General features: G+C 71.0%; 113 protein-coding genes and 1 tRNA gene (2 of these 114 cut by a window edge). 62 read left to right on the forward strand and 52 right to left on the reverse strand.

What is annotated here, in order from left to right:
- The 3 genes in view from J5Y09_RS03715 to metC are tightly spaced (at most 5 nt apart) and all read left to right on the forward strand, a layout consistent with a single transcriptional unit that may run on beyond the window.
- On the forward strand, positions 1-113 hold the 3' portion of the coding sequence (locus J5Y09_RS03715; protein WP_209350388.1) for an alanyl-tRNA editing protein. Its footprint begins 610 nt before the window's first position; 113 of the gene's 723 nt are visible here — the last part of the coding sequence; the start codon falls outside the window, past its left edge; the stop codon is at positions 111-113.
- A 5-nt stretch (positions 114-118) separates the two neighbouring features.
- Positions 119-961 carry a sulfurtransferase gene (locus tag J5Y09_RS03720; RefSeq protein ID WP_209350389.1) on the forward strand — a complete coding sequence of 281 codons (843 nt, stop codon included), beginning with the start codon at positions 119-121 and terminating at the stop codon, positions 959-961.
- Position 962: 1 nt separating this feature from the next.
- Entirely contained in the window at positions 963-2,189 is a 1,227-nt protein-coding gene (gene metC / locus J5Y09_RS03725; protein ID WP_209350390.1) for a cystathionine beta-lyase, read from the forward strand.
- A gap of 44 nt (positions 2,190-2,233) precedes the next feature.
- On the opposite strand, the gene J5Y09_RS03730 is transcribed toward metC, so the two are convergent.
- The 3 genes from J5Y09_RS03730 to J5Y09_RS03740 form a co-directional block, all read right to left on the reverse strand.
- Positions 2,234-2,464: a YMGG-like glycine zipper-containing protein gene (locus J5Y09_RS03730; RefSeq protein WP_209350391.1), complete on the reverse strand. Its 231-nt coding sequence runs from the start codon at positions 2,462-2,464 to the stop codon at positions 2,234-2,236.
- A 17-nt stretch (positions 2,465-2,481) separates the two neighbouring features.
- Positions 2,482-2,895, reverse strand: coding sequence for a Rap1a/Tai family immunity protein (locus tag J5Y09_RS03735; RefSeq protein WP_209350392.1), 414 nt, complete (start codon positions 2,893-2,895; stop codon positions 2,482-2,484).
- A gap of 123 nt (positions 2,896-3,018) precedes the next feature.
- Positions 3,019-3,486, reverse strand: coding sequence for a Fur family transcriptional regulator (locus J5Y09_RS03740; RefSeq protein ID WP_209350393.1), 468 nt, complete (start codon positions 3,484-3,486; stop codon positions 3,019-3,021).
- Positions 3,487-3,530: 44 nt separating this feature from the next.
- Here J5Y09_RS03740 and hisI point away from each other — a divergent pair, with 44 nt between their 5' ends.
- From hisI to J5Y09_RS03780, 8 genes are all read left to right on the forward strand, one after another.
- Positions 3,531-3,950 (forward strand): phosphoribosyl-AMP cyclohydrolase, encoded by a 420-nt coding sequence (hisI, locus tag J5Y09_RS03745; RefSeq protein ID WP_209350528.1) that lies wholly within the window; start codon positions 3,531-3,533, stop codon positions 3,948-3,950.
- On the forward strand, positions 3,947-4,975 hold the full coding sequence (locus J5Y09_RS03750) for a CobW family GTP-binding protein (protein WP_209350394.1): 1,029 nt from the start codon (positions 3,947-3,949) through the stop codon (positions 4,973-4,975). Before hisI ends, J5Y09_RS03750 begins: the two co-directional genes overlap by 4 nt.
- 65 nt (positions 4,976-5,040) lie before the next feature.
- A complete protein-coding gene (locus tag J5Y09_RS03755) occupies positions 5,041-5,979 on the forward strand; it encodes a formylglycine-generating enzyme family protein (protein ID WP_209350395.1) in 939 nt (312 codons plus the stop codon).
- Positions 5,980-6,020: 41 nt separating this feature from the next.
- Complete coding sequence (locus J5Y09_RS03760; protein WP_209350396.1) at positions 6,021-6,620, forward strand: GNAT family N-acetyltransferase; 600 nt, start codon at positions 6,021-6,023, stop codon at positions 6,618-6,620.
- Entirely contained in the window at positions 6,617-7,516 is a 900-nt protein-coding gene (locus J5Y09_RS03765) for a carbon-nitrogen hydrolase family protein (protein WP_342451401.1), read from the forward strand. The genes J5Y09_RS03760 and J5Y09_RS03765 overlap by 4 nt, the downstream gene beginning before the upstream one ends.
- Positions 7,513-8,676 carry a lipid-A-disaccharide synthase gene (lpxB, locus tag J5Y09_RS03770; protein WP_209350397.1) on the forward strand — a complete coding sequence of 388 codons (1,164 nt, stop codon included), beginning with the start codon at positions 7,513-7,515 and terminating at the stop codon, positions 8,674-8,676. The genes J5Y09_RS03765 and lpxB overlap by 4 nt, the downstream gene beginning before the upstream one ends.
- Positions 8,677-8,739: 63 nt before the next feature.
- On the forward strand, positions 8,740-9,621 hold the full coding sequence (gene mmsB, locus J5Y09_RS03775) for a 3-hydroxyisobutyrate dehydrogenase (protein ID WP_209350398.1): 882 nt from the start codon (positions 8,740-8,742) through the stop codon (positions 9,619-9,621).
- A complete protein-coding gene (locus tag J5Y09_RS03780) occupies positions 9,621-10,790 on the forward strand; it encodes an iron-containing alcohol dehydrogenase (protein ID WP_209350399.1) in 1,170 nt (389 codons plus the stop codon). The genes mmsB and J5Y09_RS03780 overlap by 1 nt, the downstream gene beginning before the upstream one ends.
- A 63-nt stretch (positions 10,791-10,853) precedes the next feature.
- Here J5Y09_RS03780 and secD read toward each other — a convergent pair whose 3' ends face one another.
- On the reverse strand, positions 10,854-13,424 hold the full coding sequence (gene secD, locus J5Y09_RS03785; RefSeq protein WP_209350400.1) for a protein translocase subunit SecD: 2,571 nt from the start codon (positions 13,422-13,424) through the stop codon (positions 10,854-10,856).
- 112 nt (positions 13,425-13,536) lie between these two features.
- On the opposite strand from secD, the gene J5Y09_RS03790 reads away from it, so the two are divergent.
- The 3 genes from J5Y09_RS03790 to J5Y09_RS03800 all read left to right on the forward strand — a co-directional run bounded on the left by J5Y09_RS03790 (position 13,537) and on the right by J5Y09_RS03800 (position 16,464).
- Complete coding sequence (locus J5Y09_RS03790) at positions 13,537-14,490, forward strand: Gfo/Idh/MocA family protein (protein WP_209350401.1); 954 nt, start codon at positions 13,537-13,539, stop codon at positions 14,488-14,490.
- Between the two features lie 15 nt (positions 14,491-14,505).
- The gene (locus tag J5Y09_RS03795) at positions 14,506-15,573 is read left to right on the forward strand and encodes a ketopantoate reductase family protein (RefSeq protein ID WP_209350402.1); all 1,068 of its coding nucleotides are present in this window, start codon (positions 14,506-14,508) and stop codon (positions 15,571-15,573) included.
- Positions 15,574-15,690: 117 nt separating this feature from the next.
- Entirely contained in the window at positions 15,691-16,464 is a 774-nt protein-coding gene (locus J5Y09_RS03800) for an SDR family NAD(P)-dependent oxidoreductase (RefSeq protein WP_209350403.1), read from the forward strand.
- 6 nt (positions 16,465-16,470) lie between these two features.
- Here J5Y09_RS03800 and J5Y09_RS03805 read toward each other — a convergent pair whose 3' ends face one another.
- From J5Y09_RS03805 to J5Y09_RS03850, 10 genes are all read right to left on the reverse strand, one after another.
- Positions 16,471-17,541: an ABC transporter ATP-binding protein gene (locus J5Y09_RS03805; RefSeq protein ID WP_209350404.1), complete on the reverse strand. Its 1,071-nt coding sequence runs from the start codon at positions 17,539-17,541 to the stop codon at positions 16,471-16,473.
- A complete protein-coding gene (locus J5Y09_RS03810) occupies positions 17,538-18,524 on the reverse strand; it encodes an ABC transporter ATP-binding protein (protein WP_209350405.1) in 987 nt (328 codons plus the stop codon). The genes J5Y09_RS03805 and J5Y09_RS03810 overlap by 4 nt, the downstream gene beginning before the upstream one ends.
- Positions 18,525-18,643: 119 nt before the next feature.
- A complete protein-coding gene (locus J5Y09_RS03815) occupies positions 18,644-20,077 on the reverse strand; it encodes an amidohydrolase family protein (RefSeq protein WP_209350406.1) in 1,434 nt (477 codons plus the stop codon).
- 12 nt (positions 20,078-20,089) lie between these two features.
- Entirely contained in the window at positions 20,090-21,688 is a 1,599-nt protein-coding gene (locus tag J5Y09_RS03820; protein WP_209350407.1) for an ABC transporter substrate-binding protein, read from the reverse strand.
- Between the two features lie 17 nt (positions 21,689-21,705).
- On the reverse strand, positions 21,706-22,581 hold the full coding sequence (locus tag J5Y09_RS03825) for an ABC transporter permease (protein ID WP_209350408.1): 876 nt from the start codon (positions 22,579-22,581) through the stop codon (positions 21,706-21,708).
- Positions 22,578-23,519, reverse strand: coding sequence for an ABC transporter permease (locus J5Y09_RS03830; protein WP_209350409.1), 942 nt, complete (start codon positions 23,517-23,519; stop codon positions 22,578-22,580). Before J5Y09_RS03830 ends, J5Y09_RS03825 begins: the two co-directional genes overlap by 4 nt.
- Entirely contained in the window at positions 23,513-25,132 is a 1,620-nt protein-coding gene (locus J5Y09_RS03835; RefSeq protein ID WP_209350410.1) for an amidohydrolase, read from the reverse strand. The genes J5Y09_RS03830 and J5Y09_RS03835 overlap by 7 nt, the downstream gene beginning before the upstream one ends.
- A 100-nt stretch (positions 25,133-25,232) precedes the next feature.
- Entirely contained in the window at positions 25,233-26,108 is an 876-nt protein-coding gene (locus J5Y09_RS03840; RefSeq protein ID WP_209350411.1) for a transglutaminase family protein, read from the reverse strand.
- Entirely contained in the window at positions 26,105-28,576 is a 2,472-nt protein-coding gene (locus J5Y09_RS03845; RefSeq protein WP_209350412.1) for a circularly permuted type 2 ATP-grasp protein, read from the reverse strand. The genes J5Y09_RS03840 and J5Y09_RS03845 overlap by 4 nt, the downstream gene beginning before the upstream one ends.
- Entirely contained in the window at positions 28,569-31,943 is a 3,375-nt protein-coding gene (locus J5Y09_RS03850) for a transglutaminase family protein (protein ID WP_209350413.1), read from the reverse strand. The genes J5Y09_RS03845 and J5Y09_RS03850 overlap by 8 nt, the downstream gene beginning before the upstream one ends.
- Before the next feature lie 149 nt (positions 31,944-32,092).
- On the opposite strand from J5Y09_RS03850, the gene J5Y09_RS03855 reads away from it, so the two are divergent.
- From J5Y09_RS03855 to J5Y09_RS03865, 3 genes are read left to right on the forward strand one after another with little or no spacing between them, the layout of a single operon-like run.
- Complete coding sequence (locus J5Y09_RS03855; RefSeq protein WP_209350414.1) at positions 32,093-33,397, forward strand: ferredoxin reductase family protein; 1,305 nt, start codon at positions 32,093-32,095, stop codon at positions 33,395-33,397.
- A 54-nt stretch (positions 33,398-33,451) separates the two neighbouring features.
- A complete protein-coding gene (locus J5Y09_RS03860; RefSeq protein ID WP_209350415.1) occupies positions 33,452-35,158 on the forward strand; it encodes an N-acyl-D-amino-acid deacylase family protein in 1,707 nt (568 codons plus the stop codon).
- Positions 35,159-35,161: 3 nt separating this feature from the next.
- The gene (locus J5Y09_RS03865; RefSeq protein WP_342451402.1) at positions 35,162-36,439 is read left to right on the forward strand and encodes an NAD(P)/FAD-dependent oxidoreductase; all 1,278 of its coding nucleotides are present in this window, start codon (positions 35,162-35,164) and stop codon (positions 36,437-36,439) included.
- Here J5Y09_RS03865 and J5Y09_RS03870 read toward each other — a convergent pair.
- Positions 36,417-37,358 (reverse strand): 3-hydroxyacyl-CoA dehydrogenase NAD-binding domain-containing protein, encoded by a 942-nt coding sequence (locus J5Y09_RS03870; RefSeq protein WP_209350416.1) that lies wholly within the window; start codon positions 37,356-37,358, stop codon positions 36,417-36,419. The two genes, J5Y09_RS03865 and J5Y09_RS03870, sit on opposite strands and share 23 nt — an antisense overlap.
- A 100-nt stretch (positions 37,359-37,458) precedes the next feature.
- Here J5Y09_RS03870 and J5Y09_RS03875 point away from each other — a divergent pair, with 100 nt between their 5' ends.
- The 3 genes from J5Y09_RS03875 to J5Y09_RS03885 are packed head-to-tail and all read left to right on the forward strand — an operon-like array spanning position 37,459 to position 40,045.
- Positions 37,459-38,301: a serine hydrolase gene (locus J5Y09_RS03875; RefSeq protein WP_209350417.1), complete on the forward strand. Its 843-nt coding sequence runs from the start codon at positions 37,459-37,461 to the stop codon at positions 38,299-38,301.
- 2 nt (positions 38,302-38,303) lie between these two features.
- The gene (locus J5Y09_RS03880) at positions 38,304-39,179 is read left to right on the forward strand and encodes an HTD2 family dehydratase (protein WP_209350418.1); all 876 of its coding nucleotides are present in this window, start codon (positions 38,304-38,306) and stop codon (positions 39,177-39,179) included.
- Positions 39,176-40,045, forward strand: coding sequence for an HpcH/HpaI aldolase/citrate lyase family protein (locus J5Y09_RS03885; protein ID WP_209350419.1), 870 nt, complete (start codon positions 39,176-39,178; stop codon positions 40,043-40,045). The genes J5Y09_RS03880 and J5Y09_RS03885 overlap by 4 nt, the downstream gene beginning before the upstream one ends.
- Before the next feature lie 106 nt (positions 40,046-40,151).
- On the opposite strand, the gene J5Y09_RS03890 is transcribed toward J5Y09_RS03885, so the two are convergent.
- Positions 40,152-40,454 carry a putative quinol monooxygenase gene (locus J5Y09_RS03890; protein WP_209350420.1) on the reverse strand — a complete coding sequence of 101 codons (303 nt, stop codon included), beginning with the start codon at positions 40,452-40,454 and terminating at the stop codon, positions 40,152-40,154.
- Between the two features lie 52 nt (positions 40,455-40,506).
- Positions 40,507-41,766, reverse strand: a complete 1,260-nt coding sequence (locus J5Y09_RS03895) for a D-amino acid dehydrogenase (protein WP_209350421.1) — start codon at positions 41,764-41,766, stop codon at positions 40,507-40,509.
- 132 nt (positions 41,767-41,898) lie between these two features.
- On the opposite strand from J5Y09_RS03895, the gene J5Y09_RS03900 reads away from it, so the two are divergent.
- The gene (locus J5Y09_RS03900) at positions 41,899-42,345 is read left to right on the forward strand and encodes an Lrp/AsnC family transcriptional regulator (RefSeq protein WP_209350422.1); all 447 of its coding nucleotides are present in this window, start codon (positions 41,899-41,901) and stop codon (positions 42,343-42,345) included.
- On the opposite strand, the gene J5Y09_RS03905 is transcribed toward J5Y09_RS03900, so the two are convergent.
- Both J5Y09_RS03905 and J5Y09_RS03910 read right to left on the reverse strand, forming a co-directional pair.
- The gene (locus tag J5Y09_RS03905) at positions 42,342-42,611 is read right to left on the reverse strand and encodes a hypothetical protein (RefSeq protein WP_209350423.1); all 270 of its coding nucleotides are present in this window, start codon (positions 42,609-42,611) and stop codon (positions 42,342-42,344) included. The two genes, J5Y09_RS03900 and J5Y09_RS03905, sit on opposite strands and share 4 nt — an antisense overlap.
- Positions 42,611-43,534, reverse strand: a complete 924-nt coding sequence (locus J5Y09_RS03910; protein WP_245216795.1) for a dihydrodipicolinate synthase family protein — start codon at positions 43,532-43,534, stop codon at positions 42,611-42,613. Before J5Y09_RS03910 ends, J5Y09_RS03905 begins: the two co-directional genes overlap by 1 nt.
- 156 nt (positions 43,535-43,690) lie before the next feature.
- On the opposite strand from J5Y09_RS03910, the gene J5Y09_RS03915 reads away from it, so the two are divergent.
- The 10 genes from J5Y09_RS03915 (at position 43,691) to J5Y09_RS03955 (ending at position 53,927) form a co-directional block, all read left to right on the forward strand.
- On the forward strand, positions 43,691-44,668 hold the full coding sequence (locus J5Y09_RS03915; protein WP_209350425.1) for a Bug family tripartite tricarboxylate transporter substrate binding protein: 978 nt from the start codon (positions 43,691-43,693) through the stop codon (positions 44,666-44,668).
- The gene (locus J5Y09_RS03920; RefSeq protein WP_209350426.1) at positions 44,665-45,516 is read left to right on the forward strand and encodes an amidohydrolase family protein; all 852 of its coding nucleotides are present in this window, start codon (positions 44,665-44,667) and stop codon (positions 45,514-45,516) included. Before J5Y09_RS03915 ends, J5Y09_RS03920 begins: the two co-directional genes overlap by 4 nt.
- Before the next feature lie 14 nt (positions 45,517-45,530).
- On the forward strand, positions 45,531-46,370 hold the full coding sequence (locus J5Y09_RS03925) for an amidohydrolase family protein (protein ID WP_209350427.1): 840 nt from the start codon (positions 45,531-45,533) through the stop codon (positions 46,368-46,370).
- Positions 46,367-47,215 carry an HTD2 family dehydratase gene (locus J5Y09_RS24200; RefSeq protein WP_245216796.1) on the forward strand — a complete coding sequence of 283 codons (849 nt, stop codon included), beginning with the start codon at positions 46,367-46,369 and terminating at the stop codon, positions 47,213-47,215. Before J5Y09_RS03925 ends, J5Y09_RS24200 begins: the two co-directional genes overlap by 4 nt.
- On the forward strand, positions 47,212-48,414 hold the full coding sequence (locus tag J5Y09_RS03930; protein ID WP_342451403.1) for a CaiB/BaiF CoA transferase family protein: 1,203 nt from the start codon (positions 47,212-47,214) through the stop codon (positions 48,412-48,414). The genes J5Y09_RS24200 and J5Y09_RS03930 overlap by 4 nt, the downstream gene beginning before the upstream one ends.
- Positions 48,411-49,376 carry a Bug family tripartite tricarboxylate transporter substrate binding protein gene (locus tag J5Y09_RS03935; RefSeq protein WP_245216797.1) on the forward strand — a complete coding sequence of 322 codons (966 nt, stop codon included), beginning with the start codon at positions 48,411-48,413 and terminating at the stop codon, positions 49,374-49,376. Before J5Y09_RS03930 ends, J5Y09_RS03935 begins: the two co-directional genes overlap by 4 nt.
- 3 nt (positions 49,377-49,379) lie before the next feature.
- Entirely contained in the window at positions 49,380-50,567 is a 1,188-nt protein-coding gene (locus tag J5Y09_RS03940) for a CaiB/BaiF CoA transferase family protein (protein WP_209350429.1), read from the forward strand.
- 13 nt (positions 50,568-50,580) lie between these two features.
- Complete coding sequence (locus tag J5Y09_RS03945; protein ID WP_209350430.1) at positions 50,581-50,955, forward strand: VOC family protein; 375 nt, start codon at positions 50,581-50,583, stop codon at positions 50,953-50,955.
- Positions 50,952-52,157 carry a TIGR03862 family flavoprotein gene (locus J5Y09_RS03950; protein ID WP_209350532.1) on the forward strand — a complete coding sequence of 402 codons (1,206 nt, stop codon included), beginning with the start codon at positions 50,952-50,954 and terminating at the stop codon, positions 52,155-52,157. The genes J5Y09_RS03945 and J5Y09_RS03950 overlap by 4 nt, the downstream gene beginning before the upstream one ends.
- 81 nt (positions 52,158-52,238) lie before the next feature.
- Positions 52,239-53,927, forward strand: coding sequence for a methyl-accepting chemotaxis protein (locus J5Y09_RS03955; protein WP_209350431.1), 1,689 nt, complete (start codon positions 52,239-52,241; stop codon positions 53,925-53,927).
- A gap of 4 nt (positions 53,928-53,931) precedes the next feature.
- Here the strand turns inward: J5Y09_RS03955 and J5Y09_RS03960 are convergent, their stop codons facing one another.
- From J5Y09_RS03960 to J5Y09_RS03975, 4 genes are read right to left on the reverse strand one after another with little or no spacing between them, the layout of a single operon-like run.
- The gene (locus tag J5Y09_RS03960; protein ID WP_209350432.1) at positions 53,932-56,238 is read right to left on the reverse strand and encodes a xanthine dehydrogenase family protein molybdopterin-binding subunit; all 2,307 of its coding nucleotides are present in this window, start codon (positions 56,236-56,238) and stop codon (positions 53,932-53,934) included.
- A gap of 41 nt (positions 56,239-56,279) precedes the next feature.
- Positions 56,280-56,879, reverse strand: coding sequence for a 2-hydroxychromene-2-carboxylate isomerase (locus J5Y09_RS03965; RefSeq protein ID WP_209350433.1), 600 nt, complete (start codon positions 56,877-56,879; stop codon positions 56,280-56,282).
- A 19-nt stretch (positions 56,880-56,898) separates the two neighbouring features.
- A complete protein-coding gene (locus tag J5Y09_RS03970) occupies positions 56,899-57,780 on the reverse strand; it encodes a DMT family transporter (protein ID WP_209350434.1) in 882 nt (293 codons plus the stop codon).
- Between the two features lie 57 nt (positions 57,781-57,837).
- The gene (locus J5Y09_RS03975) at positions 57,838-59,043 is read right to left on the reverse strand and encodes an MFS transporter (RefSeq protein WP_209350435.1); all 1,206 of its coding nucleotides are present in this window, start codon (positions 59,041-59,043) and stop codon (positions 57,838-57,840) included.
- 214 nt (positions 59,044-59,257) lie between these two features.
- Here J5Y09_RS03975 and J5Y09_RS03980 point away from each other — a divergent pair, with 214 nt between their 5' ends.
- The gene (locus J5Y09_RS03980; RefSeq protein WP_209350436.1) at positions 59,258-59,995 is read left to right on the forward strand and encodes a hypothetical protein; all 738 of its coding nucleotides are present in this window, start codon (positions 59,258-59,260) and stop codon (positions 59,993-59,995) included.
- Positions 59,996-60,014: 19 nt separating this feature from the next.
- Here the strand turns inward: J5Y09_RS03980 and J5Y09_RS03985 are convergent, their stop codons facing one another.
- The 7 genes from J5Y09_RS03985 to J5Y09_RS04015 all read right to left on the reverse strand — a co-directional run bounded on the left by J5Y09_RS03985 (position 60,015) and on the right by J5Y09_RS04015 (position 68,670).
- The gene (locus tag J5Y09_RS03985; protein WP_209350437.1) at positions 60,015-61,037 is read right to left on the reverse strand and encodes a succinylglutamate desuccinylase/aspartoacylase family protein; all 1,023 of its coding nucleotides are present in this window, start codon (positions 61,035-61,037) and stop codon (positions 60,015-60,017) included.
- Positions 61,038-61,045: 8 nt separating this feature from the next.
- Entirely contained in the window at positions 61,046-62,038 is a 993-nt protein-coding gene (locus tag J5Y09_RS03990; protein WP_209350438.1) for an ABC transporter ATP-binding protein, read from the reverse strand.
- Positions 62,035-63,012, reverse strand: coding sequence for an ABC transporter ATP-binding protein (locus J5Y09_RS03995; protein WP_342451404.1), 978 nt, complete (start codon positions 63,010-63,012; stop codon positions 62,035-62,037). Before J5Y09_RS03995 ends, J5Y09_RS03990 begins: the two co-directional genes overlap by 4 nt.
- Complete coding sequence (locus tag J5Y09_RS04000; RefSeq protein WP_209350439.1) at positions 63,009-63,893, reverse strand: ABC transporter permease; 885 nt, start codon at positions 63,891-63,893, stop codon at positions 63,009-63,011. The genes J5Y09_RS03995 and J5Y09_RS04000 overlap by 4 nt, the downstream gene beginning before the upstream one ends.
- Positions 63,886-64,830: an ABC transporter permease gene (locus J5Y09_RS04005; protein WP_209350440.1), complete on the reverse strand. Its 945-nt coding sequence runs from the start codon at positions 64,828-64,830 to the stop codon at positions 63,886-63,888. Before J5Y09_RS04005 ends, J5Y09_RS04000 begins: the two co-directional genes overlap by 8 nt.
- A 4-nt stretch (positions 64,831-64,834) precedes the next feature.
- Positions 64,835-66,400 carry an ABC transporter substrate-binding protein gene (locus tag J5Y09_RS04010; protein ID WP_209350441.1) on the reverse strand — a complete coding sequence of 522 codons (1,566 nt, stop codon included), beginning with the start codon at positions 66,398-66,400 and terminating at the stop codon, positions 64,835-64,837.
- A gap of 80 nt (positions 66,401-66,480) precedes the next feature.
- Positions 66,481-68,670, reverse strand: a complete 2,190-nt coding sequence (locus tag J5Y09_RS04015) for a N,N-dimethylformamidase beta subunit family domain-containing protein (protein WP_209350442.1) — start codon at positions 68,668-68,670, stop codon at positions 66,481-66,483.
- A 118-nt stretch (positions 68,671-68,788) separates the two neighbouring features.
- On the opposite strand from J5Y09_RS04015, the gene J5Y09_RS04020 reads away from it, so the two are divergent.
- The 4 genes from J5Y09_RS04020 (at position 68,789) to J5Y09_RS04035 (ending at position 71,841) form a co-directional block, all read left to right on the forward strand.
- Positions 68,789-69,553, forward strand: a complete 765-nt coding sequence (locus J5Y09_RS04020) for a class II aldolase/adducin family protein (RefSeq protein WP_209350443.1) — start codon at positions 68,789-68,791, stop codon at positions 69,551-69,553.
- A gap of 82 nt (positions 69,554-69,635) precedes the next feature.
- Positions 69,636-70,457 (forward strand): transporter substrate-binding domain-containing protein, encoded by an 822-nt coding sequence (locus J5Y09_RS04025; protein WP_209350444.1) that lies wholly within the window; start codon positions 69,636-69,638, stop codon positions 70,455-70,457.
- A gap of 1 nt (position 70,458) precedes the next feature.
- On the forward strand, positions 70,459-71,127 hold the full coding sequence (locus J5Y09_RS04030; RefSeq protein WP_209350445.1) for an amino acid ABC transporter permease: 669 nt from the start codon (positions 70,459-70,461) through the stop codon (positions 71,125-71,127).
- 3 nt (positions 71,128-71,130) lie between these two features.
- Positions 71,131-71,841: an amino acid ABC transporter permease gene (locus tag J5Y09_RS04035; protein WP_209350446.1), complete on the forward strand. Its 711-nt coding sequence runs from the start codon at positions 71,131-71,133 to the stop codon at positions 71,839-71,841.
- Here the strand turns inward: J5Y09_RS04035 and J5Y09_RS04040 are convergent.
- Genes J5Y09_RS04040 through J5Y09_RS04055 form a run of 4 tightly spaced genes read right to left on the reverse strand, consistent with a single transcriptional unit; the run spans position 71,822 to position 75,544 of the window.
- Positions 71,822-72,745, reverse strand: a complete 924-nt coding sequence (locus J5Y09_RS04040; RefSeq protein WP_209350447.1) for a dihydrodipicolinate synthase family protein — start codon at positions 72,743-72,745, stop codon at positions 71,822-71,824. The genes J5Y09_RS04035 and J5Y09_RS04040 overlap by 20 nt on opposite strands.
- Positions 72,742-73,854 (reverse strand): NAD(P)/FAD-dependent oxidoreductase, encoded by a 1,113-nt coding sequence (locus J5Y09_RS04045; protein ID WP_209350448.1) that lies wholly within the window; start codon positions 73,852-73,854, stop codon positions 72,742-72,744. Before J5Y09_RS04045 ends, J5Y09_RS04040 begins: the two co-directional genes overlap by 4 nt.
- Positions 73,851-75,275, reverse strand: coding sequence for an FAD/NAD(P)-dependent oxidoreductase (locus tag J5Y09_RS04050; RefSeq protein WP_209350449.1), 1,425 nt, complete (start codon positions 75,273-75,275; stop codon positions 73,851-73,853). The genes J5Y09_RS04045 and J5Y09_RS04050 overlap by 4 nt, the downstream gene beginning before the upstream one ends.
- On the reverse strand, positions 75,272-75,544 hold the full coding sequence (locus J5Y09_RS04055; protein WP_209350450.1) for a (2Fe-2S)-binding protein: 273 nt from the start codon (positions 75,542-75,544) through the stop codon (positions 75,272-75,274). The genes J5Y09_RS04050 and J5Y09_RS04055 overlap by 4 nt, the downstream gene beginning before the upstream one ends.
- Positions 75,545-75,653: 109 nt before the next feature.
- Between J5Y09_RS04055 and J5Y09_RS04060 the strand changes: the two genes are divergently transcribed.
- The 21 genes from J5Y09_RS04060 (at position 75,654) to J5Y09_RS04160 (ending at position 91,118) form a co-directional block, all read left to right on the forward strand.
- Complete coding sequence (locus J5Y09_RS04060; RefSeq protein ID WP_209350451.1) at positions 75,654-76,394, forward strand: amino acid ABC transporter ATP-binding protein; 741 nt, start codon at positions 75,654-75,656, stop codon at positions 76,392-76,394.
- A gap of 30 nt (positions 76,395-76,424) precedes the next feature.
- Positions 76,425-77,249, forward strand: a complete 825-nt coding sequence (locus J5Y09_RS04065; protein ID WP_209350452.1) for a transporter substrate-binding domain-containing protein — start codon at positions 76,425-76,427, stop codon at positions 77,247-77,249.
- Between the two features lie 7 nt (positions 77,250-77,256).
- Entirely contained in the window at positions 77,257-77,931 is a 675-nt protein-coding gene (locus tag J5Y09_RS04070) for an amino acid ABC transporter permease (RefSeq protein WP_209350453.1), read from the forward strand.
- Between the two features lie 3 nt (positions 77,932-77,934).
- The gene (locus tag J5Y09_RS04075) at positions 77,935-78,624 is read left to right on the forward strand and encodes an amino acid ABC transporter permease (RefSeq protein WP_209350454.1); all 690 of its coding nucleotides are present in this window, start codon (positions 77,935-77,937) and stop codon (positions 78,622-78,624) included.
- Positions 78,625-78,635: 11 nt separating this feature from the next.
- Positions 78,636-79,559 (forward strand): DUF6282 family protein, encoded by a 924-nt coding sequence (locus tag J5Y09_RS04080; protein ID WP_209350455.1) that lies wholly within the window; start codon positions 78,636-78,638, stop codon positions 79,557-79,559.
- Positions 79,560-79,828: 269 nt separating this feature from the next.
- On the forward strand, positions 79,829-81,151 hold the full coding sequence (locus J5Y09_RS04085; RefSeq protein ID WP_209350456.1) for a tyrosine-type recombinase/integrase: 1,323 nt from the start codon (positions 79,829-79,831) through the stop codon (positions 81,149-81,151).
- 93 nt (positions 81,152-81,244) lie between these two features.
- Positions 81,245-81,496: a hypothetical protein gene (locus J5Y09_RS04090; protein ID WP_209350457.1), complete on the forward strand. Its 252-nt coding sequence runs from the start codon at positions 81,245-81,247 to the stop codon at positions 81,494-81,496.
- Positions 81,497-81,533: 37 nt separating this feature from the next.
- On the forward strand, positions 81,534-82,178 hold the full coding sequence (locus tag J5Y09_RS04095) for a hypothetical protein (protein WP_209350458.1): 645 nt from the start codon (positions 81,534-81,536) through the stop codon (positions 82,176-82,178).
- Positions 82,179-82,273: 95 nt separating this feature from the next.
- Positions 82,274-82,549 carry a hypothetical protein gene (locus tag J5Y09_RS04100; RefSeq protein WP_209350459.1) on the forward strand — a complete coding sequence of 92 codons (276 nt, stop codon included), beginning with the start codon at positions 82,274-82,276 and terminating at the stop codon, positions 82,547-82,549.
- Complete coding sequence (locus J5Y09_RS04105; protein ID WP_209350460.1) at positions 82,546-82,845, forward strand: hypothetical protein; 300 nt, start codon at positions 82,546-82,548, stop codon at positions 82,843-82,845. The genes J5Y09_RS04100 and J5Y09_RS04105 overlap by 4 nt, the downstream gene beginning before the upstream one ends.
- Complete coding sequence (locus J5Y09_RS04110) at positions 82,845-83,378, forward strand: hypothetical protein (RefSeq protein ID WP_209350461.1); 534 nt, start codon at positions 82,845-82,847, stop codon at positions 83,376-83,378. The genes J5Y09_RS04105 and J5Y09_RS04110 overlap by 1 nt, the downstream gene beginning before the upstream one ends.
- Entirely contained in the window at positions 83,375-83,971 is a 597-nt protein-coding gene (locus J5Y09_RS04115; protein WP_209350462.1) for a hypothetical protein, read from the forward strand. Before J5Y09_RS04110 ends, J5Y09_RS04115 begins: the two co-directional genes overlap by 4 nt.
- An 11-nt stretch (positions 83,972-83,982) precedes the next feature.
- On the forward strand, positions 83,983-84,357 hold the full coding sequence (locus tag J5Y09_RS04120; RefSeq protein ID WP_209350463.1) for a hypothetical protein: 375 nt from the start codon (positions 83,983-83,985) through the stop codon (positions 84,355-84,357).
- Between the two features lies 1 nt (position 84,358).
- Positions 84,359-86,119, forward strand: coding sequence for a hypothetical protein (locus J5Y09_RS04125; RefSeq protein WP_209350464.1), 1,761 nt, complete (start codon positions 84,359-84,361; stop codon positions 86,117-86,119).
- Positions 86,120-86,299: 180 nt separating this feature from the next.
- Positions 86,300-86,815, forward strand: a complete 516-nt coding sequence (locus J5Y09_RS04130; RefSeq protein ID WP_209350465.1) for a hypothetical protein — start codon at positions 86,300-86,302, stop codon at positions 86,813-86,815.
- Positions 86,812-87,060, forward strand: a complete 249-nt coding sequence (locus J5Y09_RS04135) for a hypothetical protein (protein ID WP_209350466.1) — start codon at positions 86,812-86,814, stop codon at positions 87,058-87,060. Before J5Y09_RS04130 ends, J5Y09_RS04135 begins: the two co-directional genes overlap by 4 nt.
- A gap of 77 nt (positions 87,061-87,137) precedes the next feature.
- Positions 87,138-88,172 (forward strand): DUF7146 domain-containing protein, encoded by a 1,035-nt coding sequence (locus J5Y09_RS04140; protein WP_209350467.1) that lies wholly within the window; start codon positions 87,138-87,140, stop codon positions 88,170-88,172.
- Complete coding sequence (locus J5Y09_RS04145; RefSeq protein ID WP_209350468.1) at positions 88,169-89,434, forward strand: AAA family ATPase; 1,266 nt, start codon at positions 88,169-88,171, stop codon at positions 89,432-89,434. The genes J5Y09_RS04140 and J5Y09_RS04145 overlap by 4 nt, the downstream gene beginning before the upstream one ends.
- A gap of 143 nt (positions 89,435-89,577) precedes the next feature.
- On the forward strand, positions 89,578-90,090 hold the full coding sequence (locus tag J5Y09_RS04150; RefSeq protein ID WP_209350469.1) for a DUF5681 domain-containing protein: 513 nt from the start codon (positions 89,578-89,580) through the stop codon (positions 90,088-90,090).
- Positions 90,087-90,302 carry a hypothetical protein gene (locus tag J5Y09_RS04155; RefSeq protein ID WP_209350470.1) on the forward strand — a complete coding sequence of 72 codons (216 nt, stop codon included), beginning with the start codon at positions 90,087-90,089 and terminating at the stop codon, positions 90,300-90,302. Before J5Y09_RS04150 ends, J5Y09_RS04155 begins: the two co-directional genes overlap by 4 nt.
- Positions 90,303-90,431: 129 nt before the next feature.
- Positions 90,432-91,118 (forward strand): recombinase family protein, encoded by a 687-nt coding sequence (locus J5Y09_RS04160; protein WP_209350471.1) that lies wholly within the window; start codon positions 90,432-90,434, stop codon positions 91,116-91,118.
- 107 nt (positions 91,119-91,225) lie between these two features.
- Here the strand turns inward: J5Y09_RS04160 and J5Y09_RS04165 are convergent, their stop codons facing one another.
- From J5Y09_RS04165 to ssb, 9 genes are all read right to left on the reverse strand, one after another.
- Positions 91,226-91,525, reverse strand: a complete 300-nt coding sequence (locus J5Y09_RS04165; RefSeq protein ID WP_209350472.1) for a hypothetical protein — start codon at positions 91,523-91,525, stop codon at positions 91,226-91,228.
- Between the two features lie 34 nt (positions 91,526-91,559).
- The gene (locus tag J5Y09_RS04170) at positions 91,560-91,808 is read right to left on the reverse strand and encodes a hypothetical protein (RefSeq protein WP_209350473.1); all 249 of its coding nucleotides are present in this window, start codon (positions 91,806-91,808) and stop codon (positions 91,560-91,562) included.
- A gap of 114 nt (positions 91,809-91,922) precedes the next feature.
- Entirely contained in the window at positions 91,923-92,426 is a 504-nt protein-coding gene (locus J5Y09_RS04175; protein ID WP_209350474.1) for a hypothetical protein, read from the reverse strand.
- Between the two features lie 87 nt (positions 92,427-92,513).
- Positions 92,514-92,589, reverse strand: a tRNA-Lys gene (locus tag J5Y09_RS04180).
- A 44-nt stretch (positions 92,590-92,633) separates the two neighbouring features.
- Positions 92,634-93,137 (reverse strand): peptidylprolyl isomerase, encoded by a 504-nt coding sequence (locus J5Y09_RS04185; protein WP_209350475.1) that lies wholly within the window; start codon positions 93,135-93,137, stop codon positions 92,634-92,636.
- Positions 93,138-93,147: 10 nt separating this feature from the next.
- Positions 93,148-93,705, reverse strand: a complete 558-nt coding sequence (locus tag J5Y09_RS04190; RefSeq protein ID WP_209350476.1) for a peptidylprolyl isomerase — start codon at positions 93,703-93,705, stop codon at positions 93,148-93,150.
- A gap of 14 nt (positions 93,706-93,719) precedes the next feature.
- Positions 93,720-94,229, reverse strand: a complete 510-nt coding sequence (coaD, locus tag J5Y09_RS04195) for a pantetheine-phosphate adenylyltransferase (RefSeq protein WP_209350477.1) — start codon at positions 94,227-94,229, stop codon at positions 93,720-93,722.
- On the reverse strand, positions 94,222-96,966 hold the full coding sequence (gyrA, locus tag J5Y09_RS04200) for a DNA gyrase subunit A (RefSeq protein ID WP_342451405.1): 2,745 nt from the start codon (positions 96,964-96,966) through the stop codon (positions 94,222-94,224). The genes coaD and gyrA overlap by 8 nt, the downstream gene beginning before the upstream one ends.
- Positions 96,967-97,052: 86 nt before the next feature.
- The gene (ssb, locus tag J5Y09_RS04205; RefSeq protein ID WP_209350478.1) at positions 97,053-97,586 is read right to left on the reverse strand and encodes a single-stranded DNA-binding protein; all 534 of its coding nucleotides are present in this window, start codon (positions 97,584-97,586) and stop codon (positions 97,053-97,055) included.
- Between the two features lie 141 nt (positions 97,587-97,727).
- On the opposite strand from ssb, the gene uvrA reads away from it, so the two are divergent.
- Complete coding sequence (gene uvrA, locus J5Y09_RS04210) at positions 97,728-100,592, forward strand: excinuclease ABC subunit UvrA (protein WP_209350479.1); 2,865 nt, start codon at positions 97,728-97,730, stop codon at positions 100,590-100,592.
- 6 nt (positions 100,593-100,598) lie between these two features.
- On the opposite strand, the gene J5Y09_RS04215 is transcribed toward uvrA, so the two are convergent.
- The 3 genes from J5Y09_RS04215 to J5Y09_RS04225 all read right to left on the reverse strand — a co-directional run bounded on the left by J5Y09_RS04215 (position 100,599) and on the right by J5Y09_RS04225 (position 102,613).
- Positions 100,599-101,087: a hypothetical protein gene (locus J5Y09_RS04215; protein ID WP_209350480.1), complete on the reverse strand. Its 489-nt coding sequence runs from the start codon at positions 101,085-101,087 to the stop codon at positions 100,599-100,601.
- A gap of 28 nt (positions 101,088-101,115) precedes the next feature.
- Positions 101,116-101,739, reverse strand: a complete 624-nt coding sequence (locus J5Y09_RS04220) for a hypothetical protein (RefSeq protein WP_209350481.1) — start codon at positions 101,737-101,739, stop codon at positions 101,116-101,118.
- Between the two features lie 67 nt (positions 101,740-101,806).
- Complete coding sequence (locus J5Y09_RS04225) at positions 101,807-102,613, reverse strand: squalene/phytoene synthase family protein (protein WP_342451406.1); 807 nt, start codon at positions 102,611-102,613, stop codon at positions 101,807-101,809.
- A gap of 123 nt (positions 102,614-102,736) precedes the next feature.
- On the opposite strand from J5Y09_RS04225, the gene J5Y09_RS04230 reads away from it, so the two are divergent.
- A complete protein-coding gene (locus J5Y09_RS04230) occupies positions 102,737-103,378 on the forward strand; it encodes a superoxide dismutase (RefSeq protein ID WP_209350482.1) in 642 nt (213 codons plus the stop codon).
- Between the two features lie 135 nt (positions 103,379-103,513).
- Entirely contained in the window at positions 103,514-104,056 is a 543-nt protein-coding gene (locus J5Y09_RS04235; RefSeq protein WP_209350483.1) for a hypothetical protein, read from the forward strand.
- A 49-nt stretch (positions 104,057-104,105) separates the two neighbouring features.
- Here the strand turns inward: J5Y09_RS04235 and yajC are convergent, their stop codons facing one another.
- Positions 104,106-104,465: a preprotein translocase subunit YajC gene (gene yajC / locus J5Y09_RS04240; protein ID WP_209350484.1), complete on the reverse strand. Its 360-nt coding sequence runs from the start codon at positions 104,463-104,465 to the stop codon at positions 104,106-104,108.
- A gap of 161 nt (positions 104,466-104,626) precedes the next feature.
- On the opposite strand from yajC, the gene J5Y09_RS04245 reads away from it, so the two are divergent.
- On the forward strand, positions 104,627-105,226 hold the full coding sequence (locus J5Y09_RS04245; RefSeq protein WP_209350485.1) for a hypothetical protein: 600 nt from the start codon (positions 104,627-104,629) through the stop codon (positions 105,224-105,226).
- 59 nt (positions 105,227-105,285) lie between these two features.
- Positions 105,286-106,149 (forward strand): ATP-binding protein, encoded by an 864-nt coding sequence (locus J5Y09_RS04250; RefSeq protein ID WP_209350486.1) that lies wholly within the window; start codon positions 105,286-105,288, stop codon positions 106,147-106,149.
- 12 nt (positions 106,150-106,161) lie between these two features.
- On the opposite strand, the gene serS is transcribed toward J5Y09_RS04250, so the two are convergent.
- From serS to scpB, 5 genes are all read right to left on the reverse strand, one after another.
- Positions 106,162-107,430, reverse strand: a complete 1,269-nt coding sequence (serS, locus tag J5Y09_RS04255; protein WP_209350487.1) for a serine--tRNA ligase — start codon at positions 107,428-107,430, stop codon at positions 106,162-106,164.
- Between the two features lie 12 nt (positions 107,431-107,442).
- Positions 107,443-108,195, reverse strand: coding sequence for a twin-arginine translocase subunit TatC (tatC, locus tag J5Y09_RS04260; protein WP_209350536.1), 753 nt, complete (start codon positions 108,193-108,195; stop codon positions 107,443-107,445).
- A 55-nt stretch (positions 108,196-108,250) separates the two neighbouring features.
- Positions 108,251-108,832 carry a Sec-independent protein translocase protein TatB gene (gene tatB, locus J5Y09_RS24535; protein WP_209350488.1) on the reverse strand — a complete coding sequence of 194 codons (582 nt, stop codon included), beginning with the start codon at positions 108,830-108,832 and terminating at the stop codon, positions 108,251-108,253.
- An 87-nt stretch (positions 108,833-108,919) separates the two neighbouring features.
- Positions 108,920-109,966, reverse strand: coding sequence for an ABC transporter ATP-binding protein (locus J5Y09_RS04270; protein WP_209350489.1), 1,047 nt, complete (start codon positions 109,964-109,966; stop codon positions 108,920-108,922).
- A gap of 45 nt (positions 109,967-110,011) precedes the next feature.
- A protein-coding gene (gene scpB / locus J5Y09_RS04275; protein ID WP_245216799.1) for an SMC-Scp complex subunit ScpB crosses the window boundary here: on the reverse strand, positions 110,012-110,734 show its 3' portion. Its footprint extends 51 nt past the window's final position; only the last 723 of its 774 coding nucleotides appear in the window; the start codon falls outside the window, past its right edge — the gene reads right to left on this strand; it ends in the stop codon at positions 110,012-110,014.

The raw sequence follows: 110,734 nt of genomic DNA on the forward strand, positions 1-110,734 counted from the left end.
GCGGCGGCACGCATGTGCGCGCGACGGGCGAGATCGGCCGCGTCGAGGTCGCGAAGATCGAGAACAAGGGCCGCGCGAACCGGCGCGTGTCCATCGTGCTGGTCGGGGAGTGACGCGGATGGAGATGCTGGTCTCGACGGAATGGCTCGCGGGGGAACTCGGCAAGCCGGACCTGCTGGTGTTCGACTGCTCGACCTTCCTGCCGAACGAACCGGGCAACAAGCACGACGCGTTCCGCGCCGCGCGCATTCCCGGTGCGCGGATGTTCGACATCGACGCCATCGCCGACAAGGAAACCGACCTGCCGCACATGGTGCCCACGCCGGCCGCCTTCGCGCGGATGGTGGGCGCGCTCGGGATCTCCAACGGCCATCGCATCGTCTTCTACGACCAGCACGGGCTGCGTTCCTCCCCGCGCGGCTGGTGGATGATGCGGCTGTTCGGGCATGACCGCGTGGCCGTGCTCGATGGCGGCCTGCCCGCCTGGGTGAAGGAAGGCCGCCCGACCGAAAGCGGCGAGGCCCCTGCCCCCGCGCCCGCATCCTTCGTGCCGGATTTCCGCGCCGGGATGCTCGCCGGCATCGGCGACGTGAAGCGGATCGTCGCGGATGGTTCCGCGCTGATCATCGACGCCCGCGCCAAGGGCCGCTTCGACGGCACGGCGCCGGAACCGCGCGCGGGCCTGCCTTCGGGCCACATGCCCGGCGCGGCCAATGTGCCGGTCACCGACATGGCGGGCCCGGACGGGCGGATGAAGGATCCGGCGGCGCTGCGCGCGATCTTCGCCGCGGCGGGGGCGGCGGGCGGCAAGCCCGTCGTCACATCGTGCGGATCCGGCGTCACCGCCTGCGTGCTGGCCTTCGGCCTGGTGCGCGCAGGGCTGCCGGAACCCGCCGTCTATGACGGCTCCTGGACCGAATGGGCGTCCCGCCCGGAAACCACGAAAGAGAAGAGCGCCTGAGATGCCCGACGATTCCGCCAAGACCCCGCACGGCGAGCATCGCTTCCCAGAAGGTGAGCATCGCTTCGCGACGCGCATGTCCCACGCCGGCCGCGCGGGCACGCGCGCGCATGGCTTCGTCAACCCGCCGGTGCATCGCGGATCGACGGTGCTGCACCCGGATTGCGAAAGCCGCCGGACCTTCTCGAAGGACCGCTTCAACCGGGTGATGACCTACGGCACCCAGGGCGGCCCGACGCAATACGCGCTGGAGGACGTGATCTGCGAGATCGAGGGCGGCACGCGCTGCACCCTCGTGGGCACGGGCCTCGCGGCCGTGACGGTGCCGCTGATGGCGTATCTGAAGGCCGGCGACCACTGCCTGATGCCGGACAGCGTCTATGGCCCGGCGCGCAACATCGCCAACGGGCTGCTCGCCGGCTACGGCGTCGAGACCACCTTCTACGACCCGGCGATCGACGAGGCCGGCGCCGCCGCGCTGATGCGGCCGAACACCAAGGTCATGTACACCGAGAGCCCGGGCAGCCACACCTTCGAACTGCAGGACATCCCGGCGCTGGCCCGCGTCGCGCATGCACGCGGCGCCAAGGTGCTGATGGACAACACCTGGGGCATCCATCACTTCCAGCCCTTCAAGCACGGCGTCGACGTCTCGATCCAGGCGCTGACCAAGTATGTCGGCGGGCATTCGGACGTGCTGCTCGGCTCCATCACCGTGAACAGCGAGGAAGACCACCTGATCGTCCGCGGCGCGGCGTCCCAGATGGGGCATTTCGCCGCACCGGACGATTGCTGGCTCGCGCTGCGCGGCGCGCGCACCATGCCGGTTCGCCTGCGCCAGCAGGAGGAAAGCGGGCTGGCCGTCGCGCGCTGGTTCGAAGCCCGGCCCGAGGTGCAGCGCGTGCTGCACCCCGCCCTGCCGTCGCACCCGCAGCATGCGCTGTTCAAGCGGGACTTCACCGGCGGCTGCAGCCTGTTCGGCGTGGTGTTCCAGCCGCGCTACGCGGAGGCCGACATCTTCCGCTTCATCGACAGCCTGGATTTGTTCGGCATCGGCGCATCCTGGGGCGGCTATGAAAGCCTCGCGCTGCCGACGACCGGTTTCATCACGCGCACCGCGACCAGCGCCGACCTCGGCGGCTATACGGTGCGCATCCATATCGGGCTCGAGGACGTGGCGGACCTGATCGCCGATCTCGAGCGCGGCCTGGCGACCCTGCCGCAGTAACGTCGCCGCCGGCCCGGGCATGCCGCCCGGGCCGGGGCAGGGTTTCAACGGGACTGGTTGGACCGCCCGATCGCGTAGCCCGAAGCGCCGCCGACACCGGCGCCGATCAGCGCCCCCCAGCCGGCATTGCCGGACAAGGACCCGATCGCAGCGCCGCCGAGCGCGCCGATGCCGGCGCCCGTCGCGGTCGCCCGCTGCGTGTCGGACATGCCGGCGCAGCCGGCGAGGCCGAGGCCCAGCACCAGCACGGCACCGAGGCGAATCTTCTTGGTCATGATGCGTCTCCTTCCTCTCAGCGGCGGCGGGCGGCGGGCGCCGCGCAGGGATAGGTGGCGGCGGCGAAGCGCAGCGCGCCCTCGACCGCGCGCGTCCCCGCATGCTGCGGATTCGCCGCGACCCAGGAGACGAAGCCGGAGGCCACCTGCTCCAGCGACGGCGACGGGTTCGGCATGCAGAAGGCCGGCGGGGCGGCGCGCGACCCGGTCGTGTACATCGCATGCGCCTGGCCGACGGTGACGAGCACCGCGTAGCAGACCGAGCGCGAGGCGAGCGCATTCGCGTCACCCGCCGACGGCCCGCAGGCGCGCGCCAGTTCCCCGGTGGTGAAGATCGGCGGCGCGGTTCCCTGCGCGCCCGCGGGCGTGGCCATCATTGCCACCCCCAGCGCGCCCACGCCGAGCAGGCGCGCGATCGGTCCGAAGCTCATCCCAGGTCTCCTTCCCCACGACCGCGCCGACGCGACGCGGCGGATGCGGCAAGCATCCAGGATGGCTGATGCCACATCAACCCGCGTCGCGGCATCCGCACGCCAGCGGAACGGAACGGCGCGTCACGCCGCGGCACAGCGTGCACAGACGCCTTCCACCTCGACCGTCGCTTCGGCGATGACGAAGCCGGCGCGCGCGGCCGCAGCCTCGATGGCATGCGTGACGGCGGCATCGGCGATCTCGAGCGTCGCGCCGCAGCGGCGGCAGATCAGGAACTGGTGCGGATGGTCGTGCTCATGCGCATGGCCGTGGCCCGTATCGCTGCAGCCGATATAAGCGTTGAGCCGCTCGACCTTGTGGATCAGCCCGTGCTCGAGCAGGAAGTCGAGCGCGCGATAGACGGTGGGCGGCGCGGCGCCCGGCCGGCTCGCCTTCAGCCGGTCGAGCAGCGCATAGGCACCGACCGGGGCCTCGGCCTCCAGCACCAGTTCCAGCACCTGCCGGCGCAGCGGCGTCAACTGCGCGCCGCGGCGCAGGCAGGCGGCTTCCGCCTCCGCCAGCGCCTTCTGCCGTGCCGCGCCATCCGCCATCGCCGAACCTCGATTCCGCCAGGGACGGACACTATAACATGACCATGCCGGAACACGCCCCGCCGCCGACCGAAGCCGCCATCGCCGCCTTCATCGCCGCCCTGCGCTTCGATGCCGCGGGCCTCATTCCCTGCATCGCGCAGCAGCACGACAGCGGGGAGGTGCTGATGGTCGCCTGGATGAACGCCGAGGCGGTCGCCGAGACGCTCGCGACCGGCCGGGTCTGCTACTTCTCCCGCTCCCGCAACGGGCTGTGGCGCAAGGGGGAGAGTTCCGGGCAGGTGCAGCACCTCGTCGATCTGCGCCTGGACTGCGACGGGGACACGCTGCTCGCGCTGGTGGACCAGCACGGCGTCGCCTGCCACACGGGCCGGCGTTCGTGCTTCTTCCGCGCGCTGCGCGACGACGCGCTCGCGACCATCGCCGAGCCCGCGGTGGATCCGAAGGCGCTCTACGGCGGATGACGCGGCGGAAGATCCCGGTCACGGTGCTGACCGGCTTCCTCGGTGCGGGCAAGACGACGCTTCTCAACCGCCTGCTGAAGCATCCGGCGATGACGGGCACCGCGGTGCTCATCAACGAGTTCGGCGAAGTCGGCCTCGACCATCTGCTGGTGGAGCGGCTGGACGGCGACACGGTGCTGCTCCAGGCCGGCTGCATCTGCTGCACCGTGCGCGGCGACCTGGTGCGCGCGCTGGGCGACCTCGCGCAGCGGGCCGAGGCGGGGCAGGAGATCCGCCGCGTGGTGATCGAGACGACCGGCCTCGCCGATCCCGCGCCGATCCTCCAGACGCTGATCTCCCATCCGCTGATGCTCACCGCCTATGCGCTCGATGGCGTCGTCACGCTGGTCGATGCGGTGGCCGGCGACGCGACGCTGGATACGGAAGCCGAGGCGGTGAAGCAGGCCGCGATGGCCGATCGGCTGGTGCTGACCAAGACCGACCTCGCGACCCGGGAGGCCGCCGCGGCGCTGGAAGGGCGGCTGCGGATCCTCAACCCCGTCGCGCCGGTGCTGCGCGCCATGGCGGGCGATGTGGCGCCCGAGGCGCTGCTCGGCGCCGGCCCCTTCAGCACCGAGGGCCGCATCCCGGCCGTCGCGGCATGGCTGGCGGCGGAGGAGACCGAGGCGGCGGCGCATGCGCACCGGCACGCGGATGGCATCGAGGCCTTCGCCCTCGTCTTCGATGATCCGCTGCCCTGGGACGGCCTCGCGACCTGGCTCGAGATGCTGACGGTGACGCGCGGCGACAGCCTGCTGCGCGTGAAGGGCCTGCTGAACATCGCGGGTGAAGCGCGCCCCGTCGTCGTCCATGGCGTGCAGCGCAGCTTCCATCCTCCCGCCAGGCTTGCAGGCTGGCCGCTGGACCACGACCGCAGGTCGCGCATCGTCTTCGTGACGCGCAACCTGCCGCGCGGCATCGTGGAGGATGGCCTGAACGCTTTTCTTGACGCGGCGCGACAGACCGGCATCCTCAAGCGGGGGTGAGGTGTCCGCGTCTCAAGGTCCGGGAGCGGACCTTGCCGATATCGCGTGATGTGCCGGAGTTGCCGATGCGCCGCACCCTCCTGATCCTCGCCCTGCTGCTGGGCGCCACCCCGGCCCTGGCCCAGGTGACGCCGCGCAGCATCCGGGATTGCCCAGACTGCCCCGAGATGATCCCCCTGCCGCCCGGCACCTACACGATGGGCGTGCCGCGTGGGGAGGAGGAGCGCGAGGGCGTGCCCGTGGACCTGCGCGGGCGTTCCGAGCCGCAGCGCCGGGTGACCATCGCGGCCGGCCTCGCCATGTCCCGCAACACCGTGACGCGCGCCGAATACGCCGCCTTCGTCGCCGCGACCGGCCACCCCACGACCGAGGGATGCTGGGCCTTCGTGAACACCGGCACCTCCTACGAGTACGAGGAACGTCCCGGCCTGACCTGGCGCGCGCCGGGCTTCGCGCAGGCCGACAATCATCCCGTCGTCTGCGTGAGCTGGGAGGACGCGAACGCCTACGCCGCCTGGATCTCGGCCCGTGCCGGCCGGGCGTATCGCCTGCCCTCGGAAGCCGAGTGGGAATATGCCGCCCGCGCCGGCACCACCACATCCCGCTACTGGGGCGAGGCACAGGTCGCGGCCTGCGAATTCGGCAATGTCGCCGACCTGTCGCTCGCCATGGCGCTCAATCTCGACCGTCGGCCGCAATTCACCTTCCGCTGCAACGACCGGCACGTCTTCACCGCGCCGGTCGGCTCCTTCCGCGGCAATGCCTTCGGGCTCAACGACATGCTGGGCAATGTCTGGCAATGGACCGCGGACTGCCTGAACCCGACACTGGACGGCCAGGCCGGCGACGGGGCACCGCGCGTCACGGGCGATTGCACGAGCCGCGGCATGCGCGGTGGCTCCTGGAGCCACCTGCCCTGGTACGTGCGGGCCGGCAACCGCGCCCGCGGGCAGGCCGTGGATCGCTACAGCTTCGGCGGCTTCCGGCTGGTGCGGGAGCGCTGACCCCTTCCCTGTGCCCCGGCGCGCCCCTATTGGAACGCGCCATGGACCCTGCCCCGCTCCGCTTCGAGACGCTTCGCGGCGATGGGCTGCGCGCCTGGCTGCCGCGCCTCGCCGGGCTGCGCATCGCCGTCTTCCGCGACTGGCCCTACCTCTATGACGGGGAGGAAGCCTATGAGCGGCGCTACCTCGCCGCCTATGCCGACAGCCCCGGCGCCGCGGTGATCGCCGCGATCGACGGCGATCGCGCGGTGGGCTGCGCCACCTGCCAGCCGATGCTCGAGGCGACGGACCGCATCCAGGCGACCTTCCGCAACCGCGGCCTCGATCCCGCGCGCTTCTGCTATTTCGGGGAGAGCGTGCTGCTGCGCGAGTACCGCGGCCGCGGCGCCGGCGTCCGCTTCTTCGAGTTGCGCGAGGCGCATGCGCGCAGCCTCGGCCTCGCCGCCGCAGCGTTCTGCGCCGTGACGCGCAACGACAACGACCCGCGAAAGCCGCGCGACCACGTCCCGCTCGACGCGTTCTGGCGCAAGCGCGGCTACGAACGGCGCGCAGACGTCTCCGTTGTCTTCGACTGGAAGGAAGTGGGCGACGACCGCGAGACGCCGCACGCGCTCGGCTTCTGGGTGAAGGACCCGCTGTGAGCGCACCGGAGGCGCGGCCGATCCGCCTCGGCCTGCTGCAATACGGCGTCGGCCGGCCGGCGGATGTCGCGGCCTTCGCGCGTGCGCTGGAAGCGCGGCTCGAGGAAGGCCGAGCCGGCGCGGACCTGCTCGTGCTGCCCGAATATGCTTGTGTCGAGCTTGGCGCGGGCCTTGTCGGCGGCGAAGCGACGGACGAGGCGACGGAACTCGCGGCCATGGTCGCCGCCGCGCCGGCCATTCTCGAGGCCATGCGCGACGCCGCCCGGCGCCTCGGCGTCTGGCTGCTGCCCGGCACCCTGCCCATGCGCCGCGCCGACGGCGCCGTGGTGAACCGCGCGCCCCTGATCGCGCCGGATGGTCGGATGGCGGTCCAGGACAAGCGTGCCATGACCCGCTTCGAAAGCGAGCGCTGGGGTGTCACGCGCGGGGAGGATCCGAAGGTCTTCGACACGCCCTGGGGACGGATCGGCATCTCCGTCTGCTACGACGTGGAATTCCCCAAGCATGTCCGCGTGCAGGTCCAGCAGGGGGCATGGCTCATCCTCGCACCCTCCTGCACGGACACGCTCGCCGGCTTCAACCGCGTGCGCATCGGCGCCCAGGCGCGGGCGATGGAGAACCAGTGCTACGTCGCCATCGCGCCGACCGTGGGGCTCGCGCCCTGGTCCGCGGCTCTCGACGTGAACCGTGGCCATGCGGCGGTCTTCGGCCCGGTCGATCGCGGCTTCCCGGAGGATGGCGTGCTGGCGCGGGGCGCGCTCGACCAGCCGGGCTGGGTGTTCTGCACGCTCGATCCAGCGCGGCTCGATGCCGTGCGGCGGGATGGGCAGGTGCTGAACCACCGGGACTGGCCTGCGGCGCCCTTCGCGCGGCCTACGCCTGCGGTGTTCGCGTGACGCTCGTCTACATCGTTGCGGGCGAGGCCTCTGGCGACGTGCTCGGCGCGCGCCTGATCGCCGCGCTGCGCGCGCGGCGGCCGGACCTGGAATTCGCCGCCATCGGCGGGCCGCGCATGGCCGAGCAGGGTGTCCCGAGCCTGTTTGACTATCGCGAACTCGCGCTGATGGGGCTGCTCGAGGTCCTGCCCAAGATCTTTCGTCTCAAGCGGCTGCTCACCGATGCCGCGGCGGATGTCGCGACGCGCCGGCCCGCCGTGCTCGTCACCATCGACAGCCCGGGCTTCACGCTGCGGCTGGCGGAGATGGTGAAGCCCATCGGCATTCCCATCGTTCACTACGTCGCGCCGCAGGTCTGGGCCTGGCGGCCCGGGCGCGTGATGAAGCTGCGCCGCAAGGTGGACCGCATCCTCTGCCTGCTGCCCTTCGAGCCGATCTTCTTCGAGGCCGCCGGCATCCCCGTGACCTTCGTCGGCCACCCCGTGCTGGAAAGCGGCGCGGACCAGGGCGACGCGGCGCGCTTCCGCGCGGCGCACGGGCTGACCGACGCCGACCGCCCGATCATCGTCATGCCGGGCAGCCGGCGGATGGAGGCGTCCCGCCTGCTGCCCGTCTTCGGCGCGGCCCTGCGCATCGCCGCCGCGCGCCTGCCCGGCCTGCGCCCCGTCCTGCCCGTAGCACCCATCGTGGCCGAGGCGGTGCGCGCCGCCGCGCGCGACTGGCCCGCGGCGCCCATCCTGGTCGATGGCCTGGCGGCGAAGCACGATGCCTTCGCCGCCGTCGCGGCCTCGGGCGGCGCGGGGCTGATCAAGTCGGGCACCTCCTCGCTGGAAATGGCGATGGCGGGGATCCCGCATGTGGTCGCCTATCGCGTGAACCCGATCACCGCGGCGATCGTCCGGCGCCTCGTGAAGGTGCCGCATGCCTCGCTCGTGAACCTGCTGGCCGAGCGCGAGGTGGTGCCGGAACGGCTGCAGGAGGACTGCACGCCGGAGGCGCTGGCCGAGGCGCTGCTCGCGCCCATGCTCGACCCCGCCGTCGCCGCCGCGCAGCGCGCCGGCTTCGCCGAGGCGCTGGCGCATCTGCGCGCGCCGGAGGGCCTGCCATCCCAGGCCGCGGCGGAAGCCGTCCTGCGGATGCTGGACCAGCCGGCGGCCTGACCGCCTTCCCCGCCGCGCGCGGCCGACCTACCCTCCGGGCAACGCGAAGGGAAGGAACCGCACATGGCACGCATCGGCTTCGTCGGCCTGGGCAACATGGGCGCGCCGATGGCGCGAAACCTGATCAAGGCAGGGCATGAGGTCTCGGCCTTCGACCTCGCCCCCGGCGCGATCGACGGCGTGCCCGGCGCGCGCCGCGCCGCCTCGGCGGCGGATGCCGCCCAGGGGGCCGAGGTCGTCGTCACCATGCTGCCCGCCAGCCAGCATGTGCGCGACGCCTGGCTCGGCGCCGGCGGCATGATGGCCGCCGCGGGGCCCGGCGCGCTCCTGATCGACTGTTCCACCATCGACGTGACGGCGGCGCGGGACGTCGCGGCGGCCTCGGGCGGGCGGGATTTCCTCGACGCGCCCGTCTCCGGCGGCGTGATGGGCGCCGAAGCCGGCACGCTGACCTTCATGGTCGGCGGCAGCGACGCCGCCTTCGCGCGCGCCAAGCCGGTGCTGGAGGCGATGGGCCGCACCATCGTCCATTGCGGCGGCCCCGGCGCGGGCCAGGCGGCGAAGCTTTGCAACAACATGATGCTCGCCGCGACGATGGCGGTGACCTGCGAGGCCTTCGTGCTCGCCGAGAAGCTCGGCCTGTCGCACCAGGCGCTGTTCGACGTCACGTCGAAGTCCAGCGCGCAATCCTGGGCGCTGACCACCTATTGCCCGGTCCCTGGCCCTGTGCCGGGCAGCCCGGCGAACCGCGACTACAAGCCGGGCTTCTCGGCCGCGCTGATGACGAAGGATCTCGGCCTCGCGCAGCAATCGGCGAAGGATGCGGGGGTGGCGACGCCCTTCGGCGCGCATGCGCTCGACCTCTATCGCCGCTTCCTCGAGGCCGGCGGCGGGACGAAGGATTTCTCGGGCGTGATCGAGATGATCCGCGAAGGGAAGGCGTGATGACCACGAGCTTCGTCTCCCCCCGCCTGCTGATGATCGGCGGCGGCGCCGTCGGGAAACTCGCCGAGGTGCTGGGGCAGTTCGGCCTTTCCAGGCCGCTGGTGGTGACCGACCCCTGGATGGTGTCCTCCGGCACGGTCGAGAAGGCGCTGGCCCCGCTGCGCGCCGCGGGGCTTTCGCCATCCGTGTTCAGCGAGACGGTGCCCGACCCGACCGACACGGTGATCGAGGCCGGCGTCGCCGCGATGAAGGCCGGCGACTACGACTGCCTCGTCGGCTTCGGCGGCGGCAGCCCGATGGATACGGCCAAGGCCATGGCGATCCTTGGCGCCGCGCCCGCCGGGGCAAGGATGCGCGACTTCAAGGTGCCGGCGCAGGCCAACCGCGCCGCCCTGCCCGTCATCTGCATCCCCACCACCGCGGGCACGGGCAGCGAGGCGACGCGCTTCACCGTCATCACCGACACGGAACGCGACGAGAAGATGCTCATCGCGGGGCTCGGCGCCCTGCCGCTCGCCGCCGTGGTGGATTTCGAACTGACCTTCAGCGTGCCGCCGCGCACCACGGCGGACACCGGCATCGACAGCCTGACCCACGCGCTGGAAGCCTTCGTGTCGAAGCGCGCGAACGACGAGGCCGATGAATACGCGCTGCGGGCCATGCGGCTGATCGCGCCCAACCTGCGCACGGTCTATCGCGAACCTTCGAACGCCATCGCGCGCGCGGCGATGATGAAGGGCGCGACGCTCGCCGGCATCGCCTTCAGCAATTCCTCGGTCGCGCTGGTGCACGGCATGTCGCGCCCGATCGGGGCGCATTTCCACGTGCCGCACGGGCTGTCGAACGCCATGCTGCTGCCGGCGGTCACCGAGTTCAGCCTGAACGCCGCCCTGCCCCGCTATGCGGAGGCCGCGCGCGCCATGGGGGTGGCGACCTCGGCCGAGGGCGACCAGTCCGCGGCGGCGAAGCTGCTGCAGGAACTGCGCGACCTCAACCGCGACCTCGCGGTGCCCACGCCCGCCGCCTATGGCATCGACCCGTCCAAATGGGATGGGCTGCTGGAGACGATGGCGGCGCAGGCGCTGGCGAGCGGATCGCCCGCGAACAACCCGGCGGTGCCGGATGCGGGCGAGATCGTCGCGCTCTACAGGCGCGCCTGGAACGGATAGGCGGAGGGGGCGTCGCCCCCTCCGAACCTCCCCCACCAAAGGCCGAAAGGCCTTTGGGAACCATTACCTGGGCGCGGGCTTGGCGCCGGGCGCGGCGGCCTCGTCATCGCCGCGGCGCAGCCGGTTGCGGCCGCTGTAGAGCACGATCGGCGCGGCGATGAACACCGACGAACCCGCCGAGATCACGATGCCGACGACCATCACCCAGGCGAAGCCGGCCAGGGTATCGCCGCCGAACAAGGCGAGCGGCAAGGCCGAGAGCAGCAGCGTCATCGACGTGCCGAGAGAACGGTTCATCGTCTCGTTGATCGAGCGATCGACCAGCTCGTCCAGCGGCATCGTCTTGAACTTGCGCAGGTTCTCCCGCATCCGGTCGAACACGACGACCTTGTCGTTCGCGCTGAAGCCGATGACCGTCAGGATGCCGGCGATCGTCGTCAGGTTGAACTCGATCTGGAACAGCACCATGAAGCCGATCGTCTTGGTGACGTCCAGGATCAGCGTCGTGATCGCGGCGACGCCGAACTGCCATTCGAACCTGAACCAGATGTAGAGCAGCATCGCGAGGAAGGACAGGCCGAGCGCCATCATCCCGCCGATGAACAACTCATCGGACACGCGGTTGCCGACCGCCTCCACCCGCAGGATGCGCGTCCCCGGTGCGGCCTGCTCGAGCGCCCCGCGCACGGCGTTCACCGCGCGCTGCACCGCGCCCTCGTCGCCCTGGGCGGGCAGGCGCAGCGCGAAGGTCGAAGGGTCGCCGAACTGCAGCAGCGTCGCATCGCCGAGATTGAGGCCGCCAACCGCCGCGCGAAGCGCGCCGATGTCGCCCGGCCCCGGCGTCCGCACCTCCATCTCGATGCCGCCCTTGAAGTCGATGCCCTTCTCGAGCCCCGGCCAGAAGGCGATGGCGACGGAGGCCGAGGACAGCAGCGCCGAGACGACGAGCCCGATCCGCGCGCCCTTCATGAAGGGGATATGCGTGTCGTCGGGGAAGATCCGGAACAGCGGGCGGCGCAACCGGTCGATCAGCGACAGCCCCGGCCGCTGGAAGACGGGCAGTTCCTTCGGCCGCGTCCGCCGGTACCACCATGACGCGAAGAGCCGCGTCAGCACCGTCGCCGTCCACATCTGCACGATGGTGCCGACCGCCACGGTGACCGCGAAGCCCTTCACGGGGCCCGAGCCGAAGCCGTAGAGGCAGGCCATCGCGATCAGGTTCGTCAGGTTCGAATCCAGGATAGTGCCGCTGGCCTTGGTGAAGCCCGCTTCCAGCGCGCTGATCGGACTTCGCCCGTTGCGCACCTCCTCGCGGATGCGCTCGTTGATCAGGATGTTGGCGTCGAGCGCGGTGCCGAGCGTCAGCACGATGCCGGCGATGCCGGGCAGCGTAAGCGTCGACTCGATCAGCGTCATGAACGCGAACAGCAGCACGATGTTCACGGCCAGCGCGATGTTGGCGAACCATCCGAGCAGGCCGTAGGCGAAGCCCATGTAGAGGAAGACGAACAGCGTCCCGGCCGCGAGCGCGATGGTGCCCGCCCGGATCGCATCCGCGCCGAGCTCGGGCCCGACGGTCCGTTCCTCCACCACCGTCAGCGGCGCCGGCAGCGCGCCGGCGCGCAGCAGCACCGCCAGGTCGTTGGCCGAGCGCACGGTGAAGGACCCGCTGATCTGCCCCTGGCCGCCGGTGATCGGCTCGCGGATCACCGGCGCGGTGATCACCTTCTCATCCAGCACGATCGCGAAGGGGCGCCCGACATTGGCGCGGGTGATGTCGGCGAAGCGCCGCGTCCCCACGCTGTCGAAGGTGAAGTTCACAACCCATTCGCCAGTGCGGCTGTCCTGGCCCGCGCGGGCATTGGTCAGGTTGGCGCCATCGACCTCCACGCGGCGACGGACGGCGAAGCGTTCCCCGTCCCTTTCCCCGGGCAGGAACATCACGCCCGGCGGCGCGGTCGTGGCCAGCGAGGCGGCCTCGTCCACCAGGTGGAAGGTCATGCGCGCGGTACGGCCGAGCAGGTTCTTGATGCGGTCCGGGTCCTCGACGCCGGGCAGCGTCACCAGGATGCGCTGCTGGCCCTGGCGGGCGATCAGCGCTTCCGCCACCCCCGTCTCGTCCACGCGGCGGCGGACGATCTCGATCGACTGTTCGACCGCGCCGCTGGCCTTGGCGCGCAGCCCGGCCTCGGTGAGCGTGGCCCAGACCTGTCCGTCGGCGCCGCTCGTCACCTCGATGTCGGGCACGCTCTGCCCGGTCGGCAACTGCACGGGGTTCGCCAGTTCGCGCAGGGCCGCGACGGCCGCCGGCACCTGGGCGGCATCGGTCACGCGCAGGCCCATGCGGCGGTTCGGGGCATCCGAGGCGAGGTTCACATATCGCACATTCGCGGTGCGCAGGCGCGTGCGCGCCCCATCCACCATCGAATCGAGCCGTTCCCGCACCACCGTGTTCAGGTCGACTTCCAGCAGCAGGTACGATCCGCCGCGCAGGTCGAGGCCCAGGCTCACCTGCCGCAGCGGGAACCACTCGGGGAAGACGGCGCGCGGCATAAGGTTCGGCAGGCTCACAAGGAAGCCGGCCAGGCAGACCATCAGGATCGCGACCGTCTTCCAGCGCGCGAAATGCAGCATGAGCGGGTGTGACCCCCCCTGTTTCAGGCGGCGGACAATGGCGAGGCCCCCCCGCCGATGCAACCCCGCCGCCCCGGTTTCCGGCCCGCCCGTTCCGGTCTAGGACCGCGGGATGAGCGCATCGGACGGGCGACTCGCCCTTGGCATCCTCGGCGTCGGCCATTTCGGTCGATTCCATGCCCTGAAGGCCGCGGCGAACCCGCGGATCCGCCTTGTCGGCCTGCATGACGCCGACCCCGCGCGGGCCGCTTCCGTCGCCGCCGAGGCCGGGACGGTCCCGATGGCGCCGGATGCGCTGGTCGGCGCGGCCGAGGCCGTCATCGTCGCCGCCCCCACCCGGTTTCATTTCGAACTCGCCGCGAAGGCGCTCGCGGCCGGGCGACATGTCTTCGTGGAGAAGCCGATCGCGGCGAGCCTGGCCGAGGCCGACGCGCTGATCGACGCCGCCGCCAAGGGGCGCCGGGTGCTGCAGGTCGGGCATATCGAGCGCTTTTCCGCCGCCTTCCGGGCGGTCATGGAAGCGCCCGCCGGCGGCCGCGCCCTGTCCTGGGACGCGGTGCGGGCCGCGCCCTTCCGGCCCCGCAGCCTCGACGTCTCGGTCGTGCTGGACCTGATGATCCATGACATCGACCTCGTGATCGAACTGGCGGGCGGGGAACCGGAGGCGGTCGAGGCGGTCGGCGCGGCGGTCGCCTCTACCCACCCCGATTTCGCGGTCGCACGGCTGCGCTTCGCCGGGGGGCGCGCCGCGGTGCTCACTGCCTCCCGCGTCTCGCTCGCCATGGAACGGCGCCTGCGCGTCCTCGGCACCGAGGGGGAAATGAGCGTGAACTTCCTCGAACGCTCACTGGCCGTGCTGCGCCGCGGCGGCGCGGAGCCGGTCGCGACCATGCCGGGGTCGGGCATCGACCGCGCCACCTGGACCGACCACGACAGCCTCGAAGCCGAGCAGGCCGCCTTCGTCGCCGCCTGCCTGGACGGCGCGCCCGTGCTGGTGGACGGTGCGGCGGGGCGGCGCGCGCTGAAGGTGGCACTCGCCGTGGAGGCCGCGATCCGCGGCGACTGAGGGGGAAACGCATCCATGGACAAGCCACGCATCGCCATCGTCGGCGCCGGCGCGGTCGGCGGCTATGCCGGGGCCTACATCGCCCAGGCCGGCCACGACGTGACCTTCATCGACCCCTGGCCGGAGCATGTGGAGGCGATGCGCGCGAAGGGGCTGACCATCGCGCATCTGAAGGACGTGCCGGAATTCACCGTGCCGGTGCGCGCGATCCACATCACCGAGCTGCAGTCCTTCGCCAAGGAACGCCCGGTCGACATCGCCTTCGTCTGCATGAAGTCCTACGACACGGCCTGGGCGACGACGATGATCGCGCAGTACCTCTCGCCGGGCGGCTACGTCGTCTCCCTGCAGAACTGCATCAACGAGGAAGCCATAGCCGGCATCGTCGGCTGGGGCCGGGTGCTGGGCGCCATCGCGTCGCTGATCACGGTGGAACTCACGGGGCCGGGGCTGGTGAAGCGCGCCGCGGGCAAGTCCGGCGCGTCGCACACCGTCTATCGCGTGGGCGAGCCGCATGGGCGTATCTCCCCGCGCGCCGAGTTCATCACCTCCCTTCTCGCCCTGTCGGATTCCGCCCTGACCACGTCGAACCTCTGGGGCGAACGCTGGTCGAAGCTGGTCGCGAATGTGATGGGCAACGGCATCGCCGCGGCCACGGGCCTGGTCGCGAAGGAAGCGACGGCGGACGACGCGATCCGCGCCTTCGCCGCACGGCTGGGAAGCGAGGCGATCCGCGTCGGCCAGGCGCTGGGCTACGACCTCGAGGAGATCCTGCACCTCGATGCCGAGATCATCGCCCGCGCGGGCGAGGGCGATGCCGAGGCGCGCGCGGCCTATGACGCGCAGCGGCTGGCGGATACGCAGAAGCCCGGCGGCGGCGCGCATCGCGCCTCCATGGGCCAGGACATGGTGAAGGGGCGCCGCACCGAGATCGAGTTCCTGAACGGCTTCGTCGTGGCGAAGGGCAAGGAGGTCGGGATCGAGGCGCGCGCCAACGCGGCGCTGACCGAGATCGTCAAGCGCGTGGAACGGGGTGAGGCGAAACCTTCGCCGGAGTTGATCCGGGGGCTGCGGTTGAATTGAGGGGGGAGAAGAGAACTTCTCCCCCCTTCACCCCCCTCAACCTTCTTTGAGAAAAAACGGGAGGGGGCGTGGGGGAACTTGCCCTCCGCCGCCCTTCGCCAACAAAGGGAGGACCGCATGCGCAACCCGATGGCCCTGACCGGCCGTACCGTCATCGTCACCGGCACCGGCCAGGGCATCGGCCGCGCCATCTCCGAACTCGCGCTCGAGCTCGGCGCCAACCTGGTGATGGTGGAACGCAATCCCGAGACCTTCGCCGCCGTCTCCACCGCCCTGGCCGGCGAGCGGACTCTGGCGCTGATGGGCGACGTGACGGACGAGGCCTTCTGCGCGCGCATCGTGGATGACGCCGTCGCGCGCTTCGGCGCGGTGCATGGCCTGGTGAACAATGCCGGCATCACGCGCCCGGCGATGATCGAGAAGATGACGCTGCCGCAGTGGCAGGCGGTGATCGACGTGAACCTGACGGCCTGCCACCTGATGCAGCAGGCGGTCGGGCGGCACATGATCGCGCGCGCGCGCAAGGGCGAGGCTGCGCCGGGGGCGATCGTCAACATCTCCTCCACCGCGGGCAAGCGCGGGTCGATTGGGCAGGTAAACTATTCGGCGGCGAAGGCCGGGCTCTACGGCATCACCATGACGGCGGCGCGCGAATGGGCGCGCTACGGCATCCGCGTGAACAGCGTGGGCTTCGGCACGGTGGAGACGCCGATGACGGAGACGATCCGGTCCGATCGTTTCCGGGAGCAGACGCTCGCCCGCATTCCGCTGGGCCGCGTGGCGGTGCCGGCCGAGGTGGCGCCGCTGATCTGCTTCCTGCTCTCCGACGCGGCGTCCTTCATCACGGGCCAGAACTGGCTGGAGGATGGCGGCAGCCACATGCAGCCCTGAGGCGCCTCAGGCCGCGTTCCGGGCCTTGGCTTCGGCGTACAGGGCTAGCCGCCGCGTCGCGGCTTCGGACAGGCCGCCGCTGAAGTCGAGGCCTGCGGGCGGCAGGGATTCCGTGAAGTGGCAGGCGGCCTCGTGGCCGGGTGCGAGGCTGCGAAGGGCCGGCGCCTCGGTCCGGCAGCGGTCCTGCGCGAAGGGACAGCGCGTGTGGAAGCGGCAGCCGGGCGGCGGATTCATCGGCGACGGTACGTCCCCGCCGAGCGGCTTCACCTGCCCGCGCCGCTGCGGATCCGGATGCGGGATCGCCGCGAGCAGCGCGCGCGTGTAGGGATGCCGCGGCGCGGCGAACAGGTCCCGCTTCGGCCCCGTCTCGACGATCTGCCCGAGATACATCACCGCCACGCGGTCCGCGACGTGCTTCACCACGGCCAGGTCATGCGCGATGAACAGGTAGGACAGGCCAAGCCGCCGCTGCAGGTCCTTCAGCAGGTTCACCACCTGCGCCTGAATCGAGACATCAAGCGCGGAAACCGGTTCGTCGCACACGACAAGATCTGGCTGCACCGACAGCGCCCGCGCGATGCCGATGCGCTGCCGTTGCCCGCCCGAGAATTCATGCGGGTAGCGGTCGGCATGGAAGGCGCGCAGTCCGACCAGGGAGAGCAGTTCCGCCACGCGCGCGCGGCGGGACGCTGCGGTGCCGATGCCATGCACCTGCATCGGCTCGATGATGGTCTCGGCGACGGTCAGCCGCGGATTGAGGCTGGCATAGGGATCCTGGAAGACGATCTGCATCCGGCGCCGCATCGCGCGCAGCGCGCCTCCGCCGATGCGTGTCACGTCCTTGCCCTCGAAGCGGATGCTGCCCGCGCTGGGTTCGATCAGCCGCAGCACGAGCCGCGCGGTGGTGGACTTGCCGCAGCCGGATTCACCGACGAGGGCCAGCGTCTCCCCGCGATCGAGCGAGAAGGAGACGCCATCCACGGCGCGCACGGTCCCGACCTGCTTCGCCAGGATCAGGCTCTTCCTGACGGGGTAGTGCTTGGCGAGGCCGGTCACTTCGAGCAGCGGTTCGCTCACGACGCGAAGGCCTCCACCGGCGCGCGAATGCACGCGGCGGCGTGGCCGGGCGCGATCTCCCGCAGCGGCGGCGGCTCGGCGCGGCAGGCCTCCGCCGCGAAGGGGCAGCGCGGATGGAAGCGGCACCCCTTCGGCAGGGCGAAGGGTGGCGGGACGCTGCCCTCGATCGCGAGCAACTGCTCCCTTTCCTCGTCCAGGCGCGGGATCGAGCCGAGAAGCCCGAGCGTATAGGGGTGCATCGGGTCGGCGAAGATCGCGCCCGCCGCGCCGCGCTCGACCACGCGGCCGGCATACATCACGGCGACCTCGTCCGCCATTTCCGCCACCACGCCGAGATCATGGGTGATGAGGATGATGGACATCCCTGTCTCCTGCTGCAGGTCGCGCAGGAGATCGAGGATCTGCGCCTGCACCGTTACGTCGAGCGCCGTCGTCGGCTCGTCCGCGATCAGCAGCTTCGGGCTGCAGGCCAGCGCCATCGCGATCATCACGCGCTGGCGCATGCCGCCGGAGAGCTGGTGGGGGTATTCCTCGAAGCGCCGCTCGGGCGCGGGGATGCGCACGCGGGTCAGGGCTTCGATCGCGCGGTTGCGGAGTTCCGCATTCGAGGCGCGCGGATCGTGGGCGCGCATCGCCTCGGTGATCTGGAAGCCGACCGTGTGCACCGGGTTCAGGCTGGTCATCGGCTCCTGGAAGATCATCGCGACCTGGCTGCCGCGGACGTCGCGCATCCCGGCATTGGAAAGCGACAGCAGGTCGCGGCCTTCCAGCAGCACGCGCCCCGCGGCGACGCGCCCGGGATGGGCGACGAGACGCATGACGGACAGCGAGAGCACCGACTTGCCGCAGCCGGACTCGCCGACGATGCCGAGGGTGCGGCCACGCGGGACGGAGAGATCGACGCCGTCCACCGCGGCGATCTCCCCGCCATGGGTGCGGAAGACGGTGCGCAGGCCTTCGATGCGGAGAAGGTCGTCGGACATCGGCTATGCGGTTCCGGAGGGGCCTTGCCCCTCCGGACCACCCCACCAAAGGCCGAAGGGCCTTTGGAAACCGATAATGGGCGCCAGGGCGCGGCGCCCGGTCTGCAGCATTGCGATGCTCACGACCAGTGGAAGGTCGGCGGGGCGATCTTCTCCGGCGAGCGATGCGCCCAGTCCCGCTGCTGCACGCCGGCGGCCACGCGCTTCTGCGCTTCATGCAGGTGCTCGGCCGCCTGGCGGTAGTCCATGGTCAGGACCTCGCCGTCCTCGACCACCTTCGCGCCATCGACATAGACCGCCTTCAGCGCGCGGTCGCCGGCGGAATAGATCAGGCTGCGGATCGGGTCATAGGCCGGGCGGATCATCGGATGGGTGATGTCCACCAGCGAGAAATCGGCCTTGCAGCCAACCGCGAGCCGCCCGATGTCGTCGCGCCCGAGCGCCATCGCGCCCCCGATCGTCGCCGCGTTGAACAGGTCGGTCGTGCGCAGCGTGCGCGGATTGCCCGCCTGGGTTCGCGCGATATGCGCGGCAAGGCGCATCTCATCCAGCATGTTGTGCGGATAGGTGTCCGTCCCGATCCCCATGTTCACGCCGCTGCGGATGTAGCGGCCGAGATCCTTCATCGCGATCCCCCGCCGGGCGAAGACCGTCGGGCAATGCGCGACGGTCGTGCCGGTTTCCGCCAGGCGCTGGAGGTCGGTCTCGGTGTGCCAGCGCGTGGACGGATGGTCGTCGAGGAAGATGCCATGCCCGATGATGCTGCGTTCCCCGAGCAGCCCCATGGAATCGAGCCAGCCGATCGGCGTCGTGCCGTGCCGGCGCGTGATCTCGTGGAACTCCACCACCGACTGGGCGGCGTGGATCTGCCAGGACAGGCCGCGCTTGGCCGCTTCCGCGTGGCTGTCCTTCAGCAGGCCGGCGGAGCAGGTATCGATCTGCGCCGGCACCACCATGCCGAACAGGCGGCCGCATTCGTGCTGCTCGGCGCGCTCGATCAGGCGGAGGGCTTCCTCCATCGCCTTCTCGCCGGCCTTCTCGTCCCATTCGTACTCGACGACATGGCCGTTCTTCGTGAACCAGCGCGCCGAGCGGAACATCGGCGCGATGCAGACGCGCATGCCCGCTTCCGCCAGCAGGTCGAGCCATCCCGGATGCGCCATGGACAGGTCGGCAAGCGTCGTCACCCCCGACAGGAGCAGTTCGGACAGCGCCACGCGCACGCAATGCGGCACCGCATCCGCATCCGCCCGGAAGATCGGCATGTATTCGTAGAGCGACGAATTATACAGGCCGGGCGAGCCGATCTCGTCCAGGAAGCCCTTGTTCAGCGGCTCGCTCGACGGGTGGGAATGAATGTTCACGAGGCCGGGCATGACCATCAGCCCGCGCCCTTCGATCACCGTCTCGGCCGCGCCTTCGTAGCCCCGGCCGAGGAAGGTGATGGTGCCGCCGTCGAAGGCGACATCCGTGTCGGGCATGTAGCTGTGGGACTTCGCCGTCGCATCCCAGCCGACGACGAGTTCCGCGTTCTTGATGAGGGTGATGGCCATGGCGCTCTCTCCTTACCGCGTCAGCCGGATATCGAGGCCCTTGTAGAGGGCTACGCCGTAGATGCCGTGCGCGCGCACGCCTTCCACCCGCTGGGACGAAGCTACCCAGAGCTGCTCCCGCGCCACGGGCAGCCAGACATTGGCCTCGGCGATGATGCGCTGGGCTCGCGCGATGGCGGCGGCGCGCACGGCGGGATCGACCGCCGTCTGCGCTTCCCGCAGCGCGGCGTCCGTCGCCGGGTCTGACCAGTTCATCCGGTTCGGCGTCGGGCGGTTGGCGCTGTTGAAGTACAGAGAGAAGGCGTCCGTCGCGGTCACGTAGGGGTAGGACATGACGAAGGCGTCGAATTCCTGCGTCGCGAGCCGCCCCCAGCCCACCGTCGCATCCCAGAGCTGGATGCGCATCTCGAGCCCGACGCGGCGAAGATCCGCCTGCACGGCCTGGAGGTACTGCTGCGCCGCCTGGGTCTGCAGCCCGTAGACGAGGAAGGTGGCGCGCTGCCCGTCCTTCACGCGGATGCCATCCGGGCCCATCCGCCAGCCGGCTTCATCCAGCACGCGGCGGGCGCCGTCCGGGTCGAAGCGTGGCACCAGGCGCGCGGCCTCGGCATCGAAGCCCGTCGTCGCCGGGTTGAGGTAGGCGTCCGCCGGCACAGCCGTGCCGAACCAGGTCGCCCGCACCAGCGCATCCCGGTTCACCGCCATGTTGATGGCGCGGCGCACCTGCGGGTCGTTCACCACGGGCTTGTCCACCTTGAAGCCCATGAAATGGTCCCAGAAGTAGTTTGCCTGCTGGGACATCCGCACATTCGGCGTGCGCTGCAGCGTCTGCACCGCGATCGCCGGGATGTACTGCGTCACGTCCCCCTGCCCCGTCTGAAGGGCGGCGAGGCGCGTCTGGCTCTCCGGCGCGATGCGCCAGACCACGCGGTCCACCTGCGGGGTCGGGTTCTGGTACATCCCCGTCGGGCCCCAGCGGTAGTTCGGGTGGCGCTGCAGCACGAGTTCCTGCCGCGGCGTCCAGGACACCCAGCAGAAGGGCCCGGTGCCGTTGAATCCCTGTACCCCGAAATTCTGCCCGAGCCGTTCGACCGTGTGGCGGTCGACGATGGAGGCGAAGAAGAGCGTCAGCTGATAGAGCAGTTCGCCGAAGGGCTCGTTCAGCTCGTACTCGACCGTGTGGGAATCGCGCGCCCTGATTTCCCGCACGGGACCCGCGCGCCAGCGGACCGGGCTGCGCGTCGCGGGGTCGATCCAGCGGTTGATGGAATAGACCACGTCGTCCGCCGTCAGCGGGCGGCCGTCGCAGAAGGTCACGTCGCGGCGGAGGTGGAATGTGTAGGTCTTGCCGTCCGGGCTCACCTCCCACCGCTCGGCGAGCAGCGGGCGGATCGTCGTCATGTCGAAGTCGAGCGCGACGAGCGTGTCGCTCATCATGTACACGACCTCGCCCGCCGAGCGCGCAGTCGAGCGCGGCGGGTCGTAGTTGTCGGAATCGATCTCCCGCAGCACGACCAGCGTGTTGCGCGGATTGGCGGCCTGGGCCAGGGCAACGGCCGCCGGCAGCGTCCCGGCCAGCGCCAGCAGCGCGGCCGCGAGCATCTTCCTCATGGTTCCGGTTCTCCCGTTCATACGCGAAGCCTGGGGTCGAGCGCGTCCCGCAAGGCGTCCCCGAGGACGTTGAAGGCGAGCACGACGATGAAGATCAGGATGCAGGGCACCACGGCGATGTGCGGCGCGAAGAACAGGAAGTTGCGCCCCTCGCTCGCCATGGCACCGAGTTCCGGCGTCGGCGGCTGCGCCCCGAGCCCGAGGAAGGACAGCGCCGAACCCAGCAGGATCACCTGCCCGAAGCGCAGCGTCGCGAAGACGAAGATGGCCGACAGGCAGTTCGGCGCGAGATGCCGCCAGATCAGCCGCGCATCCGTCATGCCCGTCGCGCGCGCCGCCTCGATGAAATCAAGCCGCATGACCACCAGCGCGCTGCCGCGGACGATGCGCGCCATCAGCGGCACCGTCGCGACCGAAAGGGCGAGAACCACCGAGAAGATCCCCGGCCCGAAGATCGCCGCGATGGCAAGTCCCACCAGGATGGCCGGGAAGGACAGCAGCATGTCGACCAGCCGCATGATCGGCCCGCCGAGCCAGCGTTCGTAGAAGGCCGCCAGGAAGCCCAGCAGCGCGCCGAAGGACCCGCCCAGGGCCACGGCCGCGAGCCCCATCATCAGCGACACGCGCAGCCCGTAGAGCAGCCGCGTCACCATGTCCCTCCCCTGCGCATCGGCGCCGAGCGGAAGCCCCTCGCTGCCCGGCGGCTGCATCGCGAGACTGAGGTCGTTGTCGTAGGGATCCGTCGGCGCGAGCCAGGGGGCGAGGATCGCCGCGGCGATGATCAGCACGACCAGGATGAGGGAGAAGGCCGCCGCCGGTTCCCGCAGCAGCCGAACCAGGATCCCCGGTCGCGGCGGGGCGAGTGGCTCGCTCGTCTCGCTCGCGGCGCTCATGCGCCGCGCACCCGGGGGTCGAGCGCCGCGTAGAGCATGTCCACCGTCAGGTTCACCACGATGAAGCCGAGCGAGAGGACGATGATCGTCCCCTGGGCCATGGGAAAGTCGCTCGACAGGATCGCGCCGACCGCCAGCCGCCCGACGCCGGGCCAGGAGAACACCGTCTCCGTCACCACCGCGCCACCCAGCAGGAAGCCGATCTGCAGCCCGATCAGCGTCACCACCGGCACCAGCGCGTTGCGCAGCGCGTGGCGGAGCACGACGAGCCGCTCCGTCAGCCCCTTGGCGCGCGCCGTGCGCACATGGTCCGCCGAGAGCACGTCCAGCACGGCCGTGCGCGTCATGCGCGCCACGGGGCCGACGAAGACGCCGCCGAGTGTCACCGCCGGTAGGATGATCGAGCGGATGCCATCCATCGTCCACAAGGGCCCGCCGCGCCCGGTGAAGGGCAGCAACTGCCACTGGAAGCCGACGAACCAGATCAGCACGAGACCAAGGAAGAAGACCGGCACGGACACGCCCGCGACCGACAGCGCCATTATCAGCCGGTCGATCACCGAGCCGCGCCAATACCCCGCCAGCGTGCCCATCAGGATGCCGAGCGGGATCGACCACACCAGGCTCGCCGCCATCAGTTCGAGCGTCGGCCCGATCGTGGCCGCCAGTTCCTGGCTCACCGGCACGTTGTTGATGATGGAGGCGCCGAGGTCGCCCTGCAGCAGCCGCCACATGTACAGGCCGAACTGCACGTGCAGCGGCTCATCCAGGCCAAGGTCGGCGCGGATCGCTGCAATGACGTCCGGCGTGGCGGTCGGGCCGGCGCGCACCGTGGCCGGGTCCGTCGGGACCACCTGCATCAGCAGGAACCCGATCAGGATCACGCCGAACATGACCGGCACGGCGAGCAGCAGGCGATGGAGCGCGTGCCTCAGCACAGCGCACCATGGCGGTCGAAGATGGGCTCGCCCTCGCGCAGCGTCAGGTCGGCCTCGGTGCGGAGCACCTCATCCGGCGTGATGGCGAAGATGTCCCGCGACAGCACCGCGATGTCCGCCTGCATCCCGGGCTCCAGCGTGCCGCGCCGGTCCTCGGCGAACTGCGTGTAGGCGCCGCACCAGGTGTAGCAATGCACGGCCTCCTCGGCCGTCAGCGCTTCCTCGGGGCCCATCACGGTGCCGCGGTTCGTCTTCCGCGTCAGCATGGTGAACAGGTTCACGAAGGGATCGACGGTCGAGACCGGGCAATCGGACGAGGCGGCGGGATGATGCCCTTCGTCGAGCCAGGTCTTCATCGGATAGGCGTGCTCGGACCGTTCCCGCCCGAGGTTCCTGACGTACAGGTCGCCGAACTCGTACATGAAGACCGGCTGCGGCACGGGCAGGATGCCGCGTGCCTTCATCCGCCGCCGCTGGTCGCGCGTGACGAAGCCGCAATGCTCGATCCGGTGGCGCCGCCCCGCGAAGGGATGCGCCGCGCTGTCCGCGGCTTCCATCCCGAGCAGAACCTGCTCGATCGCCGCATCGCCGATCGCGTGGATGTCGAGCTGCCAGCCCTGCTCGTGATACAGCTTCAGCAGCGCGTGGATCGTCTCGTCCGGGAAGGTGAAGACGCCCGTGCCGCCGCCCGCGCTCGCGAGGTAGGGCTCGAAGAAGGCCGCCGTCAGCCCGCCCGCGCTGCCATCGGCGAAGACCTTGATCGCCCCCCAGCGCAGCGTGTCGTCGCCATCCATCGGGCGCATGCCGCGTGCCCAGGCGTCCCGCGCGATGCCCTCCGGATTGCCGGCGAGCACCTGCCACATGCGCAGCGGCAGCCGGCCCGTCGCCTTCGCGACCTCATAGGCATCGACCTCGGCCATGCCCGCCGTCATGCCGACATTCATGTCGGTGGCCGATGCGAAGCCCAGCGAGGCGAGATGCGTGCAGGCCGCCTCGATCGCCCCGACCATCCTCGCCTCGTCCGGCGGCGGGATGACGTCGCGCACGAGGCGCATGGCGCGTTCCTGGAACAGCCCGGTAAGCTGCCCGCCCTTGCGCTCGATCACGCCGCCCTCGGGGTCCGGCGTGTTGTGCCCGACGCCGCCCAGGTGCATGGCCATCGTGTTCGCCACCGCCATGTGCCCGCAGGTGCGCACGATGGCGACGGGATTGTCCGGCGCGGCACGGTCGAGTTCCGACGCGAGCGGATGCCGCCCGACATCCAGTTCGGCATGGTCGTAGCCGCGGCCGAGGATCCAGGCACCCTTGGGCGCAGCCTGCGCCGCCGTGCCGATCCGGCGCAGCACCTCGTCCAGCGTGCGGACCTCCTCGGCGCGCAGGTTCACCTGCGACAGTCCGAGCCCGTAGGGCAGCAGGTGCATATGCGCTTCGTTGAAGGCAGGGATCGCGACGCGGCCGCCAAGGTCCACGCGGCGCGTGCCCTGCCCCGCCGCGTCCAGCGCATCGGCGCCGAGCGCCACCACGCGGCCATTCCTGACCGCCAGCGCATCGGTGAAGCCATGCGCAAGGCCGCGGAAGATGCGGCCGCCCGAAAGCAGGAGATCGGCGGACATGGCGAAACTGTCACGGCGTGGCGGCGCCCCGTCAACCCGCCGCGCGACCCGGATGCGCCGATGCGCGCATGCCATGCCATGCATGCGGGCAGTCCTGCCCTCAGGCGGGCACCGGGCCGTCCGCTTCCTCGAGATCGACGCCGACCCAGAGCCCGTGCTCGCCACCGCCGAGGATCACGCCGCGCAGCGGGCTGACATCGCCGAAGTCGCGCCCCCAGGCGAGCACCACATGCTCGTCGCGCACGACGATGTCGTTGGTGGGGTCGAGCCCGACCCAGCCGAGCCCCGGCCCGAGCCACGCCTCGACCCAGGCATGCGACTGGTCGGCGCCGCGCCGCGCCACCCCGCCCGGCGGTGGCCGCGTGCGCACATAGCCCGAAACGTAGCGTGCCGGCAGGCCGAGGCCCCGCAGCCCGCTGATCATCACATGCGCGAAGTCCTGGCAGACGCCGACGCGTCCTTCCAGCACCTCCGCCACCTGGGTGTGCGGGCCCGTCACGCCGGACTGGTAGGTGAAGTCCCGCCGGATGCGCGACATGAGTTCGAGCAGACCCGCCAGCACCGGCCGGCGCGGGGCGAAGGATGCGGCGGCATAGCCCGTCGCCGCCGAAACCCTCGGCGCCAGCACGCTCGGGAAGACGAATTCCGCGGCCGGCAACAGGCGCGCGGCGTCGCGCACGGCTTCCCATGGCGGGGTCTCGGCCGGCGCCGGCGGATCGGGGAAGCGCACCTCGACCAGCGCCTCGGCGATCACCTCGAAGCGCGCATGCGGCACGTCGAGGAAGACGCGCGTCGCGCGATTGCCGAAATGGTCGGGGGCCGCCGTCATGTGCGACGGGGTCGGCGTGACATGCAGCGCGGTGCCGCTGACGCGCTGGTGCGGCAGGGCGCGCGGCGTCAGCAGCAGCAGATGCGCCGCGAGGTCGACGGCGTTCGCATAGGCATAGGTGGTCACATGCCGCAGGCGATAGATCACGCCGCCCCCCTGAGCGCGGGTGCGGCCCCCTCGATGCCGAGCGTCTGCGCCGCCGGCAGCAGCGCGAAGTAGCGCCGCGTCACGGCGTCGGACAGCGCGGCGATGCGCCCGGCCATGTCCTCCAGCCGCGGCGGCAGCCCGGCGGCTGCCACCGCCTGGTCGGGGCTCGCCAGCACATGCGCCATCAGCGCATCCACCTCGGCCAGCAACGCCGCGGCTTCCTCCGGCAGGGCGCGGTCCTCGGTGCCCGCCACCTCCGCGAGGCCCCGGCGGATCGCGCCCAACTGGAAGGCGAGCGCACGCGGGTTGCTGTCATCCGCCAGCACCAGGTCGAGCGCAGGCGCCGGCTGCAGGATGGTGAGGTAGCGGCTGCGATAGGTGATGACGCTGTCGCAAAGCTCGAGGATCAGCCGCAGCCCGCCCTCGATCCGTCCCGGCGGCTGGTCCAGCGCGAAGCCGACCTCATGCGCGATCGCCTGCGCGCGCTCGATCCGCCGGCCGAGGTCGAGGAACAGCCAGGCGCCGCCGCGCACCATGCTCTCGGCCGCCACGCCCGCGACGGCGGTTGCGAAGCGCAGCACGGAGATCATGGCGCGGCTGATCGCCTCCAGCCCGTCCCCCGCCTGCGCCATCTCGGCGCGCGCGGTGCGGAGCGTCAGGGTGAAGGTGGCGTGCATGTCGGCGGTCAGCCGGTCCCGCACCATCGCCGTCAGCGTCGCGATGCGGTCGGCGAGCGCGGGCATGGTGCCGCCTTCGCGCATCTCGGCGGCGATGATCCCGGGCAGCGACTGCGCGGCGGCGGACCCCAGCGCCTCCTCCGCGCCGGCGAAGCCGGCCTGGGCGAGACAGCGGGCGAGGGCCGCGACCTCCGCCGCTTCGCGCGGCAGGACCACGCCGCGGGAGATGCGCGCCTGCGTCGCGCGCACGAGCCGCGCCGCCCGCTCCAGCCGCTCCGTGTAGCGGCCGAGCCAGAAGAGGTTGTCCGCGACGCGGGAGGGCAGCGCGCCGGACTGGCGGCGGATCGGCAGCGGCGGGAACTGCATCGCGGCGGGGCCGATGATGTCCTCACCCTCCTCCGCCAGCACCCAGACATCCTTCGACAGGCCGCGCGTGGGCAGCGCGCCGCCGAGGCTCTCGGCATCGCCGATGCGCGCGAGGCCGCCCGGCAGCACCCGCCATCCCGCACCGTCGAAGATCGCGAAGACGCGGAGCGCGAGCGGGCGCGGCTCCAGCACGTCGCCGACCACGCAAGGCACCAGGGACGCGACCGGCAGGCGCGTCGCGGCATGCGCGCCGGGGCGGCTTTCGGCCGAGATCGCATGCGCCCAGGCATCGAGCGGCAGCGGCGCCGGCGCCGCGCCATCCGTCGCGCTGCGAACCCGCCAGCCTTCTTCCTGCGCGACGCGCGCGCGGGCGGCGGGATCGCCTAGCCAAAGCGTCTCCACCGATGGCAGCAGCAACGCCTCCCCCAGCAGCCTCTGCGCCAGGCTTGGCAGGAAGGCGGCCAGCGCCGGGGCCTCGGCAAGGCCGGCGCCGGGCGCGTTCAGGATGCGCACCGCCCCGCCGCGCGCCGCATCCAGCAGGCCTGGCACGCCCGAAGTGCCGGCCTCCGCGGTCTCGAGCGGGTCGAGCGCCGTGCCCTCGAGGCGGGAGAGCAGCACGTCCACCCGCTGCAGGCCCTGCAGCGTCTTGAGGTGCAGCGCGCCGCCGCGCACCGAGAGATCGCCGCATTCGACCAGCGCGCAGGAGAGCTCGCGCGAGAGCAGCATGTCCTCGAACCAGCGCGGGTGATGCGTGCCGCGCGTCAGCAGCGCGATCGCCGGGTCGCTGCGCTCGGGCGGCGCAAGGCGCTGCAGCGCGTCCTGCCACACGTCGAAGAACGGGCGCATCGAGCGCACCTGCGCCCCGCGGAAGGCTTCCGGCATGACGCGGCCCAGCAGGCGGCGGTTCTCCCGCGCCATGCCCAGGCCGGCCGGTGCCGTGGTGCGGTCCGCCAGCACGCGCCACTGCCCGTCCGGGCCGCGCAGCAGGTCGGCGGCGTACAGGTGCAGCATGGGCGCGGCCGGCGCCATGCCTTCCCGACGGCAGGGGCGCATGAAGGCCGGGTTCGGGAAGACGAGTTCGGGCGGCACCAACCCTTCGACAAGCAGCGCCTGCGGGCCGTACAGGTCGCCGAGCATCGCTTCGAGCAGCCGTGCCCGTTGCGCGATGCCGGCCTCCAGCGCCGCGAATTCAGCCGCCGGCAGCACGAGCGGCAGCGGGTCGCAACGCCATGCCGCTTCCCTGCGCGCGCCGGGCAGGACACCCGCCATGCCTTCATCCTCGAAGGCGCGGTCGAGCCGGCGCGCACGCTCGGCGAGCACACCCTCCCCCATGCCGCCGAGGATGCCGAGCATGTGCCGCCAATGCGGCCTGACGCCGCCGCGGCCATCCACCATCTCGTCCAGCGGCTCGGGCGCGTCAGGCATGGCGTCTGAGGTCGAGCGTGATCGGCGTCTCGAGGCCCCGCTGCGGCTCCGGCGGCGCCATGCGGCCCGGCGTGTGGCCGAAGGGAAAGACGCGCGAACGCCGCCGCGCCTCGGCCTCGTTCGCGTTCACGGGATAGCGGTCGTAGCTGCGCCCGCCCGGATGGGCGACGTGATAGGTCATCCCGCCGAGGCTGCGACCCGTCCAGCGGTCGAACACATCGAGCACCAGCGGCGTCTGCGGCCGGATCGTCGGATGCAGCGAGGATGGCGGGTTCCAGGCCTTGAAGCGGACGCCCGCGACGAATTCCCCCGCCCGCTCGGTGGCGCTGAGCGGCACGCCGACGCCGTTGACCGCGAGCATGTGGCGGTCCGCCACCCAGTTCTGAACGCGCGCCTGCACGCGCTCCGCGCTGCTGTCCACGTAGCGCGCGGTGCCGCCGGCGGCGTTCTCCTCGGCCAGCACGTGCCAGGGTTCCAGCGCGTGGCGCAGTTCCAGCTGAACGTCACGCACCGCGACTTCCCCGATCAGCGGAAAGCGGAAGGCGAAATGCGTCGCGAACCAGTCGGGGTCGAGCGGCGCGCCGAGCTGGCGCAGCTCCTCGATCGCGTCGGCGAAATCCTGCTCGCAGAAATGCGGCAACATGAACTGGTCGTTCAACCGCGTGCCCCAGCGCACCAGCCGCCGTTCATAGGGCCGTTCCCAGAAGGCCGCGACGGCGGCGCGCATCAGCAGCATCTGCGCGGCCGACATCTCGGCATGCGGCGGCATCTCGAAGGCGCGGAACTCGACCAGGCCACGCCGGCCGCTCGCGCTGCCCGAATCGTACATCTTGTCGATGCAGAACTCGGTGCGGTGCGTGTTGCCCGTCATGTCCGCGAGGATGTTGCGGAACAGACGGTCGGTCATCCAGGGCGGCGTCTCCTGCCAGGGCCGGACCTTGGAGAAGGCGATCTCCAGCTCATGGATCGCGTCCATCCGCGCCTCGTCCACGCGCGGATGCTGGCTGGTGGGCCCGATGAACAGGCCGCTGAACAGGTAGGACAGGCTCGGATGGTTGTGCCAGAAGCCGACCAGGGACTTGAGCAGGTCAGGCCGGCGCAGGAAGGGGCTCTCGGCCGGCGTCGCGCCGCCCATCACCACATGGTTGCCGCCGCCGGTGCCGACATGGCAGCCATCCGTCATGAACTTCTCGGCCGCCAGCCCTTCCTGGCGCGCGGCCTCGTAGAGTTGCTCGGTGCGCTCCACCACCTCATCCCAGCCATTGGCCGGATGGATGTTCACCTCGATGACGCCGGGGTCGGGCGTGACGGAGAAATGCAGCAGCCGCGGATCGGACGGCGGCAGGTAGCCTTCCAGCACCACCTTGCGTCCGGTCTCGGCGGCGGTCGCCTCGACCGCGGCGGTCAGGTCGAGCCAATCCTCGACGCCGAACAGCGGCGGGTAGAAGACGTGGATCTTCCCCTCCCGCGCCTCGACCGCCAGCGCGGTCCGCACCACGCCGGGGTCGGAGGCGCCGACCACCGGCAGTTCCTGCGGCTGGGGACGGAAATCCTCGATGCCGCTGGTCGTGCCCTCGCCGGGGCGCGGCCGCATCAGGGCGCGCTGGGACAGGCTCTCGGGGGCCATCTGCGCGCGCAGCGCGCGCTGCGCCATCAGCGCGGCATGCGGCGGCAGGTCGTCGCGCCAGGCGAAGGGATCGGCCTCGTGCTCGGCGACGCGGCGCGCATCCTCCTCGCTCATCCAGGGCAGGCTGGCGAGCGGCAGGCGCAGGCCGACCGGACTGTCGCCGGGGATCAGGAACAGGTGGTCGCCGCGCAGGAACCAGCGGCCGGATTGCCAGCGCCGCGCGCCGTCCTGCATGACCCGACGCAGCGGCAGCACGGCGCCGACCTCGGCCGAAAGTCCCTGGCCGAACACCTTGGCGAGGCGCGCGCGCTCCAGCGCATCGGCCAGGCGGCTGTCCTCGGCGACCACGTTCGCCGGCAGCCGTTGTTCGCGCCACAGGTAGTAGTGGATGTCCTCATGCGCCCCCTGCACGAGGCCAGGATCGACCTGCAGGCGTTCGGCCAGCGTCCGCGCGAAGCGCATGGCGTCGGCGGCGGTGGCATCGTCGCGGTCATCGTCGGAGGCGAGCAGCGCGGGGTCCTTCCAGACCGGCTCCCCATCCGCGCGCCAATGCGAATAGAGCGCCCAGCGCGGCAGTTGCTCGCCCGGATACTGCTTGCCCATGGCGAGCTGCAGCGCCGCGCCGGGGGACCACAGCGCCATGAGCCGGCGCAGCAGCCGCCCCGCATAGGCGCGCTTGGTCGGGCCGAGCGCGTCGATGTTCCATTCCGGCGCGTCGCGGTCCGACGCCGCGACGAAAGTCGGCTCGCCGCCCATGGTCAGCCGCAGGCCGAGCGCCTTGAGCTTGCGGTCAACCTCCTCGCCGGCGGTGCGGATCGCCTGCCACTGCGCCGGGGTGTAGGGCTTGGTCACGCGCGGCGTCTCGCGGATGCGCGTGACATGCATCTCGAAGGCGAATTCGGTCTCGACCTTCTCGAGCCCGCCCGAGATCGGCGCCGCCGATTGGGGCTCCGGCGTCGCGGCCAGCGGGATGTGACCCTCCCCCGTCATGAGGCCGGAGGTGGCGTCGAGGCCGATCCAGCCGGCGCCGGGCAGGTAGACCTCCGCCCAGGCGTGCAGGTCGGTGAAGTCGGCGCTCGGCCCTTCCGGGCCGTCGATCGGCTTCTGGTCGGCCACCAGCTGGATCAGGTAGCCCGAGACGAAGCGGGCCGCGAAACCCAGGCGCCGCAGCAGCTGCACCAGCAGCCAGGCGGAATCGCGGCAGGACCCGCGCCCTTCCTCGAGCGTGCGGTCGGGTGACCAGACGCCGGGCTCCATGCGCACGACATAGGCGATGCGGCGCTGCACCAGCTGGTTGATGGCCACCAGCATGTCAACGGTGCGCTGTTCGTCGCGCGGAACCTCCGCGAGCAGGCCCTCGAGCAGCGGGCCGGAGGGATCGATCCGGCGGAAAGGCGCCAGTTCCTGCTCGAGCCCCGGATCATAGGCGAAGGGCCAGGTCTCGGCCTCGGGCTCGAGGAAGAAGTCGAAGGGGTTGATCGTCGCCATGTCGGCGACGAGGTCGACCGTGACGTCGAAATGCGTCACCCGCTCGGGGAAGACGATGCGGGCGAGGAAATTCCCCTGCGGGTCCTGCTGCCAGTTCAGGAAATGGGGCTTCGGCTCGATCTTGAGCGCATAGGACAGCACCGGCGTCCGGCTGTGCGGCGCCGGGCGCAGCCGGACGGTCTGCGGGCCGAGGCTTGCGGGCCGCGCATAGCGATAGGTCGTGCGGTGCGTCAGGGCGACGTGGATGGACATGGCCGGGCCTGGAACAGTGAAGGTTGCTTTCCCATGGATGCAATCCGCGGTCCACCGGAAGGATCGCCGGGGGAGGCGTTGCGCTGCGTCAAGGCCGGGCTGGCTCATCGGGGCCTAGCAAGGGCCTCACCGTCCGGGGAGGACATTCCGTGCCAGCGACGATCCTGCTGGGAGCCTACGCGCTTCTGGTCGCCCTGCCCGTGTTGCTGGGCTGGGCGCTGGTCGGCCCCGCGCGGCCCTGGCCGGACGAGGTCTCCTCTGCCCTCGCCATGGCGGGATTCGCGGCGCTGCTGATGGAATTCCTGCTCTCGGGCCGCTTCCGTGCGATCAGCGGGGGGATCGGCATCGACCGGACCATGCGCTGGCACCAGCTATTCGCGCGGGTGCTCACGGTCGGGCTGCTGGTGCACCCCTTCCTCTACACGGTCCCGATCGGGGCGCAGTTCCTCCGGCCCGAGGATGCCACCCATGCGGGCGTGCTCCGCCTCGATGCCCATACGCTGGTCACGGGCTGGGCAGCCTGGTTGCTCCTGGGGCTGCTCACCATCACCGCGATCGGGCGCGACTCGATGCCCTGGCGCTACGAAACCTGGCGGCTGCTGCATGGGCTCGGCGCGGCCGCGGTGGCGGTGCTCGGCATGCGGCACACGCTCTGGGCGGGGCGCTACAGCACGGATCCGGTCCTCGCGACCTACTGGGCAACGATGTTCGCGCTGGCGGCGGGCAGCCTGCTGCTCGTCTATCTCGGCCGGCCGCTGCGACACATGCGCAGCCCCTGGCGGGTCGCGGCGGTGACCCGGGCGGCGGAGCGCATCTGGTCGGTGGTACTGGAACCGGCCGGGCATGCGGGCCTGCGCTTCCGGGCGGGGCAGTTCGCCTGGATCCGGCTCGGCGCCTCGCCGTTCTCGATGCGGGAACATCCCTTCTCGATCGCCTCCGCGCCCCGGCCCGACGGGCGGCTTGAATTCCTGATCAAGGAGGCCGGTGACTTCACGCGCACCGTGGGCGCCATCGCGCCGGGGACGCGCGCCTTCGTGGACGGGCCGCACGGGCATCTGTGGATCGAGGGGCGCACCGAGCCCGGCCTCTGCCTCATCGCCGGCGGGGTGGGCCTTGCGCCGCTGCTGTCCATGCTGCGGGCCAAGGCGGATCCACGGCCGGTCATGCTGCTGTACGGCAACCGCCATGCAGGGCAGATCCTGGCCAGCGAGGAACTCGCCGCGAGCGGCGCCGAGGTGGTGCATGTGCTGCAGGAACCGCCACCCGGCTGGCAGGGCGCGACCGGCCTCATGGACCGGGACTTCATCCGTGCCCGGTGCGAAGCCGCGGCCAAGGCGGGCTGGCTGTTCGTCCTGTGCGGCCCGCCGCCGATGATGCGGGAGGTCCGGGCCGGCCTCGTCGCCCTCGGCGTGGCGCCCGGCCGCATCCTGGAGGAACGCTTCGTCTACGATTGACGGGCGCGGCGGGCGGCATAGGCTCCCCCCTTCTTCGAAGGGAAGGGACGGGCCATGGCAGATATCGTGATCCGCGGCGGCACCGTGGTGGACGGCACCGGCGCCGCGCCGGTCGAGGCCGATGTCGCCATCTCGGACGGCCGCATCAGCGAGATCGGGCGCGTCTCGGCCCGTGGGCGGGAGGAGATCGACGCCCGCGGCCGCATCGTCAGCCCCGGCTTCGTCGACATCCACACCCATTACGACGGCCAGGCAGTTTGGGATTCGCATCTCGCGCCGTCCGCCTGGCATGGCGTGACGACGGCGGTGATGGGCAATTGCGGCGTCGGCTTCGCGCCCTGCCGCGCCGCCGACCGCGACAAGCTGATCGAGCTGATGGAAGGCGTGGAGGACATCCCCGGCCCCATCCTGCATGAGGGCCTGGACTGGCGCTGGGAGACCTTCCCCGAATATCTCGACGCGCTGGACGCGAAGCCGCGCGACATCGACATCTGCGCCCTGCTGCCGCACGGCGCGGTGCGCGTGCATGTGATGGGCGAACGCGGCCTGGCGCTCGAGAACGCCAACCAGGGCGACATCGCGGCGATGCGCGCCATCACTGCGGAGGCCCTTCGCGCGGGCGCCTTCGGCGTCTCCACCTCCCGCACCATTTCCCACCGCACGCTGAAGGGCGACCCGACGCCGACGCTGCGGGCGCAGGAGGAGGAGCTGCGGGGCCTCGCCGAAGGGCTGCGCGATGCCGGCGGGGGGCTGCTGGAACTGGTGAGCGACTGGAACACGCCCGACCCCGCGACGGAATTCGCCATCGTCCGCCGCGTCGTGCAGGCGACGGGGCAACGCGTGCTGTTCTCGCTGACCGCGCGGCACGACCGCACCGAGGCATGGAAGGACCTGCTCGCCATGTCCGACGCGGCGGCGGCCGAGGGCCTGCCGATCCGCCCCGTCTTTCCGCCGCGGCCGATCGGCATCCTGCTTGGGCTGCAGGGGAGCCAGAACCCCTTCTCCGGCTGCGCCTCCTACAAATCCATCGCGCATCTGCCCGCGCCCGCGCGGGCGGAGGCAATGCGCGAGCCGGCGCTGCGCGCGCGCATCCTGTCGGAGGACCGCGTCAGCGGATCGAACTTCCCGCTGATCACGCGCCTGTCCTTCGAGCGCATGTTCCCCTTCGGCGATCCGCCGGACTACGCGCCGCCGAAGGAGGCCTCGATCGCCGCCATCGCCGCGCGCGAAGGGCGCAGCGCGGAGGAGGTCGCCTACGACCTGCTCGTCGCCGATGACGGCGCGGGCTTCATCTTCGCGCCGCTGACGAATTTCCACGACTACACGCTCTCCGCCAGCGCGGAATGCCTGCGGCATCCGAACGCCATCGCCGGGCTGTCCGATGGCGGGGCGCATGTCGGCTTCATCTCGGACGGGTCCTTCCCGACCTTTCTCCTGGCCTATTGGGCGCGGGACGCGAAGGAACAGGTCTTCGCGCTGCCGGAGATCGTGCGGCGGCTGACCTCCGACACGGCACGCGCCGCCGGGCTCGTCGACCGCGGCGTGCTGCGGGTGGGGATGAAGGCGGATGTGAACGTCTTCGACATGGCGACGCTGGGGCTCGACGCGCCGCGCATGGTGGCCGACCTGCCGGCCGGCGGGCGGCGCCTGCTGCAGCGGCCGCGCGGCTATGTCGCGACCATCGTGGCAGGGCAGGTCACCTATCGCGACGGAAGCGCGACCGGCGCGCTGCCGGGACGGCTGGTGCGCCGCGCCGCCTGATCCGTGCGCGCGCTGCCACCGAGCCTCTACGCCGAGGCCGCCGCGCCGGCCATGCCGACGCCGCCCCTCGAGGGCGCGGCGCGCGCCGATGTCTGCATCGTCGGCGGCGGCTTCACCGGGCTGTCGGCCGCCCTGCACCTGGCCGAGGTCGGCACCGATGTGCTTCTCATCGAGGCTCGGGAACCGGGCTGGGGCGCGTCCGGCCGCAATGGCGGGCAGGTCAATCCCGGGCTGAAGCCCGATCCCGACCAGGTGGAACGCGACTTCGGCGCGGCACTCGGCCGGCGGATGCTCGCTTTGTCGTACGGCGCGCCGGATGCGCTCTTCGCGCTGGTGCGCCGCCACCAGATCGCCTGCGAGGCGCGGCAGGAAGGCACGATCCGCGCGGCGATCGACGCGCGCAGCGCCGCAGCCGTCGCACGCAGCGCCGAACAGGGCGCGCGGCGCGGCTGGCCGGTGACCTTCGCCTCGGCGGAGGAGGCCGCGGCGATGACGGGCACGCGGCGCTACGCCGGCGCTATGCTCGATGCGCGCGGCGGGGACGTGCAGCCGCTCTCCTACGCCCGCGGCCTGGCGCGCGCGGCGATGGCGCAGGGCGCGCGCATCCATGGCGACAGCCCGGCGACGGGCATCGCGCGGGATGGCGCGCAGTGGCGCGTGAGCACGCCGGCGGGCGAGGTGCGCGCCGGGCATGTCGTGCTCGCGACCAATGGCTACACGGATGACCTATGGCCCGGGCTGCGGCGCAGCGTCGTTCCCGTGTTCAGTTCGATCGCCGCGACGGAACCGCTGCCGGAGGAGATCGCGCGCGGGATGATGCCGCGCCGCGCCTCGCTCTACGAAGCGGGCCGCATCACCGTCTACTACCGCATCGACCGCGCGAACCGGCTGCTGATGGGCGGTCGCGGGCCGCAGCGGCCGATCGGGGATGTCGCGCCGATCCGCTACCTGACGGACTACGCCGCGCGGCTCTGGCCGGCCGTGGCGAAGGTCCGCTGGACGCATGGCTGGAACGGGCAGCTGGCCATGACGGCGGACCACTACCCGCATCTGCACGAACCCGCGCCGGGCGTGATCGCCGCGCTCGGCTACAATGGCCGCGGCGTCGCCATGGCGACCGCGATGGGACGGCAGATCGCGCGGCGCCTGACCGGCACGCCGGCCGAGGCGCTGGACATGCCCGTCACCTCCATCCGCCCCATCCCCTTCCACGGCTTCTGGCGCATCGGCGTTGCCGCGCGGGTCTGGGAAGGGCGTATCAGGGACCGGCTGGGGCTTTAGCGCGCGCTTCCAGCAGCCGCACCAGCGCCGCGTCGCGCCGTCGCGCGAGGTCCGTTGTGGACGCACCGCCGGTGCCCTCGGCCACGCCCGCCACCAGCATCTGCTGCACGGCCGCGTTCACCTTCGGATCGCCCAGGTCCATCCACCAGGATTCGAGGGCGGGCAGCAGGTGCTTGAGGAAATGCTCGATGCCGCCCTCCCCGCCCGCGAGGTGGAAGGTGGCGTGCGGGCCCATCAGCGCCCAGCGCAGGCCGGGGCCCTCACTGATCGCGGCATCCACGTCCGCGACGCTCGCCACGCCTTCCGCCACGAGGTGCACCGCTTCCCGCCACAGCGCGGCCTGCAGGCGATTGGCGAGGTGGCCGGGCACCTCCTTCCGGATCTCGATCGGGTGCTTTCCGATGGCGCGGTAGAACGCCATCGCGGCCGCGACGGCCTCAGGGCTGCCCTTCGCGCCGCCGACCACTTCCACCAGCGGGATCAGGTGCGGCGGATTGAAGGGATGTCCGATCACGACGCGCCCGGGATGCGCGCAGCGCTCGGACAGGCGGCTGGCGAGCAGGCCGGAGGTGGAGGAGGCGACAACCACATCCGCGGGCAGCGCCGCGTCGATCCGCGCGAGCAGGTCCTGCTTGATCTCCAGCCGCTCCGGCGCGCTTTCCTGCACGAAGTCGGCCCCGGCACAGGCAGTGGCGGGATCGGCATCGAAGGTCCAGGCATTCGGGTCGGCATCCGGCTTGCCGCCGAGGCGCATCAGGATCGGCCAGGCATCGGCGATCATCCGCCGCAGCAGGTCCGGCGCGCCGGGCGAAGGATCGCTGGCGGAAACGGCGATGCCGCGGCTGAGGAAATAGGCCGCCCACGACGCCCCGATGGTGCCCGCGCCGATCACCGCGACGCGCCTGATTTCCGTGCGCATGCCGTCCTCTCCCCTGCGTTGCGCGGCGAGACTATCGCGCCCCGCCCACCCTGGCCACGCGCCGGCGCCCGGTCTAGCGTGCGGCGCGCAGGAGGACGCCATGCAGGATCTCGTCGCGCGGATGAACGCCATCTCCGACGCGCAACCCTTCGATACGACCTGGTACGTGAAGGACCTCGCCACGGGCTGGGAAGCGGATCGCGGCGGCGATGTCGTCGTGCCCTCGGCCAGCACGCGCAAGACGTCCATCCTGATGCACGCGCTGTCGAAGGTTCACGAGGGCACACTGAGCCTCGACGAGCCCTGCACCATCGAGCAGCGCCTGCAGGAAGGCGTGGACAGCGGCACCTACCAGTACATGACGCCGGGCTGCGTCATTCCGCTGCGCGATGCCTTCGTGAACATGATCATCACCAGCGACAATGTCTGCACGCAGATCGTGCTGGAACGGCTGGACCGGGACGCGCTGAACGCCTGGTGCCGCCGCATCGGCATGACCGGCACGACGCATCGCGTGAACTTTCCCCCGCCCGGCCTCGCCTGGGACCATCCGGTCGATGCCGTGGCGAGCACCACGGCGCGCGACCAGGGCGTCCTGCTCGACCGGATGGCGGCCGGAGCGGCGGATGCCGGCGCCGCTGCCTTCCTCGGCGCGACGCCGGAACTCTGCCGGCTGGGCCTCGACATCCTGTCCTGGCAGCGGCTGCGCAACCTGATTCCCTCGATGCTGCCCGCGAAGGCGAAGGTCGCGAACAAGACCGGCCGCGGGCCGCGCGGGCGGATGGATGCCGGCCTCGTCTACAAGAACGACCGCCCGCGCTACATCATCAGCGTCTTCACCGACCGTGTGCCGGAGACGCTGCCGGACGGGCTGCCCGGCTTCACGGCGGCCTATGCGACCGCGGGCCGCCTTTCCCGCCTCTGCTGGGATGCAATGGACTGAACATGACGACCGACGCTGAATTCGAGGCCGCGATCGCGGCGCTGCAGGACTGGGTGGGCCGCGAGCGGATCGTGGAGGACGAGATCGGCCTCTCCTCCGCCCGCCGCATGGCGGGGATGCTCGACATCGACCCCGCCTCGCTGAAGCAGGGCGACGAACTGCCGCCGCACTGGTTCACCATGTTCTTTCCCGACATCGCGCAGCAGCGCGACATCGGGCCGGACGGCCACCCGAACAAGGGCGTCTTCCTGCCGCCGATCCCCCTTCCCCGCCGCATGGGCGCGGGGCGCCGCGTGAAGATCGACGGGGCGCTTCGCATCGGCGAACCCGCCATCAAGCGCGCCATCGTCGCGCAGGTGGCGCCCAAGATCGGCCGCACGGGCCGCATGGCGGTGCTGACCATGCGCCATGTGATCGAGACGCGCGGGCAGGTCATCGCCGTCGACGAGTTCGACGCGCTGTACCGGGAGGCGCCGAAGCCCGGCCAGGCCAGCCCGTCCTCCCCGCCGCAGCCCGCGCCCGGCAATGCTGCCTTCGCGGACCGGGTGCTGCTCTCCTCGCCGCTCGTCTTCCGCTATTCCTCCGTCACCTGGAACGCGCACCGCATCCACTACGACGCCGACTACGCGCGCGACGAGGAAGGCTATCCGGCGACCGTGCAGAATGGCGGGCTGACGATGCAGCTCATGCTCGACGCGGCGCTCAAGCGCGCGACGGGGCGGCTTTCGGGCTTCACCGCGCGGCTCGCGCGGCCGCTCTGGGTGGGCGACACCGTCACGCTCTGCGGCGCGGCGCAGGCCGACGGGAAGATGGAATGCTGGGCGGCCGACAAGGACGGCCATCTCTGCGCCACCATGAGCCTCGAGTTCGCGGCATGAGCCGCGCCGCGCCCGCGACCTGGCGGTCGCTGATGTTCGTGCCGGCAACGGGCGAGAAGTTCGTTGCCAAGGCGCATACGCGCGGCGCCGACGTGATCATCCTCGACCTCGAGGATTCCATCCCGCCCGGGGAGAAGCAGGCGGCGCGCGACGCGCTGGCGAAGGCGGCCGCCACGGTCGGCCAGGCGGGGGCGGAGGTGGCGGTGCGCATCAACCGCCCGCTCGAACTCGCGGTGCCGGACATCGCCGCCGCCGTGATGCCCGCGGTCGGCACGCTGATCCTGCCCAAGGTGATGGGGCCGGAGCATGTGCGCCTGCTGTCGGAAGTCGTCGCGGCACGGGAAGCTGCGCAGGGCATGGCGATCGGCCATACGCGCTTCGTCGCGGTGGTCGAGACGCCGGATGCGCTGCCGCTGCTCTCGGCCATCGCCACCGCCGATCCGCGTGTCGTCTCGCTCGGCGTCGGCGCCGAAGATCTCTCGACCGAGTTGGAAGCCGTCCCGGGGGCGGACCTGCTCTATCACTTCGGGATGATGGTCGTGGCGGCGGCGCGGGCGGCGCGCATCCAGCCCATGGGATCGGTCGGACCCTTCGCGGATTTCTCGGACCTCGAGGCCTATCGCGCCTCGCTGCGCCGGTCACGCGCGCTCGGCTTCGCCTGCCAGGCCTGCATCCACCCGGCGCAGGTCGCGATCATCAACGAGGAATACGGCCCATCGCCGGCCGAGGTTGAACGCGCGCGGCGCCTGATCGCGGCCTTCGACGCGGCGCTGGCCGAGGGCAAGGGCGCGGTGGCGTTCGAGGGGCAGATGATCGACCTGCCGGTGGTCGAGCGCGCGCGGCGGGTGCTGGCGCGGGTGAAGTAACGGGGGAGGAGAACCTCCCCCGCGCCCCCCTCCCTTCTTTGTCTGCTTGGTTCCAAAGAAGGTTGAGGGGGGTTCGGGGGGAGAAGTTCGCTTCTCCCCCCGTCCTTCACATCTCGCACATCGTCAGCACGCGCTTCTCGATCAGCGGCGTATACGCCTCCCGCACCTTGGGCATGCGCGGGTTCTGGGTGTGCGCGGTGACGGCATCGCGATCCTTGTAGACCTCGACGAGCATGATGCGCCCCTCGTCGCGCGTGCCGTCGGCCTTCAGCGGCTGCAGCACCTCGAAGCGCTCGCAGCCCGGCTCCTCCTGCACGGTCAGCCGCGCATGCTCGCGGATCAGGGCATCGAAGGCGGCGTGGCAGCCAGGCTTCGGGTGGAATTCGACATGGATGGCGATCTTGGGCATGGCAGGTTCCTCCTGCCATGCAGCCTCGCAGGGAAGTCGCCCTGCGTGAAGGTCAGGCCGTCGCGTAACGGTCCAGTGCGAGGTCCGCCGTGTCGATCTCCGGCTTGCGGCCCGTGACGAGGTCCGCCAGCACGCGGCCCGACCCGCATGCCATCGTCCAGCCCAGCGTGCCGTGGCCGGTGTTGAGGTGCAGGTTCTTCAGCCGCGTCGGGCCCACCACGGGCGTGCCGTCCGGCGTCATCGGGCGCAGGCCGGTCCAGAAGGCGGCGTCCGCCACGTCGCCGCCGCGCGGGAAAAGATCCGTGACGGAGTGCTCGAGCGTCTCCCGCCGCGGCTTGCGCAGTTGGAGCGAAAAGCCCGCGAGTTCCGCCGTGCCGCCGACACGGATGCGGTCGCCCAGGCGCGTGATGGCGACCTTGTAGGTCTCGTCCATCACCGTCGAGGTCGGGGCGCCGTCCTCGTTCTTCACCGGCAAGGTCAGCGAATAGCCCTTCACCGGATAGACCGGCACGCGCAGCCCGAGCGGCGCGAGCAGTTCCGGCGTGAAGGAGCCGAGCGCGGCGACGTAGGCGTCGGCCGTCTCGACGCCCTGGTCGGTGACGACGCCCGTCACGCGGTCGCCCTCGCTCGTCAGCCCGCGGATCGCCACGCCGTAGCGGAAGCGCACGCCGACCTGCTCGGCCATGGCCGCCAGGCGCTGGGTGAAGATGTGCGCGTCGCCGGTCTCGTCGCCGGGCAGGCGCAGCCCGCCCACGAACTTGCCCTGCACATGGCGCAGCGCCGGCTCGGCGGCGATGCAGCCCGCGGGGTCGAGCAGCTCGTAGGGCACCTTGAAGGTGTCGAGCACGGCGGTGTCGTCGCCCACATGATCGAGCTGCTTCTGCGTGCGGAACAGCTGCAGCGTGCCCATGCTGCGCCCGTCATAGGCGATGCCCGTTTCCCGCCGCAGGTCGCCGAGGCAGTCGCGGGAGTATTCGGCGAGCCGGACCATGCGCGTCTTGTTGAGGCGATAGGCGGCTTCCGTGCAATTCGCGAGCATCGAGGCGAGCCAGGTGTAGAGCCGCCGGTCGGCGCGCGGCCACAGCACCAGCGGGCGCTGGCGCATCATCAGCCATTTGAGCGCCTTCACCGGAATGCCCGGGCCCGCCCAGGGGGCGGAGTAGCCGTAGGAGAGCTGGCCGGCATTGGCGAAGGAGGTCTCCATCCCCGCCGCCTGCTGGCGGTCGAGCACCGTCACCTCATGCCCTGCGCGGGCCAGGTACCAGGCGCTGGTGACGCCGACGACGCCGCTGCCGAGGACGATGACGCGCATGGGAAGGCACCTCCGTTCCGAGGCCCTGATGATGCGGTGGCGGAGGGCGAAGATGCTGCCCTTCAGTAGCGCCTTCTGCCAAAGCGGCGCTTCGTGGTGGCAATTTCTGCTATTTCCTGGCAAATTCTGCCAATGCTCGACGAGGCCGACCAACGCATCCTGCGCGCCCTCCGCCAGGACGGGCGCATCACCAATGCCGCGCTCGCGGAGGCCGTGGGCCTGTCGCAATCCGCCTGCCTGCGCCGCCTGCGGCTGCTCGAGACGCGCGGCGTCATCCGCGGCTACACCGCCATCATCGACGAACCCCAGGGACGCGCCACGGTCACGGTGATCGTGCAGATCACGCTCGACCGGCAGACGGAGGAACATCTCTCCCGCTTCGAGCATGCCGTGCGGCGCCTCGCGGAAGTCCGCGAATGCTACCTGATGACCGGGATGTCGGATTACCTTCTGCGCGTGGAGGTACGCGACGCGGCGGATTACGAGCGCGTCCACAAGGAACAGTTGTCGCGCCTGCCTGGGGTGGCGCGCATCCAGTCCTCCTTCGCGATCCGAAGCGTCATCCGGTCGCGCGGCTAGAGGGCCGCCGCGATCTCCGCCCATTCCTCGGCCAGCGTCGCGGCCGGCCGGCGGCGACCGGCGCGGCGGTACCAATAATCCGCGTTCGGAAGGTCGCCCTCCTTCCTGTGCAGGTAGGCGTGCACCCACGCGCCGTCCGGCGTGTCGACGGACTGGGCGAGTTCATGCGCGCGGGTCCAGTCCCCGCGCGCATCCCACCAGAGTGCAGCGAGCAGCGGCGCCAGCCCCTCGGCGCTCTCGCACCGCGCCAGCGCCGCCGGGTCCATCAGGCCGCCGCGGCGAGCGGCTGCACGCGCGACAGGCGCGCAAGCAGGTAGTCGACCTCGGCCGCCGTCTCCGCGCTCAGCTTCGGCCCGGGAGCGCGCAGCGTGGCATGCGCGATGATGCCCCGCTTCACCAGCACGTACTTCCGGATGGCGAGGCCGAGGCCTGGCTGCACCTCGGTGCGGATCAGCGGCAGGTGCAGGTCGAACAGGTCCTGCGCCGCGTCGCGCTGCCCGGCCCACATCAGCTTGCAGACATTCACGAGCATCTCGGGGAAGGCGTAGCCGGTCATGATGCCGTCGGCGCCGCGCGAGAGTTCCTCTGGCAGGAACTGCCCGCCGACGCCGCCGAGGATGGACAGGCGCGGCATCTTGCCTTCGGCCTCCAGCCGCCGCACGGCCGTCAGCTTGTCGAGGCCCGGCCAGTCTTCCGCCTTCAGCATGACCACGCGGGCGTCCTGCGCCATGCGCGCGATCATCGGCGCGGTCATGGTGATGCCGGTCAGCTGCGGGTAGTCCTGCAGCACGAAGGGAGCGTTCACCACATCCACCGCCTGGGCGATGTAGGAGACGACGGCCTCGTCGCCCTTCAGCCCCGGCGTCGGGGACACCATGATCCCCGCCGCGCCGAGATCCATCGACCCGCGGGCGATCGCCTTCATCTGCGCGAAGCCGGGGGCGGAGGCGCCGACCACCACGGGCACGCGCCCCGCCACGCGCTTCAGGACGCGATCGACGAAGGCGAGGCTCTCGGCCTCGGTCAGCTTCGGCGCCTCCCCCATCACGCCGAGGATCGTCATTCCGGACGCGCCGGCTGCAAGGAACGCATCGGTCATGCGATCGGTGCTGGCGAGGTCGAGCGCCCCGTCGGGCAGGAAAGGCGTGGGGGCGATGACGAAAACGCCCTTGGCTGAACGGTCGAGCATGGGCATCCCTTCCGGCTGGAACCGCGCCCACCATAGCGTCGGCGAGAGGAACCGCCAGATGGAGCCCGGCCGCGGCGGGGCCCATGCCCCTGCTTTGAAGCCTGCCGGCCGCGTGGCATACCTGGGCACGTCCAGGAAACACCGGGGAAACCTCCCATGATCCGCCGTCGCCCGCTCCTCGGCGCCGCCGCGCTTTTCGCGCCCTCCGTCGCGCGCGGCCAGGCCGCATGGCCCGATCGACCCATCCGCGTCGTCGTGCCCTTCGCCGCGGGCGGCAATGCCGACACCATCGCGCGTATCCTCCAGCCCCGGCTGCAGGAGCGGCTCGGCCAGCCCGTGGTGGTGGAGAACCGCCCCGGCGCCGGCGGCAGCGTGGGCGCGGAGGCCGTCGCCCGCGCACGGCCGGACGGCTACACGCTGCTGATTGGCTCGAACGGCCCGCTCAGCGTCAACCCGGTCGTGCAGGCGCGGCTGCCCTACGACCCGGCGCGGGACTTCGCGCCGGTCGCCATGGCGATGCAGGTGCCGCACTGCCTGATGGTGCAGATGGCTGCGCCGTATCGCAGCGTCGCCGATGTCGTCGCGGCGTCCCGCGCGCAGGCGGATGCGATCGGCATCGGCACGGCGGGCGTGGCGAGCGCGACTCATCTCTCCCTCGAATCCTTCAAGGCCGCGTCCGGGGCGCGGCTGCTGCACGTGCCCTATCGCGGCGGCGGCGCCGCGGTGCCGGATTTCGTCGCGGGCAACCTGCCCATGCTGTTCACAGAATTCTCCACCGCCCTGCCGCTGCACAATGACCGCAAGGGGCGGATCCTGGCGGTCGCGTCCTCCGCGCGCCTGCCCGCGCTGCCGGACGTGCCCACGATGCACGAGCAGGGTGTCGCGAACTTCGCCGCTGCTTCCTATGTCGGGCTGCTCGCCACCGCGGGAAGCCCGCCGGAGGCATTGCGCGCCCTCGCCGCCGCCATGGGCGCGATCGTGGCCGAGCCCGACTTCCGCAGCCGCATGCAGGCGATGGGCGGGGAAGCGGCCGCGGGCGCGCTCGCCACGCCCGCGGGCTTCGCCGCCTTCATCGCCGATGACCTGGCGCGCTCCCGCGCCGCCGCGCAGGCCGCGGAGATCCGCCCCGAATGAGCCCTCGCCCCACCCCGCCCGGCTCGACCGACTGCCACTGCCACATCTTCGGCCCGGCGGCGCGCTTCCCCTATGCCGAGCCGCGCTCCTACACCCCGGACGACGAGACGCTCGAGGACTACCTCGCGCTGCTCGACCGGCTCGGCCTCGATCGCGGCGTGATCGTGCAGCCTTCGGCCTATGACCGCGACAATGCCTGCACGCTCGATGCGCTGCGCCGCGCGCCCGACCGTCTGCGCGGCGTCGCCGTGGTGGGCGCCGAGACGACCGAGGCGAGCCTGCGGGCTATGCACCGCGACGGCATCCGCGGCCTGCGCGCGAACGAGTACCGGCGCGACGGCGTCGCGGCCTATCATGGCGGCGTGCGGCTGGCGGAGATCGAGCCCTTCTTCCCGGTGATGGCCGAGCTCGGCTGGCACCTGCAATTGTGGATCGACGCGCGGCACCTGCCGGACCTCGAACCGCGGCTCGCCAAGGTGCCGGTGCCCATCGTCGTCGACCATATGGGCCGCCTGCACCACAGCCATGGCGTGAACGACCCCGGCTTCCAGGCGCTGCGCCGCGGCGTCGCGGAAGGTCGCTACATGGCGAAGCTGTCCGGCACCTATCGCCTCGGCGCGACGAAGCCGGACTACCTCGAGGCGAAGCCCTTCCACGATGCGCTGGTGGCGGCGAACCCGGATGCGCTGGTGTGGGGCACGGACTGGCCGCATCCGCGCCCGGATGGCGGCCGCCCCGATGCCGCCCGCCTGCTGGAGGTGTTCCTCGACTGGACGTCCGATCCCGTGCTGCGGCGAAAGGTCCTGACGGACACGCCCGCGCGCCTCTACGATTTCCCGCCCGCCTGAACGAGCGAGACCGCATGGCCTCCGACCGCCGTCCGACCTTCGCGCTGCCGCCCGGCACCTGCGACACGCATGTCCATATCTGGGGGCCCTTCGACCGCTTCCCGGTCGCGCCGGGGGCGCCGTACACACCGCCGGAACGCAACCGCGACGACCTCGTCGCGCTGCATGCCCGGCTCGGCGTGCAGCGCGCCGTCATCGTCCAGACCACGGTCTACAAGGCCGACAACCGGGCGATGCTGGACGGCATCGCGCGCAGCGGCGGCTCCTGGCGCGGCGTGGCGCTGGTGGACGAGACCTTCGGCGATGCCGAGTACCGCGCGTTGCACGAAGGCGGCGTGCGCGGCGTGCGCTTCGGCTTCGTGAAGCACCTGGGCGGCATCCCGGACCTCGACCTGGTGCGCCGTACCGCCGACCGTATCGCGGAGATGGGCTGGCACCTGGTGCTGCACCTCGATGCCGCGAACATCCCGGAATTCGAGCCGTTGCTGCGGTCCTTCCGCCCGCCGGTGGTGATCGACCATATGGGCCGCGTGCCGGTGGCCGACGGCCTGGACCAGCCGGTCTTCCGCATCCTGCTCGACCTGATGCGCGCCCCCAACTGGTGGGTGAAGGTGTCGGGCAGCGAGCGCATCTCCGCCGCCGGCCCGCCCTTCGCCGATGCGATCCCCTTCGCCCGCGCGCTGATGCGGGCCGCGCCGGACCGGGTGCTGTGGGGCACCGACTGGCCGCATCCCAACGTCCGCTGGATGCCGGACGAGGCCGACCTCGTGGACCTGCTGCCCGAATTCGGCGACGCCGCGGCGCTGCGGCGCCTTCTCGTCGACAACCCCGCGCGGCTGTACGGTTTCGCATGACAGGCAACCTGCAATCCTGGGTCGGGCGGACGCGCAGCGTCGATGACGAGATGGCGGCGCCCCTCGTTCGCCGCATGGCCGCGCTCACCGACCGCACCGACGTCGCCTGGAACCATGGCGCGATCGTGCCCGGCCACTGGCTGTGCATGCTGTTCGACGATGCCGCGCCGCAATCGGCCCTCGGCCCGGACGGCCACCCGGCCAAGGGCGACTTCCTGCCGCCCGTGCCGCTGCCGCGGCGCATGCTCGGCGGGCGGCGGCTGACCTATGCCGCCCCGGTGCGCGTGGGGGACCGGCTGACGCGCGTGACGGAAATCGCCGCCATCACCCCCAAGGTCGGCCGCAGCGGCGCGATCATCTTCGTCATGCTGCGCCACACGATCACGGGGCCATCGGGCCTGGTCGCGACCGAGGAACAGGACATCGCCTATCTCGAGGCAAAGCGGAACGCCCCCGCGCCGAAGGACCCGCCTTCCACCGTGCCGAACGCCGCATGGCGGGAACCCTTCGCGCCGGACCAGGCGATGCTGTTCCGCTACTCCGCGCTCGCCTTCAACGGCCACCGCATCCACTACGACGCGGATTATGCGCGCGACGTGGAAGGCTATCCGGCGCTGGTCGTGAATGGCGGCGTGACGACGCTGTTCCTGCTGGAAGCCGCGCTGCGCCACGCGCCCGGCGCGCGCATCCACGGCTACGACGCGCGCACGCTGCAGCCCCTGTTCTGCGGGCGGAAGGGCGCGCTGTGCGGCGACGCGCCGGATGCGGAGGGCCGTCGCACCTTGTGGGCCGAGGACGAGACCGGCGCCATGGCGCTGCGGCTGACGGCGAAGGTCGCGCCGTGAGCGGGCCGCTCGACGGCGTCCGCGTCCTCGACCTCTCGGCCGTCGTGGTCGGGCCGATCTGCACGCATGTGCTCTGCGAGCACGGCGCCGAGGTCATCAAGGTGGAGGCGCCGACCGGCGACCTGCTGCGCCATCTGGCCGGCAAGGGCCGCAGCGCCGGGATGAACGGCAAGTTCCTGAACTTCAACCGCGGCAAGCGTTCGCTCGCGATCGACCTGAAGAAGCCCGCCGGCATCGCCGCGCTGCGCCGCGTGGCCGAAACCGTCGATGTCTTCGTCACCAACATCCGCCCGGACGCGCAGGCACGGCTCGGCGTCGACGCGGACGCGCTGCGCGCGATCGCCCCGCGGCTGATCCATTGCTCGATCACGGGCTTCGGCTCGGGCGGCCCCTATGCCGGGCGGCCGGCCTACGACACGGTCATCCAGGGTGCGGCGGGCGTCGCCGGCGCCTTCGCGGCCTCGACCGGGGAACCTCGTTACACGCCCTTCCTCGTCGCCGACCATACCGTGGGGCTGATCGCGGCGCAGATGATCGGCTTCGCGCTGTTCCGCCGGGAGCGCACCGGCAAGGGCGAGGCGATCGAAGTGCCGATGTTCGAGAACATGGCCGCCTACATCATGCAGGAGCATCTCGGCGCGCATTCCTTCCGGCCGCCGCTGGGGCCCCCGGGCGACCATCGCGTCCTCAGCCCGGACGGCAAGCCGCTGCCGACGAAGGACGGCTACATCTGCATCTCCGCCAACACCGACGCGCAGGCGCATGCCTTCTTCGAGGCGATCGGCCGGCCGGAACTCAAGACGGACCCGCGCTTCGCCACCATCGCGCAGCGCGTGCAGCACACGAAGGAGTACTTCCACATCCGCGCGACCTCCCTCGGCGGGCGGACGACAGCGGAGTGGCTCGAGATCCTCGACCGCATGGACGTGCCGGCCTCCCCCTACAACACGCTCGGCTCGCTGGTGGAGGACCCGCACCTCGTCGCGGTCGGCATGGTGCGGGAGGAGGAACATCCGACCGAAGGCCCGACCTGGGCGATCGGCGCGCCGAACCGCTTTTCCGGCGGCGATGCGCCGCCGCGCCCGCCAGCGCCGCGCCTCGGCGCCGATGGCGCCGCGGTGCTGGCCGAGGCAGGGCTCGATGCCGCGGAGATCGACGCCCTGCGCCGCGACGGCGTCCTGGTGGAGGGCGGCCCATGATGCGCCTGACGCGTCGCGCGACGCTCGCCACGCTCGCACCCTTCGCGGTCGCGCGGGCGCAGCCGGCCTGGCCGGATCGGCCGGTGCGCCTCGTCGTTCCCTTCACCCCGGGCGGCTCGACCGACATCCTCGCCCGCGCGATGGGCCAGCGCCTGTCGGAGATCTTCGGCCAGCCCTTCGTCATCGAGAACCGTCCCGGCGCCGGCGGCACGCTCGGGTCCGAGCAGGTGTTCCGCGCGGCTCCCGACGGGCACACGCTGATGATGGGCCATATCGGCACGCTCGCGGTGAACCCGGCGCTGTACCGCAGCCTGTCCTTCGACATCGCCGCCTTCGTCCCGGTCGCGCTGGTCGCCAACGTCGCGAATTTCCTCGTCGTGACGAACCGGCTGGAGGCGACGGATGTGCGTTCGCTGATCGCCCTGGCCAGGCGAGACCCGGGGCGCCTGACCTATGGCTCGGGCGGCAATGGCAGCGCGGCGCACATCGCTGCCGTCGCCTTCATGGAAGCGACCGGCACGGAGATGACCCATGTGCCCTATCGCGGCACCGGCCCGATGATGAACGACCTGATCGCCGGCACGATCAACCTGACCATGACCGGTGGGCCGCCCGCCCTGCCGCCCGTGCGCGCGGGGCAGTTGCGCGCACTCGGCATCTCGTCGCGTGAGCGGCTGCCTTCGGCGAACGATATCCCGACCATCTCCGAGCAGGGCGTGGACGGCTTCGAGGCGCTGCAATGGTACGGCATCGTCGCCCCGCCCGGCACGCCCGCGCCGCTCGTCGCGCGGCTCAACGCCGCCTGCAACGGCATCCTCGGGGAGCCGCCCTTCCGCGCGCGGCTGGAGACGGAAGGCGCGACCGCGCAGCCCGTCACGCCCGCCGCCTTCGGCGCCTACATCGCGGCCGAGCGCGAGCGCTGGGGCGCCCTGATCCGCCGCGCCAACGTCACGCTGGGCTGACCCATGACCCGTCCCTTCGAAGGCATCCGCATCGTCGATGCCACCCATGTCCTCGCCGGACCCTTCGCCGCCTACCAACTCGGACTGATGGGCGCCGAGGTGATCAAGGTCGAGCATCCTGACGAGCCCGACCAGAGCCGGGGCAACGGCCCGGACTGGGACCTCAACCGTGCCGGCATGGGCACGCAGTACCTCACGCAGAACGCGAACAAGCGCTGCATCACGCTCGACCTGAAGCAGGAGCCCGCGCGGGAGGCGTTCCGCCGCCTCGTCGCGCGCGCCGACGTGCTGGTGGAGAATTTCCGCCCCGGCGCCTTCGCGGCGATGGGCCTGGGCTATGAGGCGCTGTCCGCGCTCAATCCCCGCCTGATCTACTGCTCGATCTCCGCCTTCGGCCAGCAGGGCCCGCGCGGGCCGCAGACCGCCTATGACCACGTCATCCAGGCGACCTCGGGCATGATGGCCTGCACCGGCACGCCGGAGGCGAACCCGATCAAGCTCGGCGCGCCGGCGATCGACTACGCGACCGGCACGATGGGCGCCTTCGCGCTCGCCTCCGCGCTGTTCCAGCGGGAACGGACCGGGCGCGGGCAGCGCATCGACCTCGCCATGCTCGACGTCGCGCTGGTGATGATGGCGGCGCACATGACCGCGCAGTCGCGCACCGGGCGGGCGGCGAAGCCGCGTGGCAACGACCATGAGTTCGCGACCAATTCCTGCTACGTGGCCAAGGACGGCCTGGTCATGCTCGGCGCCTCCAACCTCCGCCAGCAGAAGCGGCTGTGGGACGCGCTGGAGCGGCCCGAGATGGCCAAGCGCTCGAGCGAGGAACGCGTCGCGCAGCGCGAAGCCGAGCGCGCCCTGCTCGCAGAGATCATGCTCACCCGCACGGCGCAGGAATGGGAGGATTACCTCCAGCCGCGCCACGTGCCCGCGGCCCGCGTGCGCGACATGGTCGACACGCTCGCCGACCCGCAGATTGCCGCGCGCCGCGTGCTGCACCCCTTCGAGGAAACGCCGGGCGTGCCCGGGCGCTTCGCCGTGCCGGTCGCGCCCTTCCTGTTCGAGCATGGCGGGCCGCGGGTGGACACGCCGCCGCGCGCCCTGGGGGCCGACACCGATGCGGTGCTCGCTGAACTCGGCTACGACGAAACCGCCCGCGACGTGCTCCGCGCCGCCGGCGCCATCTGAGGAAAACCAGGCGATGGCCAGCTTCACCTTCGACCACATCCACCTGCGCAGCCCGGACCCGGAGGCGACGGCCGCCTTCTACGAACGCGTCTTCGGCGTCGAGCTCCGGCGCAGCCCGCAGCGCATCGACTTCACGCTCGGCGGGCAGGCGATCTTCGTCTCGCCGATCACCGAGCCTACGACCGGCGAGGCGCCAACCGCCCCCTATCGCGGGCTCGAGCATATCGGCCTCGCGGTGCAGGACATCGACGGCGTTGTGGCGGCGCTGAAGGCCAAGGGCGTCGCCTTCACCATGGAGCCGACGACGATCCGCCCGGGCGTGCGCATCGCCTTCCTGCGCGCGCCTGACGGTGTGTCGATCGAACTGCTCGAACGGAGCCCGGCCTGACCTCCATCCTCGTCATCGGCGCCGGCCCGGCCGGGCTGATGGCGGCGGAAGCGGCGGCCGGGGCCGGGGCTTCGGTCACGGTGCACGACCACATGCCCTCCCCAGCACGGAAGCTGCTGATCGCGGGGCGCGGCGGGCTGAACCTGACGCATTCCGAACCGCTCGAGGCCTTCCTCGACCACTACGGTCCGGCGCGCGCGCGGCTCGAACCCTTCATCCGCGCCTTCCCGCCCGACGCGCTGGTCGCCTGGTGCGAGGCTCTCGGCCAGCCGACCTTCGTGGGCAGTTCGGGGCGCGTCTTCCCGCGCGCCATGAAGGCCTCGCCGCTGCTGCGCGCCTGGCTTGCGCGGCTCGCGTCGCTCGGCGTCGCGCTGAAGACGCGGCATCGCTGGATCGGCTTCGCGCCCGATGGCGCGCCGCGCTTCGCGACGCCGGAAGGCGAGGCCATCCTGCGCGCCGATGCGGTCGTGCTCGCGCTCGGCGGCGCCTCCTGGCCGCGGCTCGGCTCGGATGGCGCCTGGACCGCGCTGCTGCCGGGCTGCGCGGTCGCGCCGCTGCGTCCCGCGAACATGGGCTTCGCCATCGCCTGGAGCGACCATCTGCGGGCGCGCTTCGCCGGGACGCCGCTGAAGCGCATCGCGCTCGCCTTCGAAGGGCGGACGGTGCGTGGGGAAGCCGTGCTCACCGAGCAGGGGATCGAAGGCGGGGCGGTCTACGCGCTGTCCGCACCGCTGCGGGAGGCGATCGCGCGGGACGGCGCGGCGCTGCTGCGGCTCGACCTTCGCCCGGATGTCGCGCTCGCTGACCTCTCGCGCAGGCTCGCGGCCCGCGCGCGCGGCGTCAGCCTGTCGAACCATCTGCGCCGTGCCGCGGGGCTCCCACCCGTCGCGGTCGCGCTGGTGCAGGAAGCACTGCATGCCGGCGCCTCGCCGGCGGATCCCGCGGCGCTGGTGAAGGCCCTGCCGCTGCGGCTGACCGCGCCCTTCCCCATCGCGCGCGCCATCTCCTCCGCCGGCGGCCTGGCATGGGCGGAGGTCGACGAGACGCTGATGCTCCGCAGCCACCCCGGCGTCTTCGCTTGCGGTGAGATGCTGGACTGGGAGGCGCCGACCGGCGGCTACCTGCTCCAGGCCTGCTTCGCGACCGGCCGGGCGGCCGGGATCAATGCCAAGACATATTCCGACAAATCCAGTCGGTCTTAGGAGGATTTTAGCGGGATTACAGCAGGTTCATTCCGGGTAAGGACGCATGCCCATGCCGGAACATTCCCCCTGGAGCGAACCATGCTTGCGCGCCTGAACAACCTCGGCATCGCCGTGAAGGCCATGCTCGCGCTTTCGATCCTCGGCCTCGCCGCGCTCGGTGGGGGCGGCTTCGCGGTGCTGAGGTTGAATGAGGTCAGCCGGACCTATTCCGACCTCATCCACAATGAATCCGCCGCGGTGCTCTATGTCGCGCGCGCCAATATCGCCCTCCTCGAGGAAGCGCGGCTCGTCAATCGCGCCCTCCTCGAACGGGATGAAGCCGGTATGCGCCGCATTCACCGGGAGGCGGACGCGGCGCGGGCCTTGTTCCGGGAAAGGCTTGCCAGCGCGGCCCGCGCGGAAGTGACCATTGCGGATCAGGTCGCCGACATTTCGCGCGCGCATGAGGGCATGATGGAGATCATCCGCCGCCTGGAAGGGCGTGCCCTCGCCGGCGAGCGCGATGCCGCGCTGCGCATCCTGAACGAGGAGAAGACGCCGCGGCTGGAAGCCATCCGCGCGAGCATGCGCAACCTGGTCTCCAGCGTCGAAACCCGCACGGATGAGGAGACGGCCGCCACGGGGCAGTCGGCGGCGCAGGCCGTCTGGCTCAGCGGCACCCTCCTGCTGGCCGGCACCGGGCTTGCTGTGGCCCTGGCGCTCCTGCTGCTGGTGGGCGGCGTCTCCCGCCCCGTCACGCGGATCGCGGACCGGATGAAGGCCCTGACCGGCGGCGACAAGGAAAGCCCCGTCCCGGATGCAGGCCGGACCGACGAGGTCGGGCGGATGGCCGAGGCGCTGGAGGCACTCCGCCTCGCCGCGATCGAGCAGGACCGCATGGCCGCCGCCGCGGCGGCCGAGCAGGCGGCCCGCATCGCGCGCGCAGAGCGCATCGAGGCCCTGATCGCGCACTTCGAGGCGGAGGCCGCCGACACGCTCCGCGGCGTCGCGACTGCCGCGACGGAACTGGACGCGACGGCCGAGCAGATGCAGTCCGTCGCACATGCCGGCCATGAGCGCGCCGCGTCCCTGTCCGCCGCCGCCCAGCAGGCGAACGCGAATGTCGGCACGGTCGCCGCTTCGGCCGAGGAGATGGCCGCCAGCATCGAGGAAGTGGCGCGCCGTATCGCGGAAGGGGCGCGCATCGCCTCCCGCGCCGCGGAGGATGCGCGTGCGACCGATCGCTCGGTCACGACGCTCGCCCAGGGCGCGCAACAGATCGGCGAGGTGGTGCGCCTGATCGGCGAGATCGCCGGGCAGACCAACCTGCTGGCGCTGAACGCGACGATCGAGGCCGCGCGCGCCGGCGAAGCGGGCAAGGGCTTCGCCGTCGTCGCCTCGGAGGTCAAGGCGCTGGCGGCGCAGACGGCCCGCGCGACCGAACAGATCGGATCGCAGATCGCCGCCATCCAGCAGGAGACGGAGCGCGCCGTCGACGCGATCCGCGGCATCTCCACGACCATCGCCGAGATGGACGGGACCATGACGCAGGTCGCCGCGGCGAGCGAGGAGCAGGCGGCAGCGACGCGGGAGATCGGCCGCGCCGTAGCCGAAGCCGCCGCGGGCACGCGCGACGTGACGGAGCATGCCGGCGGCGTGACCGAGGGCGCCGCCGAGACCGGCGCGGCCGCCGGTCAGGTCCGCTCCGCCTCCGCCGAACTCGCCCGCGGTGCGGAAGGGCTCCGCGGACAGGTCGATGGGTTCCTGGCCGGCATCAGGGCGGCCTAGGCGCTCAGCGTGGCGCGTCCCGCAGGGCGCGCCACAGCCGTTCCGCCGTCGCCGGCATGTCCGGCGCGCGCGCGCCCGCCTGCGCCAGCGCATCGGCCACGGCGTTCATCACCACCTGCGGCGCGGCGATCGCGCCGGCCTGCCCGACGCCCTTCACGCCGAGCGCGTTCGATGCCGTCGGCGTGCCTTCCAGCAGCACGTCGAGGTCGGGCAGGTCGTCCGCGCGCGGCAGCGCGTAGTCCATCAGCGATCCGGCCAGCGGCTGGCCGGAGTCCGCGTCGAAGGCGACGTTCTCGAGCAGCGCCTGCCCGATGCCCTGCGCCACGCCGCCCTGCACCTGGCCGCGCGTCAGCATCGGGTTCACCAGCCGACCATAGTCGTCCACCGCCACGTAGCGCGCGAGGCGCGCGGCGCCGGTCTCCCGGTCGATCTCCACCTCGGCCGCGTGGCAGCCATTGGGGAAGGTGACGAGGTCCGATCCGTTGTGCGCGCCGGCGGCGAGGCCGGGTGCCATGCCCTCCGGCAGGTTGGCGGGATCGGTGGCTGCGGCCGCGAGCGCGGGAAGGTCGATGAAGCGATCGCTGCCGCGCACCGCGAAGCGACCTTCCGCGAAGTCCAGCAGCGCGGGATCCGCCTGCAGCAGATGCGCGGCCAGTGCCCGGGCCTTGTCCAGCAGCGCGTCGATGGCAAGCACCAGCGCCTGCCCGCCCATGTGCAGCGACCGCGCGCCGCCATGGCCGTTGCCGTTGGGCAGCAGGTCGGTATCGGCCTGCGCGTAGCGGATGCGCTCCATCGGCAGGCCAAGACGGTCGGCGGCGACCTGCGGGAAGGAGGTCTCATGCCCCTGCCCGTTCGAATGCGTTCCGGTCGCGACCACCGCGCTGCCATCGGGCAGGATCTCCGCGCTCGCCCATTCGCCCGGCGCGCCGCGCGCGGTCTCGAGGAAGCAGGCGATCCCGCGGCCGAGCAGCCCCCCGCGCGCCGCCGCCGCCGCGCGCCGCGCCGGGAAGCCCACCGCGTCTGAGGCCTGCGCCAGCACGTCGAGATTCGCCGCGAAGCGCCCGCCATCCACCTTCATGCCCATCGCCGTCACGCGCGCCGCGTCGGGCATCATGTTCAGCGCGCGCAGCGCGGCGGGGTCGGCGCCGGTCTCGCGCGCGGCGGCATCGACCAGGCGCTCGATGATGTAGTTCGCCTCGGGCTTGCCGGCGCCGCGATAGGCGTCGATCGGCGGCGTGGTGGTGAAGGCGCCGCGCACCACCAGGTGCATCGCGGGAATGGCGTAGACGCCGCCCATGGCGGTCGAGAAGGCGTTGGTCGGGCAGTGCGGCCCGACGGCCGACAGATAGGCGCCCATGTCGGCGACCGTCTCGACATCCAGGCCGAGGAAGCGCCCCTGCGCGTCGAGCGCGAGCCTCGCGCGCGCGCGCAGGTCCCGCCCATGCACCGCGCCGGAGAATTCCTCCCCCGGCTCGGCCACCCAGCGCACCGGCGCGCCGAGCCGTCGCGCCGCGACCAGCGCCGCGACATATTCCGGGAACAGCAGGTTCTTCAGCCCGAAGCCGCCGCCGACATCGGGGCATGAGAGATGGAAGTCCGCTTCCGGCAGGCCCAGCACCGTCGCGAGCTGGCGGCGCACGCCATGCACGCCCATCCCGGTGAAGACCAGGTCGAAGCGCCCGTCCGCGAAGCGCGCGAGGCAGGCGCGGGGTTCGAGCGGCAGCGCGTGCACGCGGTTGTTGAACAGTTCGAGCGAGACGATGCGCGCGGCGCCGGCGAAGGCGGCATCGGTCGCGGCCCGGTCGCCCTTCTCGAAGCGGAAGGCCTCGTTGCCGGGTGCCTCGGGCCAGATGGCGGGGGCGCCCTCCGCCAGCGCGGCGGCGGCATCGACGATGGCGGGCAGCGCCTCGTACTCGACCTCGATCGCCTCGGCCGCGTCGCGCGCGGCCATCTCGCTTTCCGCCACCACGAAGGCGACGGGCTGGCCGACATGGCGCACGCGATCCGTGGCGAGCACGGGGCGACGCGGCACCACCAGCGGCTTCACGGCGGCGAGCACGCTCGTGCAGGGCAGCGGGCCGACGCCCTCCGCGGCGAGGTCCGCCGCCGTCAGGACCAGGCGGACCCCCGGCATGGCTCGGGCAGCGGCGGTATCGATCCGTCGGAGGTCCGCATGCGCATGGGGGGATCGCACCGCCACCGCGTGCAGCGCGCCGGGCGCCGGCAGGTCGGCCACGTAGCGGCCGCGCCCCGTCAGGAAGCGCGCATCCTCGATGCGACGAAGGGAGGTGCCGCTGATCGTACCGTCCATGCCCATGTCCCGAACTGCCCGGCGCATGATGCGCCGGCCGGTCAGCCCCGCGCCAGTCGCCGTTCCACGAAGTCGAGCCGGTCCTGGCCCCAGAAGATGTCCTCCCCGATCACGTAGGAGGGCGCGCCGAAGACGCCGCGGGCGAGCGCCGCCTCGGTATCCGCCATGCGGCGTTCGAGCCAGCGCGGATCGGCGGCGAGCGAGGCGACCTGGCCGGCGTCGAGCCCGCATTCGGCGATCAGCGCCGCGAGGGTGGCGGGGTCGGCGGGGTTCGCCTCCTCCTCCCACAGCGCCTTGAGGATGCGGTGGGCGAGGCGGATCGCCGGCGCGTCGCCGATCGTCTCCCGCACCGCGATCACGGCGGCGCAGCCGGGCAGCTCGTTGTGCGGGAAGTGCCGCGGCTGGATGGTGATGGGAATGCCGAGCTGCTCCCGCCAGCGCGCCAGTTCCTGCAGGCGATAGGCCTGCCGCTGGGGCGATCGCTTGGGCAGCGGCAGGCCGCCGGAATTGGCGAAGATGGTGCCGAAATCGACCGGGAAGATGCGCAGCGTCGCGCCGTGCCGCGCGGCCATCGCCTCGATCCGCGCCGCGCCAAGATGCGTCCAGGGGGAATTCAGCGAAGCGAAGTAGTCGATATGCATGGCGGTCTCCATGGCGGGGTCAGCGGCGACGGGATTCCGTCACCGCGATCGTGATCCCGGCGGCGATGATGATGCCGGCGCCGAGCCAGGTGAAGGCATCCGGGAACAGCCCCGTGATGATGTAGCCCACGGCGACGGACCCGATCATCTGCCAGTACTGGAAGGGGGAGATGACGTTGGCCTGCCCGTAGGTCATGGCCTTCGCCACGCACCAATGCCCCCCGGCGCCGAGGCAGCCGAGTGCCAGCATCAGCAGCACGTCGACGATGGAATTCGGCGTCACCCAGGCGAAGGGCACGACGAAGGACATGACGACGGTGCCGATCAGCGCGGAATACATCACCGAGGTCTCGGGCCGGTCGATGCCGGCGACCTGCCGCGTGAAGATCTGGTAGACCGCGTAGCAGAAGGCCGAGCCGACGATCAGCAGGGCGGCCGGCTGGAATACCTCGCTGCCCGGGCGGATCACGACCAGCACGCCGAGGAAGCCGACGATGACGGCCGCGAGCCGGCGCGGGTCGATCTTCTCGCCCAGCATCGGCAGCGCGAGCAGCGTGACGAAGAAGGGCGTCATGAAGGAGATCGAGGCCGCCTTGGCGAGCGGCACGTCCTTCACCGCGAAGAAGAACAGGGTGGTCGAGCCGAGCAGCAGCAGCGAGCGCGACACCTGCGCGAAGCGCCGCCGCGTGCCCAGGATGCCGATGCCGTATCTCGGCACGACGAGCAGCAGCACGATGGCGAGGTGCCCCGCGGTGCGCGCCCAGATGATCTGTTCCGAAGGGTAGGTTCGCGAGAGGACCTGCACGATCCCGTTCATGATCGGGAACAGCGTCGTCGCCACGCACATGAAGAAGATGCCGAGCCAGAGGCGGCGGCGCGCGTCCTGGCTGGACTCGCTCATGCTGTTCGTAGGGTCCGGCGTTTCACCCGAGCAGCCTGTCCCGCCCGGGGGGCCGGGTCAACGCGCGACCGGCCGCCGCAGCGCCCAGAAGGCCAGGGCCCCCGCGGCATAGGCCAGGATGGAGAGGATGAAGGCCGGCCGGTAGGTGCCGGTAAGGTCGAAGAGCAAGCCCGCCCCCCAGGAGCCGAGCCCCGCCCCGAGCCCCGATCCGACGGTGATGACGCCGAGGATCGTCCCGAGCCTCGGGCCGCCGAACAGGTCCGCGGTCTTCGCCGTGATCGCCGGCCCGCGCGCCCCCCATGTGATTCCAAAGAAGCAGGCATGCAGCCAGAGCAGGAGGTGCTGGTCGCCCGATCCGATGCCGAGCGCGGCCGCGACGCCGACGATGGAGATGGCATAGGCGAGGATCGCCGCGCGCTCCCGGCCGATATGGTCGGAGATGGTCCCCGTCAGGATCACGCCGGGCAAGGCGAGAAGGCTGCCCATGCCCAGGACGAAGGCCGCGTAGAGCGGTTCGAACCCCTGCCCCACCGCGAAGGCGAGCTGGTGGAGGGAGACGAGGAAGCTGCCGATGCTGGTCAGCATGTAGACCAGGAACAGCAGCCAGAAATGCCGGGTGCGCATGGCCTGGCCGAGGGTCCAGTCCACCCCGTCCAGCGTCCCGCCGCCCGCCGTCGCCCGAGCGATCCGGTCCGTGCCGCGGAACATCGCGGCCAGCGGCAGCACCAGCAGCCCCATCAGCCCGGCCTGCAGCAGGTAGGCGTTGCGCCAGCCGGAGGCATCCACCAGCCATTGCGCCAGCGGCGCCGAGATGGCCCGTCCGAAGCCGTTGGCCGATTGCAGCAAGGATATCGCCATGCCCCGCTGCGCCACGAACAGGCGGGAGACCAGCGGCACGAAGACGACCAGGCCGATGCAGGACGCGCCCAGCGTCATCACCACGCCGTAGAGCAGCACCACCTGCCACAGCGCATCCGCCTGGGAACTGCCGAGCAGGCCAAGGGCGAGGAGGACCCCGCCGAGGAGCACCATCCGCCGCTCCCCGATCCGGTCCACCAGGCCGCCGACGAGTGGGGAGGCGATGCCGCCCACCACCTGGCCGACCGAATAGGCGAGGCTCGCCTCCGCCCTCGACCAGGCGAAATCCTCGACGAAGGCCAGGAGGAACACCGCATAGGCGTGCATCAGGCTGGCGCTGACGGTGAAGGCGAGAAAGCCGCCGGCCACGATGAGCCATGCCTGGCGTGTCGGTCCTGCCTGCATGTCGGGGGATGGCGTCCTTGCTTCGAGCGGAGGATGGGCGGGAGGGTGGCGGCAAGACAACCCGCGGAATGCGGGATGCTGGGTCCCTGCCCGTCACGCCAGTTTAACCCTTCTTCGCGTATGGGCAGAGAATGAACACCGTAAGCGACTTCGTACGGAGCCTTGGAACGCTGACCCGCCGGCCATGACTCCGAATTCGGGCGGCAGGAAACTGTTGAGCGAGGTCAGCGCGGCACTCGATGCGCTCGCGCGCCGGCTTGCGCAGCAGCAGCAGGCCGCCGTCGCGGTCTGCGGCCTGGCCGTCCGGGCGGAGGAGATCGCGGCCAGCGCGCGCCGCCTTGCCTATGGGGCGGGTGGCGGGGCGGCGGAGGCCGACTTCATCGGCGAACTCGAGGAATTCTCGGCGGATCTGCGGCGCGCCGTCGATCTCGCGGCGCAGGATGCCCTGACCGGCAAGGCCGTGGCGAAGGCGCTGCTGCAGCATGTGACGACGATCGACACGCTGGCGCGCGACGTGGACTCGCTCGATGTCGCCACCGTCCGTGCCCGGCTGCGCCCGCTGGCGGTCACGCTCGCGGAAATCCCCGCAACCCAGCAGGCGAGCGATACGCGAAAGGCGGAACTCCTGGCGCTGGCGGAGCGGGCCGAGGATGCCTCGGCCAAGGCGGTCTCGATCGCCAAGGCGCGTCCCGGCGCGCGCCGCGACATGATGCTGGAGGTCGCCCGGTCGGTCGCCACCCTGGCCGAGGATGTCGCCGTCGCCGCGGTGGCCTTCGGCAAGGACGCGGACATGGCAGCCAAGGCCGCCGAAGTCATGATGGGGCGCACGCAGATGACGAAGCCCGCCCCGGAAAACAAGGCGGCGGACACGATCGGCGCGGTCGTCCGGGCGCTGAACGGGGAACCCGTGGCGCCCGGCGAGCGGATCGACTGGGGCGTCCGCTCCCGCTGAGCCTCGCCCGCGTCCGGCGTCAGACCGGGAGGTCGCTCGCCAGATGGAACAGGCAGTCGCCGCGCTTCGTGCGCGCGGGGATGCGCTTGCACATCACGATGCCGGCCGCCTTGAACGCGATTTCCACCGGCGGCAGCCAGGGCGTCTCCGGCATGTGGATGCGCGCCGCCGGCGTGCCGGGCACGACCTCGTCGCCGAGTTCGACCAGCGGTTCGAAGACGCCGTTCTCCGGCGCGTAGACGTACATCTCGGGCCCGCGCACATCGAGGAAGCGGGTCGCGACGGGCGGCTCCACCCAATGCTCCCGCCCCAGGATGCCGAGATGGACGAGGAGGTTGCGCAGGCCGCGCTCGGCGATCGCGAGGCCGGAGGCATTCACCGCCCCGGCGCCGCCGAGTTCCGTCCCGAGCGAGATGCGCCCGCGGCGATCCGCGCCGCTGCCCAAGGTCTGGTCGCCCCCCTGCCCCTGCGCGCCGCCCTGGATGTAGGTGTAGGGCGCGCCGAAGGCCCGCAGCGCGGCGAGTTGCTTCGCATAGAGCGCCGGGTCCGCCGACTGCTTGGCGAGCGCGGTCGGGATGTAGTTGAGCGAGGACCCGCCCGAATGCAGGTCGATGACGAGGTCGGCGCGGGTGATGAGTTCGCTGTCGATGTAGTGCGCGATCTGTCGCGTGACGGTGCCGTCCGGGTCGCCCGGGAAGATCCGGTTCATGTTGAGGTCGTCGATCGGCGAGACGCGGCGGCCAATGAGGGCGGCGGGATAATTCGCCATCGGCAGCATGATGACGCGGCCCTTGATCATGCCCGGCTCGAGCCACTTGATCAGGTTCGTCAGCGCGACCTGGCCCTCGTACTCGTCGCCATGGTTGCCGGAACTGAAGAAGGCGGTCGGCCCCTCCCCATTCTTCACGACGACGATCGGGATCGGCAGGAAGCCGTAGGCGCTGTCATGCGTCGAATGGAACAGGCGGATGAAGCCGGTCTGCTTGCCGTCCCGGTCGAAATCGACCTCGGGCACCAGGCGGGATTTGCGGGGTTCTGGCATGGCGATCCTCAGGCTTGCGGCGCCTCGATCAGGTGGCAGGCCACCTGGTGGCCGGGCGCGGGGTCGGTCAGGGCCGGTGCGCGTTCGCGGCAGACCGGCATGACGTGCGGGCAGCGCGTGTGGAAGCGGCAGCCGGATGGCGGGTTCAGCGCGGAAGGGATGTCGCCCGCGATCCGCTCGCGCCGGCCGCGGGACCGTTGCGCCGGGTGCTGCGCCGGCACCGCGGCGATCAGCGCGCGGGTATAGGGGTGCAGCGGCGCGCTGTAGATGGTGCGCTTGTCCGCGACCTCGACCACCTTGCCGAGATACATCACCGCCACGCGGTCCGAGATGTGGCGCACCACGGACAGGTCGTGCGCGATGAACAGGTAGGTCAGCCCCATCTCCCGCTGCAAATCCTGCAGCAGGTTCACGATCTGCGCCTGGACGGAGACGTCGAGCGCGGAGACCGCCTCGTCGCAGACGATCAGGCGCGGATGGAGCACCAGCGCGCGGGCGATGCCGATGCGCTGGCGCTGGCCGCCCGAGAATTCATGCGGGAAGCGGTCGAGCGCGCGCGCCGGCAAGCCCACCTTGCCGAGCATTTCCGTCACCTTCCGGCGCGTCTCCGCGCCCGGCCTGGCACCGTGGATCAGCAGGGGCTCGGAGATGATGTCCTCGACCGACATGCGCGGGTTCAAGGCGCCGTAGGGATCCTGGAAGACGATCTGCATCGACCGCCGCACGGCACGCATGGCCGAGCGCCCGAGACCCGTGATGTCGCTGCCGTCGAAGGCGATGCGCCCCGCGGTCGGCTCGATAAGGCGCAGAAGCAGGCGGCCAAGGGTGGATTTGCCGCAGCCGGATTCCCCGACGAGGCCGAGCGTCTCCCCGGCATTGATCGAGAGCGAGACCTCGTCGACCGCACGTAGCAAGCCCGGCTTGCGCAGGCCGAAGAAGCCGCTGCCACCGACCTCGAAGACCTTCGTCAGGCCCGTCGCGCTGACCAGCGGGGCGGTCATGGCGGGGCGAGTTCCCGCGCGCGGAAGCAGGCCGCGCTATGGCCGGGTTCGAGTGTCTCCAGCAGCGGGATCGCCGTGCCGCAGGCGGGTTCGGCGTGCAGGCAGCGTGGCGCGAAGCGGCAGCCGGACGGGCGCCGCGCCGGTTCGGGAAGCGTGCCGGGAATGGCGACGAGCCGCGCCCGGTCCTCGGTGAGCGAGGGCACGCATTCGAGCAAGCCGCGCGTGTAAGGGTGCAGCGGGCGGTCGAAGATGGTCGCGACCGGCGCTTCCTCGATCACCCGGCCGGCATACATCACCATCACGCGGTCCGCCGTCTCGGCGATCACGCCCATGTTGTGGGTGATGATGACGATGCCCATGCCGAATTCGTCGCGCAGGTCCATCAGCAGGTCGAGGATCTGCGCCTGGATGGTCACGTCGAGAGCCGTCGTCGGCTCGTCCGCGATCAGCAGCTTGGGATTGCAGGCGAGCGCCATGGCGATCATCACGCGCTGGCGCTGCCCGCCGGACATCTGGTGCGGGTAGTCGTCCAGCCGCCGCGCGGCGGACGGGATGCCGACCTTGTCGAGCATTGCGATCGCGCGGCGCCGCAGTTCGGCCTGCGGCAGGCGCTCATGCGCCGCGATCGTCTCCATGATCTGGTCGCCGATGGAGAAGACCGGGTTCAGTGAGGTCATCGGCTCCTGGAAGATCATCGAGATCCCGGGGCCGCGCACGGTCTGCATCTCACGTTCGGACAGGCGGGTCAGGTCGCGGCCGCCGAACAGCACCTCCCCCGCCGCGATGCGTGCCGGGGGGCGTGGCAGCAGGCCCATCACGGTCAGCGCCGTGACCGACTTGCCCGAACCGGATTCGCCGACGATGCCGAGGATCTGGCCTTCCTCGAGGGAGAAGGAGACCTCCTCGATCGCGTTCACCTCGCCCCGCCCGGTCATGAAGGCGGTGGTCAGGCCGCGGACCTCCAGCAGCTTCACTGCTGGATCCTGAGCCGCGGATCGAGCACGTCGCGCAGCCCGTCGCCCAGCAGGTTGAGGCCCATGACGGTGATCATCAGCGCGACGCCGGGGATGGTGATGATCCAGGGCGCCTCCCGCATGAAGTCGCGGCCCTCGGCCATGATGTTGCCCCAGGTGGGCGTGGGCGGCACGGCGCCGACGCCGAGGAAGGACAGCGTCGCCTCGCTGAGCACCGCGTAGGCGAACAGGAAGGACAGCTGCACGATCATCGGCGCCATGGCGTTGGGCAGGATGTGGTGGCGCAGGATCCGCCAATGGCCGGCGCCGGCGGCGACCGCGGCCTGCACGTATTCCATCTCCCGCAGCACGATGACCGAGGAGCGCACGATCCGCGCCGTGCGCGGGATGTAGACGATGGACAGCGCGAGGATGACGTTCAGCGTGGAAGGCCCGAGCACCGAGGTCACCGCGATGGCGAGCAGGATGGCGGGGAAGGCCATCAGCGCGTCGTTCACGCGCATCAGTGCGTTGTCGAGCTTGCGGAAATAGCCCGCCGCCGCGCCGATCAGCGTGCCGAACACCGCGTTCAGCGCGACGACGGACGCGCCGATGATCATGGACAGCTGCGCCCCCCAGACCACGCGCGCCCAGAGCGAACGGCCGAAATTGTCCGTGCCGAAGACCCAGGCCTCCCCGGGCGGGAGGAACTTATTGCGCATGGACAGGCGCTGCGGATCGACGTTCGTGATCCAGGGCGCGGCGATGCCGATGCCGGCGACGATGGCGAAGAGGAAAAGCCCTGTCACGAACAGGCGATGGCGGAACAGCCGCCGCAGCGTCGCGCGCGCGGGGTGTTCGCGCTTGAGCGCGATGCCCTCGGCGTCCAGCGCCTCACTCATAGCGCACCCGCGGGTCGAGCACGGCGTAGAGCACGTCGACCGTGATGTTCACCAGCACAAGGAAGGTCGTCACCAGCAGCAGGCCCCCCTGCACCATCGGATAGTCCCGGTTCAGCACCGCCTGGGTCAGCAACTGGCCCATGCCGGGGATGGAGAAGAGCGCTTCCGTCACCACCGCGCCGGACAGCAGCAGGGAGACGATGATGCCGACCACGGTCACGATCGGGATCAGCGCATTCGCCAGCGCATGCTTGAGGATGACCCGATGCCCCGGCAGGCCCTTGGCGCGTGCCGTGCGGATGTAGTCCTGGCGCAGCACCTCGAGCATCGAGGAACGCGTGATGCGCGCGAGCAGCCCCGCCTGCAGCAGGGCGAGCGAGAAAGCCGGCATCGTCATGCTGGCAAGCCAGCCGAAGGGATCGTCGCCGAAGGGCACGTAGCCGCCCGAGGGCAGCCAGCCGAGATGCACGGCAAACAGGATGATCATCAGCAGGCCGAGGAAGAAGTTCGGCACGCTGATGCCGATCATGGCGAACATCATCGCCGCCTGGTCGATCCAGGAATTCTGGCGGAGCGCCGCGATGATGCCGCTCGCGATGCCGATCAGCAGCGTGAAGACGAGAGCGTAGAGCGAAAGGCCGATCGTGACCGGCAGCCTTTCCATCGTCGCGGCGAAGACGCCCTTGCCCAACAGCAGCGACCGGCCGAGATCCCCGCGGAGCAGCCCTTCGTAGTAGTGCAGCAGCTGCATCCATACCGGCTGGTCGAGGCCGAGGTCGCGGCGCAGCTGCTCGATCTGCGCGGGCGTCGCGGCAATACCGGCGATGGCCGCGGCCGGGTCGCCGGGGATCAGTCGCATCAGCCCGAAGGAGATCAGGCTGACGATCAGGAGGACCGGGATCGCGCTGAGCAGGCGGCGGAAGGCGACCCCGGCCATGATGTTATCGCTGGACCCAGACGTTGGAGAAGCGCGGGATCCGGAACGGCACGAAGCCCTGCACGTTGGATCGCACCGCCTGCACCTTGGTCAGCGACCCGAAGGGGTAGGCATAGGCCCGTTCCAGCACCAGGCGCTGCATGGCCGCGAAGGCTGCCTGCCGGTCTTCCGCACGGCGCTCGTTGTTCATGCGATTCCAGGCGGCCATCACGTCCGGATCGTCCCTGTCGTCCCGCGGCCGATAGGCGGCGTTCGGGCTGACGAGGAACTGCATGGTGGCGAGCGCGCCGAGCGCCGGCTGCGTCCCCCAGCCGGAATGGAAGATGTGCCACTCGTCGCTGTTCACGCGCTGGGACATCTGCACGGATGTCGGCCAATCGACCACGCGCAGGTTGGCGTTGATGCCGACGGCGCGCAGCTGCTGCTGCATCACCAGCGCCGCGTTGTACATCGGCGGATAGTCGCGGTTGGTCAGGATGACGATCGGCTCGTTGCGATAGCCGCTCTCGCGCAGCAGCGCGCGGGCGCGCGCGGGGTCGTTGATGTTGTAGGTCTCGCGCCCCGCATCCGTGTAGCTGGGCTGGTTCGGATACTGGAAGCCGACATTCAGGCGGTAGTTGCCGTCCGTCGCCGCATCCATGATGTCCTCCATCCCGAGCGCGGCCTGCACGGCGCGCCGGAAGGCAAGGTTGTTCGTGGGCGGGATGGAGGTGTTCGGCAGCGCGATCTGGATCCACCAGTTCTGCAGCGGCAGGATGGTGATGGCCTGGTTGCGGCGCAGCGTCTCGAGCGAACGCGTCGGCACGTCCTCCACCGCCTGCAAGGCCCCGGTCTCGAGGCCGGCCACGCGCGCGGAGGCTTCCGTCACGATGCGGAAGGTGACGGTGTCGACGCAGGCGACGCGGTAGCCGCCGAAGCCAGTCCGCTGCTCGAAGGCAGTGTTCGGCTGGTAGCCGTCGAAGCGGCCGAGACGCGCATGGCTGCCGGGGACGAATTCCAGCAGGCGGAACGGCCCCGTGCCGACCGCGCGCAGCTGCTGCCGCTCGTCATTCTCGTGCTCGGACGGGATGACGACGATCGGCACGGAGAAGGAAGACAGCGCCTCGATGAAGGTCGGCTGCACCTGCTTCATGCGGATGATGAAGGTGTGCGGGTCCGGTGTGTCCCAGCCCGCGACGTTGTCGAGCGTGCTGCGCTGCAACCCGACACGGTTGTAGCGGTTGAAGGAAGCCGCGACGTCGGCCGAGGTCATCGGCTTGCCGTTGTGGAAGGTGATGCCGCGGCGCAGGCGGAAGGTGTAGGTCAGCCCGTCCGGGGCTTCCGTCATGCTCTCGGCGAGTTCGAGGATGGGACGGTTGTTCTCGTCCCGCGTCATCAGCGACTCATACATGTTCATCGCGATGTTGCGGGTCGAGATGGTGCTGGAGGTGTGCTGGTCCAGCGAATTCACATTGGCTTCCTGCCCGAAGACAATGTCGCCGCCGCGCGATGGGCAGGTGAAGGGCGCGGCCGCCGCCGGCAGCGCGAAAGCCGCCATGGCGAGAGTGGACGCAAGGCTTGCTCGCTTCATGGGCTCGTTCCCCCGGGGATGCGTGGCCTCAGTCGTGATGAAACTGTCCGCCGCGGCGGGCGGTCCGTCAACACTCCGCGTCAGGCGCCGGCGAAGCGGCGGAGCACGTTCTCCATGATGCGGCTGACCGGCCCCTGGAAGGCGCCAGCCTGCCAGAGGCTGCCGCACCAGGTGATCGACCCCGTGGCGAAGACGGCACCGCCGCCGGGCGTCTCGAAGATGACGATCTCGGCGCGCTTCAGCGCATCCGCCTTCTCGCCGGTGACGGTGTTGACGTGGGAGAGCAGCTCCTCCGGCACGGTGACGAAGGAGGCCGGCGGATCCTCGGAGCGCGCGAGGATCGCCGTGTCCTCGGGCGTGCCGAGCGCGACATCGGCGCGGTCCAGTTCGAACCCTGCCGCGCCGCCGCCGGACAGGCCGTAGCCGCCGAAGGTCTCGCCCTCGACGCCCTCGAAGATCCAGGCGTGGCGGGGGTCGCGGGCGGCAGGCAGCAGGCGGTAATGCGTCCCCTCGAACAGCCCCTGCCCCGAGAAGCCGACCCCGGCCAGCATCTGCGGCGGCCGCCCGTTGCGTCGCCACAGCCCGCCATAGGCGCCATCCGTCTGGTGGTAGTATTCGCCCGGCTCGGCCGCCCAGGCGCGGATGCCGCCCTCGGCGCGGCGCAGTTCCAGAATGCCGGGCAGCGTCTGCGTCACCGCGATGCGCCAGTAGAACCCATTGCCGCCGAGATACATCATACGCCCGCGCTCGCGCGTATAGGAGGCGAGCGCGTCGAGCGTCGCGCGCGTGTGGTATTCCGGATGGGATCCGGTCATCACGACGCGGTAGTTCGCGAGCAGCGCCTCGCCTTCCTCGTGCACATCCTCGTCGGTGATGACGTCGAAGGCGATGCCCCGGGCTTCCAGCCAGGCGAGGATGTGCGTGTCGGCGGGATAGTGTCGCAGGCCGGATCCGCGCTGGTCGTTGAAGGTCAGGAATCCCGGCCGCATCGTCAGGATCGGCCGGAGGCGGGAGGAGAAGGCGATGCCGCTGTTGTCCGGGTGCCGGTTGTAGGTAGACCGGCCGTAGATCGGATAGTCGTCCGGATTGTGCGGATAGGCGCCCCAGGCCGCGACGCGCGCCTTGTAGGCCGCGTCGGCATTGCCGCGCGCATGGTTCGCATAGGCCTGGTAGGTGAAGGTCGAAGCCAGGAAGGCGACGGGCGCGGTCGAGGTCCCGCGCGGCGGCAGCACATAGAAGGGCAGCCAGTCCTCGCCGCCCGCGCAGGTGATGTGGAAGGCATAGGCGCCGCTGCGCAGGTCCTGGGGCACCGTGAAAGTGAAGTCCGTCCCCCAGCCGCAATCACCGAGATCGTCGGCGTTGAACTGGATGGCGCCGTAGTCCCGCGGCGCGTGGCGCCAGCACATCTCCGCCCCCGACCAGCGCGCGCCCACCATGGCGCGCGTCGGCACGTTGACCAGCACGCCGTCGCAGGACTGGGGCCCGATGTCGAGCACGCGCTGCGTCGGGATGTCGCGGGAGAAGTCCCAGCCGGCGAGCAGCCCGGGCGTCGCCGGCGAAAGCTGCGCATCGGGCTGCGGCCATGCCTCCTGGAAGCCCGCCAGGATGGCGGGATCCTCGACCTTGCCCGTCACGTGGTCGCGCGGCGCGGCCGCATCGCGCGCCGCGACCAGCAGCCGCCCGCCGCCATCGGGCAGGACCAGGCCCGGCACCGTCGCCGTCGCCACCGTGGGACGGGTGCCGTCGATCGCCTGCTGGCCAAGGACGATGCGCCCCGAGGCTGGGTCCGCGCTCAGCCAGACGCGCATCCAGCGCCGCAGCGGCCAGCGTGCGCCGGTGGCAATGCGGTGCACCTCTCCGCCGAAGGCGATCTCGGCGCTCGCACCCTCGGCGCCGACCAGGATCGTCACGGCAAGGCCCGGCTGTTCCTCGCTGATCAGCGCCGCGGGCGCGCGCGGCGGTGCAACGACGCGCAACAGCGCGGTCCAGGTGCAGGGCCCGGCGCCACGCCGCGGCGGACGCGCGATGAGCGCGTGCGAGCCGCGGCGGATCGGCTGGGAGCGCCCCTCGAAGACGTGGTCGAAGCGTTGCGACAGGTCCTCGAAGCGCAGCCCGGGACCTTCGGGGTTCGGATCGCCGGAGATCACGCGGACAAGCCGGGCGCGCGCCGGTCCGGGCTCCCGCAGGCTGACGCGCGCCTCGAACCTCTCGCCCGGTCGGTGGGAGAACCGGTCGAGATAACCTGTGATCGGCAGCACCTTGTCGCTCATGCCCGCAAGCCCTCTCGCATGACGGGAATGCTCGACCCGGCCTTCCGCGCCGTCAATCGTCCGGGTGGCGGCGCGGCGGCGGCCATGCCAGCCTTGCCCCGGCAGAAGGAGAACGCCCATGGCACAGGTGATCCAGAGCCTGACGAGCAGCCGCGCGGAGGAGCGCGAATGGGAACTGCGCCGCGACATGGCGGCGGTGTTCCGCATCGGCGCACGGCTCGGCTGGAACGAGCATATCGGCAACCACAATTCCCTGATGCTGCCGGATGAGGCGGAGCCGCGCTTCCTGATCAACCCACGCGGCTACCTGTTCCAGGAACTGCGTGCGTCCGACCTCATCGTCTGCGACCTCGACGGGCGCGTGCTGCGCGGCAAGGGCGAACTGCGCAAGGTCGCCTTCCACATCCATTGCCGCATCCACATGGCGAACGCGAAGGCGGCCTGCGTCGTCCATGTCCACCCGCGATGGCTGACGGCGCTGTCGATGGTCGAGGGGGCGGAATTCGCACTGTCCCACCACAACAACCTGCTGCTCAACGACCGCGCCGTCTACGACGGGGAAGGCGACCAGCCGGTCCACACGAACGAGGAAGGCGACCGCATCGCCCGCCTGATGGGCGACAAGACGATCATGGTCATGCGCGGCCATGGCGTGACGGTGGTCGGCCCCACGGTGCACGACGCCTTCGACGAGACCTACATGGCCGAGCGCACCACCATGTACCAAATGACCGCGATGCAGACCGGCCTGCCGCTGCACCGCCTGCCCGAGGGCCTGCGGCGCCATCACAGCGGCGCCTGGGGCGAGAAGCTCGATGCGCGGCTGCACCTCGATGCCTGGCGCCGCGTGCTGGACCGCGAGGAACCCGACTACGCCACCTGACGGCGATGTGGCGGAAGCACCTTGCCGGGGCGCGGGGGCGCCCATAGCCTCGGCGCCGAGGCACCGACGAACGGAGACGAACATGCGCCCCACGAACCGCCGTACCCTCCTGGCCCTGCCGGCGGCGCTCGCCGCGACCGCCGCCCTGCCCGCGGCGGCCCGTCCGCTCGACCAGGTGCTGTCGACCCGTCGCCTGCGCGCCGGCATCAACCCGACGCTGCCGCCCTTCGGCACCTTCAACGAGCGCAACCAGATCGACGGCTTCGACGCCGACGTCGCGCGGGAGATCGCGCGGCGGATGAACATCGAGCTGGAGATCGTGCAGGTCGGCAGCCCGGACCGCATCCCCTTCCTGCAGTCCGGGCGCATCGACATCGTGCTAGGCGCCATAACGCGGACAATCGAGCGCGCGCTGGTCATCGACTACACCCAGCCGCTGCACACCCAGTCGATGGTCGTGCTCACCAAGGCGAACGGCACCGCCGTGCCGATCAACGCGCCCGCGGACCTGAACAACCGCCAAGTGCGCATGGTGCAGGTCCGCGGCACCGTCGGCGTGCCCTGGATTCAGGCGAACGCGGCGCAGGCGCAGGTCACGCTGCTCGACAACTATCCCGACTGCTTCCGCGCCCTGGCGCAAGGCCGCGCCGACGCGATGGTGGATGTCGCGGAATCGGTCGTCATCCCGATGCGCAACTTCCAGGGCGTGCCGTGGAAGATCCTGGACGAGGTGCTGGCGAGCTTTTGGGTCGGCATCGGCGTGCAGAAGGGCAATCATTCGCTCCGCGATGCGCTGAACGTCGTGCTGTTCGAGTTGCACCGCTCCAACTTCGTGAACCAGACCTGGGAGAAGTGGTTCGGCGTGCCGATGACGACGCGCATCCCCTTCAACCCGATGTTCTGACATGACGCTGCAGTACGGGCAGGTCCTGCACTACCTGCCCGACTTCCTGGCGGGCGCCGCGATGGCGCTCTGGATCGCGGCCGTCGCCTTCGCCGGCGGGCTGCTGATCGGCCTGGCCGGCGCGGCGGTGATGACGCAGGGGCCGCGCTGGGCGCGGCTTCCTGTGCTGGTCTATGTGCGCTTCTTCACCTACACGCCGCAGCTGGTGCAGATCTTCTTCCTGTTCTTCGCCCTGCCGGAATTCGGCGTGATCCTCTCCCCGATCGCGGCCGTGCTGATCGGCATGACGCTGAACGCCGGCGCTTACCTGACCGAGATCGAGCGCGCGGGATTCGAATCCGTGCCGCAGGCGGAACTCGACGCGGCGGAAACGCTCGGCTTCTCGCGCCTGCACACGGTCTGGTACGTGATCGCGCCGCATGTGATGCGCGCGCTGTATCCGGCGCTGTCCAACCACTACATCATCATGACGCTCGGCACCTCGATGGCCGCGATCTTCGGGGTGGAGGAACTCACCGGCCGCGCGCTGAACGCCAACGCCATCTCCTTCCGCTCCGTCGAGATCTTCTCGATCGCGGCCGGCATCTACATCCTGCTGACGATCATCGCCTCGCTGCTGCTCTGGCTGGTCGGGCGCTGGCTGTTCCGCGTGAAGGCCAGGGTGTTCTAGCCGATGTCGGCCTGGCAGATCCTGGCGAGCGAGGCGCCGCGCTTCTTCACCTGGTGGAACATGCTGTTCCTCGGCCAGGCGGTGCTGAACACGCTCATCGCCTCGGTGGCCGGCTGCGCCATCGGCTACGCGCTCGGCTTCGTGCTGGCGACGCTGCGCCTGCCGCAGGTCATGCCGGTCGCGGCGGTACGCACGCTCGCGATCCTATGGGTGGAGGCCTTCCGGCGCATCCCCTTCCTCGTGCTGCTGCTGCTGGTCTTCTTCCTCGGACAGGCGCTGCGGCTCGAGGCGCCGCTCTGGGCGACCGCCATCACCGCCGTCGCGATCCGCATGAGCGCGCTCGCCGCCGAGAACATCCGCGCCGGCTACGAGAGCGTCCGCCCCCAGCAATGGGAAGCGGCGCTGACCATGAACATCCCGGCCCTGACCGCGCTGCGCCGGGTCGTGCTGCCGCAATCCTGGCGCGTGATCCTGCCGCCCTCGATCGTGCATGTGCTGAGCATGGTGAAGGAGACGTCGCTCGTCTCGCAGATCGGCTTCATCGAGATCACCTTCGCGGCGAAGATGCTCACCCAGCGCGGCTTCAGCGCCATGATCACCTATGGCACGGCGCTGCTGCTCTATTTCTGCGTCTCCTGGGCGCTCGCGTCCTTCGCCCGCGCGGCGGAACGGCGGCTGACGAGCCGGCCGACGATCACAATCCCGACGCCCTGAGCGCTGCCCGCAGCGCCGCCGCATCCGCTTCGTCCACCGGCGGCTGCGGCGGGCGCACGGTCGCGTCGGGGATGATCCCCATCTCGCGCAGGCACCATTTCAGCCGCGCCGTCGCCCGCCCGCCCGGCGGCGCGCCGTAGATCGCCTCGGCCAGCGGCTCCAGCCTCTCGTGCAGCGCGCGGGCCGCGGGAAGGTCGTTCCCGCGCACCGCGGCGTCCAGCGCGACGATCTCATCGGGCAGGATATCCGCAAGCGAGACCAGGCTGCCGTCGCTGCCATGGACCATGCAGGCGAGCAGGTGCTCGTCCCCGCTCGCGCAGACCGCGACATCGGGGCGCAGCGCCTTCACCTGCCGGCGCAGCGCGTCGTAGCCATCGACCTCCCAGCCACCCTCCTTGATGCCGGCGACCTCCGGGATTTCGAGCAGCGCGGCCATCGTCTCCGCCGTGAAGCCCATGCGCCCGGCGGCGTGATGCGCCTGGAAGAGGAACATCGGCATCCCGGGCACGGCGGCCGCGATGGTGCGATGGTGCAGCACCGCCATCGCCGTGGTGTGCGCCAGGGCGAAGGCATTCGGCAGGAAGACCATGACCGCGTCGGCGCCGGCCGCGCGCGCCTCCCGCGCTTCCTCGGCCGCCTCCAGGCTGGATTCCGCGTTGACCCCGGCGACGATCAGCCGCGATGCGTCGAGCGTCGCCCGCGTCACCTCGACGGCGCGGCGCTTCTCGGCGCGGCTGATGACGTAGTTCTCCCCCGCATGGCCGTTGATCAGAACGCCGCGGATGCCGGGACGCAGCACGCAATGCGCGGTATGCGCGGCATAGGCGTCCCAGTCCGGCGCGAAATCCGCGCGCATCGGCAGCACGGTGGATGGGTAGATGCCGTGGAAGCGGGTCTCGCTCATGCGGCGTTGCTCCGTTCATGCAGCAGGCGGTCGATGTGAAACAGCGGCAGGTCCGGCGCCTGGCCGAGCACCGCCTGCGCCAGGATCCGCCCCATGAAGGGGCCGCTCGTGTAGCCGGAATGGACGCTGCCGATGATCCAGGCATCCTCGATGCCGGGGATGGGCCCGATGGCGGGCAGCGCATCCGCCGTCTCGGCCTCGAGCCCCAGCCAGGACCGCACGAGCCGCGCCTCGCGCAGCGCCGGCACCGTGTGGGCGGCGAGCCGCACATTGCCGAGGAAGTTCTCCGGCCGCACCGCAACGCCGCCGCGCGCCCGGTCGCCGATGCCCTGCCAGCCGCCGCCGATCAGCACCGTGCCGTTCGCATATTGCTTCAGGCTCAGCAGCCCGGAGGCGACGCCAAGCACGGTCCGCATGAGCGGCTTGAGCCGTTCCGTGACGACAAGCTGGTTGATGAGCACCTTGATCGGCAGCGTAACGCCGAGCCACGCGGCCATGTCCTCGAGCCAGACGCCGCCCGCCAGCACGATGCGCCGCGCCTCGACCGGCCCCGCCTCCGTGTCGAGTTTGAAGCGCCCATCCACGCCCCGCACCGGCGTGCGCTCCATCAGCGTGACGCCAGCATCGAGCAGACCCTGCCGGAAAGCGCGGCCGGTCAGGTAGGCCGAAGCGAAGCCGTCGATCGGGCAATGCCCGGCGAGCTTCACGCCATCCGCGAGACCCGGCTCGATCGCCTGGGCCGCACGGCCGTCGATCAGTTCGATGGGCGCCCCGGCCGCGCGGCGGATGCGCGCGCGCTCCTCCAGCATCGCCACCTCGCCATCGGTGAAGGCGACGGAGAGCCCCGGGCAGGCGGTCGCTAGCACGCTGCCGCCGGCGCACCATTCGGGCATGGTGAGCCACATCTCATGCGCACGCAGCGCGTAGGGGATCAGCGCCGCGCGCGTCATCTGCATGGTCAGCGTGCCGGCATTCACGCCGGAGGCCTCCCGGCAGATGTCCCCGCGGTCGATCAGCACGACACGCATGCCGCCGCGCGCGAGGAACAGCGCGGTCGAGCAGCCCATCACCCCGGCGCCGATGACGGCGCAGTCGAAGGGTGCGGTCATATCGGCGCGGGCGCGGGCACGGGAATATCCGCATAGTCGAAGCGTCCGAGGATCGCGTCCATCGGCACGGGTCGCAGCGGCATGCGCCCGGTCGCGAAGCCGACCTCGGCGACAGGCACGCCGCGCGCATCGGCGAGCAGCGCGGCCGCCGCCTCCCCGCACATGCGCCCCTGACACGGGCCCATGCCACAGCGCGTATGGTGCTTGAGCTGGTTCAGCGTCGCCGCGCCATCGGCCGCCGCCTGCTCGATGGCCGCGCGCGTCACGCCTTCGCAGCGGCAGACGATGGCCTCCCGGGGCACGGCAGCGACCATCTCCGGGCGCAGCGCCATCATCCGCGCCATGGCGGCGCCGGCGCGCGTGGCGCGGGCCAAGGCGGCCGCCTGCTCCGCACGCCGTGCCTCGTGGCCCTCGCCGATGCCGAGGTCGGCCAGCGCCGCGAGCGCCGCGATGCGCCCAGAGGCCGGCGCGGCAGCGGCGCCGCGTACGCCGGCGCCATCGCCCGCGGCATAGAGGAAGCGCACGCTCGTCCTCTGCCCCTCGTCGAGCATCGGCACCCAGCCGCCATCCTCGGGCCGGTGCAGGTGGCGGGCGCGGAACAGGCGCGTCGCCTCGGTGGCGGGGACAAGGCCGTGGCCGACGCAGAGCGCATCAGCCTCCACGACGCGTTCCACACCCCGCGCCAATATCCGCACGCGCGACAGGACATCGTCGCCTTCCGCGGCGACGACCCTCGCGCCGGACAGCACGGGCACGCCGGCGGCCAGCAGCCGCGCCCGCCAGGCCGCGCCCTGCGCGAGCAGATCCGGCCGCGCGGCGAGCGCCGGCAGCGCGCGCAGCCATTCGCCGCGCGTCGCGACATCCGCCACGGCGGCAACGGCGGCGCCACCGGCCAGAACCTTCGCCGCCACGGCGTAGAGCAAGGGGCCCGCCCCCGCGACGACGACGCGCCGCCCCGGCAGCATGCCCTGCGCCTTCAACAGGATGGTCGCGGCGGCAAGGCCGATCACGCCCGGCAGCGTCCAGCCGGGAAAGGGAATGATCCGCTCATGCGTGCCGCAGCACAGGATGAGCGCCCGCGCCGATACCTCGAACGGCACGCCGTCCGCGCCGAGGGCCGAGAGGGTGAAGGGCAGCGCATCCGCGCCCGCCGGCACCAGCGGGCCGCCGCCGAGCCCCCAGACGCGGCAGCCGGTGCGGAGTTCGGCCCCGCTTGCCGCCAAGGCGGCGCGCAGCGCATCGCCGTCGCGACGGTCGCGGTCGGGCTTCGCGACGAAGCCCTGCGGCGGCGCGCAGTAGACCTGCCCGCCCGGCAGCGGCGATTCCTCGAGCAATACGGTGCGCGCGCCGCGCGACGCCGCTTCCGTCGCCGCGGCCATGCCGGCGGGCCCGCCGCCCAGCACGGCCAGGTCGAACATCATGCCGGCGTCACCACCTGGCCGGCGACGATCGGCGTCAGGCAGGCCTGCACGAGGCGTCCGTCCACGCGCAGCAGGCATTGCTGGCAGACGCCCATCATGCAGAAGGCGGTGCGCGGCCGCGCGGGATCCTCGCCTTCGCCGAAGCGCCACTGCCCCGCGGCGATCAGGGCCGCGGCGACGCTCTCCCCCGGATGCGCCTGGATGTCGCGCCCGAAGGCCGCGATGGTCACGGGGGGCGGGCGCGCGATCCCGGCGATGCGGAGGTCCATGCGCAGAGGATAAAGGCGGCCACGCGCGCTGCAACTCCCGCGCGGGCTTGACGCGGGCGGCATCCGGCCACGACCATGCGCGGCGCACACAAGAACCGGGGCACCGCGCTTGGCTTTCCTGTCCATCCAGGGATTGACGGTTTCCTACGGCGGCAAGGCCGACGTGCTGCGCGACGTATCCCTGGACGTGGAACGCGGCGAGGTGATCGGCCTGATCGGCCCCTCGGGATCGGGCAAGTCCACCATCCTGCGCACGCTGGTCGGCCTGCTGAAGCCGCGCGCGGGGACCGTCACGGTCGATGGCGCCAAGGTGGACTACGGCAGCCGCGGCAGCCTGCGCGCCGCGCGCGACCGCTTCGCCATCGTCTTCCAGCAATACAACCTGTTCCAGAACATGACGGCGCTGCGCAACGTCGCCATCGCGCCGACGCTGGTGAAGAAGCGGAACCGGGCGGAGGTGGAGCGCGAAGCCCGCGACCTGCTCGCCCGCGTCGGGCTTGCCGAAAAGGTCGACGCCTATCCGGACGAACTTTCCGGCGGGCAGCAGCAGCGCGTGGCCATCGCGCGCGCGCTCGCGCTCAAGCCCGACATCCTGTTGCTGGACGAGGTGACCGCCGCACTCGACCCGGAACTGGTCGGCGAGGTGCTGGACACCATCCGCGCGCTGCAGCGGGACGGAATGACGATGCTCATCGTCAGCCACGAGATGGCCTTCATCCGGGAAGTCGCGAGCCGCGTCGCCTTCCTCGACCAGGGATCGGTCGTCGAGACGGGGCCGCCGGCGGAGATGTTCGACCGCCCGCAGAGCCCGCGCCTGAAGGAGTTCACGTCGAGGATCCTGCGCCACTGACGGCGCGGGAGGCTGGGAAGGAGAAGCGACATGACCGACCGCCGGGCCCTGTTTGCGGGAGGCGCCGCCGCAGCGGCCGCCGCCGCCACCCTCCTCACGCCGAAGGAGGCCTCGGCACGGCCGCTCGAGGACGTGCTCCGCGCCGGGGAGCTCCGTGTCGGCGTCAATCCCACCCTGCCGCCGCGCGCGCTGTTCAACGAGCGCAACCAGATCGACGGCTTCGAGCCGGAGGTCGCGGCGGCCATCGCGCAGAAGCTCGGCGTGCGGCTCGTGCTCCAGGCGGTGGGCTCGCCGGAGCGCATCCCCATGGTCGCCGCCGGCCGGATCGACTTCGTCATGGGCGCGATGTCGCGCACCAGCGAACGCGCCAAGGTCATCGACTATACGGTGCCGGTGCATTCCGAGAACTACGGCATCGTCGCCATCGAGGGCCGCGGGCACACCTCGATCGAGGCGCTGAACAAGCCGGAGGTCACGCTGGCCCAGGTGCGCGGCACGACCGCCATCCCCTACATCCAGCGCGCGATCCCGAATGCACAGGTCCTGCTGCTCGACAACTATCCCGACCGCAACCGCGCCATCGCGCAGGGGCGCGCGCAGGCGTCCTTCGACGGGATCGACTCCGTGCGCTTCGCGCTCCGTCCCTTCCGCCAGGTGCAGTGGGAGGTGACGGCGGTGCCGGCCTTCGGCGTGACCTATTCCGGCCTCGGCGTCGCGAAGAACAATCACTCCCTGCGCAACTGGCTCAACGTCGCGCTGTACGAGCTGCACACCGACGGCACCATCGAGCGCGCCTGGGAGAAGTGGTTCGACGGGCCAATGTTCACCAAGGTGCCCGTGAGCCCCTTCTTCTGAAGGGCGCGTGAACTACAGCCTCATCTACTCGCAGGTCACGGGGCACATACCCTACCTGCTGGGTGGCGCGGTCCTGACGCTGCAGCTCGCGGTGATCTCCTTCCTCGCGGGCTGGGCAATCGGGTTGCTGAACGCCTCCATCCTGCATTTCGGGCCGCGGGCGGCGCGGCTCGCCGTCCAGGGCTACGTCACCTTCTTCATCAACACGCCGCTGCTGGTGCAGATCTTCTTCATCTTCTTCGTGCTTCCGGATGCGGGGATCCTGCTTTCCCCCTATGCCGCGGTCGCGATCGGCATGTCGCTGAACGCCGGCGCCTACCTGACGGAGATCCAGCGCGCCGGCTTCCAGTCGCTGCGGCGGGAGGAGCTGGACGCGGCCAGCGCCATGGGCTTCAGCGTGCCGCAGATGGTCTTGTACGTGATCGTCCCGCACATCGCCAAGGCGCTGTACCCGCCGCTGTCGAACCAGTTCATCATCCAGGTCATGACGACCTCGATCGCCGCGATCTTCGCGGTCGAGGAACTGACCGGCCGCGCCTACAACGTCAATTCGCTGACCTTCCGATCGCTCGAGGTCTTCTCCATCGTCGCGGTGATCTATGTGGCACTGACGCTGGTGTGCTCCGTCGCGCTTGCCCTGATCGGGCGCTGGCTGTTCCGCGTGCGGGCGAGGATCCTCTGACCGATGTGGGAACAGCTCATCGAGGACGCACCGCGCTTCTTCTCCTCCTGGAACCTGCTCTTCCTGGGGGAGGCGCTGCTCAACACGCTGCTGCTGTCCTATGTCGGCGCGGCGCTGGGCTTCGCGATCGGCTTCTGCCTGGCCATCGGGCGGCACCCGCGCCTGTATGGCTTCGGGCCGGTGCGCGTGGCCGCCACCGGCTATGTCGAGACCTTCCGCCGCATCCCCTTCCTCGTGAAGCTGATGTGCGTCTTCTTCGCCTTCCAGCTGTCGGGCGCGCAGGCGTCGCTCTTCACCATCGCGCTGGTGACGGTGGTGCTCTCCGCCGCCGCCTTCGCGGCGGAGATCGCGCGCGCCGGAATCGAATCTGTCCCCGCGCCGCAATGGGACGCGGCGGAGGCGATGAACTTCTCCCGCTGGCGCGTGCTGACGCGCGTCGTCGCGCCGCAATCCTGGCGCGTCGTGCTGCCGCCGCTGTTCGGCTACGCGGTCGGATTCATCAAGTCGACCTCCATCGCCAGCCAGATCGGCGTGATGGAGATGACCTATGCGGCCAAGATCCTGAACACGCGCGGCTTTTCCGCGCTGCTCTGCTTCGGCACCATCCTGATCGTCTACTTCCTGATCTGCTGGCCCACGAAGCGCTTCGGCGAAAGGCTCGAAGCGCGGCTGGGGCGGCGCGCCAAGGCCTGAGGAACATCGCCATGCCCTTCGTCCCGCCCGGCATGCACCTGCTCAAGGGTGCGATCGACTGCCACGTGCATTGCGCACCCCATCTGTCGGGCCGATCCGTCAATGCCTTCGACGCGGTGCGCCAGGCCGCGGCCGCGGGCATGCGCGCGATCGGCATCATGTGCAACTTCCAGAACAGCTCGGGGCTCGCCGCGCTGGCGAACGACGAACTCGGCCATCTCGGCGTCGAGGCCTTCGGCGGCCTCATCATGCAACCGACCGCCGGGGGCGTCACGCTGGAAGCCGCGCGCACCGCGATCGGCTACGGCTACGGCCCGGGGACCGGCGCGCGCTTCGTCAGCCTGCCCACGCATCACACCTACCACGTGGCGAAGCGGGAGGGACGCGGGCCAGCCTTCCTCGAGACCACCTTCCGCGTGCCGGAGAACGGCGTGGTGCCGGACCCGGTGCCGGCCATCATGGATCTCTGCGCGGCGAAGGATGTCGTCTTCGACTGCGGCCACGTCTCCGGGCGCGAAGCCGTGGCGCTGGCCGAGGAAGCGAAGCGCCGCGGCGTCACCCGCGTGCGCACCCATTGCACGCGCTACGCGGAGGACGAGATCCGCGTCATCGTCGGAACCGGCGCCTATGCCGAGTTCTCCTTCTTCGTGCTGACGCACGCGACGCAGGTGGGCCTGACCCATGTCGACGAGGAGAAGCACAAGATCGCCGCCAACAGCGTCATCCAGGATTTCTCGCCGCGCATCCGCGCGGCGGGGGACCGCGCGATCCTCTCGACCGACGCAGGCGTGTACCTGCTGCCCCCGCCGGTCGAGGCGTTCCGCGAATACCTGATGCTGGTCGAGAGCGAAGGCTTCAGCGAGGCGGAGATCCGCCGCATGATCCGCGACAATCCGGCAGCGCTGTTCCGGATCGGCCCGGCGCCGGAAGGCTGAGGCGAAACTGGTGTGCCCGCGGGGATTCGAACCCCGGACCCCATGATTAAAAGTCCTGGGATGCCGCTTTCCGCGAACCCTGAGCCGAGCAGCCTTTCCATCCTCTAACCTCCGGAATGCCAGGTATTCTGGCGCTCCGCGCGATATCGCTCCGCTACGCGACTTTCCGCTTGCTTCCGCGCCGCGCGTCCGGTCAATGTCCGGTCAGACGACCCGCGTGACTTCTGTCCGGTTACCCCATGACTGGCGCGCGGTCGAAGGAGCGGCGGATGAAGGTGACGCGCGAAGGGCCGGTGCGGATCACGCGGACGACGATCGAGGCCGCATGGGCGCGCCGCGCGAAGGATCAGCGGCTCGTGATCGGCGATGCGGAATGCCGCGGCCTGGCGCTGGTGGTGAACCCATCGACCATGGCCTGGGTCTATTCCTACAAGCCGCGCGGCACCGACCCGGCCACGGGCAAGCGCTTCGCCTCGAAGTCGGTCACGATCGGGAACCCTGAGACGCACTCCCCGCCCGACGCGCGGACCCAGGCCGAGGCGCTGAAGGGCGCAACGAAGGCCGGCCGCGACCCCGCGGCGGAGAAGCGGGCGAAGATCGCCGAGGACGCGGTGAAGCGAGCCGGGACGCTGGAGCGTCTCCTCGAGGAATACGGGGAAGACCTGCCGTCGCGGCCAAAGATGCGCGGCACGGGCTTGATCACGGCGGCCCATGCGGCGGCGGAGCTCACGCACGCGAAGGCGGCCGTGGCTGCGATGCGGGCGGAGAAGAAGCCGGCGCGGGACATGGCGCCGGAAGACCTTCGGACGTTCCTCCGCGCTGCTGCGAAGTCGCCCGGCGTGGCGCGCGCGCGGTTCGGGGCGCTGAGCAGGTTCTTCGACTGGCTGCTGGAGGAAGGGCACATCGCGGTGAACCCGTGCGACGCCATCCCGAAGAGCAGGCGACCCCGCCCCCCTGCCCCGCGCAAGGGTCTGCTGCGGCCGGATCAACTCGCAGTCCTTTGGCACGCCGCGGGCCGGGCCGAGGAATTGCAGACGGTCCACCGCGACCTGTTCCGGTTCCTGATTGCCATTCCGGCGCGGCGGAACGAGGCGGCCGGCATGGACTGGAAGCATGTGGATCTGACGCAGGGCGTATGGACGCAGCCCGGGCGCCTGACGAAGAACGGCGACCCGCACCGGCTAAGCCTGCATCCGCTCGCGATGGACATCCTCCGGCAGCGCTTCGAGGCGGCGAAGAAGCCAAAGACCGGGCTCGTCTTCCCTGCCCCCCGCAGCGGGAAGCCGATCACGACATGGCGCGACATGAAGGCCGAGATCGTGAAGGCCGCTGAACTCGACGGCTGGACGATCCACGACTTCCGCCGCTCGTTCGCGACCTTCCTCGGCGAGATTGGCAAGTCGGAGGCCGTGGTGGACGCGATCCTGAACCATCGGCAGGCGGCGACCCGTGGCGGCGTCCTGGGCGTCTATCAGTGGTCGAAGCGCTGGCCGGAGCAGGCGGCCGCCATGGAGGCGTGGGGCGCCGCCCTACAGGCCGCGGTGAAGGGCGAGCAGCCCGGCGGCGATGTGGTCCCGCTCCGGCGGGCCTGAGTGATCCGCGCCCGGCGGTTCCGGGCATCCAGGGCGCCCCGGCGGGTGGTGCAACACCGCGCCGAGGCTGACCCCGACCATGGAGAGCATTCCATGTCCGAGGCTATCTTCCAGACTATCCCGGCCGTCAGCGCCGCTGCCAAGCCGACGCTGGCGAAGGCGCAGGACGCGCTTGCGGAGGCGCGGCGCGGTGCCGGGCTCATGCTGTCTGCCGCGGCGCAGGCGGGGCAACTGGAGCCGGATCAGGTTCACTGGGCGATGGAGAAGATCGACGCGGACCTGGTGCGCGCTGAGGCGATCCTCGCCGCGCTGCATGCCCGCGAGCAGGCCGCAAAGGTCGCCTGACGTGCCGACCCGGCGGACGAAGACGGAGGAGGCGCCGGTGGCGCCTCCTCTCGGCGCTGACGATGATGACGACTGCGCGCCCGTGGGTGATCGGCCGTCCATCGCTGGTCCGGAAGTCCACCTCCGCCGGGCACCCTCCCCCAAGGCGAAGCGCGCCGCGGAGCTCGCGACGCTGCGCCGTCTTGCCGAGACGGATCGGAACTGGCTCGGCGCATGGGCAACGCTCGCGGCGGTGCTGCCTGCGCCGGGTGAACGTCCGGACGATGCTGACGTGCGCATCCCGCGATGGGTCGCCGACTATCTGCGCGCGAGCGCGCTTCGCCTGCTCGGGCTTGCCGAGGGCCGTGACTGGCGCGAGTTGCCGAAGCCGGGAGACGCCCCGGAAAAGCAGCGCCGGGCGCTGGCGCGCTTTCAGGAACGGAACGTGCCAGCGCGCGAGGCGCGGACATTGGTCGCTGCCGCGCTGCGGCTGGGCGATGAAGGACCGCCCCGCGGCGCCTTCGATCATCTCCGCCGGTTGCTGACTGACGAGAAGACTGCCGCGCTACTCGCCATCGGTTCCGCCATGGACGGGAAGCAGGCCGGCGCGATCGCGGGCATGACGAAGCGCGAAGGCGTCGGCGAAGGCGCAATCCGCGCCCGCGTTCGGCGTAGCCGCGCGCGCGTCAACGACCTCGCATGAGGTTTCGAAACCTCTGAACACTACGTGGCGGCGCGAAGCGCGCCGTATGCCTCCGCTTATCCCTGCGGCTCTCGCAGTGATTTGCAGAGGACATCATGCGCAAGCGACTGCTGGAGACCAGCGCCCCCATCTCTGCCAGCCCGCCGAAACTGGTGGATCGGAAGCGCGCTGCCGCGCTCGTCAATGAGCGCTATTTCCCCATCTCGCCCCGCACGCTCGAAGCGTGGCCGCTGACGCTCCGGCGCGTCAACGGGAAGGCGCTGATCGACACGGCGGAGCTGTTCAAGCTCGCCGAGGAACGCATTGCGGCCGCGCCTGTGACGCGGGGCGGCCGGCGCTTCCGTCAGCACGAGGAGGCGCGCGCGGCATGACCGACACGCCCAACCTCGACTTTCTGACGCCGGCGGTGCGCGAGCAGAATCGCGGCGCCCTGACGGACGTTCTGCGCATAATCGAGCCGCCGTTGAAGGCTTTCGAGGCGCGCGACGCCGCGCAGCGGCGGGTGGCCGTGGCCTCCTCCCGCGTGACCGATGCCGAGCAGGTCGCGGCGCCGATCCGGGCCGAATACGAGGTCTGGCGCGCGCGGCTGGCCGACGCCGAGGCGAAGGTCGCTGCGGCCCGTGCGGAGCTCGCCGAGGCCGATGCCGCGCTGAAGGCGGTGCGGTGATGTCGGAGACGACCCCGACCCCCGAGGCGCGGTCTCCGGAGGCGCTGGAAGGCGAGCTCATCGAGACCACGCGGCAATTGCAGCAGATGCGCTGGAGCGATCCGGCGCGACCGGCATTGCTCGCCAAGCGCGATCTTCTCTCGGCAGAGCAGGTTGCCGCGAAGGAGGCGGAAGCCCAACCGGCCGAGCCTGACTTCTCCCGGACGCTGGTCGCAGCGGCGCGCCTGGGCCTGCCCAAGGCCGAGATCGAGGAGGGCTCCGGGCACCTGGCGCGCTACCTCGGCGACGACGCGCACGGTCGCGCCATCGCGAGCGATATCGAATACCTCCGGCACCGGGGCGACGCGCAGGCCGACCGGAACATGAAGGCGCTACGCGCGCTGTGGGGCCGCGACTACGACGCGAACCTCTCCGCGGTGCGGGCCGAGGTCGCGCGGCACCCGGGCTTTGCCGACTGGCTCGACCGGACCGGCGCCGCCAACTCGCCGACCCTCGCCAATCAGATCCTTCTGTCCATCCGGAGGGCGAAGTGAAGCACGATCCCGCACGCAACGTGGGCACGCTCTACGATCAGAAGGCCGCTCTGATGTTCGCGATCAGCGAGCAGGAAGCGGCGCTCGGCGAGGCTGAGGCGGACGGCAACGCCGCCGCGGTGAAGTCTGCCAGCGCCGAGCTTCGGCGCCTCCGGGAACGCCTCCAGGCAGTCGAGGCCGGGCTCGCAGCGCAGAAGCGCCGCGACGAGGCGCGCGCCGCGAATGCCAAGGAGGCACACCGGCAGGAGCGCATGCGCGCCGCCATGGTGAAGAAGGACGCGCTGCATGCTCGCCGCGTGAAGGCCGGCCGGCTGCTCGCGCAGACGATGGCGGAGTTCGCCGGGCTGATGGCGGACGTGAAGACGCTGGCGCAGGAAGTGCCTGAAAGCCGCATCGGCGCTCTCCGCGCGCGCCTGCCGGACGAGCTCGGCGCGCTGGTCGCGACCGCTGCGCATGAGGCCGGCCTGATCCTGCCGTCCAGTCCTCCGACCTACCCCGACACCGACGAGCACCGCCTCGGCCGCGACTTGGCCGCGGAGATCGAGCGCGCCCTTGGGCGCGTGGATGAAACGCCGCCGCTGGCGGCTGAGTAGGAGACCCACACATGGCTGCTTCCGTGTCTGCCGGCATCGGCGACGCCTTCAACCAAGTCGTCATCGGCACGGCCGCGCCTACCACGGCCGGCACGGTGCAGGTGCGCATCGCGTCCGGCATCGGTGGCCTGGGCGCAGCGGTAAGCCTCACTGCCGCACCTGGCATTGCGTTCCATCAAGTGACGCTGGGCAGCGACGCCCCGACCACCGCGGCGACGGTGCAGGTCCGCATTGCCAACGGTCTCGGCCCTGACCAAGCCCTCTCCGCGCTCGACGCGATCATCGCGCGCATGCAGGCGGACCGGATTGGCAACCTGGAGGCCCTGGCGATCGCCCGGACGCTCCGGGGCCGCATGGTTGCCGATCGCATCCAGGGGACGCCCTGAGGTGTCCGACCTCGACCTGATGGACGCCGCGCCGGAGCTGCCGCGCTTCGCCCGCGAGCAGGCGGACGAGGTGCTGGCGGGCCGGCGGCCGTCGATGGCGGAGGCGTCTGGCGCCTCGGTGCGTGAAGGCTGGTGGAACACCACGACCGCCACGGCGCTTGCCCGCCGCGACGCAGCGCGCGCCGGTGACGCTGATCCTGCGCCACTCGCGCGGCACGAGTGGGAAGCCTCCCAATACTGGCGCGCCGGCGTGACGTGGGACGAGCGCATGACGGTCGGCAGGGCCGCCGCCATCGCGTCCCGCCATGACGAGAACGAGTATCGCCGGCAAGTCATGTCGGCGCGCGATGCCGGGTTCTTCGAGAGCGCGCTGATGATCGGTGCCTCGATCGTCGGCAGCATCCCCGACCCCGTCAATTTCCTGCCCATCGCAGGCCCGGCGGCGCGCGCGTTGCGCCTGGTGCAGGGCGGCCGGACCGCCGGTGTGGTCGGCACCGTGGCGGGGCGCGCTGCGGCGACGCTGGAACGCTCTGGCGTGGCCGGCGGCGTTGCGCGCGGCGCGACTGAAGGCGTGGTCGGCAACGCCCTCTCCATGCCGTTCGTCTACAGCGTCCACCAAGAATTCGGCGACGATGTCACCTGGTCCCGCGCCGTGATGGACCTGGCCGCGGGGGCCGTGGTCGGCGCGGGCTTCGGGGCGCTCGGCGGCTTCCTCTCCCGTTCCGGCGTGGCGCCTGAGCCTCGCGTCTCCACCCGGACGCTCGACCTCGCCGCCCGCGACGTGGCGGCCGGGCGGCAGGTGGAGATCCCGCGCGGGCTGGTGGTGCGGGAGATCGAGGACACGCTGTTCCGGGCGGCGCCGGAGAGTGCCGCGCCGATGATCCGGGAGACGATGGAAGGCGGCGAGGTCCGCCGGTCGCTGGACATTCCATCCCGGCCGGATGGGACGCCTCTCACGCGCGAGGAATTCGAGGCGGAGTTTGCCCGCCGGCAGGGGACGACGCTCGAGGCGCAGCAGGCGGCGATCGACGCCGCCGGGGCGGAGGCGCGGGCGGAGAGCAAGCGGCAGTCCCTGATCGGGTGGATCGTCCAGAACGGCGGGCTGAGGGACGACACGGGCGACCTTGCCGCGGTGGTGGGGGACGCGCGCGCCCGGCCGGGCCTGATCCGCCGCGACGGCATGGCGCCGGACATTGCCGCCGTCCGGGCGCGGGATGAGGGGTTCTTTGGGGACCGCGTCGGGCCGGTGAACGAGCGCGGCGAGGGCCTGGCGCCGGATAGCCTGACGAAGCAGGACTTGATCGACGCGGTGGAAGCCGAGATGCGCGGTATGGGCGCGCGCTTCCGGGGCGGCTTCGGCATTGAGCGCGGCGCGGACCTGGCGGCGGCGGACCGCATGCGGGCGGACTGGGACCGCGCTGTAGACGAGGCGCACGACTGGTATCTCGCCGCGCACCACGCGCAGCGGCAGATCGCCCGCCTGTCCGAGCCTGCGCGCGCGGACGTGATGGAGCGGGCCGCCATCATGGAGGCGGACGGGGGCCTTCGCCGGGATGAGGCCGTGCTGCGCGCCGCGCAGGCGTCCGACGATCCGGAGATGCAGCGGATCATGGCGGCGATTGAAAGCCTCCGCGCTGATGGCCGGCTGCTGGACGCGGACGACGCGCTGATCCGCGCCGCAGCCGAGCAGGCCGACGAGATGGAAGCCATCGCAACCGGGATCGAGGAAGCGGGCGCTTGCCTGCTGCGGAGGCTCGCATGAGTTGCGGCAACCCCGCGGCGCGCGTCGCGCCCTGAACGAGAAACCCCCGCCAGCCTTGGCCGGGCTGACGGGGGCGAAAGCAACTAGTCGGGATGTGTGGAATGGATATCAGGCTGAGCAGGAAAACGGAAGCGTTTCGACGCTTCCCTGCGCGCCGTCCGACTGATGCGGAGGCGCGCCATGTCTGACGGTCTCGGCGGGTTCTTCGTGAACCTCACGCGCCAGCGGATCAACGACGCGATCGCCAAGATGGACGCGATCGGCGTTGTGCATTTCGCCCCGGTCCTGCGTGCCATCCGGGATGGGCAGATCGTGTGCGTCGTCATCAAGCGCACCGCGGGAGAGGAGGCGATGTCCCTGCGGCACATCGCGAACCATCCGCTGCCGGCGCTCATCATCATGGCCGACGACGACCACGCATCGAGCGGGCCGGCGCGCTTCCCTGCCGCGCGGAAGGCGCTGCGCTACGCCCGCGCGCACATGATCCACGCGGCGGGCGGTCAGCCCTCGGACTACGCCCTCGCGATCCAGGCCGCGATGGCGCAGCGGTCCTGCTGCCTGGTCGAGACGGACGCGGCCCATCTGGACGAATGGGCGAGGTTCGCCGCGCGGGCTGCGCTGCCGCGCCGGGTGCCGACGCTCCTCGTTCGCCCGACCGATGGCGTCCATCCGATCATCAAGGGGGCCGTGCATTGAGCGCGCCCCTTCCCCATAGCCTCGCCCGCGGTGCGGAACATCTGCACGCGCTCGGGCCGCGCGCCATCGCCGAGTTCCTGCACGAGATCGCCGGCGGCATCGGCGAGCGTGCGGAGGACGTGATCGCCGATCGCCTGGCGCGGTGGCGGCGCCTCGATCCTTGCCTGCTGCGGGCCGTCCTGGCGCGTCACTCGGCGGGGCGCGAGTTCCCCGCGGCGGTGCAACTCGTGGAGGCCGCGCGATGAACGCCGCGCAGCTGATCGCCGCGTGCCGGGCGAACCCCGCGCCGCTCTCGACCTGGGAGGAGACGTTCCTCGAGGACATGGCGCGCGCCTCCCGCCCGGCATCCGAGCGGCAGATCGAGACGCTCCAGCGGATAGCCGCCCGGGTGTCCTTCGACGAGATCGCCGCGCGCCTTGCCGATCGGATCGAGGACCTGGCGCACCTGCTGACCGGCGGCGAGAGCTCGACGCTTCACGGCGACCGGCGGCGGTTCCGCGGCAAGGGCTCGCTCGTCGTCACGGTGGCCGGGCCGCAACGCGGCACCTGGTTCGACCACGATCCCCCGGCATCGGGGCGCCCCGTCTCCGCGAACGGTGCCGCGGGCGGCGATGCGCTGGACCTGGTGGCGCACCTGCGCGGATGCGACCGCGCGGACGCTGCGGCGTGGGCGCGGGGCTGGCTGGGCCTGTCGGACGGTGGCGAGGTGCGCGCGCTGCCACCCCGGCCTGTAGCGCCTCCGGAGCGCCCGCGCGCGGCTTCGGGGACGGGAGACCATGCGCGCCGCACCTGGCGCGAGGCGGTCCCCGCAACCGGCACGCTGGTCGAGACCTATCTCGCGTCGCGCGGGCTGACCCTGCCGGCGGATGCGCCGATCCGGTTCCATCCTGCTTGCCCGCGCGGCGCTGAACGCCTGCCCGCGATGGTCGCGCTGATGACGGACCCCGCGACTGGGGAACCGTGCGGCTTGCATCGGACGCTCCTGCGCGCCGATGGCCGCGGGAAGGCGGACGGCACGGCGAAGATGATGCTCGGTAATGCCGGCGTGATCCGGCTGGTCCCTGACGAGGACGTGACGGCGGGGCTCGGGATCGCCGAGGGGATCGAGACGGCGCTCTCGGTGATGCAGGGGTTCGGGTGGCGTCCCGTGTGGGCGGCGACGAGCGCCGGCGGCATCCGCGCCTTTCCTGTCCTGCCCGGGGTCGAGTGCTTGACGGTGTTTGCGGACCCTGAGGAGGCCGGCATGTCGGCGGGCGAAGCCTGCGCCGATCGGTGGCAGGCGGCCGGGAGGGAGGCGCGCATCTGCCACCCGCCGGCCGGCGACTTCAACGACCTGGTGCGCGAGGTGGCGGCATGAACGTGGTGCAGTCCCCGGAACAGGCGTTGAAGCAGGCCGGCGCGAAGGTGAGCACGCGCGCGCCGAAACGGGACGAGCAGGAAGCGGAGGCGCCGGCGCGGAAGCCGGCGCCGCTGAAGCTCGATCAACTCCTCCTCGAAGACGAGCGCGCCATCCCTGAGCGTCGGTGGGTCGGCGGCATCGGTGCCTTCCCCCGGCCGCGCCTCGCCTGTCTCGCTGGGCCGCCCGGGGTCAGCAAGACCACGCTCGCGCTGGGCCTAAGCGTCGCGCTTGCGGCCGGCCTGTCCTATGGCGGGCTCATCAACCCGCCCGGCCCCTGCCGCGTGCTGTTCGGCGGCATCGAGGACGAGTTGGACGAGCTCCGGCGCCGCGGTGCCGCTGTCGCCGGCCGCCTGCTGGAACACCCCCGCCAGCGCGCCACGGTGAACGCCAACCTGGCCGTGGTGGACGTGTCGGACTGCGTGCCGCTGTTCCAAGTCGATCATGACGGCCGGCTGACCGAGACCCCCGGCCTGGAACGGCTGCGCGCGACGATCAGCGAATTCCGCCCTGATCTCGTCGTGCTGGATCCCCTGATCGAACTCCACACGGCCGAGGAGAACTCCAACACCCTCATGCGGCCGGTGCTGCGCGCGCTGCGCTCGATGGGCGTCGAATTCGATTGCGTCTTCCTGCTGCTGCACCACGAGACGAAGGCCGGCGAAGGCAACGGGCTCCAGCGCATACGCGGGGCCGGCGCGATCGGCGGCGCTATCCGTTCCCTCTGGTCTATGCGGCCCATGACTGCGGAGGAGGCGAAGCAATTCAGCATCGCCGAGGACATGACCGACCTCTACGTGAAGGTCGAAACTGGCAAGTCACAATACTCCCGCCGCCGGCCGCAAGCCTGGTTCGTCGCGGAAGAACGGGAACTCGCCAACGGCGACGTGGCGCACCTCCTCGTCCCCTGGAGCCCGCCCACCTTCTCAATCACGCCCGAAGACCTGGCCAAGGCCGTGCGCGCCCTCCGGCAAGGGCTGCACGGCGAACCATGCTCCACCAGCCCGACCGCCGATGCCGCCGCCCGCCACGCCTTGGAGCAGGCCGGCATCCCCCGGGGCGCCTGCGCGGACGTGCTGAAGGAACTTCAGGCAACGGGCGAGGTCCAAATCCGCAAGTGGCGCGATCCCGCTGACCGGAAGGTCCGCAAGCGCCTCTGGACCTCCGGAAATCCCTTCGGCGGCTGGGTCGAGGAGGCCGGTTCAGATGAGGCGCGCCACTAACTCCAGTGGCGCACTTCTAGTGGCGCAGCGGCGCGGCATGGGGTGCGCCGCGCCACTGGGGCGCCCTAGGGGAAAACCCTAGTGGCGCACCCCCATTGGCGAGCAGCGCACCCCGGGAACAGTGGCGCACTGAGAGGGACGAGATGAGCACCGAGACGGACGACCGAGGACACGAAACTACGGCCGGGGAACGTCGCCTGCATGATGGGCGGGGGAAGTTCGCGCCGGGCAATCCCGGCAGGCCGAAAGGGTCGCGGCATGTCGTGCTGAAGATGCTGGACGAGATCGGCGACGAGAACGCCAAGGCGGTGTGGCTGAAGGCGATCGAGCTCGCGATCAACGGCGACACGGTCGCGCAGAAGCTCGTGCTGGACCGCGTGATGCCGGGGCGGAAGATGAACCCGGTGAAGATCGACCTGCCCGCGAAGATCGAGACCACGGCCGATGTGGTGGACGCGATGATGCGGGTGACGACCGCGGTCGCGCGCGGGGAGATCAGCCCGGACGAGGGCCAGGCGGTGAAGGACGTGCTCGAAGGCGCGCGCCGGGCGATCGAGACGCACACCCTCGCGCGGCGGCTGGCGCTGATCGAGCAGCGGATGGGCGGGTCGCAGGCGCTGGCGCTGCCCTATTCCGAGGCGGAGGACGAGCGGTGAAGGATCTTGAGCAGCGGCTTCAGGCGATCGAGCGGCGGCTGAACATGGCGGCCGGCGTCCACATGCTCTGGGCGGACGAGGACGAGCGGACGGAGGACGTGATCGCGCGGCGGTTCCCTGACGGCGTGCCGATCGGGGCGAAGGTGATCGTCCTGAGTTGGGCGAGGAGCGAGGAGGAAGCGAACCGGATCAAGGCGTCGCGGTGGTTGTGACTGGGTCCAAAGGGGCGGACCGAGCAGGCCGGCGGGCCGTTCTGATGTCCAGTAATCTCAGGAATACTTGACAATCCTGGGCCGGAAAGCGAGGATATGCCTGCGTTACCGCTCTAGGGAAAGCCTGCCATGGCCGCCGCTACCGCCCCCTCCGCGATCGCCTACCTCCGCACCAGCAGCGCGGCCAATGTCGAAGGCGACAGCAGCGCGCGCCAACGGGCGGCGATCGAGGCCTATGCCAAGCACGCGCGGTTGCGGATCGTCGGCGAGTGCTACGACGCGGCCGTGAGCGGTGCGGACCCCATCACCGAGCGGCCAGGCTTCGCAGCGCTCCTGGACAAGATCGAAGGCAACGGCGTCCGACTGGTCCTCATCGAAAGCGCAGACCGCTTCGCCCGCGACTTGCTGGTCCAGGAAACCGGCATCGCGATCTTGCAGCAGCGCGGCGTGCGCGTCGTCACGGCGAGCGGCGATGATCTGACAGACAGCAGCGACCCGGCCCGCGTGATGCTGCGGCAGGTGCTCGGCTCGTTTGCCCAGTTCGAGAAGGCGCGCGTTGTGCAGAAGCTGAAGGGCGCTCGCGACCGCGCCAGCCTCCAGGCCGGGCGCCGCGTGGAAGGCGCCAAGGCGACGATCACGGGGGATGCGCTGGCGACCCTGCGCCGGCTGCGGCGGCGGAACCCCGTGACGAAGGAAGTCCGGTCTCTGCGCGAGATTGCGGCGGCGATGGCGGAGGCTGGGCACGTCAGCCCGCGCACGGGGCGTCCCTACAGCCCGGAAGCGCTTCGGCTGGCGTTGGGTAGGGCGGCGCAGTAGCGGGCCGCCCGCGGTGGGAGGGGACCGCCCGCTTCCCGTAGAGAAGACGGGGCGCTGCGGTCCCCCTGCTGCGGCGCCTGCGGTGCGTCCACGGGCAAGCAGCCTCGTCAGCCTAGCGGCGTCCGTCGTCGGGCTGCCAGCGCCATCGCCTCCTCCTCGGCCACCCGGCGCCGCGTCGGCCCGTGCATCCAGTCCGGGTGAACCCGGCACAGGACGGCGATGATCTTGTTCGGCGTGGTCGCCACCGTCTCCGGATCGCCGCCGGCGGCAAGGTAGGCGTCGCGGATGCGGTGCCAGCCTGCGGGCTCTAGCGTGCCCTCTGCGCCGTTCTGCCGGTATGCCTGCCCCACCGCGAGGACGAGCTCCCGCGGCCAGGTCTCGAGCGTGTGGAAGGTGCGGACGGACATGCCGGGCAGGATAGCGCCCGGCGCCGGGCTTGGGTCAGGCTGCCGAGCGAGCGGGCAGGCCTGCGCCGATCGCGACCCCGGCCGTGAGGATCCACGCATCAAGCAGGGTGGCGTGGATGTCGAGCAATTCGAGGTCGGCCCGCAGGGCGGCGGCAACCTCCTCGCCGCTCTCCGCGATGATCACCGGCAGCTCGTCCCGCATGAACGCGACGCGCGCCTTGGAGCGGCGGAGTTCATCGCACCACGCCTTGACGGCTTCCGGGCTCAATCCGTTCTCGTCCATCCCGCGCTCCGATCCGACGGCAGTCTGATCCGGCTCCGGGTTATCACGACATCGTGTCGAAACGGATAACGAGGGCGCGAGGTCGCGGGGATGTGAGGGGGGCGACGGGCGGCCCTAGACGGCAAGGCCGCGCGCGGTCGCCGCCCTCCGCGCCCACTTCAGCAAGGCCAAGACGAACGAGATGAGCGGAGGCGGTAGCGCGACGTTGCCTGTGAACCAGTCTGCGAGGTGCGGATACCGCAGGTGCGCGACCTTGTAGCGGCCTGCCAGGGAAACGAACGGACGCGAGGTCGTAAACCCCCGCGGGCGCCATCTCAGGCCGTTGTGCTTCCAGCACTCGTCCAGCAAGGCGACCAGATCATGCCCGAATTTCTTGATCCTGGCGTGAGTGTATTGGGCAGGGTCGATGATCTGGAGAACGCACTTCAGGACGACTTCCAGGCCTTGCAGGTAGAGGTGCGCTACGACTTGCGGATGCCCGCCACTGCGCCGGAGAAGGATCGCCGCGAGGATGAAACTCTCGCCCTTCCGCAATGCCTGCGCTGCGAGGACCTGCCGGCCGCGCTGCGTGACGGTCGCGGCCTGCATGGTGGCCTTCAACTCGACGGTGCGAACCATGTGGTCTGTCGCCCTCGCCGTCCGGTCAATGTCCGGTTCGCTCAATTTCTCTTTTCGGAATGAATTCGCGCTCTGGCTTGATTTCCGTGGTGTGCCCGCGGGGATTCGAACCCCGGACCCCATGATTAAAAGTCACGTGCTCTACCGGCTGAGCTACGGGCACGCCGGATGCGGCGCCGGGGATCGCCCGGCGCCGGTCACATAGCCTCAGGCGGCGTCGGCCGCCACCTTGAGGCTCTTGATCCGGTCAGGTTCCGGGACCATGCCGGACATGCCGGCACCGCGCTTGATCTTGTCGATCGCGTCCATGCCCGCGGTGACCTGGCCCCAGATCGTGTACTGGCCATCGAGGCTCGGCGCCGGGGCGAACATGATGAAGAACTGGCTGTTCGCGCTGTTCGGGTCCGAGGTGCGCGCCATGCCGCAGGTGCCGCGCAGGAAGCGGGCCGTCTGCGGGCTGCTGAACTCGGCCTCGATGTCCGGCAGTTCGGAACCGCCGCGGCCGGTGCCCGTCGGGTCGCCGCCCTGCGCCATGAAGCCTTCGATCACGCGATGGAATGGCACGTTGTCGTAGAAGCCCTGCCGCGCCAGCGTCTTGATCTGCTCGACATGCTTCGGCGCCAGGTCGGGGCGCAGCGCGATGGTGACAGTGCCGTGCTCGATCTCGAGGATCAGCGTGTTCTCGGCATCGGCGGTGTTGGTGTCGGTCATGGGCGCGTCCTCAGCGGATATCGGCGGCGATGCGGGCGGTGCGGATGCGGTCGGGCCCCTGCACGATGCCGTTCGGCGGCGCGCCGCGCTTGATGCGGTCCACCGCCTCCATCCCCGACACGACGCGGCCCCAGATCGTGTACTGGCCATCGAGGCTCGGCGCCGGGGCGAACATGATGAAGAACTGGCTGTTCGCGCTGTTCGGGTCCGAAGTGCGCGCCGCGCCGACCACGCCGCGGATGAAGCGCGCGCGGGAGGGCGGGCTGAACTCGGCGGGCAGGTCCGGCAGGCTCGAGCCACGGGTGCCCGTGCCGGTCGGGTCGCCGCCCTGGGCCATGAAGCCCTCGATCACGCGATGGAACGGCGTGTTGTCGTAGAAGCCCTGGCGCGTCAGCGTCTTCACGCGTTCCACATGGCGGGGTGCCAGTTCCGGCAGCAGTTGGATCGTCACGCGCCCGGCCGGCAGTTCCAGGATCAGCGTGTTCTCGGGGTCGAGCGCCGGCTGCTGCGCCAGCGCCGGCGTGGCGGCGGCTGCGAGTGCGGCGCCGAGCAGCGTCCTGCGGTCCATGTCCCTTGTTCCCTTCATTCCTTCATCGCGCGCAGCTTGGCGGTGGTGCGCTCGAGCGTTGCCTTCGGCACGAAGCCGGAGATGTCGCCACCCAGCCGTGCGATTTCCTTCACGAGGCGGGAGGCGATGAACTGGTTGGTCTCCGACGCCATCAGGAAGACCGTCTCGATCTCCTGGTCCAGGCGCCGGTTCATGCCGACCATCTGGAATTCGTAGTCGAAGTCGGCGACGGCGCGCAGGCCGCGGACGATCATCCGCGCGCCGACTTCCCGCGCGTACTGCACGAGGAGCCCCTCGAAGGGGCGCACCTCGATGATCGTGCCGTTGCGCGCGGCGATCGCCGCCGTCTCGGCCCGCACCAGCTCGACCCGTTCCTCGAGGTCGAAGAGCGGCCCCTTGCCGATGTTGATCGCGACGCCGACGACGAGCCGATCCACCAGCCGCGCGGCGCGGCCGATGATGTCGAGATGCCCGTTGGTGACGGGGTCGAAGGTGCCCGGATAAAGGGCGACACGCTCAATCATCGGTTGCGGCCGTATCCTCGTCGTCGCCCTCGTCGGCCACCGGGAAGCAGGAGATCACCCGCTCCCCGTCCGACAGGCGCATCAGCATCACGCCCATGGCCTGGCGGCCGGTCAGGCGGACCGCATCCGCCTCGATGCGGATGAGCTGCCCGCCATCGGTCACGAGCATCAGGTGGTCACCGGCCCGGACTGGGAAGGTCGCCACCACCTCGCGCCCGGTGCGGGTCGAGAAGGAGATGCCGTTGATCCCCTGCCCGCCGCGCCCCGTCACGCGATACTCATGCGCGGAGGTCCGCTTGCCGAAGCCGCCATCCGTGACGGCGAGGAGGATTTCCTCGGCCTCCGCCAGTTCGTTGAAGCGCTCGGGCGTCAGCGAGATCTCCGCCGTCGCCTCCTCCGCTTCCTCGGGGGCGGCGGGGGCGGACGCCTCGGCCTCGTCCTCGGGCGCGCGGCGGCGCGCGGCGGCGGCCTTCAGGTAGGCGGCGCGTTCCTCGGCACTTGCCTCGACATGGCGCAGGACCGAAAGCGCGATGACGCTGTCCCCATCCGCGAGCCGGATGCCGCGCACGCCAGAGGATTCGCGTCCCGCGAAAAGCCGCAGCGTGTCCGGTTCCGCCTGGAAGCGGATGCACTTGCCTGCCCGCGTCGCGAGCAGCACGTCGTCCCCTTCCCGGCAGGTCGCGACGCCGACCAGGCTGTCGCCCTCGTCGAGCTTCATGGCGATCAGGCCGGCGGAGCGGACGTTGCGGAAATCCGACAGGCGGTTGCGGCGCACATTGCCCTGCACCGTCGCGAAGACGAGATGCAGGCCGTCCCAAAGGCTTTCGTCGAGCGGCAGGGGCAGGACGGCCGTGACCGTCTCCCCGTCCTGCAGGGCGAGCACCTGCCGCAGCGAGCGGCCTCGCCCGGTCGCGCCACCTTCCGGCAGTTGCCAGACCTTCTCGCGGAACGCGATGCCGCGGCTGGTGAAGAACAGCACGAACTGGTGCGTGTGCGCGACGAAGGACCGGATGACGACGTCATCGTCCCGCGTGCCGGCGCCGGTGCGCCCCTTCCCGCCACGCCCCTGCGCGCGGAAGGTGTCGAGCGGCGTCCGCTTCACGTACCCGTCGCGCGTCAGCGTCACCACCATGGTGCCTGGCTCGATCAGGCTCTCGTCGTCGACATCGGCGAGGCCGTCCACGATCTGCGTCATGCGCGGGGAGGCGATCTTCGCCCGCACCGCGAGCAGCTCGGCGGTCATCACCTCCATGCGGCGGATGCGGCTGCCGAGGATGTCGAGCAGGTCGCGGATCTTTTCCCCGACCTCGCCGAGCTCGCCGGTGATCTTCTCCCGCTCCAGCCCCGTCAGGCGCTGCAGGCGCAGCTCGAGGATGCCGCGGGCCTGTTCCTCGGTCAGGCGCACGGTGCCTTCCGGGGTGATGACGTTGCGGTGGTCGTCGACCAGTTCCAGCAGCACGCCCACATCGCCTGCGGGCCAGTCGCGCTCCATCAGCGCGACGCGCGCCGTCGCGGCGTCCGGACTCGCGCGGATGACGCGGATCACCTCGTCGATATTGGCGACCGCGATGGCAAGGCCGATCAGCAGGTGCCCGCGTTCGCGCGCCTTGGAGAGCCGATGGCGCGACCGGCGGAGGATCACCTCCTCCCGGAACCCGATGAAGGCCATCAGCGCGTCGCGCAGGCCCATCTGCTGCGGCCGGCCGTTGTGCAGCGCGAGGAAATTCACCGCGAAGGAGGTCTGCAGCTGCGTCATGCGATACAGCTGGTTCAGCACCACCTCCGCCGTCGCATCGCGCTTCAGCTCGATCACGATCCGCATGCCGGACCGGTCGCTCTCGTCCCGCAGGTCGGAAATGCCCTCGATCGCCTTGGCGCGCACCAGCTCGGCGATCTTCTCGAGCAGGCTCGACTTGTTGACTTGGTAGGGGATCTCGCTGACCGCGATCGCCTGGCGGCCGCCCTTCATCTCCTCGATCTCGGCGCGCGCGCGCAGCGGGATCGACCCGCGCCCCGTCTCGAAGGCGGCGCGGATGCCGGAGCGGCCGAGGATAAGCCCCGCGGTCGGGAAATCCGGCCCGGGGATGATCTTCATCAGTTCGTCGAGCGTGGCGTCCGGCTCCGCGATCAGCTTCAGCGTCGCGTCGATGACCTCGCCCGGATTGTGCGTCGGGATGTTCGTCGCCATGCCGACGGCGATACCGCCCGCGCCGTTGACCAACAGGTTCGGGAAAGCCGCGGGCAGGACGCGCGGTTCCTCCGCGCTCTCGTCGTAGTTCGGCTGGAAATCGACCGTGTCCTCGTCGATGCCTTCCAGCAGCGCCATGGCGGATGGCGCCAGGCGCGCCTCCGTGTAGCGCATCGCCGCCGGCGGATCACCGTCCACGCTGCCGAAATTACCCTGCCCGTCGATCAGCGGCACGCGCATCGAGAAGGGCTGCGCCATGCGCACCATGGCGTCGTAGATCGCCGCGTCGCCATGCGGGTGGTACTTGCCCATCACGTCGCCGGTCACGCGCGCGGACTTGCGGTACGGCTTGTCCGGCGTGAAGCCGCTTTCGTACATCGAGAACAGGATGCGGCGATGCACGGGCTTCAGCCCGTCCCGCGCATCCGGCAGGGCGCGCGAGACGATCACGCTCATCGCGTAGTCGAGGTAGGAGCGGCGCATCTCCTCCTCGAGCGCGACGGGCGTCGTGTCCTGGGGCGTCTCGCCGGGGCTGGTCGGATCGGTCACGCGGTGTGCTCGGAATTGTGGGTCACGCGGCGCGGCTGCGCTGGCGCCATAGGCCCCGCATGTCGCGCCGCGTCAACCGCGCTGCCTCAGAACGGGATCTCGTCGTCGAGGTCGGTCTTCTTGGAATCCCAGCCGCCCCCGCCGCCGCGGGACGCGCCGCCGCCGGAACGGGCGCCGCCGCCACCACCGCCGCCGCCGCCGGCCCCGCCGCCATAGCCGCCGGAGGCCGGGCGTTCGGCATAGCCGCCGCCCTCATCCGCGCCGGACCCGCCGCCACGGCCACCGACCAACTGCAACTCGCCGCGGTACTGGCGCAGCACGATCTCGGTCGTGTAGCGGTCCTGCCCGTCCTTGTCCTGCCACTTGCGGGTCTCGAGCTGGCCCTCGATGTAGACCTCGCTGCCCTTGCGCAGGTACTTCTCCGCCACCTCGCCGAGCCGGTCGTTGAAGATGGCGACGGAATGCCATTCCGTCCGCTCCTGCTGGTTTCCCTCGCGATCCTTGTATCGCTCGCTGGTTGCGAGGCGCAGGTTCACGACCTTCCCGCCGTTCTGGAAGTTCCGCACCTCCGGGTCGCGGCCGAGCCGCCCGAGGATGATGACCTTGTTGATGCCCGCCATGCCGCAGAATCCTGTCGTTTCGGCCTGGGAGACTACCCCGCCACCGTTGCGCGGCGCCAGACCGGGCGCATATATGGCGAGAACATCACCGGAACACCAGCGGCCGTCCTGGCCGCCCCGCCCGCGGAGCCCCCTGCCCCAATGACCGGCCATATCCGAATCCGTGGCGCGCGCCAGCACAACCTCAAGGACATCGACCTCGACATCCCCCGCGACACGCTGACGGTCGTCACGGGGCTTTCGGGGTCCGGCAAGTCCTCGCTCGCCTTCGACACGATCTACGCCGAGGGCCAACGCCGCTACGTCGAGTCGCTCTCGGCCTATGCGCGCCAGTTCCTGCAACTGATGCAGAAGCCGGACGTCGATTCGATCGAGGGGCTGAGCCCCGCCATCTCCATCGAGCAGAAGACGACGAGCCACAATCCGCGCTCGACCGTCGGCACGGTGACGGAAATCAACGACTACATGCGCCTGCTCTGGGCGCGCGCCGGCGTGCCCTATTCGCCCGCGACCGGCCTGCCGATCGAGGCGCAGACCGTCTCCCAGATGGTCGACCGCGTGATGGCGATGCCCGAAGGCACCCGCCTGCTGCTGCTCGCCCCGGTGGTGCGCGGCAAGAAGGGCGAATACCGCAAGGAGCTGGCCGAATGGCAGCGCCGCGGCTTCGAGCGCGTGAAGGTCAACGGCACCCTCGTGCAGATCGGCGAGGCGCCGAAGCTCGACAAGAAGCTGAAGCACGACATCGAGGTGGTGGTGGACCGCATCGTGGTGCGGGAGGGCATCGCCCAGCGGCTGGCGGATTCCTTCGAGACCGCGCTGGGGCTCGCCGACGGCATCGCCTATGCCGACAACGCGGACACGAACGAGCGCACCGTGTTCAGCGCGAAATTCGCCTGCCCCGTCTCCGGCTTCACGATCGAGGAGATCGAGCCGCGCCTCTTCTCCTTCAACTCGCCGCATGGCGCCTGCCCGGCCTGCGACGGGCTCGGCACGGAGTCCTTCTTCGACCCGCAGCTGGTTGTGCCGCAGGACGACGTCTCCCTGAAGGATGGCGCGATCGTACCGTGGACGGGGGCGCAATCGCCCTATTACGACCAGACGATCGAAAGCCTCGCGCGCCATTTCAAGCTGCCGCTGACCACCGCCTGGCAGGACATTCCAGCCGCGACCCGCAAGCAGATCCTGTTCGGCACCGGCGATGACGTCGTCACGCTCCGCTACAAGGACGGGCTGCGCGCCTATGAGGTGAAGAAGCCCTTCGAGGGCGTGATCCCGAACCTCGAGCGCCGCTTCAAGGAAACCGACAATCCCTGGGTGCGGGAGGATCTGTCGCGCTACCAGGCGGAGAAGCCCTGCGCCGCCTGCTCCGGCCATCGGCTCAAGCCGCAGGCGCTGTCGGTGAAGGTGGCGGGGAAGCATATCGGGGAGGTCTCCGACCTCTCGATCCGCCGCGCGCGGGAATGGTTCGCCTCGGTGATGGAGACGCTGACGCCGCAGCGGCAGGAGATCGCACGCCGCATCCTGCGTGAGATCGAGGAACGGCTGCAGTTCCTCGTCGATGTCGGGCTCGACTACCTGTCCCTCGGCCGCTCCTCCGCCACGCTCTCCGGCGGGGAATCGCAGCGCATCCGCCTCGCCTCCCAGATCGGCTCGGGGCTGACGGGCGTGCTCTATGTGCTGGACGAGCCTTCCATCGGCCTGCACCAGCGCGACAATGAAAGGCTGCTGACCACGCTGCGGCGGCTGCGGGACCTCGGCAACACCGTGCTCGTCGTCGAGCATGACGAGGACGCGATCCGCCAGGCGGACCACCTGGTCGACATCGGGCCCGCGGCCGGCAAGGGCGGCGGGCGCGTCATCGCCCAGGGCACGCCGGCCGAGGTCGCGGCCAATCCCGCGAGCCTGACCGGCCAGTACCTCTCCGGCCTCCGCCGCATCGAGGTGCCGGCCAAGCGCCGCAAGCCGGAGAAGAAGAAGCAGCTCCGCATCGTCGGCGCGAGCGGCAACAACCTGAAGGACCTGAGCGCCTCCATCCCGCTCGGCACTTTCACCTGCATCACCGGCGTCTCGGGTGGCGGCAAGTCCACGCTGGTGATCGAGACGCTCTACAAGGCCGCTGCGCGCCGGCTGATGGGCGCGGCGGAAGTGCCCGCGCCGCATGACCGGATCGAGGGGCTCGAGCATCTCGACAAGATCATCGACATCGACCAGTCGCCGATCGGCCGCACGCCGCGATCCAACCCCGCGACCTATACGGGCCTCTTCGCGCCCATCCGCGACTGGTTCGCCGAAATGCCCGACAGCCGCGCGCGCGGCTACAAGGCCGGCCGCTTCAGCTTCAACGTGAAGGGCGGCCGCTGCGAGGCCTGCCAGGGCGACGGCCTGATCAAGATCGAGATGCACTTCCTGCCCGACGTCTACGTCACCTGCGACACCTGCAAGGGCAAGCGCTACAATCGCGAGACGCTCGAGGTGAAGTTCCGCGGCAAGTCCATCGCCGACGTGCTCGACATGACGGTGGACGAAGGGGTGGAGTTCTTCTCCGCCGTGCCCTCCATCCGCGACAAGCTGACCGTGCTGCGCGACGTTGGCCTCGGATACATCCACCTTGGCCAGCAGGCGACGACGCTGTCGGGCGGCGAGGCGCAGCGCATCAAGCTGTCCAAGGAACTGTCCCGCCGCGCTACCGGCCGCACGCTCTACATCCTCGACGAGCCCACCACCGGCCTGCATTTCGAGGATGTGCGCAAGCTGCTGGAAGTGCTGCACGCGCTGGTCGAGCAGGGCAACACCGTCGTCGTCATCGAGCACAACCTCGAGGTCATCAAGACGGCCGACTGGGTGCTGGACCTCGGCCCGGAAGGCGGCGAAGGCGGCGGGCGGCTGGTCGCCGAAGGCACGCCGGAGGATGTGGCGGCGGTCCCGGAAAGCCATACCGGGCGCTTCCTCGCTCCCCTGCTGCACCGGGCGGACGCCGTCGTGGCGCCGAAGCGCAAGCGCGCGTGACGCCGTTCAGCCCGCCGCCTGCCGCCAGCGCAATGCCCTGACGATCATCAGCAGGCATCCGACGATCAGCAGCAGCCCGGCGAGCGCCAGCCCAGCGAGCGACACGATCCGGTTGGTCAGGCGGTCCAGCCCGAGGTCGGTCGTGACGAGTTGCGGCCGTGCCGGGTCCGCGACCGCCTGCACCGACCAATCGCCGGCATGCGGCTCGACGAAGGTGTAGGACAGCCGGCGCGTCCCGCTGCCATCCTTGCCGGTCCAGGCAAGCGTCACGTCGCAGGACTGGATCAGCATCAGGCGGCTGCGGCAGCGCCCCTCCACCACGCGCAGTCCCGCGATGGGGCGCGCCGCCTCCCGCACCGCGAGGTCGTCGCGGATTCCGGGCAGCTCGGATCCCACCATGGTGGCGATGCCGACGGAAAAGAGCAGCACGCCGAGCAGGCCGAGGATGCCCTGCTTCAGCGCGTCACGCCGGGTGGCGGGTGGGGCATGGGCCATGTGGCGTCTCCTTCCGCGCGGCTTCGCGTCACGGCCAGGGGAAGGGGATGTAGCCGTGCCCGCCGCGGCGCAGCGACGCCCAGGACGACAGCGGCATCTTGGGCAGCACGCCGAAGCTGTCGATGGCCAGCGGCGTCGGCTTCCAGGCCGCGAAGTCGCGCAGCCCGGGGATGAAGTTCTGCGAGATCTCATAGCCGCCATGCCATGCCAGCGGCCGGTTACTGGCCTGGCGCACCTGCGGGTCGGGATCCTCCATGACCGGAAAGCCACGCCCGTTCCAGGCCCTGAGCGTCTGGCGCACCACCACCCAGAACAGCGTGTCGGAGACCCCGAAATCCGGCGTGAGCGCGAGCTTCATCCGCGCGAGATGCTGGATGTCGGTGCCCGAATCCTCGCTCCGCCCGGCGATCTCGAGGAAGGTGCCGCTCGTCATCCACCAGGGCGAGGTCAGGTTCTCCCAATCCGGGATCGGCGCGCCCTTGGCGTTGATCGAGTGGCCGATGCGGATCAGCACCTCGCCCGGCCAGATCTTGACCTCCTGCGGGAAGGAAATGCCGCCGCGCGCGCTGCGCGTCGCAGGGTTCCAGCCCTGCGCGAAGGAGAGGTTCCGCGCCCCGGTCGCCCCCTGGAATTCCGAATCGTTCGCCGCCACCGCGCGCTCCTGCTCCGCTTCGCCGCGAGACCTCGCCTCGCCAGGCCCCGGCGGACAACGAAACCGTTCAGACCCGCCCGCGCCACCCCGCGATCATGACAGCGAGCCGCGCCGCGGCCCCCCGCGGCACCGCGACCGGGCGGCCCTGGGCAAGCCGCGCGAGGTCCCGCCGCGCCAGCACCGCCGGCAGCGCGGCCGCGATGACGGCGCGGGGCACGTCGCGGCGCGCCCCGCGGAGTGCCTCCAGCCCCTCGCCGGCAAGTGCCGCGACGAGCGCGCCGGCTGAATCGGGCGCCGCCACCAGCGCCTCCGCCTGCAGCCCCGCCGCCGCCAATCGGTCCCGCGGCAGCAGGCAGCGCCCCTGCCCCGCATGGGCCGCGACGCTGCGCAGCGCGCCCGCCAGGCCATAGGCCGCGCCCAGCGCGCGCAGCACCTCCGCCCGCTCCACCGTCGCGCCGAGCGCGAGGCCCGCCGCGGCCGACCAGCCGCCCGCCGTGCCGCGCAGCCAGGCGACGAAATCCTGCTCGGTCGCGATCCCTTCCTCCTCCGCCTCGATCTCCCGCGCCTCGACCATGGCGAGCAGGGCGGCGACGTCGAGCGCGCCATCCGCGATCGCCGCGTGCAGCGGCGCGGCGACCTCATGCCGGCGCGGCGGGCGCCCCGCGGCGGCGTCCTCGATCGCCTCCCGCCACCATTGCAGGCGGATCAGCGCGGCGACCGGGTTGGACGCGGCCTCCCGCGCGCGGGCGAGTTCGTGGTTCAGCGCGACCAGCGCGAACAGCGCCTCCCGCCGCTCCGGCGGCGCGAAGAGGCTGCACAGGAACCGATCAGGATCATGCATGCGCGCGAAGGCGCCGATGGGGGAAAGCGTCACGGCGCCGATATGCGGCCCCGCGCGGCCGGAAGGAAGCCCGCGCGCGGTTGACGGGCTTCCGGGCGCCGCCTACCTCGGCCGGGTGGCGCGGACCGCGCGTCGTGACGATCGGGAGACACCCCCATGGCCTTCAGCCTGCCCCCGCTGCCCTATGCCACCGCCGCGCTCGCCGCGAACGGCATGTGCCAGGAGACGCTCGAGCTCCACCACGGCAAGCACCACAACGCCTATGTCACCGCGCTGAACGGCCTGGTCGAGAGCAAGGGCCTCGCCGGCAAGTCGCTGGAAGCCATCTGCGCCGAGGCCGGCAAGCAGGGCGCCGACGGCCTGCCCGTGCTGAACCAGGCCGGCCAGCATTGGAACCACTGCCTGTTCTGGCAGGTGATGGCGCCGGGCGGCAGCCATGGCGAGAGCCTGCCCGCCGCGCTGGCCGCGAAGATCGACGCCGACCTCGGCGGCCTCGCGGCCTTCAAGGAAGCCTTCAAGACCGCCGGCGCCACGCAGTTCGGCTCGGGCTGGGCCTGGCTCGTGATCGGCGGCGACGGCAAGCTCAAGGTGACCAAGACGCCGAACGGCGCCAATCCGCTGAGCACCGGCGAAGGCCAGCCGATCCTCGGCTGCGACGTGTGGGAGCACGCCTATTACCTCGACTTCCGCAACGTGCGCCCGAACTACCTCGCGAACTTCCTGGACAAGCTCGTGAACTGGGAAGTGGTCGCCGGGCTGATGGCGAAGGGCGGGTTCACCGCCGGCCAGTCGGCCTGAAAACACGCGACGGGCCGGGCCCCTGCCCGGCCCCGCGGCCCCGCGGCCCGCCGATGCGCCTTGTATCCGGCGCATCGGCACCACTACCCTCCGGTTTCGCGGGCAGGCAGGCCCGCTGGATCGCGGAGGCAGCGCATGCGCCGGCTGGGCGCCACCTTCCTTGTGCTCGCCTCGCTCCTGGCCGCCCTTCCGGCTGCCGCGCAGGGCGACCATCGCCGGCTTTCGCAGCAGATCTCCGCACGCTTCGACGAACCCGCGCGGGTCGAGCGCGCCGACCGCCATGGCGCGATCACGCTGATCCGCGCCGAATTCACGACGCGCGCCAACAGCAACGAGCAATACCTGCTGATGGACCGCGCCGGGACCTTGCTGATGGTCGCGGCCGAGGCGGAACGCTTCGAAGGGGCCGTGCGCGCCGCCCTGGCCGCCCGCAACCCGGAGCCGGGCTTCTGGCCCGCGACCCAGGCGCTGCTGCCGGCACAGCCGGACGCCGACGGCGGGAGGACCTTCCGCTTCGCGATGCCGGTCACGGCCATGTGCCGGGCTTGCGAGACGATCGGCGTGGCGGAGGTCGGGCTGTCCTTCGATGCCGCGGGGAACTACCGCGGCGCGCGGCTGGTCAGGGTGGCGCCGCTCGGCCCCGGGGAGCGCTGGGACCGACCGCGACGCGGCGGGTAAAGCAGGTCCGACCAGCCGGGCACGGCTGATCGGATCGTCCCGTAGGGCCTCAGGCGCCCTTCGCGGCCGGCTCGTCGTTCGCGGCCTGCGGGCGGATCACGCTGGTGATCGTGCCGCGCACCAGGGTCACGCGGACGTTCGGCGCGATCTCGGCCTCGATTTCGTCCGAGCCTTCCTTGACCTTCGTGATCGTCGCGACGATGCCGCCCGCGGTCACCACGCGGTCATTGCGCTTGATGGCGGAGAGCATTTCCCGATGCTCCTTCATCTTCTTCTGCTGCGGGCGGATCAGCAGGAAGTAGAAGACGACGAAGATCAGGACCAGCGGCAGCAGCTGCATGACGATGCCCGCGCCGCCGGCGGCGGCATCCTGGGCGTGGGCGGTCGAGATCCCGAAAGGGGTCCACATCTGCAAGGCATCCATCTGGCTGGTAAGGGCGACGCAAACTAGCCACCGGCCCCCGCAGGTCAAGCGGCCGATCGGCGGGTTACGGACCGGAAGCGTTTCAGTGCCCCTGGGCAAGGAAGGGCCCAGCCTGCGAGGCGGGCGGATCGAAGGAGACCCTCGGCATGGCGTTCTCGATCGACGACGTGAAGATCATGCGGTTCTTCAAGGACGACACGAACCTCCGGAAGATCGTCTTCACCCTGAAGGGCTACGACATCCAGGGCGGGGACGGGGACAAGGGCTATCCACGGCTCGACTACCTGATCCACCAGCGCAAGCTGAAGGTCATGCGGCGCGTGACCGACCTGGGCTTCGCAGATGCCGCGGGCGCCGCCTCCTACTTCATGGGGACGAACACCTTCTCGCTCGGGACCGAATTCCGGGTCACCAGCGACTACGGCATGGCGGTGCTGGCCCATGAGGGCGCGCATGCGCTCATCGACCTGCAGAACCTGGGGTCGATCGTTCGCGGTGTGTCGGAGGCGATCGGATACGTCGCCGAGGCGATGTGGCGCGCCAACGCAAAGCGGGGACCGATCATGATGAAGGGCGGCACGGCCGTGCATCCGGTGCGCGCCAAGGCCTTCGCGATCGCCTCGGCCCTGTCCACCGCGTCGAACGGCATCGTGCCGACCAACGACGCCGACGATCTGGTCAAGCTGATCGTCCAGGAGAAGCAGTACGACGACCCCAGCCCGCACGTCTCGGACGGGATCGGCTGACACGCGGCGGGGCCGCAGGCCCTTCCCGCCGGCGGCGTCCCGGCCTATTCCGCGCGGCCATGACCGACCATGCCCTGCTGCCCACCCTGACCCGCATCGCCGAGGCGCTCGAGCGCCTGGCCCCGCCGCCGGCCGGCGCGCTCGACCTGACGGTCGCCGATGCCTTCGTCTGGCACCCGGTCCCGCGGCCGCACCTCGCCCCCGTGCCGAAGGTCGCGGCCGTGCCGCTCGGGCTGCTGCGCGGCGTGGACCGGCAGAAGGACCTGCTGATGGAGAACACGCTGCGCTTCGCGCGCGGCTTCACGGCGAACAACGCCATGCTCTGGGGCGCGCGCGGCACGGGGAAGTCCTCCCTGGCCAAGGCGGCGCACGCCGCGGCCAATGCCGAGATCCCCGGCTCCCTCGCGCTGATCGAGATCCACCGGGAGGACATCCGCACCCTGCCGGACCTGCTCGGCCAGCTCCGCGCCCAGCCGCGCCGCTGCCTGGTGTTCTGCGACGACCTGTCCTTCGAGCGGGAGGACGCGGACTACAAGGCCCTGAAATCGGTGCTGGACGGCGGCATCGAGGGCCGGCCGCCCAATGTGTTGTTCTACGCGACGTCCAACCGCCGGCACCTGATGTCGCGCGACATGATCGAGAACGAGCGCTCGACCGCCATCCACGGCTCGGAGGCGATCGAGGAGAAGGTCTCGCTGTCGGACCGCTTCGGCCTCTGGATCGGTTTCCACAACGCCGACCAGTCGACCTTCTTCGCGATGATCGAGGGCTATGCCGCGCATTTCGGCCTGCCCGTCACGACCGAGGAACTCCACGCCCAGGCGATCGAATGGTCGGTCACCCGCGGCGGGCGTTCGGGCCGCGTCGCCTGGCAGTTCATCCTGGACCTGGCCGGGCGCCTCGGCGTGAAGATCGACGCCTGACCGGACGCGGGGTCAGCCGATCCGGCTGATCCCACCCATGAAGGGCAGCAGCACGTCGGGGACGCGCACGCTGCCGTCTTCCTGCTGGAATGTCTCGAGCACCGCGATCAGGGCGCGGCCGACCGCGACGCCGGACCCGTTCAGCGTGTGCAGGAAGACCGTCCCCTTGCCTTCCTTCGGCCGGTAGCGCCCGTTCATCCGCCGCGCCTGGAAGTCCCGGCAGTTCGAGCAGGACGAGATCTCCCGCCAGGCGCCCTGCCCAGGCAGCCAGACCTCGAGGTCGTAGGTGCGCGCCGCGCCGAAGCCGGTGTCGCCCGCGCAGAGCATCACGCGGCGCCAGGTCAGGCCGAGGTCGGTCAGCACGCGCTCCGCGCAGCGCGTCATGCGCTCATGCTCGGCGGCGCTCTCCTCGGCCGTGGTGACGGAAACGAGTTCGACCTTGGCGAACTGGTGCTGGCGCAGCATGCCCCGCACGTCGCGACCGGCGCTGCCGGCCTCGCTGCGGAAGCAGGGCGTCAGCGCGGTCAGCCGGATCGGCAGGTCGGCCTCGAGGATGATCTCGTCGCGCGCGAAATTGGTCAGCGGCACCTCGGCCGTCGGCACCAGCCAGCGGCCATCGGTGGTGCGGAACAGGTCGTCGGCGAATTTCGGCAGTTGCCCCGTCCCGTACATGGTCGCGTCGTTGACCAGCAGCGGGACCGAGGTCTCGGTGTAGCCATGCGCCTCGGTGTGCAGGCTGATCATCCATTGGCCGAGCGCGCGCTCGAGCCGCGCGAGCGGGCCCTTCAGCACCGTGAAGCGGCTGCCGGCGAGCTTCGCCGCCGTGCCGAAATCCATCAGGCCGAGCGCCTCGCCGATCTCGAAATGCTGCTTCGGGGCGAAGGGGAAGTCCGGGATCTCGCCCTGCTGGTGCAGGACGACATTGGCGGTCTCGTCGCGCCCTTCAGGAACCTCGGCGTCGAGCAGGTTGGGCAGGGCTTCCAGCAGGCCCGTCTGGCCGCGCTCGGCCTCGGCCGCGGCGGCGTCGAGCGCCGCCATCTCGTCGCGCAGGCCGACCGCCTCGGCTTCCAGCGCGGCGGTGTCGCCGCCCTGGCGCTTGGCCATGCCGATTTCCTTGGCGATGGCGTTGCGCCGGGCCTGCTTTTCCTGCTGGGCGGTCTGGGCGGCGCGGCGCGCCTCGTCATGCGCCAGGATCGCCGCAGCCACGGGCGGCATCCCCCGCCGCGCCAACGCCGCGTCGAACGCCGCGGGGTCCGCCCGCACCGCCTTGATGTCATGCATGGCCGACCGTCCCTACCTCGCGTCGTCGTTCGGCTTCGGCGCCATCCACCGCGCCGCCAGGATCGAGATCTCGTAGAGCAGGATCAGCGGCACCGCCAAGCCGATCTGGCTGATGATGTCCGGCGGGGTGATGATCGCCGCGACCACGAACATGATGACGATCGCGTAGCGCCGGCCCTTGCGCAGCGTCTCCACGTTCAGGATGCCGACGCGGCAGAGCAGCGTGAGCAGCACCGGCAACTGGAACGCGATCCCGAAGGCCAGGATCATGTGCATGACGAGCGAGAGGTACTCGCCCACCTTGGCTTCCAGCTGCACCGGGATGCCGCCGGACCCGGCCGGCGTCTCGAACGAAATGAAGAACTGCCAGGCCAGCGGGAAGATGAAGTAGTAGGCGAGCGCCGCGCCCAGCAGGAACAGGAAGGGCGACGCGACCAGGAAAGGCAGGATCGCCCGCTTCTCGCTGCGATACAGGCCGGGCGCGACGAACAGCCACAGCTGCGTCGCCCACATCGGGAAGCTGAAGAACACCGCGCCGAAGAAGGCGACCTTCAGGTAGGTGAAGAAGGCCTCGTACAGCTGGGTGAAGATCATGCGCCGGTCGGGCGCGTTCGGCTGCTTGGCCAGGATGTCGGCCAGCGGCTGCGCCAGGAAGGCGTAGATCTGCTGCGAGAAGTAGTAGCAGACGGCGAAGGCGATGATGAAGGCGCCGACCGCCCACAGGACCCGCTGCCGCAGTTCCCGCAGGTGGTCCATCAGCGGCATCGGCTTGTCGTCGATGACGTCTTCGTCGGTGTTGGTGGCCAAGGCGCCGGTCCCCTCAGACGCTCGGCGTGGTGGTGGCCGCCGGCTTCGCGGCGGGCGCGGCGGCGGGTTCGGCGACAACCGGTGGCGCCGGCGCGTCAGGCAGCGGCGGCAAGGCCGAGGCGATGGGCGCCGGCGTCGATGGCGGCACGAAGGCCGGCGCCGGAACGCTGGGCGGTTCGGGCGGCGGCGGCGGCGCGGCCCAGCGCGCCACGTCGGGCGGCACGAAGGCCGGCGCGTTCTCCGGCACGGGCGGCGGCGTGTAGACCGGCGGGACGTAGGCGTCCTTCATCGGGTCCTCGAAGGCCTTGCGCACCGTGCCGTCGGAATCGACCGTCTTCTCGATCGTGCCCTTGATGTCGAAGTTGCGGATGTCGCTGATGGTGTTGCGCACATCCGCGATCTGGTTGCGCACGTCCTCGAGCTTCGCCTCGCGCACCAACTCGTCAGCCTGCTGCTGAAACTCGCTAACCTTGCGCCGCAGGGACTGAATCCCCTTGGCGACACCCTTGATGGCGTCGGGCAGGTCCTTGGGCCCGATGACGACGAGCGCCACCACGGCAATCAAGGCGATCTCCGACCAGGCGAGGTCCAGCATGCGCTCCCTTGTCCCCCGGCTCCTCTGCCATCGGGGGACGCCCCGTTAGCAGGAAGCCGACGCGCCGCCAATGCGGCTCCCCCTTATCTAGGAAGCCTCGGGCGGAAACACGAAGGCCCGTTCGGGATCAATCGCGACCGTCACCCTTTCGCCCCGCGCCAGCCGCCGCCCCGGGGGCAGCCGGGCATGAAGATGCAGCAACCCGCCCACCCCGTCGGGCATGGCGAGGTGGACCAGGGTGGTGGCGCCGAGCAGCCGGCAGGCCTCCACCTCGGCCTCCGCCGACGCCTCCCCGCCCAGGCGCAGCCCCTCGGGGCGCACCAGCACCTCGACCGCGCTGCCTTCCCCGAAGCCTGGCGCGGGCAGCCGGCCGAGCGGCGTCGCCGCCGCCCCCGCCTGGACCCGCGTCGGCAGGCGGTTCACCTCCCCCAGGAAGGTCGCGACATAGCGGTCCACCGGGCCGAAATAGAGCGCCTCGGGCTCACCGAGCTGGATGATCCGCCCTTCCCGCATCAGGGCGATGCGGTCGCCCATGAACATCGCCTCCTCCGCGTCATGGGTGACGAGCAGCGTCGCGATTCCCGAGGTCTGGAGCACATGCAGCGTGTCGTCGCGCACCTGTTCGCGCAGCCGGGCGTCGAGGCTCGCGAAGGCCTCGTCCAGCAGCAGCACGGCCGGCCGCGGCGCCAATGCGCGCGCCAGGGCGACGCGCTGCTGCTGCCCGCCCGACAGCATGTGCGGGAAGGCGCTCTGGTATGATTCGAGCCCGACGCGCGCCAGCGCGTCCATCACCCGCCAGCCGCGTTCCCCCTTCGGCGCGAATCGCAGGCCGAAGGCCACGTTCTCGGCGACCGTCAGGTGCGGGAACAGCGCATAGTCCTGGAACACGAAGCCGACGCCGCGCCGTTCCGGCGGCACCTCCCGCCCCGGCTCGGCGATCACCTGCCCCGCCAGTTCGATCCGCCCGGCCTGCAGCGGCTCGAGCCCCGCGGCAAGCCGCAGCAGCGTCGTCTTGCCGCAGCCTGAGGCGCCGAGCAGGCAGACGATCTCCCCCGCCGCGACGGACAGGTCGATGCCGCGCAGCACCTCCCGCGCGCCGTAGGCGTGGTGGATGCCGTGGAAGCTGAGAGTCATCCTGCCCCGTCCCTCAGGCGCCGGCCGCGCGGGCGCGAAGGAACGTCATGGCGCCGGCGGCGGCTCGTCGGCGGCGGAATCGGGGCCGGCGGGGGCATCCGCCTCCTCGGCCGCCGGCGGCGCGCCGTCCAGGGGCAGGGCGGGGGCGGTCTCGCCCGTCACGAGTTCTTCCTTCCGCGGCAGGTCCGACAGCGCCTTCAGGCCGAACTGCTCGAGGAATTTCGGCGTGGTGCCCCACAAGGTCGGGCGCCCCGGCACCTCCCGCCGTCCGCGCGGGGCGATCAGACCGAGTTCCAGCAGGGCTTCCAGCGTGCTCTGCGCCAGCGCGGCGCCGCGGATCTCCTCGATCTCGCCGCGCGTGCAGGGCTGGTGGTAGGCGACGACGGACAGCGCCTCCATCGCCGCGCGCGGCAGGCGGCGCGGCGCCTGCACCACCTTGGTCAGCCGCTGGGCGAGGTCCGGCGCGGTGCGGAAGGCCCACCCGCCGGCAACCTCCACCAGCGTCACGCCGCGCCCTTCGTAGAGGTCCGCGAGCGCGGCCAGCGCGGCGGCGGCGGGCACGCCCTCCGGCATCAGGGCGGCGAGCATCATGGCCGTGACCGGACGCTCGGAGGCGAAGATCAGCGCCTCGGCGATCCGCACCGCCTCCGCCAGCAGGGCGGGGTCGGGCGGGCCGTCGGGTGCCTCGGGCACGGTTTCGGCGGGCGCGTCCGCGGCCACCGGGGCGGGCTCTGAGGCCGCGCCGGCGTCGGGCATCGGATCGGCGGC

The organism is Roseomonas nitratireducens (assembly GCF_017813355.1).
Lineage (GTDB): Bacteria > Pseudomonadota > Alphaproteobacteria > Acetobacterales > Acetobacteraceae > Neoroseomonas > Neoroseomonas nitratireducens.

Bases quoted from the DNA above. Each gene is read 5' to 3' on its own strand.
- J5Y09_RS03720 (WP_209350389.1), top strand. From the start codon at position 119: ATGGAGATGCTGGTCTCGACGGAATGGCTCGCGGGGGAACTCGGCAAG.
- metC (WP_209350390.1), top strand. From the start codon at position 963: ATGCCCGACGATTCCGCCAAGACCCCGCACGGCGAGCATCGCTTCCCA.
- J5Y09_RS03730 (WP_209350391.1), bottom strand. From the start codon at position 2,464: ATGACCAAGAAGATTCGCCTCGGTGCCGTGCTGGTGCTGGGCCTCGGC.
- J5Y09_RS03735 (WP_209350392.1), bottom strand. From the start codon at position 2,895: ATGAGCTTCGGACCGATCGCGCGCCTGCTCGGCGTGGGCGCGCTGGGG.
- J5Y09_RS03740 (WP_209350393.1), bottom strand. From the start codon at position 3,486: ATGGCGGATGGCGCGGCACGGCAGAAGGCGCTGGCGGAGGCGGAAGCC.
- hisI (WP_209350528.1), top strand. From the start codon at position 3,531: ATGCCGGAACACGCCCCGCCGCCGACCGAAGCCGCCATCGCCGCCTTC.
- J5Y09_RS03750 (WP_209350394.1), top strand. From the start codon at position 3,947: ATGACGCGGCGGAAGATCCCGGTCACGGTGCTGACCGGCTTCCTCGGT.
- J5Y09_RS03755 (WP_209350395.1), top strand. From the start codon at position 5,041: ATGCGCCGCACCCTCCTGATCCTCGCCCTGCTGCTGGGCGCCACCCCG.
- J5Y09_RS03760 (WP_209350396.1), top strand. From the start codon at position 6,021: ATGGACCCTGCCCCGCTCCGCTTCGAGACGCTTCGCGGCGATGGGCTG.
- mmsB (WP_209350398.1), top strand. From the start codon at position 8,740: ATGGCACGCATCGGCTTCGTCGGCCTGGGCAACATGGGCGCGCCGATG.
- J5Y09_RS03780 (WP_209350399.1), top strand. From the start codon at position 9,621: ATGACCACGAGCTTCGTCTCCCCCCGCCTGCTGATGATCGGCGGCGGC.
- secD (WP_209350400.1), bottom strand. From the start codon at position 13,424: ATGCTGCATTTCGCGCGCTGGAAGACGGTCGCGATCCTGATGGTCTGC.
- J5Y09_RS03790 (WP_209350401.1), top strand. From the start codon at position 13,537: ATGAGCGCATCGGACGGGCGACTCGCCCTTGGCATCCTCGGCGTCGGC.
- J5Y09_RS03795 (WP_209350402.1), top strand. From the start codon at position 14,506: ATGGACAAGCCACGCATCGCCATCGTCGGCGCCGGCGCGGTCGGCGGC.
- J5Y09_RS03800 (WP_209350403.1), top strand. From the start codon at position 15,691: ATGCGCAACCCGATGGCCCTGACCGGCCGTACCGTCATCGTCACCGGC.
- J5Y09_RS03810 (WP_209350405.1), bottom strand. From the start codon at position 18,524: ATGTCCGACGACCTTCTCCGCATCGAAGGCCTGCGCACCGTCTTCCGC.
- J5Y09_RS03815 (WP_209350406.1), bottom strand. From the start codon at position 20,077: ATGGCCATCACCCTCATCAAGAACGCGGAACTCGTCGTCGGCTGGGAT.
- J5Y09_RS03820 (WP_209350407.1), bottom strand. From the start codon at position 21,688: ATGAGGAAGATGCTCGCGGCCGCGCTGCTGGCGCTGGCCGGGACGCTG.
- J5Y09_RS03825 (WP_209350408.1), bottom strand. From the start codon at position 22,581: ATGAGCGCCGCGAGCGAGACGAGCGAGCCACTCGCCCCGCCGCGACCG.
- J5Y09_RS03835 (WP_209350410.1), bottom strand. From the start codon at position 25,132: ATGTCCGCCGATCTCCTGCTTTCGGGCGGCCGCATCTTCCGCGGCCTT.
- J5Y09_RS03845 (WP_209350412.1), bottom strand. From the start codon at position 28,576: ATGCCTGACGCGCCCGAGCCGCTGGACGAGATGGTGGATGGCCGCGGC.
- J5Y09_RS03850 (WP_209350413.1), bottom strand. From the start codon at position 31,943: ATGTCCATCCACGTCGCCCTGACGCACCGCACGACCTATCGCTATGCG.
- J5Y09_RS03860 (WP_209350415.1), top strand. From the start codon at position 33,452: ATGGCAGATATCGTGATCCGCGGCGGCACCGTGGTGGACGGCACCGGC.
- J5Y09_RS03870 (WP_209350416.1), bottom strand. From the start codon at position 37,358: ATGCGCACGGAAATCAGGCGCGTCGCGGTGATCGGCGCGGGCACCATC.
- J5Y09_RS03875 (WP_209350417.1), top strand. From the start codon at position 37,459: ATGCAGGATCTCGTCGCGCGGATGAACGCCATCTCCGACGCGCAACCC.
- J5Y09_RS03880 (WP_209350418.1), top strand. From the start codon at position 38,304: ATGACGACCGACGCTGAATTCGAGGCCGCGATCGCGGCGCTGCAGGAC.
- J5Y09_RS03885 (WP_209350419.1), top strand. From the start codon at position 39,176: ATGAGCCGCGCCGCGCCCGCGACCTGGCGGTCGCTGATGTTCGTGCCG.
- J5Y09_RS03890 (WP_209350420.1), bottom strand. From the start codon at position 40,454: ATGCCCAAGATCGCCATCCATGTCGAATTCCACCCGAAGCCTGGCTGC.
- J5Y09_RS03895 (WP_209350421.1), bottom strand. From the start codon at position 41,766: ATGCGCGTCATCGTCCTCGGCAGCGGCGTCGTCGGCGTCACCAGCGCC.
- J5Y09_RS03900 (WP_209350422.1), top strand. From the start codon at position 41,899: ATGCTCGACGAGGCCGACCAACGCATCCTGCGCGCCCTCCGCCAGGAC.
- J5Y09_RS03905 (WP_209350423.1), bottom strand. From the start codon at position 42,611: ATGGACCCGGCGGCGCTGGCGCGGTGCGAGAGCGCCGAGGGGCTGGCG.
- J5Y09_RS03910 (WP_245216795.1), bottom strand. From the start codon at position 43,534: ATGCTCGACCGTTCAGCCAAGGGCGTTTTCGTCATCGCCCCCACGCCT.
- J5Y09_RS03915 (WP_209350425.1), top strand. From the start codon at position 43,691: ATGATCCGCCGTCGCCCGCTCCTCGGCGCCGCCGCGCTTTTCGCGCCC.
- J5Y09_RS03920 (WP_209350426.1), top strand. From the start codon at position 44,665: ATGAGCCCTCGCCCCACCCCGCCCGGCTCGACCGACTGCCACTGCCAC.
- J5Y09_RS03925 (WP_209350427.1), top strand. From the start codon at position 45,531: ATGGCCTCCGACCGCCGTCCGACCTTCGCGCTGCCGCCCGGCACCTGC.
- J5Y09_RS24200 (WP_245216796.1), top strand. From the start codon at position 46,367: ATGACAGGCAACCTGCAATCCTGGGTCGGGCGGACGCGCAGCGTCGAT.
- J5Y09_RS03935 (WP_245216797.1), top strand. From the start codon at position 48,411: ATGATGCGCCTGACGCGTCGCGCGACGCTCGCCACGCTCGCACCCTTC.
- J5Y09_RS03940 (WP_209350429.1), top strand. From the start codon at position 49,380: ATGACCCGTCCCTTCGAAGGCATCCGCATCGTCGATGCCACCCATGTC.
- J5Y09_RS03945 (WP_209350430.1), top strand. From the start codon at position 50,581: ATGGCCAGCTTCACCTTCGACCACATCCACCTGCGCAGCCCGGACCCG.
- J5Y09_RS03955 (WP_209350431.1), top strand. From the start codon at position 52,239: ATGCTTGCGCGCCTGAACAACCTCGGCATCGCCGTGAAGGCCATGCTC.
- J5Y09_RS03960 (WP_209350432.1), bottom strand. From the start codon at position 56,238: ATGGACGGTACGATCAGCGGCACCTCCCTTCGTCGCATCGAGGATGCG.
- J5Y09_RS03965 (WP_209350433.1), bottom strand. From the start codon at position 56,879: ATGCATATCGACTACTTCGCTTCGCTGAATTCCCCCTGGACGCATCTT.
- J5Y09_RS03970 (WP_209350434.1), bottom strand. From the start codon at position 57,780: ATGAGCGAGTCCAGCCAGGACGCGCGCCGCCGCCTCTGGCTCGGCATC.
- J5Y09_RS03975 (WP_209350435.1), bottom strand. From the start codon at position 59,043: ATGCAGGCAGGACCGACACGCCAGGCATGGCTCATCGTGGCCGGCGGC.
- J5Y09_RS03985 (WP_209350437.1), bottom strand. From the start codon at position 61,037: ATGCCAGAACCCCGCAAATCCCGCCTGGTGCCCGAGGTCGATTTCGAC.
- J5Y09_RS03990 (WP_209350438.1), bottom strand. From the start codon at position 62,038: ATGACCGCCCCGCTGGTCAGCGCGACGGGCCTGACGAAGGTCTTCGAG.
- J5Y09_RS04000 (WP_209350439.1), bottom strand. From the start codon at position 63,893: ATGAGTGAGGCGCTGGACGCCGAGGGCATCGCGCTCAAGCGCGAACAC.
- J5Y09_RS04005 (WP_209350440.1), bottom strand. From the start codon at position 64,830: ATGGCCGGGGTCGCCTTCCGCCGCCTGCTCAGCGCGATCCCGGTCCTC.
- J5Y09_RS04010 (WP_209350441.1), bottom strand. From the start codon at position 66,400: ATGAAGCGAGCAAGCCTTGCGTCCACTCTCGCCATGGCGGCTTTCGCG.
- J5Y09_RS04015 (WP_209350442.1), bottom strand. From the start codon at position 68,670: ATGAGCGACAAGGTGCTGCCGATCACAGGTTATCTCGACCGGTTCTCC.
- J5Y09_RS04020 (WP_209350443.1), top strand. From the start codon at position 68,789: ATGGCACAGGTGATCCAGAGCCTGACGAGCAGCCGCGCGGAGGAGCGC.
- J5Y09_RS04025 (WP_209350444.1), top strand. From the start codon at position 69,636: ATGCGCCCCACGAACCGCCGTACCCTCCTGGCCCTGCCGGCGGCGCTC.
- J5Y09_RS04030 (WP_209350445.1), top strand. From the start codon at position 70,459: ATGACGCTGCAGTACGGGCAGGTCCTGCACTACCTGCCCGACTTCCTG.
- J5Y09_RS04035 (WP_209350446.1), top strand. From the start codon at position 71,131: ATGTCGGCCTGGCAGATCCTGGCGAGCGAGGCGCCGCGCTTCTTCACC.
- J5Y09_RS04040 (WP_209350447.1), bottom strand. From the start codon at position 72,745: ATGAGCGAGACCCGCTTCCACGGCATCTACCCATCCACCGTGCTGCCG.
- J5Y09_RS04045 (WP_209350448.1), bottom strand. From the start codon at position 73,854: ATGACCGCACCCTTCGACTGCGCCGTCATCGGCGCCGGGGTGATGGGC.
- J5Y09_RS04050 (WP_209350449.1), bottom strand. From the start codon at position 75,275: ATGATGTTCGACCTGGCCGTGCTGGGCGGCGGGCCCGCCGGCATGGCC.
- J5Y09_RS04055 (WP_209350450.1), bottom strand. From the start codon at position 75,544: ATGGACCTCCGCATCGCCGGGATCGCGCGCCCGCCCCCCGTGACCATC.
- J5Y09_RS04065 (WP_209350452.1), top strand. From the start codon at position 76,425: ATGACCGACCGCCGGGCCCTGTTTGCGGGAGGCGCCGCCGCAGCGGCC.
- J5Y09_RS04075 (WP_209350454.1), top strand. From the start codon at position 77,935: ATGTGGGAACAGCTCATCGAGGACGCACCGCGCTTCTTCTCCTCCTGG.
- J5Y09_RS04080 (WP_209350455.1), top strand. From the start codon at position 78,636: ATGCCCTTCGTCCCGCCCGGCATGCACCTGCTCAAGGGTGCGATCGAC.
- J5Y09_RS04085 (WP_209350456.1), top strand. From the start codon at position 79,829: ATGAAGGTGACGCGCGAAGGGCCGGTGCGGATCACGCGGACGACGATC.
- J5Y09_RS04090 (WP_209350457.1), top strand. From the start codon at position 81,245: ATGTCCGAGGCTATCTTCCAGACTATCCCGGCCGTCAGCGCCGCTGCC.
- J5Y09_RS04100 (WP_209350459.1), top strand. From the start codon at position 82,274: ATGCGCAAGCGACTGCTGGAGACCAGCGCCCCCATCTCTGCCAGCCCG.
- J5Y09_RS04105 (WP_209350460.1), top strand. From the start codon at position 82,546: ATGACCGACACGCCCAACCTCGACTTTCTGACGCCGGCGGTGCGCGAG.
- J5Y09_RS04110 (WP_209350461.1), top strand. From the start codon at position 82,845: ATGTCGGAGACGACCCCGACCCCCGAGGCGCGGTCTCCGGAGGCGCTG.
- J5Y09_RS04120 (WP_209350463.1), top strand. From the start codon at position 83,983: ATGGCTGCTTCCGTGTCTGCCGGCATCGGCGACGCCTTCAACCAAGTC.
- J5Y09_RS04130 (WP_209350465.1), top strand. From the start codon at position 86,300: ATGTCTGACGGTCTCGGCGGGTTCTTCGTGAACCTCACGCGCCAGCGG.
- J5Y09_RS04140 (WP_209350467.1), top strand. From the start codon at position 87,138: ATGGCGCGCGCCTCCCGCCCGGCATCCGAGCGGCAGATCGAGACGCTC.
- J5Y09_RS04145 (WP_209350468.1), top strand. From the start codon at position 88,169: ATGAACGTGGTGCAGTCCCCGGAACAGGCGTTGAAGCAGGCCGGCGCG.
- J5Y09_RS04150 (WP_209350469.1), top strand. From the start codon at position 89,578: ATGAGCACCGAGACGGACGACCGAGGACACGAAACTACGGCCGGGGAA.
- J5Y09_RS04160 (WP_209350471.1), top strand. From the start codon at position 90,432: ATGGCCGCCGCTACCGCCCCCTCCGCGATCGCCTACCTCCGCACCAGC.
- J5Y09_RS04165 (WP_209350472.1), bottom strand. From the start codon at position 91,525: ATGTCCGTCCGCACCTTCCACACGCTCGAGACCTGGCCGCGGGAGCTC.
- J5Y09_RS04170 (WP_209350473.1), bottom strand. From the start codon at position 91,808: ATGGACGAGAACGGATTGAGCCCGGAAGCCGTCAAGGCGTGGTGCGAT.
- J5Y09_RS04175 (WP_209350474.1), bottom strand. From the start codon at position 92,426: ATGGTTCGCACCGTCGAGTTGAAGGCCACCATGCAGGCCGCGACCGTC.
- J5Y09_RS04185 (WP_209350475.1), bottom strand. From the start codon at position 93,137: ATGACCGACACCAACACCGCCGATGCCGAGAACACGCTGATCCTCGAG.
- J5Y09_RS04190 (WP_209350476.1), bottom strand. From the start codon at position 93,705: ATGGACCGCAGGACGCTGCTCGGCGCCGCACTCGCAGCCGCCGCCACG.
- coaD (WP_209350477.1), bottom strand. From the start codon at position 94,229: ATGATTGAGCGTGTCGCCCTTTATCCGGGCACCTTCGACCCCGTCACC.
- ssb (WP_209350478.1), bottom strand. From the start codon at position 97,586: ATGGCGGGCATCAACAAGGTCATCATCCTCGGGCGGCTCGGCCGCGAC.
- uvrA (WP_209350479.1), top strand. From the start codon at position 97,728: ATGACCGGCCATATCCGAATCCGTGGCGCGCGCCAGCACAACCTCAAG.
- J5Y09_RS04215 (WP_209350480.1), bottom strand. From the start codon at position 101,087: ATGGCCCATGCCCCACCCGCCACCCGGCGTGACGCGCTGAAGCAGGGC.
- J5Y09_RS04230 (WP_209350482.1), top strand. From the start codon at position 102,737: ATGGCCTTCAGCCTGCCCCCGCTGCCCTATGCCACCGCCGCGCTCGCC.
- J5Y09_RS04235 (WP_209350483.1), top strand. From the start codon at position 103,514: ATGCGCCGGCTGGGCGCCACCTTCCTTGTGCTCGCCTCGCTCCTGGCC.
- yajC (WP_209350484.1), bottom strand. From the start codon at position 104,465: ATGTGGACCCCTTTCGGGATCTCGACCGCCCACGCCCAGGATGCCGCC.
- J5Y09_RS04245 (WP_209350485.1), top strand. From the start codon at position 104,627: ATGGCGTTCTCGATCGACGACGTGAAGATCATGCGGTTCTTCAAGGAC.
- J5Y09_RS04250 (WP_209350486.1), top strand. From the start codon at position 105,286: ATGACCGACCATGCCCTGCTGCCCACCCTGACCCGCATCGCCGAGGCG.
- serS (WP_209350487.1), bottom strand. From the start codon at position 107,430: ATGCATGACATCAAGGCGGTGCGGGCGGACCCCGCGGCGTTCGACGCG.
- tatC (WP_209350536.1), bottom strand. From the start codon at position 108,195: ATGCCGCTGATGGACCACCTGCGGGAACTGCGGCAGCGGGTCCTGTGG.
- tatB (WP_209350488.1), bottom strand. From the start codon at position 108,832: ATGCTGGACCTCGCCTGGTCGGAGATCGCCTTGATTGCCGTGGTGGCG.
- J5Y09_RS04270 (WP_209350489.1), bottom strand. From the start codon at position 109,966: ATGACTCTCAGCTTCCACGGCATCCACCACGCCTACGGCGCGCGGGAG.